This window comes from Buchnera aphidicola (Pterocomma populeum) (assembly GCF_049314985.1).
GTDB classification, from domain to species: Bacteria; Pseudomonadota; Gammaproteobacteria; order Enterobacterales; family Enterobacteriaceae; genus Buchnera; species Buchnera aphidicola_BQ.
In genome coordinates this window covers 288356-403698 of sequence record NZ_CP186013.1, presented here as the reverse complement: position 1 = coordinate 403698, position 115343 = coordinate 288356, and the positions used below count along the sequence as shown (strand labels likewise).

Genomic DNA, 115343 nt, shown 5'->3' with positions numbered 1-115343 from the left:
AAAAAAATCAGGTGTATGTATGATTGATATAGGCGGAGGAACTATAGATTTTATAATTTATATAAATAATTGTATAGAAGATAGTCAAGTAATTCCATATGCCGGAAATATTGTTACTAGTGATATTGCATATGCTTTTAATACTTCTTATGATCATGCAGAAATATTAAAAATTCAATATGGTGCTGCTCAGCAATCATCTTCTCCTCAATCACAAAATATTGATTTTATTAATATTGATGGAAGTATTAATAAAATAATTAAACAAGATGAATTAATTGAAGTGATTGAATCAAGATATATTGAATTATTATCTTTAGTCAATAATCGAATCTTACATATACAAAAAAAACTTCACCGTAAAGGATTAAAATATCAAATAGCAGCAGGTATTGTACTTACAGGAGGTGCATCTAAAATTAAACGATTACAAAAATGTGCAGAAAAAATATTTGAAAAAAAAATACGAATCTCTAATCCTTTAAATCTTCCGAAATTAATAGAACCAATTAATGATCCAAATTATTCCACAGTGGCTGGTCTATTACAATTTGGAAAAGAATTAAATACAAATATTAAAAAACACAATAAAGAAAATTCTTTTATAAAAAAATGGTTTGAACAAATTAATAATTGGTTTAAAAAAGAATTTTAAAAATACATAATAGTTACTTTTCTTTATAACAAAGATAAAATGGAAATAAATTATGTTTGAACCTGTAGAATTAAGTCAAAATGCAATAATTAAAGTTGTTGGTGTTGGAGGAGGTGGAGGCAATGCAGTAGAACATATGGTACGAGAATGCATTGAAGGTGTTGAATTTTTTTCCATTAATACTGATGCACAAGCTTTGAGAAAACTAGAAGTTGAACAAACAATACAAATTGGAAATAATATTACAAAAGGATTAGGTGCTGGAGCAAACCCAGAAATAGGTCGAACTTCTGCAGAAGAGGATAAAGAGATTTTAAAATCTGCACTTAATGGATCAGATATGGTATTTATAGCAGCTGGTATGGGTGGTGGTACTGGTACTGGAGCTGCTCCTGTTGTAGCTGAAATTGCAAAAGAATTAGGAATTTTAACAGTTGCAGTAGTGACAAAACCTTTTCATTTTGAAGGTAAAAAAAGAATGATTATTGCAGATCAAGGCGTGATTGAACTCTCTAAATACGTTGATTCTTTAATTACTATCCCTAATGATAAATTAATTAAAGTATTAAATAGAGGAATTTCTTTACTCGACGCTTTTACTGCTGCTAATAATGTTTTAAAAGGTGCTGTTCAAGGTATTGCTGAATTAATTACTCGTCCTGGTTTAATGAATGTTGATTTTGCAGATGTTCGAACTGTAATGGCAGAAATGGGATATGCAATGATGGGAACAGGTATTTCTTCTGGAGAAAATCGTGCAGAAGAAGCTGCTGAGATAGCAATATCTAGTCCTTTATTAGAAGATATTGATTTATCTGGTGCTAGAGGTGTTTTAGTTAATATTACTGCTGGTTTTGATTTAAAATTAGATGAATTTGAAACTGTTGGAAATACTATTCGATCATTTTCATCAGATAATGCTACAGTTGTTATTGGAACTTCATTAGATCCTGATATGAACGACACATTACGTGTTACAGTAGTAGCTACTGGAATTGGGATGGAAAAATATATCGAAACTAATCATCCAATAAAAAATAAATTTTCCAGAGACACATTAACAGATTATCGACATCAAAATTTTAAAATAACTTCAAAATTCTTAGATAAAAGAAATACTAAACCAGAATTAAAAACATCAGAAAACAGAAAAATCAAAAAACAAGAATATTTAGATATTCCAACTTTCTTACGGAAAAAATAATCTTAAAAACAATAATCTTATATTCTTAAATAATATAACTAATACTGTAAATAGAACACTATTTATCTCTTATCAATATTCAATTTATTATAAAATTTTTTACAGCTTGCGCCAATAAAAAAATCTCTATCGGCGCACGCATGATGACATTTATAATAATATATTAAAATAAAAAATAAATATTTATTTTGAGTATGTAAATAATTTATTTATATTAAAATATAATAATAATATTTATATAAAATATTACTATATGTTTAGTAAAAAAAAATAAACAAATAATTTTTACTAAAAAATATTTTGAGAAAAAAATGAAAAATATACCTATAAATTGTCTTAATTTTACTGATACGGCTATTAAAAAAATACAAGAACTAATTAAAAATAAAAAAAATAAAGATTATAAATTAAGAGTTTATATCAGTGGAGGTGGATGCAGTGGTTTTAAATATCAATTTATTTTTGATAAAAATATTAATCAAGACGATTTAATTATTAATCAATTAGATATATCTATAATTATAGATCCTATTAGTCTGCAGTATTTATATGGCGGAAAAGTAGACTACTTAGAAAATTTAGAAGGATCAAAATTTATAGTATCTAATCCAAACGCTAAAAATACATGTGGATGTGGTTCATCATTTAGTATTTAAATATGAAAATAAAAATTGGCATTATAGGCGCAATACAAGAAGAAATAAAAAAATTTAAAAATCTAATCCAATACTATAAAAAAGACATAGTAGGTTATACAAAAATATATATTGGAGAATTTAAAAATTTTGAAATCATACTAATACAATCAGGAATCGGAAAAGTTTCTGCCAGTGTAGCAACTACAATTTTAATAAACTTATATAAACCAAAATATATTATTAATATTGGATCCGCAGGAAGTTTAGATTCAATGCTAAAAATTGGAGATATAATTATTCCAACTCAAATATGTTATCATGATGTTGATTTAGTTAATTTTGGATATTCTTTTGGTCAAATTCCAGGATTTCCTGCTCAATTTCATAATAATACAATATTATGTAATTTACTAAAAGACACTGCTATAAAATATAAATTTAATTTTTTTTGTGGACTTTTAATTAGTGGTGATTCTTTTATTAGAAAAGATAATTTTATTAAAACATTACATTCAAAATTTTCTACCGCAATAGCAGTTGAAATGGAATCTGCTTCTATAGCTCAGGTATGTCATCAATTTAATATGCCTTTTATAATTGTAAAATATATTTCTGATACATCTGATAATACAGCCACTGTACAATTTAAAAAAAATGTTTACACTACATCATTTTCATTATTTCACTTAATTAAAAAAATGTTAGAAAATATGATAGATATAACTATATTAAGTAATTTAAATATATAAATAATATTTAAAAAGATTTTAAAAAATAATTTTTATCTTAATTATTCAAAAAATTTAAAAATCAAATATTTGTATTTAAAAATATATTCAAATTGAATGATATTATTTACATAATTATTGCCTAATGACTATTACAAAATAACATGTTCTCAGAATAAGAAAAGATTATAGAAAATTTTTCTCTATAATCTTTTCTTATTCTGAGAATATGTTATTTTATAATAATAAAAATATCATTTTTTAATTCTTATAATATAGATTTATGATTTATAAGATCTGTTATCGTACCCTGAAATACTTCTGCACATAAACCAATTGATTCGTATAAAGTAGGATGAGCATGAATAGTTAATGCAATATCTTCTGCATCACAACCCATTTCAATAGCTAATCCAATTTCACCAATTAATTCTCCAGCATTTGAACCAACTATAGAACCTCCAATAATTTGATTAGATTGTTTATCAAAAATTAATTTCGTCATACCTGTACTACAATTAGATGCTAATGCTCTTCCAGAAGCATTCCAGGGAAAAATAGAAATTTCATAATCAATATTTCTCTTTTTAGCTTCAATTTCATTTAAACCTACCCAAGCAATTTCTGGTTCAGTATATGCTATTGAAGGTATTACTTTAGGTTCAAAATAATGTTTTTTTCCAGAAATGATTTCTGCAGCAATATGACCTTGATGAATTCCTTTATGTGCTAACATAGGAAATCCTATAACATCACCAATTGCATAAATATTAGAAATATTTGTTTTAAGTTGATTATTTACCTCAATAAAACCGAAATTATTTAATCTTATTCCTATTTTTTCAATTCCTAAAAAATCAATATTTGGTATACGTCCAATAGCTATTAATAATCCATCATAAGAACGTTCATCTATTTCAACATTCTCTTTAAATATTTTAATTAAAATATCTTTTTTTGTAATATTAGCTATTTCTATATGAGTATTTAACATTAAATTAAATTTTTTGTTAATTGCTTTAATATATGTATCTGCAATATCTTTATCAATCCATGGAAAAAACTGTCCAAATCGATCAACAATATCTACTTTTGAACCAAGAGCGCTATATATTGTTGCCATTTCTAAACCAATAACACCTCCACCAATAATTAAAAAACGACTAGGTATACTTTTTAATAATAAAGCATCAGTAGAATCCCAAATTCTATCATCAGTATCAGATACAGAAGATATTTTTCTAGCACGTGAACCAGTGGCAATAATTGCATATTGAAAAGAAATAATAAAATTATTTTCTAAACTATTAATTATAATAGTATTATTAGTAACAAATTCAGCTTTACCTTGAATTATTCTAATTTTTCTTTTTTCACGCATAATAGATAAACCATAAGTCAACTTATTTATTATACTATTTTTCCAATTTCTAATTTTTTCAATATTAATCAGAGGATTATTAAAATCTACTCCAATATCAGATAAATCTTTTGCTTCTTTTATTACTTTTGCTATATGTAATAATGACTTTGAAGGAATACAACCAACATTTAAACATACACCTCCTAATTTATCATAACGTTCTATTAGAACAGTATCAAGACCTAAATCTGCACAGCGAAAAGCAGCAGAATAACCAGCAGGACCAGCTCCAATAATAACCACTTGAGCATGAATGTCTTTATTCATTAATACCTCGTATATAATAAATATTAGTAAATATTTTGTACTTACTTGTAGTATTTTAAATTACATAAATAAAAAATGAATATCAGAAAGTACTTTGTTTATATGCAATAAAAAACGCGCTGCTTGAGCTCCATTAATAACACGGTGATCATATGACAAAGATAAAGGCAGAAGCATAGACGGAATAAATTCTTTATTATTCCATACTGGTTTAATTACAGATTTTGACACACCTAAAATAGCTACTTCAGGTGCATTAATAATAGGAGAAAAATAAGTACCACCAATTCCTCCTAAATTAGAAATAGTCATACTACCATGAGTTATATCTGATTTTTCTAATTTTTTTTGACGTGCTTTTTGTAATATTAATGCTAATTCAGAAGATATTTGAATAATATTTTTATGATTAATATCTTTTAAAACAGGAACAACTAAGTCATTTTCTACATCTACAGCAATTCCAATATTAATATTTTTATTTAAAATTATTTTTTTTTTATCAAGAGATAAAGAACTATTAAAAATTGGAAATTTTTCTAAAGCATGAGCTAATACTTTAATTATAAAAATTAATATAGTAATATTATTTTTCTCGTCTTGTTTTTCTCTATTATATTTTTGACGAAATTTTTCTAATGTAGTAATATTAACTTCATCAAAGTGTGTTACATGAGGTATATTAACCCAATTCTGATGTAAATTATAACCAATAGATATTTGATTCTGGCTAAGTACAATGTTATCTATAGATAATTGATCAATATTTTTAGAAAAATCTTCTTTGTGCTCTTTAAATATATTTTTTTCAACAGATTTCACATTATTTTTAATATATAATTCAATATCTTTTTTTAAAATACGATTTTTTCGACCTGTAGGAATGATATTGCTTAATTCGATATTTAATTTTCGCGCCAATCGTCTTATAATCGGAGTAGCATGAACTAAATCCGTATTTTGATTATATTTTTCTTTTGAATAATAATCCTTAGAAAAATCTTTATTTTTTTTTTCTGATATATTAGTATCAGGTTTTTTTAATAAAAAATCATCTTTTTTTAAAGTCATAATTGTAGAATTAGTTTGAACTTTATCACCAATTTTAATGTAAATATTTTTAACAATACCACATACAGATGATGGAATCTCTATAGAAGATTTATCACCTTCTACAGTAATTATACCTTGTTCTATCTCAACTTTATCACCTATTTGCACTAATATTTCTGTTATTTCAACTTCATCTAAACCAATATCAGGTATATTTATATCAATATCCACTTATAATTACCTCTTATACTAAACGTGGATTAATTTTATCTGTATTAATATTAAATTTTATAATTGCTTTTTTTACTTCTATAAAATCAATATTATTCAATTTAGCTAATAGATTTAAAGCAGCAACAACAATATAATGAGAATTAATTTCAAAATGGTTACGTAAATTATCACGACTATCTGATCGACCAAATCCATCTGTACCTAAAACATAATATAAAGAAGATGGAATATAATTTCTTACCTGTTCAGCAAATAATGTCATATAATCAGTTGCTGCAACAGCAGGAGCAGAATTCATAATCTTTTTTATATATGCTATCTTTTTTTCTTGATCAGGATGCAACATATTCCAGCGCTCACAATCTGAACCATTACGAGCTAATTCTGTAAATGAAGTTACACTATATATATCTGTTGTAATATAATAATCTCTTAATAAAATTTCTGCAGCTTCACAAACACTGTTTAAAATAGCACCAGAACCCATTAATTGTACTTTTATTTCACTACCATATAACGTTTTTAATTTATATATACCTTGACAAATACCAATTTCTACTCCTTGAGGCATTTTCGGCATATGATAATTTTCATTTGTTGTAGTAATATAATAATATATGTTTTCCTGTAAAGAACCATACATTCGACGTAATCCATCTTGTATAATAACTGCTACTTCATATGCAAAAGCAGGATCATAAGATATACAATTAGGAACAGTTAATGACTGAATATGACTATGCCCATCTTCATGCTGTAATCCTTCACCATTTAAAGTAGTTCTACCTGAAGTACCCCCAATTAAAAAACCCCTTGCTTGCTGATCACCTGCAGCCCAAAATAAATCACCTACTCGTTGAAAACCAAACATTGAATAATAGATATAAAATGGAATCATTGGAAAATTGTTAGTACTATAAGAAGTAGCGGCAGATAACCAAGATGCAGTAGCTCCAAGTTCATTAATCCCTTCTTGTAATATTTGACCTTTTTTTTCTTCTTTATAATATGTTAATTGATCTCTGTCTTGCGGAATATATTTTTGACCAACAGAATTATAAATTCCTATTTTTCGAAATAATCCTTCCATACCAAAAGTACGAGCTTCATCTGCAATAATAGGCACTATTCTTTTTTTAATGGAATCATTTTTTAAAATAATATTTAAAACACGAATAAAAGCCATAGTTGTAGAAATATTTTTATTTTGTTTTTCTAATAATGATTGAAAATCAATTAAACTAGGTAAACTTAATGTAGTAGTAAATTTAGACAAACGATAGGGAATATATCCACCCAATTTTTTTCTTTTTTGATGTAAATAATTATATTCTTGAGAATTTTTATCAAAAGTAATATACGGTAAATCAGAAATATTATCATCACTTATAGGAATACGAAAACGATTACGAATATACATTATTCCATTAATATTAATTTTCTTAATTTGATGTGCAATATTTTTACCTTCAGCAATTTCTCCCATACCATATCCTTTTATAGTATGAGCTAAAATAACAGTTGGCTGCCCTTTTGTTTCTTTTGCTTTTTTTAAAGCATTAAAAATTTTTTGAAAATCATGCCCTCCTCTATTTAATTTCCATATTTCATCATCCGTCATATCTTCTACTAAATTAAGTGTTTCTACATATTTTCCAAAAAAATATTTACGTACGTATGCACCATTTTTTGATTTAAACGTTTGATAATCACCATCAACCGTTTCATTCATCAATTGAATTAACTTACCGCTTTTATCTTTTTTTAATAAAATATCCCATCGATTGCCCCATATAACTTTTATAACTCTCCATCCAGCACCATGAAAAAAACCTTCTAATTCATTAATAATTTTTCCATTTCCCATGACAGGACCATCTAATCTCTGTAAATTACAGTTAACTACAAAAATTAAATTATCTAATTTTTCACGAACAGCAATAGAGATAGCGCCTTTAGATTCTGGTTCATCCATTTCGCCATCACCTAAAAATGCATAAACAGTTTGATCTGAAGTATCTTTTAATTCTCGATTTTGCAAATATTTTAAAAATTTTGCCTGATAAATAGCACAAAGAGGACCTAAACCCATAGAAACAGTAGGAAATTGCCAAAAATTAGGCATTAATTTAGGATGAGGATAAGATGATAAACCTTTTCCATTCACTTCTTGACGAAAATTATTCATTTGCTCTTCAGATAATCGTTCTTCTAAAAAAGCTCTTGCATAAATACCTGGAGAAATATGACCTTGAAAATAAACTAAATCACCTCCATTTTTATTATTATAGGCACGAAAAAAATGATTAAAACACACTTCATATATAGTAGCCGATGACTGAAAAGAAGATAAATGGCCCCCTAATTCTAAATTTTTTTTTGATGCACGAAGAACCATCATAATAGCGTTCCATTGAATATAAGAACGAATTTTTTTTTCTATTTCTAAATCACCGGGATATTTAACTTCATCTTCACTGCAAATGCTGTTAATATAATCACTAATAAAAAAAGATTTAAAAAAATGTGTTTTTTTTATTCGAGATTTTTTTAATATCTGTTCAATTAAAAACTGTGCTCTTTCTATACCCTCTTCATAGATAACAGATTCAATTGCTTGTATCCAATCACTAGTTTCAATTGGATCCACGTCATTATATAATCGTTCTGACATGGTATAAATTCCTTATGTATTATTTTATATATTTTTAATAAAAAAATGATTTATTTTTATAAAAAATCAATAAAATTAAATATTTATAATATAATGAATTTTATTGATTTTTATTAAAATATATACAAATAACAAAAAATATTTTTAATAATTTGCATGATTAAATATACAATTTTCTTGTTCTGATACTCGTATAAAAGTTGTTCTTTTAGTTAATTCTTTTAGTCGAGAAGCTCCTACATAAGTACAAGCAGAGCGAAGTCCTCCTAAAATATCACGTATTGTATTTTCGATACTACCACGAAAAGGTATTTTGACTGTTTTTCCTTCTGACGCACGATATCCTGCTATACCCCCAACATATCTTTGCATAGCTGATTCAGAACTCATACCATAAAATAACATATATTTTTTTGATTTTATTTGAATAATCTGACCTAAACATTCATTATGACCAGCTAACATGCCACCTAACATAATAAAATCAGCTCCACCTCCAAATGCTTTTGCTAAATCACCCGATACTGAACATCCACCATCACTAATAATTTGCCCTCCAAGACCATGTGCTGCATCTGCACATTCAATAATTGCTGATAATTGAGGATAACCAACTCCTGTTTTAACACGTGTAGTACATACTGAACCAGGGCCAATACCTACTTTTACTATATCAGCACCTGATAATATAAGTTCTTCTACCATTTCTCCAGTTACAACATTACCAGCACAAATAATTTTATCTAAAAAATTTTCTCTAACTAATTTTAAAAAAGAAACAAAATACTCAGAATAACCATTAGCAACATCAATACAAATATATTTTAATTTAGTGGATAATGATAAAATTTTTTTTAATTTTATAAAATCTATATCAGATGTGCCAATCGATACTATTACATGATCTAATATTTTATCAGAAGAAATATTAATAAAATTTATCCAATCTTCAAGCGAATAATATTTATGTACTGCAGTTAATATATTAAAATTAGATAAAGATTTAACCATTTCAAATGTTCCTATAGTATCCATATTAGCCGCAATAATTGGAATACCAGACCATGTATTAAGAGAATATTTAAAAGAAAAATTACGTATAAGATCTACTTGAGAACGGCTTTTCAATGTAGAACGTTTTGGTCTAATTAAAACATCTTTAAAACCTAATTTAATATCTTCTTCAATCCGCATAAAAATATTACTCCCATCATATTAAAAATTTATCATCATATTAAATTCATATGTTACCATGTATAATATTTATAAAAATTTTTAATAATATATTCAAATAAAAAATTTATGACATTAGAATAATATATTTATAGTAATACCAATTATTTTAAATAGTAATTAAAATAAATATTAATATTTATAATTATCAAAAAAATAATACTTAAATCTATATAATATATCTAATATTAATATATTTTATATTAAAAATTTAAATTTAATATATATATTTTATGTTTGATTTTTAAAGGGAAGTGATAATATTAAAAATAATTTAACATGATAGAAATAAATTAATTCTTTCTTATGTAATAAATATTTTTAATAAATTACAATTTATTATATTATCATAAACGACCATGACAATATTTATATTTTTTTCCTGAACCACAAATGCATGTAGAATTTCTACTAATATGAATATTATTAGAAAAATCAATAGATTTTTTATCTGAATTATTTTTAACATTATATAAAGATGTTAAAAAATTTTTTTTTAAAAATAAATCTTTTTTTATCGCAGATAAATTAATTTTACTTAAAAAAGATATCACTTCATAATTTAATAATTCTAACATGTTTGAAAATAGATTAAAAGATTCTCTTTTATATTCTTGTTTTGGATCTTTTTGTGCATATCCACGTAAATGTATACCTTGTCTTAGATAATCTATAGCTGATAAATGTTCTTTCCATAAAGAATCTAATATTTGTAATAAAATAGATTTTTCTAATATTCTCATATTACCTTTACTGATCATACGTTCTTTTTGTTCATAATTATTTTTAGCAATAGAAATAATTTCTGCAATTATCATTTTTTTTTCAATAATAAGATTTTCTTTAAACCATTCTTTAAAAGATATTTTTAAATTAAAAAATCTATTTAATTCTTCTTCTAAAGATAATAAATTAAATGTTTTTTTTATAGAAAAAGATAGAATATGTTTATTAACAGTTTTTGTTAATACATCTTTAAACATAAAATTAATCATATTTTCAATATTAAATGTATCAATAATCTTATTTCGATATTTATAAATAGCATGTCGTTGTTCATTGGCAACATCATCATATTCTAATAACTGTTTACGAATTTCAAAATTTCTATTTTCCACTTTTTTTTGTGCATTTTCTATTGCTTTAGTAACCCATGGATGTTCAATAGCATGATTATAGGTTACACCTAGTTTTCGCATCATATTAATTACTTTATCAGATGCAAACATTCTCATTAAAGAATCTTCCATTGATAAATAAAATCGAGAAGAACCACTATCTCCCTGACGACCAGATCGACCTCTCAATTGGTTATCAATACGACGTGATTCATGACGTTCTGTTCCAATAATATGCAAACCGCCAACTGAAACAACGAAATCATGTTGTTTTTTCCATTTTTTTTTACTTTCTTCTATGCTTTTTGTATTATTATTTAAAACCGTATTATATTCATCCTCTAAACTACCACCAAGAACAATATCTGTTCCACGCCCTGCCATGTTAGTGGCAATAGTAACTGATCCAGGCTTACCTGCTTGAGAAATAATTTCAGCTTCTCTAGCATGAAATTTTGCATTCAAAACATTGTGTTTAATATTTAAATTCATCAGTTGTTTAGAAATAATTTCTGATTTTTCAATAGAAACTGTTCCTACTAAAACAGGTTGATTTTTAGAAATACAACACTGAATATCCTGTATAATAGAATTAATTTTCTCTGCTTCAGTAATATAAACTAAATCAGACATATCTTTTCGTATCATAGGTTTATTTGTTGGTATAATAATAGTATCGAGATTATAAATGTTGCTAAATTCAAAAGATTCTGTTGCTGCTGTACCAGTCATACCAGCTATTTTTTTATATAAACGAAAATAATTTTGCAATGTGATTGAAGCTAATGTTTGATTTTCACCTTGAATAGTAACTCTCTCTTTTGCCTCTATTGATTGATGAAGACCATCTGACCATCTACGACCAGGCATAGTACGTCCTGTATGTTCATCTACAATAATTACACTATGGTCTTTTATAATATAATCGACATCTCTCGTAAATAATTTATGAGCACGTAAAGCAGATATAATATGATGCATTAATGTTATATTATTTAATGAATATAAAGATTCTCCTTTTTGAATTAATTTTTTATCTGATAATATTTTTTCAATGGAAATTAAACCTCTTTCAGTTAAATGTACTTGTTTTGATTTTTCATCAATAAAAAAATGACCATTTCCCTGAAAACAATCAGAATCTTCTTTATCTTGAGCAATTAAAAAAGGAACAATTTCATTAATTTTTTCATATAATTCAGAATGATCTTCAGAAGGCCCTGAAATTATTAAAGGTGTACGAGCTTCATCTATTAAAATTGAATCCACTTCATCTACTAATGCATAATTAAGGGTACGTTGTACTCTGTCTTCAGGAGAAAAAACCATGTTATCTCTTAAATAATCAAAACCGTATTCATTATTTGTACCATAAGTAATATCAGATAAATAAGCTTTTCTTTTATCAGATGTAGACATATCAGTTACATTTAAACCTACTGTTAAACCTAAAAATTCGAATAAAGGAGTATTTTTTTTTGCATCACGCTGTGCTAGATAATCATTCATAGTAACTATGTGTACGCCTTGTTGACTTAATGCGTTTAAATATGCAGGTAAAGTAGATGTTAAAGTTTTTCCTTCTCCTGTACGCATTTCAGCTATACATGATTTATTTAATACAATACCTCCTAATATTTGTACATCAAAATGTCGCATGTTAAAAACACGTTTACTTGCTTCTCTTACTGTAGCAAAAGATTCTGGTAATAAACTATCTAATGTTTCACCTTTATCTAATCGCATACGCAATAAATCTGTATTTTGACGTAATTTTATATCAGAAAATTTTTCAAAAATTTTTTCTAATTTATTAATGACATCTACTATATTTTTCATTTTTTTTAAAATACGATCATTACGATTACCAAATATTTTAGTTAAAAATTTAATTAACATACTATTTTTCCATATTTACATTTATTACTATCATATAAAAAATAATACTACTTTTTTATTATATAACTAATTTATATAATCAATTGATTATCTAAAATATTATTTAATAACATTATCTTGGAAACAATAATTAAAATATTTTTAAAAATATATTTTTTATTGTTAATATTAAAATATAAAAATTATTAAAATACTATGACATTAATAAAAATTAATAACATAATTTTTATTATAATTTATTTAAGTAATAAAAATATATTATAATTATAAAGTACTAAATAATAAAAACTAATTTTTTATACTAAAATATAAAAAAACATTCTTTATATTTAAAGTAGTTAACTAATCTGTAAATTAATACATTTATAATCAATATTTTTTTATTGTCAATAAAATTAGTTCATTCATATCTTATATCTATAATTACTATACATAACGTAATTTTAATATAAATCTATCTGATATAAATAATAATATTTAAAAAATTTTATTTTTTATAACAAAGATATTTTTAAGAAATTTTCATACTAATGTTACCATATGAATATATTCTATAAAGTATGATGATCAATATAGATAAATACCCATACTAAAAAAAATTAATATAATTTGTTAAAATATATTTATATTTTATACAAATTTTAATATTTTTAAAATTATGGTAAACCAAAAAAAATAGGATATTTTACAGATACTAAATATAAACCTTTAGCCACTGCAGTTGGCCCGGCTAAATTTCTATTTTTTGCATATAATAATTTTTTTATCCAATTTTCTTTTTTATTTAATAATCCAATCTCAATTAAAGATCCAGCAATATTGCGAACCATATGATGTAAAAATGAATTAGCTGTAATATCAATCATGACCCAACTATGCAAACACGATACTCTTAACTGAATAATTGTTCTATAAGAAGAATTAGATTGACAATTTATGGATTTAAATGATGAAAAATCGTGCTCTCCCAATAAATATTGAGATGCAGAATGCATTTTATATACATCTAATTTTTGATGCACATGATAACAACCATGGTGAAAAATAGAAGTTCGAAAATTATAATTATATATTATATAACGATAAGAGCGTTCAATAGCACTATAACGAGCATGAAAATCTAATGGAACTTCTTTAACCCATTTTATAGATATATTTTTAGATAAATAACGATTTACTCCTATAGTCCAAGCAGATTCTTTACGAATAGACTGAGTATCAAAATGTATTACCTGTCCTATACTATGAACACCAGTATCAGTACGTCCTGCACAAATAACATTGACTTTATGATCTGCAATAATTGATAAAGCATTTTCAATTTCTTCTTGAATACTATAAACTTCTTTTTGTAATTGCCACCCATGATATCCACTACCATTATATTCTATACCTAACGCAAATCTCTTCATAATTATTATTTTAAACCATATCAAAATATTTTTATTTATTAATAATAAAAATAATTAAAAATTAATTTATTAAAAAATCATTTGTTTCAAATCATTTTTTATGTGAAAATTTAAAAATTAAAATTAATATTAAAATATTTATAAAAATTTATATTATATTTATTTAATAAATAATATGTCATGTTAATATATTATTTATCAGAATATATTAATCTGTTAAAAATCTTAATAAATTAAAAAAATCAAAAATAAATATATAATATTTAAAAATATTTTATATTAAATAAACATATTTTATGGAAAAAAACTATGGAAAAAGAAAAAAAGAAAAAAAAATCTTCCTTAAACTTTCTATCTATTTCAGGTATTAAAGCATATCAAAAAAAAATAGATGAACAATATATGAATCAAAATCAAATATTACATTTTAAAAAAATCTTAACACAATGGAAAAATCAACTAAAAAATGAAATGAATCATACTCTACTTCATATACAAGAAAAATCAACTAATTTTCCAGACCCTATTGATAGAGCTACACAAGAAGAAGAATTTAATTTAGAATTACGAAATCGTGACCGAGGAAGAAAAACGATAAAAAAAATTGACATGACTTTAAAAAAAATTGAAGAAAAAGATTTCGGATACTGTGATTCTTGTGGAATTGAAATTGGAATTCGTCGATTAGAAGCAAGACCAACTGCCAATCTTTGTATCGACTGTAAAACACTAGCAGAAATTCGTGAAAAACAAATGAATGGTTAAAATAAACCAAGGATATTCTATTATTCTGATTAAATTATTCTAAGTATCCAGAAAAAAATATTTTTTAATATTTAAATAATTATTTTTATATTTATAAAAAATAATTTTATCATACTATAAACATATAAAAAATAATAATATTAGGTAAAAATGGAAGAAACTACAATTTCTACATTAAAACAGTGGAAAAAAAATAAAAATAAATTTGCAGTCATCACTGCTTACGATTTTAGTTTTGCAAAATTGTTTTATAATCAAGGCATTTCAATAATGCTTATCGGTGATTCTTTAGGAATGACCATTCAAGGAAATAATTCAACAATACCAGTACAAGTAAAAGATATTGTATATCATACAAAAGCTGTTCGAAAAGGCGCTCCAAAAGCATTTTTATTATCTGATTTACCTTTTTTATCATATTATAACATTTCAAAAGCAATTGAAAATACAAAAAAAATTATACAAGCCGGAGCTAATATGATAAAAATAGAAGGAGGTAAAAAAATACTTAATATTGTTCAGGAACTATCTAATCAATCAATTTTAGTATGTGGACATATTGGTTTAACGCCACAATCTGTTGATTTTTTAGGTGGATATAAAATTCAAGGAAAAAATAAAGATGATGCCATGCAATTAATAGAAGAGGCTTTACTATTAGAAAAGGCTGGTATAAAAATGATTGTTTTAGAATGCATTCCTTCAAAATTAGCTAAAAAAATTACTGAAAAATTATCTATTCCTGTTATTGGAATCGGATCTGGTAAAAATACTGATGGACAAATATTGGTTATGCAAGATGTACTAGGTATAACAGAAGAAAATATTCCAAGATTTTCAAAAAATTTTTTTAATAAAGATAATAGTATTCAAAAAGCAATTCAACAATACATTATAGAAGTTAAATATGGTCTATATCCTACTCAAAAACATAGTTTTTAAAAAAATGTATATTTTAAAAAAAAAAATTATTTCAAATCATTAAATATTTAAAAAAAGAAAACAAAAGCATAGGATTAATACCTACTATGGGAAATTTACATGACGGACATATATCTCTGGTTATGTTAGCTAAAAAATATGTAGATGTTATTATAGTCAGCATTTTTATTAATCCTATTCAATTTGAAAATAAATTAGACTTTCAAAAATATCCTATTACTCTTAAGAAAGACTACCAAAAATTAAAAGATTGTAAAGTCGATATTATTTTTTCTCCCCATATAGAAGAAATGTATCCTAATATAGAAAAAAATAAAATATTCATTGAAATTCCAAAATTATCAAATATTTTAGAAGGTCATTTTAGACCAGGTCATTTTCAAGGAGTTTCTATAATCATATGCAAGTTATTTAATATAATTCAACCAAATTTTGCTTTTTTTGGAGAAAAAGATTATCAGCAATTATTAATTATAAAATCAATTGTTCAAGAATTAAATTATATGATTAAAATTGTTAGTGCTCCTACAGTTCGTTTAAAAAATGGACTTGCTTTGAGTTCTAGAAATAATTATTTAAATTCTGAAGAAATAAAAATAGCGCCTTATTTATACAAAATTATTCAAAAAACATCCGAAAAAATTATACAGGAAAAAAATCAAAATACTCAGAATATTATAAATAAATCAAAAATCGAATTAATTAATAAAGGTTTTCGCATTGATATTTTTAACATATATAATGCTAATACACTACAGAATATATCGAAAAAAAATAAAAAAGTCATTATTTTAGCATCTGTATGGTTAGGAACAACACGTTTAATAGATAACAAAAAATTTTTTTTATAAAATATTATTTTTATTCAAATATCATTTTACCAATATATGGTAAATAACGATAACATTGTGCATAATCTACACCATATCCTACAATAAATTCATCAGGAATAGAAAAACCAATAAAATCTACAGAAATATTTACTTCTCGACATTTTGGTTTATCTAATAATGTACAAATTGATAAAGATTTAGGTTGTCTTAGTTTTAAAATTTCTAATACTTTACTTAATGTTTTTCCAGAATCAATAATATCTTCAATAATTAAAACATTTTTATTATAAATATCTTCATCTAAATCTTTAATAATTTTCACATCACCACTAGATAATATTCCCTGACCATAGCTTGAAATTGTCATAAAATCAACTTCATGCGCTATCTTAATACAACGACACAAATCAGCTACAAATACAAAAGAACCTCTTAATAAAGCAATTAAAATAATTTTATTTTTACTATTTTTATATCTTTTGGTTATTTCTTTTCCTAGATCATTAACACGAATATCAATATCTTTTTGAGAAATCATAATTTTAATAGTATGTTTCATAATGTTCACTAGAATTTTAATATAAATTTTTATGTTATTACAATATAATTACAATGCATAGACTAATTAAAAAATAATATTCATTTTTAATAAATTAAAGACAAAATATTTACTTATTTTATATTCTATGAAAAAATAATATTTTTTTAATGTATAGAAGTGTAAATTAATAAAAATCATTTAAATATTTTATAATTAAAAATTATATAAATACTCATTATAAAAATTTTTTCTTTAATCAAAATTAACATACTAAATTTATGTTAATATTAATACCATAAAATACTAAAATTATATTGAATAAAAAAAATATATTATAAAAAATACTGTTTTTATTTTAATATTATGTATTTTCAATATCTTTGTAAAAAATTCATTAATATTTATTGATAACCTCTACATTATAATAATTATTCTTATTATTAAAACAAATTATGATATAGAAAATATCTCTAATAAAAATAACTCGCTCGTACCAAATGCGAGTTTTTTTATGAAAAAAATTAAGGAAGTAAAATATGAAATTATTAAAATTTGGCGGAACTTCATTAGCTAATGCAGAAAAATTTTTATGTGTTGCTGATATTATAGAAAAAAATATTAAAAATGCAAAAATTGCAGTAGTACTATCAGCACCAGCTAAAATTACAAATTATTTAGTAGAAACTATTGAAACAATTATTCAACACCATCAAAAATTAGAAGATATTAATCTTTCTGAAAATATTTTTTTTGAACTGGTGCAAAATATAAAAAAAATGCAGCCTAATTTTTGTAATAAATCTATAAATGAATTAATAAAAAAAGAATTTGATAAATTAAGAAAAATGATGCATGGAATAATATTATTAAAACAATGTCCAGATAATATTCGCGCAATTTTGATATCTCGAGGAGAAATACTTTCAGTTTTTATTATGAAAAATATATTAGAAGCAAGAAAACATCAAGTTACTGTTATTAATCCTGTTAAAAATCTTATATCTATAGGTCATTATTTAGACTCTACAGTAAATATACCTAAATCAAAAAAACTTATTAGTCAAATTAATTTAAATAATACTGATGTTATTCTAATGGCTGGTTTTATTGCTGGAAATGAAAAAAAAGAATTAGTTGTATTAGGACGAAATGGTTCCGATTATTCAGCAGCAATATTAGCTGCTTGTTTAAATGCAAGTTGTTGTGAGATTTGGACTGATGTTGATGGAGTATTTACATGTGATCCAAGAGAGGTTTCAAATTCTTATTTATTAGAATCTCTCTCATATGAAGAAGCAATGGAATTATCTTATTTTGGAGCAAAAGTATTACATCCACGCACTATTGAACCAATTTCTCAATTTAAAATTCCATGTATTATAAAAAATACTAATAATCTTAATTCATTAGGTACTTTAATTTGTGAAAAAAATAATCTTACAAAAAATTTCTTAAAAGGTGTTACACATCTTGATAATATTGCTATGTTTGTAATATCTGGATTAGCAATGAAAAATATGCTTAATATAAATGCACGCATATTTACTGCAATATCACAAAAAAATATTAATATTATAATAATAACTCAATCTTCTTCTGAAAATACTATTAATTTTTGTATTTTAGAAAATTGTATTGATCAAGTTAAATCTGCATTAACAGAAGAATTTCGACTTGAACTAAAAGAAAATATTTTAAACCCTATTCATATAATATCAAAATTATCTATTTTATCTATTGTTGGATCTAATATTTTTTTAAAACCTAATATTGCTTCTAAAATTTTTTATACTTTAGGTTCTGCAAATATTAATGTGATAGCAATTGCACAAGGATCATCAAAACATTCTATTTCATTAGTATTAAATAAAAAAAATATTCTTAATGCAGTTAAAATCATTCATGACACAATGTTTTCTAATAAAAAAATTATAACTGTATTTTTAATAGGAATTGGAGGAGTGGGTAAAACATTAATAAAACAAATATTTGAACAAAAACATTTTTTATATAAAAAAAATATAGATATTAAAATCTGTCTAATTGCCAATTCTAAAAAAATGATCATGTCAAAAAATGGTATTAATCTTTCTATATGGGAAAATGATTTTAAAAAATCAAAAGAAGAATTTAATTTAGATAAACTAATATCCTTAACAAAAAAACATCATTTTTTAAATCCTGCTATTGTGGATTGTACTTCTGATCAATTACTATCTGAACAATATATAACATTTTTTAAAAATGGTTTTCACATAATTACATCAAATAAAAAAGCTAATACTAATACATTTCAATACTACCAAAAAATACAAAAAACAGTATCAAAAACAAATAAAAAATTTTTTTATGAAACTAATGTAGGAGCAGGTTTACCAATTATATCCACACTAAAAAATCTCTTGAATACAGGTGATTCTATAACATGTTGTAAAGGCATATTATCTGGTTCATTATCTTTTATTTTTGGAAAATTAGAAAAAGGAGTTACATTTTCACAATCTATTAAAGAAGCCCAAGAATTAGGTTTTACAGAGCCAAATCCTCTAGATGATTTATCTGGTATAGATGTAGCTAGAAAAATATTAATTATAGCACGTGAAATGGGATATCATAAAGAATTAAAAGATATTGAAATTACACCATTATTACCAGAACATTTTTATAAATATAAAGATAAAAATAAATTTTTATCTAAAATACAAGAATTAGATTTATATTTTTTAGAACAAACAAAAAAAGCAAAAAAACTAGGAAAAGTATTACGTTTTGTAGGAAAAATAGATAATAAAGGAAAATGTCAAGTTAAAATAGAAAAGATTAGTATTCATGACCCTCTATACAAAGTGAAAAATGGAGAAAATGTATTAGCATTTTATACTAAATATTATCATCCTCTTCCTCTAGTATTAAAAGGATATGGAGCAGGAAATAATGTTACTGCTTCTGGAATATTCTCTAATTTACTACATACGTTATCATAAACTTCAGGAAATAGTAATGATAAAAATTTATGCACCAGCTTCTATTGGTAATGTGGGAGTTGGATTTGATATTTTAGGTGCTGCTATTATACCTATAAATGGTAGTTTATTAGGTGACTGTGTTACAGTAACATTATCAAAAGAATTTAAATTGTTTAATGAAGGAATATTTTCTGAAAAATTACCTAAAAATACACAACAGAATATTGTATGGAAATGTTGGTTAAAATTTTGTCAAATCATGAATAAAACAATTCCAGTTTCTATTGTACTCAAAAAAAATATGCCTATTGGTTCTGGATTGGGATCTAGTGCATGTTCAGTAGTTGCAACTTTAGTAGCATTAAATGAATTATATAATAAACCATTAAATTCAAAAGAACTACTTCTTTTAATGGGAGAAGTAGAAGGTGAAATATCAGGAAGTATACATTATGATAATGTTGCTCCATCTTATTTAGGTGGATTGCAATTAATATTAGAAGATCATGAAAATATTAGCCAAAAAATACCAAGTTTTAAAAATTGGTTTTGGATTATAGCATGGCCAGGAATTAAAATATCTACTGCAGAAGCAAGAAAAATATTACCCAAAAAATATCCACAACAAACCTGTATTAAAAATAGTCGTTATCTATCTGGATTTATTCATGCATCATATACTCAACAACCTTATTTAGCAGCACGATTAATGAAGGATGTTATGGCAGAACCATATCGTTCTAAATTATTACCAAATTTTTTTAAAACAAAATTAGAATTAAAAAAAATAGGCGCTCTTAGTTCTGGTATATCTGGCTCAGGACCCACTATTTTTGCAATATCTGATAATTTAAAAATTGCACAAAAAATATCTTTATGGTTAAACGATAATTATTTACAAAATAATACAGGATTTGTACATATCTGTTCTTTAGATTTAAAAGGTGCACGCCAAATAGGATAAAATATGAAACTTTATAATTTAAAAGATCATAACGAAACAGTAAATTTTACAAACGCTGTTAAATTAGGATTAGGACGGCAACAAGGATTATTTTTTCCAGTACATTTACCAGTAATTGATAATGATGAATTATCAAAAATACTAAATATGGATTTTATTACACGCAGCACTGAAATACTATCTTATTTTATTGATAATGAAATATCTAAAGAAAAATTATATAACAGTATTAAAAAAGCATTTTCATTTTCATATCCAATACAAGTACCAATTACAGATAATATTGGATGTTTAGAACTATTTCATGGACCAACACTAGCATTTAAAGATTTTGGAGCTCGATTTATGGCTCAAATGATATTATCGTTGAATAAAGATAATGAATTTTTTACTATATTAACTGCAACATCTGGAGATACTGGCGCTGCAGTAGCCCATGCATTTTATGGAATGAAAAATGTAAGAGTTATCATTTTATATCCAAAGGGAAAAATTAGTGAATTACAAGAAAAATTATTTTGTACTTTAGGAAAAAATATAAAAACAATATCTATCAATGGTAGTTTTGATGACTGTCAGAAGTTAGTAAAAGAAGCTTTTGATGATAAAAAATTGAAAAAATTAATTGGATTAAATTCTGCAAACTCTATAAATATTAGTCGTTTATTAGCTCAAATATGCTATTATTTTGAAGCATTTTCTTTAATACCACCAGAATATCAAAGAAAAAAATTAGTTATCTCTGTACCATGTGGTAATTTTGGAAATTTAACTGCTGGTTTGCTAGCTAAATCATTAGGATTACCAATAAAATATTTTATAGCATGTACGAATGCAAATGATACAGTACCTCGATTTCTTCAAAATGGAATATGGAATCCAAAAAATACTATATCAACTATTTCTAATGCTATGGATATTAGTCAACCAAATAATTGGACTCGAGTTGAAGAACTATTTAAAAGAAAAAAATGGAATATCAAAGAACTAAGATTTGGAAGTGTATCAGATGATGATACTATTACAACATTAAAAGAATTATTAACATTAGGTTATGTATCCGAACCTCATGCTGCTATTGCTTATAAATTGTTAAAAAATAAATTACAATCAGATGAATTTGGCTTATTTTTAGGTACTGCACATCCTGCAAAATTTAAGAATACCATAGAAAAAATATTAAAAAACAAAATTACTTTACCAGATTCACTAAAAAATAGAATTAATTTACCATTATTATCTTATAATATAAATCCTGATTTTAAAAAATTAAAACAAATTTTATTAGAAATATAAAAAAGATAGAGAGGACAAAATACTCTCCTCTCTAAAAATATTTATATATTTTAAAGTATATTATATTCTAATCAAATAATTAGACATTAAATAAAAAATGAATAATATCACCATCTTGAACAAAATAATTTTTTCCTTCTGTTCTACATTTTCCTAATTCTCTAATTTTTAATTCATTTTTATATTTTATAAAATCTATATATGAAATAATTTGTGCACGAATAAATCCTTTTTTAAAATCACTATGTATTTTTTCAGCTGCTTGTACACTAGTGCTTCCTTTTGGAATAGACCAAGCATGAATTTCTTTAGGACCTACAGTAAAAAAAGTTATTAAATTTAATAATTGATAACCTGCCATAATGATATCATTTAATCCTACATGTGATATGTTTAATTCTTTCATAAAATATTTTTTTTCATCATTATTCATCGTAGATAAATCTAGTTCTAAATTAGCAAAAATAGGAATAACCATAGTATTATCTTCTTTTGCTATTTTTTTTAATTCGTTTAATAAAACAAAAGAATTTTTTTCTTCATTAATATTAGCAACATATATTGTAGGCTTTATAGTTAATAAACGTAAAAAAATAATTTTTTCTTTTTCTTCTTTATTTAAAGATAAATTTCTAATCATTAAACCGTTATTTAAATGATTTATACATTTTTTTAAAACTAATAACGTATTTTGTATATCTTTATTATTAACTTTATATTTTTTCTTTAATTGTGATATATATTTTTCACAAGTATCTAAATCAGATAAAATAAGTTCAGTATTAATAACATCTATATCATTTAATGGTGTCACTTTATTATGTATATGAACAATATCATTATCTTGAAAACAACGTACAACATGTATTATAGCATTAGTATCTCTTATATTACTTAGAAATTGATTGCCTAAACCTTCTCCTTTTGATGCACCTGAAACTAAACCAGCAATATCTACAAATTCTATATATGCATGTACTACTTTTTTAGGATTCACAATTTTTACAAGATTATCTACACGTTTATCTAAAACCGGTACTATACCGATATTAGGTTTAATTGTACAAAATGGAAAATTTGCAATTACAGCATTACCTTTAGTTAAAGCATTAAATAAAGTTGACTTTCCAACATTAGGTAAACCTATAATACCGCATTTAAAACTCATATTATTTATACCCTTAAAAGAAAATTATATATTATTTAAAAATATTTTTTCTATTGCTTTTATTATGAGTTTATTAAAATAAAAGTTTGACGTATTGCATAAATAATTCCCTGTTTAAGCAATATGTTTTCATGATCGTGAGGTTTAGATAATACAAAAGAAGCAATTTCACTCTTTTTATCCGGACGACCAATTCCTATTCTTAATCGGTAAAAATTAATATTTTTTTTAAAAATATTAATTATATTTCTAATGCCATTATGTCCACTATGTCCATAACTATATTTTATTTTAACTATTCCAGGTAAAAGATCTAAATCATCGTGTACTATTAAAATTTGACTTAAATCAATATCATAAAAAGAAGCCATTTTATATACTGAATATCCATTAATATTCATAAATACATTAGGTAATAGTAATCGAATTAATTGTCCATTAACCATAATAGAAGAAGTAAAACCTAAAAATTTTTTGTTTTCTATTAAAGATAAAAAATTATTTTTTATAAATGATTTAATATACCAATCACCCATATTATGACGTGTATTGTTATATTGTGCTGATGGATTAGCTAATCCTACGATCATCTTAATTTTATTCAAATAGTATCCTTGTACTAATTTTTTAATATATTTAATGATATAGAAATTATTTAATAATACAAAACATATAATATTTCTACTATATGTTTTGTATTAGATGATAAATATTTTATATATAAGAATTATATTGATATAAAATATATTACAATTTAATATAAAAAAAATTATTTTTGTAAACGATCAGAAGCTTCTTCCCAATTTACTACATTCCAAAATGATCTAACATAATCTAATCGTCTATTTTCATATTTTAAATAATATGCATGTTCCCATACATCTAAACATAAAATAGGAGTTCCATAAGTACCAGATATTTCTATACCCATTAAAGGATTATCTTGATTTTTTGTAGATACTATCGATAAATTATTATTTTGTTTTACTAACCAAATCCAACCAGAACCAACGTGATTTAAAGATGCTTCTTCAAATTTTTGTTTAAAAATTTCAATACTTCCAAATTGTTTTTCAATTTCTTTTTTTAAATCACCTGTTAGTAATGTATTAGTTTTCAATCCTTTCCAAAATAAAATATGATTAATATGACCTCCTGCATTATTTTGTAAAGCAATTTTATTATCTAATATAATTTCGCTAAAAATTGATATTAATTCTTCAATAGATAATGAAGAAAAAGTAGTATTTTCTAAAATAGTATTAGTATTATTCACATAATTTTGATGATGTTTTGTATGATGAATACGCATTGTTCTTTCATCATAAAAAGGTTCTAAAGCATTATATGAATATGGTAAAGGAGGTAAAAAATAACTCATTATATTATCCTAATTAAAAGTGTATGAATAATCGTTATATAAAATCAATAAAAATATTTAATAATTAATTAAATTATTAATTTACGCTTAAAAATTTATATAAATTATAGTATAATTACAAAATATACAAAATATAATATATCAATTTTTTATTTAACGATTATATATAAATTTGAAATATTTTTGTAATATATTAATCAATAAAAAAATTAATAATATTCAATACTAAATATAATCAAAATATTAATGATTAACATTAATATTAAGTATTTGTAAAAAAAATGAGATTTTGATGTCTATAACTCAAGAATTCAATTTATTAAGAAAACGATTTCGCACATTTTATCCTGTTGTAATTGATATTGAAACAGCAGGATTTAATCCACTAACTGACGCAGTGTTAGAAATTGCTGTTATTACATTACAAATGGACAAATTAGGATGGTTACATAAAGAAAAAACATTACATTTTCATATTCAACCATTTGAAGGATCTAATATTAATTCTGAATCTATTGCTTTTAATAAAATCGATCCATTTAATCCATTACGTGGCGCGATAAGTGAAAAAAAAGCTATCGAATCTATATTTAAAATTGTTAATCAAGGTATACAATTACAAGGATGTAGCCGGGGCATTGTAGTAGCACATAATGCTCATTTTGATCATAATTTTTTAATGGCTGCTATTCACAGAGTAAATATTCAAAAAAACCCTTTCCATCCATTTGCTACATTTGATACAGCAGCATTAAGCGGATTAGTAGTTGGACAAACGGTATTAGCTAAAGCGTGTAAAGCAATCGGTTTATCATTTGATAATAATCAAGCACATTCTGCATTATATGACACTTTACAGACTGCTAATTTATTTTGTGAATTAGTAAATCGATGGAAACGTTTAGGTGGATGGCCGATTAGCGAACATAAAAAAAATAAATTACAATGTCCAATCAAAACATAATTTATCTTTAATATCTTTAAATGTTTAATAAAAAAAATATGACATTAAAAATAAAGATCTATTAATATAAATCCTGCATTTAATGTCATATCAATATTATAAATATAAAAATAATATTTTTATTCTATTTTTTTATCTTTTATAGTATTTAAAATCATTTTTTTCAGTTGTCCACTTTCTAACATATCCAATATAATACTACAACCTCCAACTAATTCACCATTTATCCATAATTGCGGAAATGTTGGCCAGTTAGAATATTTAGGTAATTCATGTCGTATATCAGGATGTTTTAAAATATCAATATAAGCAAACTTTTCTCCACATTTTGATAATGCTTGGACTGCCTGCGCTGAAAATCCACAACTTGGAGAATTGGGTTCGCCTTTCATATAGAGAAGGATAGGATTTTCTTTAATTTGAAATTCTATTTTTTGAATAATATTCATATCAAAAACCCATATATTATATTAATGTAAAATGAAAATATTAATGATTATATCAATTAATTTATATAAAATAATCTATAATAGTAAAAAAAATAATTTATAGACAATTTTATTTTTTTTTGTAATAATATTTATATAGGGGCTGTTTTTGGATTTGACAAAATTATCAAAAAATACAGTGCATGCCGAGGAACGGTTTGCCTCGATAAAAAGCCGTAAAACAATATCTGCAAATAATAAACAACAATACGCTTTAGCAGCTTAAAAAACTGAATAAAGCCCTTCCTTCTCAGCCTCCTCTCTTAGGACGAGAAAAAAGGAAGGTCAAAAAAAGAGAAAACGTATTTACTAAGCTTGACGGTAAAACGAAAAATTTTTCAAGCTATGAGTTTAAAATGAGTTTTTCCAAATTAAACCCAGAAATATATTTTGAAAAACTAAGCATGTAGTACTTTGTTCCTAGAAATTTTGGACGCGGGTTCAAATCCCGCCAGCTCCAATTATTTATCAATCAAAATTGATTAATTTCTAAAAAAAATACTTTGTTTTTTTTAAAAAAAATACTCAATATTTTATTTTTTTTATTATTTTTTGAATAAAAAATATAATGATATGCATCATTAAAAGAATCAGAAATAATTGGTTTTCCAAATATATAATCTATTTGATTTCTTTTCATTCCTATATGAATCTTATTAAGATTTTCTTTTTCTAAAAAAGTACTATATTCTATTCTAGAATTATAATCATTTAAATGTGATACAGAACATCCAGATAGAAAAAAAATTATAAATGATACTCCAATTATTACAATCTTATAATACATTATCACATCCCAATTTATAATATAAATATCATTATTATTGTACTTATTTTAATGATATATGTATTATGTTAAAAAAGTTTTTTTGACCAATGTAATTTCGAAGTTAGCGTATTAAAATAATTATAACTTTTAGGATGAATAAGATGTAGACAATAACTACTTCGACTTATTAATATATACTCTTCTTTTGAAATAGAAAAAACTATTTGATTATCACAAGTAATTTTTAACTGCGTATCTATATTAGAAAATTTCAAACAAATAATACTATCACTTCTAATCACTAATGGGCGATTTGATAAAGTATGCGGAAACATAGGAACTAACAAAATAGCATCCAAAGAAACAGATAAAATTGGACCACCAGCTGAAAGAGAATATCCAGTAGATCCTGTTGGAGTTGAAATAATTAAACCATCTGAACATTGTGAAAAAGCAAAATCTTGATTGATATATACTTCAAATTCAATCATATTAGCAATGTATTCAGAATTTAATACCACTTCATTAATCGCAATAGTAGATTGAGAAATACAGTTTTGATTCATAACTTGTATATCTAATAAAAAACGATTTTCTATTGTATAGCTACCAGATAAAACTTCTGATAATTGCTCTAATCCAGTATCAGAATTTAAATCAGTAAGAAAACCTAAATTACCTCGATTAATACCAATAATTTTAATTTTATAATATGATAATATACGAGCTGCACACAATAAATTTCCATCGCCTCCAATCACTATGGCTAAATCACAATACTCACCAATTTGTATTAAAGTAGCAGTATTCGGACGATCTAATGTAAGTTCTTTAGCAATAGTATGCTCAATAAAAACTTTATATCCTTTTTTTATTAACCATTGATAAAGTATTTTATGCATTATTAATGAACTAGAATAACGTGGATGTCCAATAATACCAATACAATTAAAATGTTGCGCCATTACATCAAAATTCCTAATCTAAAAATCTATGTAGTATTATAGAAAAAAGTTATATTGAAATCTCTATTATAATATTTATAATAAATCTATTTATAATATTTTATACGGAAAATATATGGAAAATACAAAAAATAATCTAAAAAATGAAAAAAATATCAGTAATGAATTAAAAAAACATCATAAAAATATCGATGATATTGATAAAAAAATAGAAGAATTAAAATCAAAACTAGAATATTCTAAAAAAAATATCCATGATATTAAATTACGTCAATTAGCGGAAATAGAAAATATTGAAAAAAATGTCAAAAATAAAATCCAAAAAATAAAACAAACAGAACAAGAAATATTTTTAAAAAAAATATTATCTATTATAGATCAACTTGAAGAAACATTAAGTATTTCAGAAAAAATAGAATTAAAAAATGAACCAGTTATAGAAGGAATTAATCTAACATTACAATCTTTATGGAGCAATATATCTAAATTAGGCGTTTTTTTAGTAGGTCAAAAAAATGAAGCATTTGATTCAAATATTCATGATTCTCTTTCTGAAAAATTTTCTACAACTATTCCAGTTAATCATATTATGCATGTGCATAAAAAAGGATATGTTTGGAATAAAATTGTTTTAAGAAAAGCAGTAGTTACAATATCCAAAAAAGAAAAATAATATTTTAAGATAATATAATTTAAAAATAGAAAAAATATGCATATTTTTTCTATTTTTATAAAGAAAACCAATTAATTTTTTCTTTTTTAAGACGTGTTAATATCTCATTAGTTTTAGAAAAATGCTTACACCCTAAAAACCCTCGAAAAGATGATAAAGGTGATGGATGAGAAGATTCTAAAATATAATGACAATTATGATTAATTAATTTACTTTTTTTTTGTGCTTCCTTTCCCCAAAGTAAAAAAATAATATTTTTTTGATAATAATTAATAAAATGGATTACTGTATCTGTAAAAATTTCCCATCCTATATTATAATGTGATCTTGGTTTTCCAGATTCTACTGTTAAAATACTATTTAATAGAAATACACCTTGTTTAGCCCATTCTATTAAACATCCATGATGAAAGACAAATTTTTTATTAAAATCAGTATTTAATTCTTTATATATGTTTTGTAAAGAAGGTGTGATAGTATATCCTTTAGGAATTGAAAATGCCAATCCATGGGCTTGATTGTTAGAAAAATATGGATCTTGACCTAAGATAACAACTTTAATATCGCTGAATTTAGTAAAGTAAAACGCATTAAATATATCTTTTTGATTTGGATAAATAGTTTTTTTTAATCTTTCTTGTTGAATAAATTTCATTATATTAATAAAATATTTTTTTTTTCTTGAGATAAAATATCTTTCCAAGTTAAGATACAACTCATAATTTAATTCCTAATATTGTATAAAAAAAAATTATTATAATTTTATAATTTTTTTATAATCATTAACATAATTTCACTTTCTTATAAGAAAGTAAGGAATAAAATGGTCCTGGTAACACAAAAAGCACCTAATTTTATAGCTTCAGCAATTTTAAAAAATGGTGATATTACTAATGAATTCAATCTAAAAAAATTTTCTAATCATCAGGCAGTAATATTATTTTTTTGGCCAATGGATTTTACTTTTGTATGTCCATCTGAAATTATAGAATTTAATAAACTGCATTTAGAATTTAAAAAAAGAAATGTGAAAATAGTTGGTGTCTCTACTGATAGTGTATATGTTCATCAAGCATGGCAAAAAACTCCTATTAAAAATGGTGGTATTGGAAATATTTCTTTTCCTATGGTTTCTGATATCAAGCATGATATTCAAAAATCTTATGGTATTGAACATCCCGATCTTGGTGTAGCATTAAGAGCATCTTTTTTAATTGATAAGAATTGGATTATTCGTCATCAAGTTGTTAATGATCTTCCTTTTGGCCGTAATATACAAGAAATGATACGTATGGTCGATGCTATAGATTTTTATAATCAAAATGGCGAAGTATGTCCTGCAAACTGGAAATCAGGACAAGAAGGAATGAAAGCATCTTTAGAAGGAGTATCATCTTACCTTAGTAAATATTACTAAAAATTATATTTAATTAAAAAGTCAGCAAAAATAATTTATGCTGGCTTTATAATATATATATGTGAAATATTTTAAAATAATTTTTTATAAAAAATTATTTTAAAAATATAAAAGATAGAATTTTATATTAAATTATCATCATTCATATCTATATCATCTACATATTGATTATTAGAATCTGAATGAAATACATCATTATCAGAAGTATCAAAATCAGAATGATCATATTCATTATTAATTAAATCACTATCGTGGATATCATCATCGATTTCATTATTTTTAACATTTGAATTAGAATGATCTAAAGAAGAATCATCATGAATAGTATTAAAAATATCTTCTTCTGGTTTAGTATGTTGAAATAAATTCATTAACATATTACCTAAAATCATACCACCTGCTACACCAGTAGCAGTTTGTAAAGCATTCGAAAGAAAACTACTACTACTACTATTATTATTATATGGTATAGATGAATTTATATTTTGCGGAACAGGAGCAGCGTCATTCTTCCATGTATTATTATTTGAAGGATAAACAGGTGAAGAAGAATTTTTTTTTGAAAAAAATCCAGATAAAAAACTAGGTTTTTTAATATTATTTTTAGATTCTATTTTTAATATTTGATCTTTTAATTCTTCAATCTTTGCATTCATCTTTTGTATAGCTGTTTCTTGAATTAATATTGTTTGAATCATATAATACGATGAAGAAGGTTGATTTTTTACTAAATTTTTAATTAATATATCAGCCTCTTCATCTCTTGGAGAAGAATTTAACTCAGTAGTTTTTAAGCGATTAAATAGATTTTCTATTAACTTTTTTTCTTTATCTTGCATATAATGCCTCGATTTTTAAAAAAATTATATTATAGTAAAAATTAAATTTTAATACTTTAATATAAAATACACAATAAAAAAATATATTTTTTATATTATTTTTAAAAATGATGTAAAATAATGATTTTCATTCCATGCACGAAAGAAATTAATTATGTTATAATATAACACTTTCACCTAAAACTATTATATTAATTGATAAAGAGATAATATCTTGATGAAAGACCTTACAAGGGAAATTATGCAGGTAAATATTGAAGAAGAGTTAAAAAGCTCTTATTTAGACTATGCAATGTCTGTAATAATTGGTCGAGCTTTACCTGATGTTCGAGATGGATTAAAACCAGTACATCGAAGAATACTTTTTGCAATGTATATATTAGGTAACGATTGGAACAAATCATATAAAAAATCAGCACGCGTAGTGGGTGATGTTATTGGTAAATATCATCCTCATGGAGATTCAGCTGTATATGATGCAATAGTACGGATGGCACAAAAATTTTCATTACGTTATATGTTGATTGATGGACAAGGAAATTTTGGATCTATTGATGGAGATGCAGCAGCAGCAATGAGATATACAGAAGTAAGAATGTCCAAAATAGCACATGAATTACTTAGTGATTTAGAAAAAAATACTGTTGAATTTTTACCAAATTATGATAATTCTGAAAAAATTCCATCTGTATTACCAGCAAAAATACCAAATCTGCTTATTAATGGATCATCTGGAATAGCAGTAGGAATGGCAACAAATATCCCTCCTCATAATCTAAATGAAGTAATTAATGGCTGTTTAGCATATATTAACAACAATCAAATTACCTTAGAAGAACTTATGCAATATATTCCAGGACCAGATTTTCCAACATATGGGATTATTAATGGAAAATCTGGTATCAAAGAAGCATACAGAATAGGAAAAGGTAAAATATATATTCGCGCACGTCATAAAATAGAAATTAATCAAAAAAATAAAAAAGAATCGATCATATTTTATGAAATACCTTATCAAGTCAATAAATCTCGTTTAATTGAAAAAATAGCAGATTTAGTGAAAGATAAAAGAATTGATGGTATTAGCACTCTGCGTGATGAATCTGATAAAGATGGAATGAGAATTGTAATTGAAATTAAAAAAGAAGCTATTTCTGAAATAGTATTAAATCAACTTTATTCTTTAACACAATTACAAATATCTTTTGGTATAAATATGGTTGCTTTGTGTCAAGGACAACCAAAAACACTTTCACTAAAAAAAATACTACAATCATTTTTATCTCATAGAAAAGAAATTATCAAACGACGTAGTATTTTTGAACTGAACAAAACAAAAGATAGAACACATATTTTAGAAGGTCTTAGCGTTGGATTAAATAATATAGATTTACTGATAAAAATTATTAAAACCGCAAAAAATAATATAGATGCAAAAATTTTAATTAAAAAACAAAAATGGATTTCACATATTACTTTAAAATCTTGTAATTTAGATCAGAAAAAAGATATTTTAAAGAAAAATAATGATTGTAATAATGAAAATAATTATTATTACTTTAGTAAAAAACAAGTACAATCTATTCTAGATCTGCGATTACATCAATTAACAAATTTAGAACAAAAAAAAATTATTATAGAATATGAAAATTTAATGGAAAAAATTAAACAATTAACATATATTTTAAATAATCCTAATCGTATGTTAGAAGTGATTCGTGAAGAGTTATTATTAGTCCAAAAAGTATTTAAAGATAAAAGAAGAACAGAAATTACTGAAAATAAAGCCGATATTAATATTGAAGATTTAATTAATCAAGAAAATGTTGTAGTAACATTATCACATTCAGGATATGTTAAATATCAACCTCTTTCAGATTATAATGCTCAAAGAAGAGGAGGAAAAGGAAAATCTGCTGCTAAAATAAAAGAAGAAGATTTTATAGAAAGTTTAGTAATTGCTAATACACATGATACTATATTATGTTTTTCTAGTCGAGGTATTGTATACTGGATGAAAGTATATCAATTACCAGAATCTAGTAGACATGCACGAGGACGGCCAATAGTTAATTTATTACCATTAAGTATTAAAGAAAGAATCACCACTATACTACCAGTGAATGCATATAAAGATAATCTTAATATTTTTATGGCTACAGCAAATGGAATGGTTAAAAAAACTTCCTTAAATGAATTTAAAAGACCACGTAATGCAGGTATTATTGCTATTAATTTACGAAAAGATGATGAATTAATAGGTATTGCTTTAACTAATGGACATGATAATATTATGTTATTTACACAAATTGGTAAAGTTGTTCAATTTCATGAAAATAGTGTTCGTACTATGGGTCGTACAGCTTCAGGGGTAAAAGGAATTAAAATTAAAAAAAATGATAAAGTAGTTTCTTTAATTATTCCTCGTAAGAAAGAAAGTATTTTAATCGCAACAAATAATGGTTTTGGAAAAAGAACAAGTATTGCTAATTTTCCAATTAAATCACGAGCAACACAAGGTGTAATTGCTATAAAAACTACTAAAAAAAATGGAAAAATGATAGGCGCTATACAAGTTGTAGAAACAGATCAAATTATGATGATTACCAATGCTGGTACTTTAGTAAGAATTAGAGTCTCAGAAGTTGGAATTGTAGGGAGAAATACACAAGGTGTAATTTTAATTAGAACATCAAAAAATGAAAAAGTTGTGGCTTTACAAAGAATTGAAAAACCTATATAACAGTATTTTAAAAACAAATAATTATTTTTATATTTCCGATATATATATTTGTTAGACAAATTACATATATATTTATTGAATGTATATAAAATAAAATCTACAATATCAACATATACATTCGTATACATTCCAAAAATTTCAAAAAAAGGTTTAAAGAAATTATGACACCTTGCATGTTTGTCATTAAACGCAGTGGAGAAAAAAAACAAATAAACTTAAATAAAATCACTCAAATCTTAAATTGGTCAAAAACTGGTCTTAATAATATATCTGTTTCTCAAGTAGTATCACAGGCTCATGTTCAATTTTATAATAATATAACTACTTCACAAATTAATGATATTTTAGTTCAAATAACGGCAAATTTAATATCTACGGATGCAACTGATTATCAATATATGTCAGCTAGATTAGCGATTTTTCAATTAAGAAAAAAAACTTATAACCAATTTACACCGCCTCATTTTTATTCACATGTTAAAAAATTAGTAGCTTTAAAGAAATATGATCCTATGTTATTAAAAGAATATACACCTCAAGAATTTTCTATAATGAATTCTTTTCTTTGTCATTGGCGAGATATGAGTTTTTCTTATGCAGCAGTAAAACAATTAGAAGGCAAATATTTAATACAAGATCGAGTTACAGGAAAAATATATGAAAGCCCACAGTTTTTATATATTCTTATAGCTGCATGTTTGTTCTCTCAATATCCAAAAAAAACTCGTCTTAATTATATTCATCGTTTTTATCATGCCATTTCTACATTTCAAATATCTTTACCAACACCCATTATGGCTGGAGTGAGAACATTAAATCGTCAATTTAGTTCTTGCGTTTTAATTGACTGTGCTGATAATTTAGATTCCATTAACGCAACTACAAGCTCTATTGTAAAATATATTTCCAAAAGAGCTGGAATTGGAATAAATGCTGGACAAATTCGCTCAGTAGGAAGCTCTATTAGACATGGTGATGCTTTTCATACTGGAAGCATTCCATTTTATAAACATTTTCAAACAGCAGTAAAATGTTGTTCCCAAGGCGGAATTAGAGGAGGAGCTGCAACTATTTTTTACCCAATATGGCATTTTGAAGTAGAAAATTTGGTAGTATTAAAAAATAATCGAGGTATTGAAGATAATCGTGTTCGTCATATGGATTATGGAATACAAATTAATAAAACCATGTACGACAGAATAATATCAGGGAAATACATTACTTTATTTAATCCGTCTGATGTACCTAAATTATATAATGCATTTTTTTCTAATCAAGAAGAATTTGATAAGTTATATATTGAACATGAAAAAAACAGAAGAATCAAAAAAAAAAGAATCAAAGCATTAGATTTATTTGCATTAATTATACAAGAAAGAACTTCTACAGGACGAATTTATATACAAAATATAGATCATTGTAATTCACATGGAGCATTTAATTCAGAATTAGCACCTGTTAAACAATCTAATCTATGTTTAGAAATTACATTACCGACTAAACCACTAAATCATATTTATGATGAACAAGGTGAAATAGCACTTTGTACTTTATCCGCATTTAATTTAGGTAGTATAAAAAAATTAAGTGATTTTGAAGAACTTGCAGATTTATCTGTACGTGCTTTAGATGAAATATTAGAATATCAAGAATATCCCATCGCTGCTGCTAAAAAATCTGCTCTTTCTAGACGTTCATTAGGAATAGGTGTAATAAATTTTGCATATTATCTAGCGAAAAATGAAGTTCGTTATTCAGATGGTAGTGCTAATAATTTAACACATAGAACTTTTGAAGCAATACAATATTATTTAATTAAAGCATCTTGTGCACTTGCTAAAGAAAAAGGAACATGTGCTTTATTTCATCAAACAAACTATTTTTTAGGAAAATTACCAATAGATACATATAAAAAATATATTGATGAAATATGCGATGAGCCTTTACATCTAGACTGGACATCATTGAGAAAAAAAGTAAAAAAATATGGATTAAGAAATTCAACGTTGTCTGCAATTATGCCATCAGAAACATCTTCTCAAATTTCTAATTCAACAAGTGGCATTGAACCACCTAGGGGATTTGTAAGTATTAAAGCATCTAAAGATGGAATGTTACGACAAGTAGTTCCAGAATATAATCAATTAAAATCCCAATATGAATTATTATGGGATATTCCTGATAACTTAGGATATTTACAAATAGCTGGTATTATACAAAAATTTACTGATCAATCTATTTCTGTAAATACAAATTATAATCCAGAAAGATTTGAAAATGAAAAAATTCCAATGAGACAATTAATGTATGATGTACTGATAGCTTATAAATTAGGTTTAAAAACTTTATATTATCAAAATATTCATGATGGATCTAAAGATAATCATACATTTATGTTTGAAATGCCACTAGAAGACAACTGTGCAAGTGGTTCTTGTGTTATATAATAAATAAAAATTAAATAACTTATATATTATATATATTAAATTGACTTTCTGGGTGCAATAACATGGTTTATACAACATTTTCAAAAACAAGTAATGACCAATTAAAAGAACCTATGTTTTTTGGGCAACCTGTTAATATCTCTCGATATGATCAACAAAAATATTATTTTTTTGAAAAACTTACTGAAAAACAACTATCTTTTTTTTGGAGACCAGAAGAAATAGATCTTTCTAGAGATAGAATTGATTTTAATAATCTTTCTCAATCTGAAAAACACATTTTTATTAGTAATTTAAAATATCAAACATTACTTGATTCAATTCAAGGAAGAAGTCCTAATATTGCTTTTTTGCCAATTATTTCTCTTCCGGAATTAGAGACATGGATCGAAACATGGTCATTTTCAGAAACCATTCATTCACGATCTTATACACATATTATTAGAAATCTTGTTAATACGCCATCTATTATATTTGATGACATCATTTCAAACAAAAATATTATTAACCGAACAAAAGATATTTCTATTTATTATGATCAATTAATTGAAATGACAAATTATTGGCATTTATTAGGAGAAGGTACGCATTTTATTAATAAAAAAAATATTAGTATTAATTTAAAATCATTAAAAAAGAGATTGTACCTTTGTCTTGTAAGTGTCAACGTATTAGAAGCCATTAGATTCTATGTTAGTTTTGCATGTTCATTTGCTTTTGCTGAAAAAAAATTAATGGAAGGAAATGCAAAAATTATAAGATTAATAGCGCGTGATGAAGCATTACATTTGACAGGTACTCAACATATTTTAAATATTTTTAATAATATTAATAATCATGAAGATATGCAAGATACTATCTTAGAATGTCAAGAAGAAGCCTGTAATATATTTATTACTGCTGCACAACAAGAAAAAAAATGGGCTGAATATTTATTTCAAGACCATTCTACTATTGGATTGAATAAAGAAATTCTATGTCAATATATCGAATATCTTACAACTCTTCGAATGAATGCATTAAATCTTCCATCACCATTTAAAAAACAATCTAATCCTATACCTTGGATTAATGATTGGCTAACTTCTGATGTTATACAAACAGCTCCTCAAGAAACAGAAATTACTTCTTATCTAGTAGGACAAATTGATTCAGAAGTATCAGATGATGAATTTAAATATTTTCAATTATAAAATGAATTCTTTTATTATTTATATAGAAAATTTAAAAAAAAAAATATTCTATTACCCAAACAATGATTCACTGTTATTGATTTTAGAATCAAATAGCATCAATATTGAATATCAATGCCGATCTGGTTATTGTGGAACATGTAGAATTCAATTAATAGAAGGAAAAATTTATTATCCAAAAGAAAAACCCATAGCTTCTATGTGCAATATAAAAGACATTTTTCCCTGTTATTGTCAACCTAAAGGTCATATAAAAATTAATATTTAAATAAAAATAAATAATATTTTATTTTGATTGGATTGCAGTTAAAGCAATAGTATAAATAATATCTTCTATTGAAGAACCTCTAGATAAATCATTAACTGGTTTCCTAAGTCCTTGTAACATGGGCCCAATGGAAACCAGTTGTGCAGAACGCTGAACAGCTTTATAAGTAATATTACCGGAATTTAAATCTGGAAAAATAAAAATAGAAGCAGATCCTAAAAGAGAAGAAAACGGCATTTTTAACTGTGATATCTTTTTTGATACAGCCGCATCATATTGAATAGGACCATCAATTATTAAATCTGGTCTTTTTAATTTAACAATAGAAGTTGCTTTTTTTACTTTTTCTACTTGCTGACCAGTACCAGAAGAACCTGTAGAATAAGATAACATAGCTATACGTGGTTCAATTCCAAATATTTCTGCTGAATGAGACGATTGAATAGCAATTTCAGCTAATTCTTCTGCAGTAGGATTAATATTAATTGCACAATCACCATAAATTAACACTTTTTTTGGTAATAACATAAAAAAAATAGATGATATAAGAGAACTAGAAATATTTGTTTTAATTAATTGTAATGCAGGACGTATTGTACTTGCTGTAGTATTAATTGAACCTGAAACCATTCCATCTACTTCATCGGATTCAACCATTAATGTAGCTAATATAATATTATCTTGTAATTGTTTTTTTGCGTAATATTCATCTATTCCTTTATGTTTTCGTAATCTCATAAACTGTGAAAAATATTTTTCTCTTACTAAATCCGGATTAATAATTTCAATTCTTTTACTTAAATAAATACCTTTCTCTTTAGCAATATTATAAATTTTTTGTGGATCTCCTAATAATACACATTTAGCAATATTTAAATTATCACATATAGATACTGCATGTAGTATTCGAATTTCATAAGATTCTGGTAAAATAATACGTTTTTTGCTTCTTCTAGATAAAACTTTTAAATGATGACAAAATTCTCTTGGAGAGAAAATAATCGAAGTATATTTTTTCTCTTTAAATAAACAAATTTTATTAATATTAAAAAAACTAGAAATATATTTTTGTAATTGATTAATACGATCTTTTTCTCTAATATTTAAATTAAAATGAAAATTTTGCAAAATACAAATAATATCTATTATGTTTTTATTTATAAAAAATATTGAAATATTCATATTAATTAATGTTTTACATAATTCTTGAAGATATTGTATTGATGTTAATTTTCCAGATAAAAGTACTGTGATAGACTTATGATTATAATATTCTATAAAATATTGAATAAAATTAGATACTTCATTTATAGGTACAATAATTAAAATACAAGAATTATTTTTATGTAATATATTTTTCTCATGTCTATTAAAAATAATTATTTTTTCTATATTTTGCATATACATATTAGAAATATGAATAGGCATTGCATTTAAGAATCGATAAATATCTATACTAAATATTTCCATTAAATCTTTATTCCATGGAATAAAAGCAATAATAGGAAATACAGTATTATTTATTAATTGTTCTAAAATTATATTTTTTTTATTTTCAATAATATTATTTTTCAAAAATTTTAATTTATCTATAAAACCATTTTTTTTTCCTAAAAAAATAGAATTAATCTCATTAAAAATTACACCTAAAAATTTTTTATATTCATATTTTTTTAAAAATAATTTAATTTCATTTTCCTTCATATTATAATATTTTATAGTACATTCTATTATATTCGATAATAATATTACTTCTGCATTCAAATTTTGAGCAATGTCATAATTAATCTGATCAGAATAAATATTTTTTTCTTTATTTAATCCTTCAATTAAAATAAATTCATATAAATATTTATTTTCAAAACATTTTTCAATAAGATGATCTAACAAAGAAAAGTAAATACTTGAACCTAGAGTAACATTAGAAAAATTTATTTCTTGTAATATGTCTATAAAATAAGAAAAATATTTATTAATAATAATAGCTGTATTATTTAATATATTATTTTGACAAGAAATATACAAAATAGATTTATTACTTTCTTTTTTATGTTTATTTTTATTTAAAAAATCTAATAAACTTAAACTTATTGCTGTAGATCCAACATTATTATTGATAGGAACTAACATGATAATATGAGACATAATTACCTTATTCATTATTAATGCAATCAAAATTATATATTATTAATTATATTTATCGCTTCTTGAGATATTGCTAGTTCTTCATTAGTAGGAATTATAAAAATTGGTCGTGAAGAATTTAAAGTCACAATACCATGTTGTCCATGTTTTATAGAAAAATTAAGTTTAATATCAATTTTAAATCCTAATAAAGATAATTTAGATATAATTATTTCTCTAATAAAAGGAACATTTTCACCAATTCCACCAGTAAATATTATTGCATCTAAACGACCATCCATTAATGCTGTATAAGCACAAATGTATTTAGAAATTCTATGACAAAAAATATCTACAGATATTTTAATCTGATTATTAAGATTATAATTACTCTCTAAATAACGAAAATCACTACTAACTCCACTTAATCCTAATAAACCTGATTTTTTAGTTAATAATTCTTCAATATCATCAATACTCATATTAGCATTTTTATACATAAAAAAAATAATTGCCGGATCTATATCACCACTTCGAGTGCCCATAACTAATCCTTCTAATGGAGTTAATCCCATAGATGTATCTACACAGATACCATTACATATAGCAGAAACAGAAGCTCCATTACCTAAATGACAAGTAATAATATTTAATGAATTAAATTTTTTATTTAATAAAAAAGAAGCCTCATAAGCTACATATTGATGACTAATTCCATGCGCACCATAACGTCTAATACCATATTTTTCATAAAAATAATATGGAATTGCATATAAAAACGATACATTAGACATATTTTGATAAAAAGAAGTATCAAAAACAGCTACATTTTTTTTTGATAATAAAGGATATTTTTTAATAATTTTTTTAATACCGATTAAATTGGCGGGATTGTGTAAAGGAGCAAAAATAGATGCTTCTTCAATTAAATTCATAATTTTATCATCAATTAAAACTGATTTTTTAATTTTTCTACCTCCATGTACAACTCTATGTCCTATACCAATGATTCTTTTAAAAATATCTTCTTTTTTTAAAAAAATATAATCTATAATAAAATCTAATGCATCTTCATGCGAAATATTAGAACCTATAATTTTATTATATTTTTTTTTATAACATTCCCATTTAATATAAGTATCTGATAAAAATAAACGTTCTACGATACCAAATAAATATTTTTTTTTATTTTTTGGATTTATAACAGAGAACTTTAAAGATGAACTTCCGCAATTTAAAACTAAAATTAAATTATTCAATATTGAATTACCTATTTTATATTATATGTGTCTTTTATTAAAAAAATTTATTATAATCTTTTAATAAAGTATTACTTATATCAATCTTAAAAATTTTATATAAATAATTATATTATAAATTCCGGAGATACAATGACTTTACAAAAAAAAATAATTAAATTATTAGGGGTAAAATCAAAAATTATACCAAAAATAGAAATTAAACAATCTATCCATTTTTTAAAAAAATACTTAACTTTATTTCCTCATTTAACATCTCTCATTGTAGGTATTAGTGGAGGACAAGATTCAACCTTAACTGGAAAATTATGTCAGATGGCAATACAAGAACTAAGACAAGAAAAAAAAAATATAAACTATCAATTTATTGCGTTAAGATTGCCATATGGAATTCAAAAAGATGAAAAAGATTGTCAAGATGCAATTAAATTTATATGTCCAGATCAATATTTTAATATTAATATAAAAAAATCAGTTTTAAGCAGTGAATTATCATTAAAAAAATCAGGAATACATATTTCCGATTATATAAAAGGTAATGATAAAGCACGAGAAAGAATGAAAATTCAATATAGCGTCGCTGCAGTGAAAAAAGGATTAGTCGTTGGAACTTCTAATGCTGCAGAAATAATTACTGGATTTTTTACTAAATACGGAGATAGTGGAACAGATATTAATCCTATTTCTCAGTTAAACAAAAAACAAGGACGATCTTTGTTAAAAGAATTAAATTGCCCTAAGCATCTCTATCTTAAAAAACCAATGGCTGATCTAGAAGATCAAAAACCACAACAAGATGATGAATCTGTTTTAGGAATTTCATATAATATAATTGATTCTTATTTAGAAGGACACAAAATAGATACTATAAGTCAAAAAATTATTGAAACCCTATATTTAAAAACAGAACATAAACGAACACTTCCATTTACAATATTCAACAAATAAAAAAATAAATACTTTAATGTAAAATTAATTTTCTTTGTTCAATAGAATGAATTTGTAACTTAATAATTTCACTAATAGGATCTTCAGGACAATGTTCAATAAAATAAATTAAATCTGCTAAAGCAATATGATGACATTCTAATTGTGCATATATTAATCCTCGATCACGAATTTCATATGGATTATTTGGATCTATATGTAATAAAATATTACTTACATTTAATGCTAGTTCCATTTTTTTTTCTTCTATTAACGCTGATTTTAATGTATCTAGTATTTTTCGAATCACATTCATAGATGTAGCTTTATATAAATCATTATCATATAATTCTGCTGTAGGACTAATATTACCCTTTAACCATACTTTTAATATGTGTTTATTTAAAATTTCTCCATTAAAAGGATTTATTAACCATTTCTTTTTATCAATCCAATCTGCTCTTAAAAGTAATTGTGTAGGAAAAATAACAGGATTTAATGGTAAATGTAATGATTGAGCAATATATAAAAAAAGAATGCCTAAAGAAACTGCAGTTCCTTGATGTGTTTTTAATACATAATCTATCCATAATACATCTGATAATTTATATATTCCACTTGCACCACCAAACTGCCAATGCTCATAAAATAATTCTAACAATTTTTCTAATTGTCGATGAGGTTTTTGTTCAGAAGTAATATATGACTTTGCTTCTTGTACTTTATTATTTAATTCTAATAAAACAAATTCTGTAGGAAAATCTTCTCGAATAATCTTAGAAGTTGTAAGAATAGAATCAAAAAGTGATAATTTAGAAAAATCAATATTAGAAATAGATTTCATATTATTAGCAATATTAATATTTTTAGATGATTAAAAATGAAAATGTTATTAATAATTATATTTTAGAATATATCTCAAATGAGAATATAGCTATATTTTATTATAAATACATTATGTTATCTATATATTACGTATACTATCAAAATCAATATATAATTTATTTTACTTTTTTTCCAATTGTAACACGATCATTTCCTCCATAATCTTTGTATGATTGTATATCAGAAAATTTATATTTTTGAAATAAATATTGTATTATAGACTTTTGTTTCCATCCATGTTCAATTAACAACCAACCATTATATAATAAATATTGAAAAGAAGTTTTGATAATTAATTCAATATCTGCAAAACCATTTTTATCAGAAAAAAGGGCATTAATTGGTTCAAATAAAATATCTCTTTTTAGATTCTTTATTTCATTAATGCTAATATAAGGTGGATTACTAACAATAATATCAAATTTTTTATAAATATGTGAAAACCAATTACTATAAAAAAAATAAATATTATGTAATTTTAATTTTAATGCATTAAATTTAGCTATTTTTAATGCTTGTTTTGAATTATCAATACCAGTAATGCTCCATGTTGGACATGTATTAGCTAAAGCCAAAGCAATTGCACCACAACCAGTTCCTAAGTCGAGAATTGAAGAATATGGATTCGAAATTTTTTCTATAGTTTTTTCTACTAATATTTCTGTATCAGGTCTTGGAATAAGAGTATCATAGGAAACACGTAAAGACAAAGACCAAAATTCTTTTTCTCCTGTTAAATATGCCATCGGTTCTCCAAGAGATCGACGATGCACTAAATTAGTTAAACATTTTAATTTTATATCACTTATTTTAATATTATTTAAAATAAAAATATCAATTGGAGAACACTGAGTAACATGCATTAATAATAATTCTGCTTCATATTTTGGATTATCACAATAAGATAATTTTTTAACAGTTTTTTCTATCCATAATTTAATATTCATAATTTTATAATTGAGATAAAGAAGCAAGCATATCAGCTTGATATTCTTGCATAATTGGATTAATTAATAAATCTAATTTTCCTTGTAATACTTCATCTAACTTATAAATAGTAAAATTAATTCTATGATCAGTAATTCGATTCTGAGGAAAATTATATGTTCGATTGCGATCTGAACGATCTCCACTGCCCAATAATAATCGTCTCATAGAAGAATTTTCTTCATGATTTTTCGCTAATTTTGCAGCAAAAATACGTGCTGAAAGAATAGATAAAGCTTTAGCTTTATTTTTATGTTGTGAACGTTCATCTTGACATTCTACTACTTGACCAGTAGGAATATGTGTGATTCTAATTGCAGAATCAGTGGTATTAACATGTTGACCACCTGCGCCAGATGAACGAAAAGTATCAATCTTCAAATCAGAAGGATTAATATCCTCTTGTTTATCTTTAGGTTTTACGGGCATAATAGCTACTGTACAAGTTGATGTATGTATTCTACCTTGTGATTCTGTTTCTGGTACTCGTTGAACACGATGCCCGCCAGATTCAAATTTTAAACGACCGCATACCCCATCTCCGGTAATTTTTGCAATTATTTCTTTAAAACCACCTTTTTCACTCTCACTCATACTAATAACTTCAATATTCCACATACATCTTTCAGTATATCTAGTATACATCCGAAATAATTCACCAGCAAAAATAGAAGACTCATCTCCTCCTGTAGCAGATCTTATTTCAATAAAACAACTATGTTTATCATTAGGATCTTTAGGTAATAATAATATTTTAATTTTTTTTTCCAGTAATCGCATCTTATTCTTAAGAGAATAAAATTCTTCTTGTGCTATATCATGAAATTCTTTATCTTGAAATAAAGATTGGATATTTTTTTTCTCTAATGCTAATTTCTCCCATTTCATAAACAATTTTATTATTTCAGAAAGTTGTAAATATTCTTTTGATAATTTTTTAAATTTTTTTTGATTTAATATAATATTTTTTTCAGTCATCATAATTTCAATTTCTTCATAACGATTTTTCAGACACTGTAATTTATTTAAAATAGAATTATGCATATTAAATTATCTCATTTATTAATAATTTTTTAAAATATTTAGAATAAAATATTTATATATATTTAAAAAAAAAATAAAATATTAATAGTAGTATAGTATAGAAATATCATTAAAAAACATGAAATCATTATGTTTTAATACATAATTACAAATTTTATAATATAAAAAATGTATTTTATTAAGCTCTTCAATTGATATCAGAATTAAAGACTATTAATATTTATATACCTCAAAATATATTTTTCTATATTTAAGTAATATTATTGATATTGTATAAAAAATTTAAAATTTTTCCATAATACATTATAAATACATCATAATAATATCAATATTTTTATTAACAACGTTTTATATTTTATAAAAATATATTTATATCTCTTTTCAATATAACATTATAATAATAATATAAAAGAATGCTATTCACTTATTATAAAAATATAGGATAAAGTTTTTTTATGTCTGATATGAAGCTATTTTCTGGAAATTCTATTCCACGACTCGCTCAATTTATTGCAAATCAATTATATATAAAATTAGGTAATGCAATTGTAAGCCGATTCAGTGATGGTGAAATTAGTGTTCAAATCAATGAAAATGTTCGTGGTGGAGACGTATTTATCATACAATCTACTTGTGCTCCTACTAACGATAATATAATGGAATTAGTAGTTATGGTAGATGCTTTGAGAAGAGCTTCTGCAGGTCGAATTACAGCAGTAATACCATATTTTGGATATGCTCGTCAAGATAGACGAGTCAGATCAGCACGTGTACCTATTACAGCTAAAGTAGTAGCTGATTTTTTATCTAGTATTGGAGTTGATCGTGTTTTAACAGTTGATTTACATGCTGAACAAATTCAAGGATTTTTTGATGTTCCTGTTGATAATGTTTTTGGTAGCTTAATTCTATTAGAAGATATGTTACAAAGAGAACTAAAAAATCCTATTGTTGTATCACCAGATATTGGTGGAGTTATAAGAGCTAGAGCAATTGCAAAACTTTTATATGATACTGATATGGCTATTATTGATAAAAGAAGACCACGAGCTAATATTTCTCAAATTATGAATATTATTGGTGATGTTGAAAATCGTGATTGCATTTTAGTAGATGATATGATAGATACAGGTGGAACATTGTGCAAAGCAGCAGAAGCGCTAAAAGAAAGAGGCGCTAAAAGAGTATTTGCTTATGCCACTCATCCCATTTTTTCTGGAGAAGCTCCAGACAATTTAAAAAACTCTGTTATTGATGAAGTAGTAGTATGTGATACCATTCCATTATCAAAAAACATTCAATTATTACCTAATGTTAGAACGCTAACTCTTTCTGGAATGCTAGCAGAAGCAATAAGACGCATTAGCAACGAAGAATCTATTTCTGCTATGTTTGAACATTAATATATTATTTTATTTAACTTTTATACTAAGCACACTATAATATTAATATCATAATAATGTGCTTAGTCTATCTAATAAAAAATTATTTTTATAAAAATATATATAATTTTAATATAATATTAACCATCTATTTTTTTTGCTATTATAAACTCAGAAACAGTTATAAAAGAACCAAATACAATTACTAAATCTTCTGGATGTAATCGTTTTTTTACTTCTATCCAAGCTTTGTGAATATTTTTTAAAAAAAAAGTATTATCTGTAAATAAATATTTTTTTAATTGATATATTGTTGCAGTACGATTTGTTTTTAGAGGTGCTGCATACCAATAATTAATAGTGTGTTTTAATGGCAAAATAATATTACGAATATCCTTATCATTTAATATTCCTATTATCGCATATATTTTACCATGTATATTCATTTTTCTAATTTTTTTGGATAAATACAAAGCAGCATCTGCATTATGTGCAACATCTAAAATAATTTGAGGAAAATAAGAAATTGTATGAAATCTACCAATTAAATATATAGTAGAAATAGATTTTCTTATAGTATTAATATTAACTTGTAATCCAGAATAATATACTGCTGATAAAGCAACAGAAACACTAGAGATGGGTATTTTCGGAATGTCTAAATTATATATATTTATATATTCATGAAAAAAATTCCAGCTATTATTATGATTATGTGTCCAGTACCAATCTATATTATTTTTTTTTAATATAACTTTATTTGATTTTGCTATTTTATTAATACAATTAGGAATATTACTATCTCCAATAATCGCAATTCTACCAGATCTAAAAATACCTGATTTTTCTCTTGCAATACTTTCTCGATCAGCTCCTAATAAAGAAATATGATCTATTCCTATATTGGTAATAATCGATATATTAGAATCTATAATATTAGTCGCATCTAGTCGCCCACCTAATCCTACTTCTAATATAATAATATCTAATAAATAATGTTTAAATAAAAATAAAGCAGATAATGTAATAAATTCAAAAAAACTTAATATAATTGAACCTCTTGCTTTCTCTATTTGTAAAAATGAAAAAACATGGTATTGCTCTTCTAAAATGTTACCATTAATTTTTACTCTTTCTAAATAGCTTACTATATGAGGAGATGTATATAGACCAACACGATAACCAGAATTCAAAAAAATTTTTTCTAGCATAGCACATGTTGTACCCTTTCCATTTGTTCCTGCCACAGTAAATATAAAAGCATTCATACTTAATAAATTTAATCTTTTAGCAATTAAATATACATTGGTAAGATTTAATGTTATATTTTTATTAAATTTTTTTAGATATTCTAACCATGTTAATAAGGCATTATGTTTAATGTCCATATTTTTATTAAATGTTCACAATATAAATATAATAATAATTGCATTTTAAATAAAAATAGTAGAAATAAAAATATATTTATTAAATAATATTGTAAACCAATTAAAATAAAATAACTGATAAACTATCTTTAAAAAGTAAAAATAATCAAAAGATTACTAGTAATAAAATATTTTTTACTATAAATATTCTTGGTAATTAGAAAAAATAATTTTTAATCTAATTAATGTATAAATAATCTAAAAAATACATTAACTCATTCAATTTATAAAAAAATACAATTTTCAGAGAAAATTATAGTAGAGCATAATATTACTACTCTCCATATGCTATATAATAAAATTTTTTTTGATAAATCAAAGATATAGAAAATGACTTAAAAATCAAAAACTAAATAAATACGTTATCTATTGAGAATAGTATTTCTAATAAATATTTAGTAATAAAATCTATTATTTAATAATTTGTAAAAATTATGCATTTATCATAATATATAATATACCAAAATAATAAAATAAAAAAAAAATAAAAAAACCAATAAAAATCATAAAAATAAATTTTTTCAACATATAATTTCGATTTATTTTTTTATATCTAACATAATCTATTATAAAATTTATTACAGTTATAAAAAAACATCTAAAACTGATAACCTTAAAAACTTTATTAAAAACTCTTGTTCATAGAGAAATATTAAATATATAATATATATATTATTAAAATTTTAAAAATAAATAAATAATTTTACTAAATTTATTAAAATATTAGGGAAAATACCCAGTATTAATAACATTATTCCAGAAAATAATATAATTATTCCAGAAAAAGTATATATCCAACGAGTAGATATACTAATATTATTACCTGATAATTGTAATGGATTCAAATACAAATTAATAATTATTCTTAAATAACAATAAAAACCTAATACACCACCAATAAAAAATGCCATTCCCAAAAACCATAAATGATTTTGAATAATAATAGATAATATATAAAACTTACCAATAAAACCAAGAGTAATAGGAACACCTGCTAAAGAAAGACATACTATTGTCATAATTACTGCTAAAATTGGTTGTCTCCAAAAAAGACCTTGATATGCAGGCATAATATCTACATCATTTGAATTATTAGGGTTTGATATAATATTAATAATTCCAAAAAAACATATATTACTAAAAAAATAACTTATTAAATAAATACTTATAGTTTCTAAAGAGAATAAATAATTATATCGTAAAGTTAACAATGTAATTAACATATAACCTAATTGAGAAATAGATGTATATCCAAACAACCTTTTTATATTATTTTGCATAATTGCCATTAAATTACCAAAAATAATAGATAAAAATATCATTAAACATATTATTTCATATAATATTGTATTGTTTTCGAATAAAATATACGGGAAAAAATTGAATAAAAGAGCAATAATAGAAATTTTTGCAGCATTAGAAAAAAAAGATAAAACCAATGCAGGAGTTCCTTGATATATATCAGCAATCCATAGATGAAAAGGAAAAATAGATAGTTTAAAAAATAAAGATAAAAAAATCATACATAAACCAAATAATACTACTAATTTTTCACTATTATATGAGACTATATTTAATATCTGACTAATAGAAGAAAAATTTAAACTTCCAGAAACAGAATATATCCATGCGATACCTAATAATAAAAAACTAGATGATATACTTGATAAAATAATATATTTTAATGAAGATTCTAAAGAATATTTATATTTATGAGAATAAAAAATTAGGCCAAAAATAGGAAAAGATATAATTTCAATGTTAACAAATAACGATGACATATGATGAGATATTGTTAATCCTATAGAACCTAAAGTAGAAATAAGAATTAATAAATAAAATTCTTCTTTATTAAATTGATATTTTGATAACCAAGAATAAGCAAAAATACAAGTAGTAATACTCGATAATAAAATCATAGAAATATATAATACCGAATATCGAGTGATATAAAATAAAGCTGTTATATATTGAGGAATAACTTTATTTACTAAGAATAAAGAAAAAAAAGATATAATTAGACCGGATATACTTAATGCAGAAACAAAAAAATGATTTCTCTGAAAAGCAATAGATAACATTACGATAGTTGCTGTTAATATTAAAATTAACAATGGTAGTAAAACTGTAAATTCTTCTAAATTCATAATCATTGCTAATTAAAACCTTATTATTAAAAAGAATCATCAAATGTTTTTTTAATATTCATTAAAGAATATTTTGTAGTATCTAAAAATATTTGCGGTTTTAAGCCAATAAAAATTACAATTAAAATTAATGATAATGATATCCATAACTCTTTTATACTAATAGAAAATAAAAAAAATTCTTTTTTAGATGTGCCATAATAAATTTTTTGCATAATATTTAAAGAATATATAGCAGAAAAAAACATACCTATAGTTGAAAGAATAGAGATAATAGGTGAAATTTTAAAAATGCTTGATAAAATTAAAAATTCACCAATAAAATTTCCTGTTCCAGGTAATCCTAAATTTGCTAAAGAAAAAAATAAACTAAACCCAGGAATCCAGTAAATATATCTCCATAAACCTCCCATTTGACGAATATCTTGTGTTTTAAAACGCTTATATAATTGACCAGATAAAATACACAAAGCAGAACTAGAAATAGTATTTGATAATATCTGTATTATTAAACCTTGTAATGCTATAAAATGATTACTATATATTGCAATAATTATTAATCCCATATGGGAAATAGAAGAATACGCAATAAAACGTTTGATATCTGTTTGCCAAAAAGCTACGAAAGCCCCATAAAAAATACTAATCAACCCTAAACACATTGCTATTGCAGAAAAATATTTAGTTGCATGGGGAAAAAGAATAATATTATAACGTAAAAGAGCATACGGTGCCGTTTTTAAAAGAATACCTATTATATCAATAGAACCACATGTAGGTAAATAAGAATGAGTATCAGGTAACCATCCATGAAAAGGGAAAATTGACATCTTTACTGCAAAAGCTATAAAAAAACATAGCATAAAAATATATTCTTTATACAAAGGCATTGAAGTATTAATTAATAAATGATAATTAAATGTTAATATTTGATGGTTTTCGTAATAAGTAAAAACTAATCCTAATATTCCTGCTAACATTAATAAACCAGAAGATTGTGTATACATAAAAAATTTATTAGCTGCTATTACTCTTTTGTTTCCTGTACTACTTTTACGACCCCATAATATAATTAAAAAATACATTGGAACTAAAATTAATTCCCAAAAAAAGAAAAATAAAAATAAATCACCCGCAATAAAAACACCTATTACACCAGTTAATATCAACATCAAATTAAAATAAAAAAAACCTTCATTTTCATGAATTTCATTCCAAGAACATAATATAGCTATAATACCTAAAAAACTAGTTAAAATAACCATTAAAAGAGATAAACCATCAACAACAATATTAAATTCAATGCTAAATCTTGATATCCAATCAGTTATAAACTCATGATTATAAGGCATAAAATTATCAATTTGAAAAAAATTATAATCTTCTATGCACCACATCATTAAAGTAATAAATAATGTTAATCCCATTCCTATTAAAGCAACCCAACGTGAAAAATTTTTTTTAAAATATGAAAAAAAAAGAGAAAAAATACTACTTAAAAATGGAATAATAATTAAAGAGCATATTAACATTACAAATATATTCCCATTGTTTACTAAAAACATTTAATTAATAAAAAATAAAATAAACATAAATATTACAATAATACTAAATACAAAAAACAATATGTAATCTCTGATATAACCATTTACCGTTTTTAATAAAAATCGATTAATAATAGTTATTATATAAATAAAAGAATTTATACTTATAGTAATAAAATCAAAACTTAAAATTTTAGAAACATATAAATATAATTTTTTAAAAAAAATATTATAAAACCAATTAAAACCCCAACCATTATATAAAAAATAAAATATTTTTTTTATAATCTTTATTTTATTAATTTTATAAATTATAATTGGATTTTCAACCCACAAATAATAAGATACAAATACTCCTAATATAGAGATCATACTAGACATAATTTCAAATTCTAATTTACCATAATTGTTTGTTATAACTGATGGAAACACAAAACACAATGGTGGAAAAATAAAAGAACCAATAAAAGTAGATCCAATTAATAAAAAAAATAAAGGAAAATTATGTGATAATCCTTTAGATAAAGTAATATTTTGAATATTATTTCTGTGAAATATAACAAAAATCATTCTAAATGTATAAATTGAAGTTAAAAAAGAACAAAATAAAGCAATAAAAAAGAAATTTAAATGACCACTTTGCAATACACTAAATAAAATATTTCCTTTGCTATAAAATCCAGAAGTTAATAAAGGAAAAGAAATTAAAGATGCACCACCAACTAAAAAATTAAAATATAAAAAAAGTGATTTTTTACGTGAAATACTCATTTTAAAAATATTTTTTTCATTTTGACTTTCTAAAATTAAAGATCCTGCAGATAAAAACAATAATGCTTTAAAAATAGCATGCATAATTAAATGAATAATAGCAGCACTCCAAGCTTGAATACCTAATGCTAAAAACATATAACCAATCTGACTCATAGTAGAATATGCTAAAATACGTTTAATATCCGTTTGCACTATCGCAGATAAACTAGATAATAAAATAGTTAATATTCCAATGAAACTGATACAATATAAAACTTCTGGAGTAAATAAAAATAAAAAATGAATTCTTGATATTAAATATATACCTACTGTAACCATAGTAGCTGCATGTATTAAAGCAGATACAGGAGTAGGACCAACCATGGCATCAGTTAGCCAAGTCTGTAATGGTAATTGTGCTGATTTTCCAATAACACCAATTAATAATAAAATATTAATTATATTTAGATGAAAAATATTATCTATATTTAAAATATTAGATAAAAAATAAATATCTTGAAAATTTAATGTACCGTATTTTTGATATATTAAGAAAAATGCAATCATTAAAAAAATATCAGATATTCGTGTTATAATAAAAGCTTTAAAAGCACATTGAACATTATATTCTTTTGAATAATAAAAACTAATTAATAAATAAGAACATACGCTTACACCTTCCCATCCTAAATACATAAATAAGAAATTATCTGCTAATACTAGTGTTAACATACTTGCTATAAATAAATTAGTATAAGCAAAAAAACGTGAATAACCTTCTCTTGATTTCATATACCAAATAGAAAAAATATGTATTAATAAACCTATACATGTCACTACATCTAACATACTTAAAGATAATCCATCCAGCATAAAACCAATATCAATATTTAATTCATTAATAGACATCCAAGTCCATAATTTTTGTACAACAAGATAAGAAGGATTATGTATAAATTGTATAGTATAAAAAATAGAAATTAAAAAAGATATTAAAATAGAACAAATTCCTATATTTTTTACATTTTTTTTAGATATTTTTCCTTGTGAAAAAGAAAGTGATAAAAAGCTCATTAATGGAAATAAAATTATAAAAAATATAATATTCATCCACTCATCTCACTTAATGTATTAATATTTAATGTTTTATTACGTCTATATAAGCGTAATAGCAAAGCTAATGCTATACTTGCTTCTGCAGCAGCTAAAGTAATAGCAAAAATATATATTATTTGACCATCTACTTGCTGCCAATACGAACTAACTACAATCAAAGCTACTCCTACAGCATTCATCATAATTTCTAAACTAATTAAAATAAATAGTATATTACGACGAACTAAAAGTGATGTTAAACCAAGTAAAAATAATATTAACGATAAAAATAATCCATCAAATAAAGAAATCATAAATTATTATCCTCATAATTACTAATGTAATATAATTTTTTCTTGTTATTATAATTTTTTGTATTTTTTTCTTTTCCAATATGAAACACCACTACTAATGCTGACAATAATAACATTGATAGTAATTCAACTAATAATACATAAGGACCAAATAAACTGATACCGACCATTTTTGAATCTATTATTGTGGAATATATAGATCGATTCTTTAAAAATAAAATAACATAAGACATAAAACAAAATAAAATGAATGATAATATACTTGGTAAAATCCAAAATTTAGGATGTAAATCTTCGTATTCTTGATCACTAGATTTAGAATCTACATTTAACATCATGATTACAAAAACAAATAAAACCATAATAGCGCCAGCATAAATAATAGCTTCTAAAGATCCTATAAAAAAAGCACCTAATAAAAAAAATATAGCAGATATAGATAACATTGAAATAATGAGATATAACAAAGAATATATTGCATTTTTTTGAATAATAACTAATAAAGTAGATATAATAGCAATTAATGAAAATGTATAAAAAATAAATAACATAATAATACTCTTTATGGTAATAAATCCTTTACGCTAATTGGTTTATGTTCAATATCTAATGTTCCTTTTTCTTTATCCTTTAAAGCTACACCAGAAAAATTATAAAAATTATAATCTGAATATTTTCCTGGACCTGAAATTAATAAATCCTTTTTTTCATAGATTAAATTAGATCTCTTAAACTCAGATAATTCAAAATCAGACATTAATTGAATAGCAGCAGTAGGACAAGCTTCTTCACATAAACCACAAAAAATACAACGTGAAAAATTAATTCTAAAAAACTCTGGATACCAACGACCATTGATTAATTCGGATTTTTGTAAAGAAATACACCCTACAGGACAAACAACAGCACATAAATTACAAGCAACACAACGTTCTTCACCATCTACATTACGCGTTAATATTATACGACCACGATAACGCGGTGATAAATATACTGGTTCTTCTGGATACATTCTTGTTTCAGATTTAAATAATATATTTATGCCAACCATCCAAATACTTCGTATTTGCGTGAAAAAACCCATAATAATATTTTTTAAATTCATAAATAAAATTTCTCTTAAACTGTTTTAAACAATATAAAAAAAGAAGTTAAAATCAAATTTAATAATGTTACAGGAAAGCAAAATTTCCATCCAAATGATAACATATGATCGTATCTTGGTCTTGGTAAAGATGCTCGAATTAAAATGAAAATAAAAATAAAAAATATTGTTTTAATAATAAACCATAACATACCAGGTAACCAAGGACCTAACCATCCTCCAAAAAACATTATAGCTATAATAGAAGAAATAATTATAATAGAAATATATTCTCCAATAAAAAATAAACCAAATTTCATACCAGAATATTCAATATGATAACCATCAGCTAATTCTTGCTCAGATTCCGGTTGATCAAAAGGATGTCTATGACAAATAGATAACCCTGCTATAAAAAAAGTTAAAAAACCAAAAAATTGTGGAAATATATTCCAAAGATTTTTTTGACTATAAACAATATCTATCATATTAAAAGAACCAGATTGAGCTACTACACCCATTAAAGATAAACCTAAAAAAACTTCATAACTTAAAGTTTGAGCAGCAGCTCGAACAGATCCTAATAATGCATATTTATTATTACTAGACCATCCAGCTAACAAAATTGAATAAACAGATAAACTAGACATTATTAAAAAAAATAATATCCCAATATTCAAATTAATAATAAAAAATTTTTCTGTAAAAGGTATAGTAGCTATTACCAATAACAAAGAGATAAAAGCAATTACTGGAGCTATAATAAATACTACTTTTTGACTAAATGGAGGAACCCAATCTTCTTTAAATAAAATTTTAATCATATCAGCACAAATTTGCAAACTTCCTCTCCATCCTACACGATTCGGACCACATCTATTTTGAAAACAGGCTAATAACTTACGTTCAACTACACTTAATATAGCGCTAGAAAAAATCATAAAAAAAAATATAAATATAACTTTAAAAAATGATAGAACAATAGTAAAAATATTAGTTTCTAAAAACATCATTGAATAAATTCCCGTAAATATTGAATTTTTTGACCAATCATGGATATGGGAAAATTTTTTCTTCCTATGGGTAAACCTATTTGCTTTCTTTTTAAATATTTTGATAATTTTACTTTTAAACAATATTTTTTATTTAAACAATAAAATTCTATTATAGAATTTTTATTCAATCCTAATGTTAATGCATCTGATATGCTTATTAATGCATATAATGAAATAATATTTTTTCTTATTATAGAGGAATATTGTGTCATTTCTTCATTTCCAAAAAGATGATAATAAGGAATTATATACCATTCTTTCTGTTTTAAATATGGCTCTATAATCAATTTAAAATAAGAACTTATTTTTTTAGTAGTATCTTTAAATACATGCACACCTGAAATACCAGAAATTAAACTTTTTCCTACTTCTTTTTGAAATTTATTCAATGCTTGAGGTGAATTCCATCCAGGAAACCATACAAATGGAATATGAGACATTAAATGATGTGGCTGATGAGATCCTTCCATAGAAAATGAAAAAATAGTATTTATATCTTTAGGCTGACAAGGTTCATGTATACTAATATGAGAACGTAAAGATGTTCTTCCACTATATCGATTAGGAGATCGAGCAATTTTTTGACCATGAATACGAAAAGAAGAATGTAATGAATTCTGTTGTATATATTTGAAAAAAGAATATTTAAAACTATAGGATTTAATTACATCATCTAAAGTTACCCAAGATTTTTTAATATTTTTTACTTTTGAATTAATAATATGTAACCACTTCCAGCTATCAATAATACAACTATTGGGATAATAAAAAAGAGGATCATATACTTGAAAAAAATGCTGTGCTCGACCTTCAAAATTTACTATAGTACCCGAGCTTTCTACAAAATTAGTAGATGATAAACTTAATTTAGAATTTTGATAAGTTTTTGTATATTGATGATCGATTGTTATAAATCTATCTTTATTTTGAAAAAGTTTATTACAATCTTCTTCTGATACATAACGATATAAATCGTATTCCATAAAAATAATTGCATCAATTTCATTATCATGAAATTTTTTTAATGCACATTCTATTGACATTCCTCCTAGAATTTTCACTCCTAATGAATTAGAAGCAGGAGTTAATAAAGATATCCCAACATCATTCATTTTTTTCTTTTTTATTGCTCTAGCGATATTAAAAGATGCTTTGATTATAGATGTACTCAAAGAATGTGAACCTGAAATAATTAATACTTTTTTAGCATTTATTAATTCTTTTGCAATTAATATTGCTTTTTTCTGCAATGTACATTTTAAATTTAATGATTTTGGTAAGCTATTATCTATCTCATGAGCAATTGCACTAGCCAACTGTATTTGATCATCAATAGAAGCAAAATAACACCATGTTGCACAATCATCTAATTTTGTTTCATGTGTATGCGTAATATATAAAGAATTCTTAATATTATCTGCTATGTTTACAATAGAAGAAGTATTCCATTGTGGAATATTATATGAATCTGATAAATCTCTTGCTTTTTTTTTCATAGATTGACGTACTGCTAAAGCAATACGGGGGGAGGTTTGTGTAATATCTTCTCCTAAAATCAAGACTACATCATAATTTTCTATTTCTTTTAATGATGGAATATGTATTGTACCATTGCATAAAATATCTATAATTAAATCAATGCATAATTGTTCTTGATGAGTCATACCATTAGAAAAATAATCTTTTCCTACTAATTCTAGTAAAGAAAAATTATTTTCTATACTAGAACGAATAGAACCAACTCCAATAATTCGTTTAAAACGTTGAAAAAATTTTATTACCATACTAATAGATTGATCAAAATTTAATGTAATTTTTTCTTTATTTACAGTATAAATAGGATTTTTAGGTCTATTTTGAAAATTTGTATGAGAATATCCAAAACGTCCTAAATCACAAATTAAGTAATGATTGATCTCTTCATGATATCTATTCTCTATACGACGAACTTCACCGTATCTCTCTCCAATACTAATATTGCATCCAATACTACAATTATGACATATACTTGGTCCATATTGCATATCCCACTTACGATTATATTTTTTTGAATGTGTTTTATCAGTAAAAACACCAGTAGGACATATTTCTATTAAATTTCCTGAATGTTCATTTTCTAAAGCACCATCTTCTATTCTTCCAAAATAAATATTATTATTAGCTCCATACACACCAAAATCTGTACCATCAGCATAATCTTGATAATACCTTACACATCGATAACATCCAATACAACGATTCATATCATGTTTAATAAAATTACCTAAATATTGGTTGTAATGTGTTCTTTTTTTAAAATTATATTTACGTATATTATGTTGTGTCATAACTGTCATATCCTGTAAATGACAGTGTCCTCCTTCTTCGCATACTGGACAATCATGTGGATGATTAGTTAACAATAGTTCTATTATATTTTTACGAAATTCTCTAGATTCACTGTTATTAATAGAAATAATACTATTTTCTATAACAGGAGTCATACAAGCCATAATTAAACGACCTTGATCATTCGGAGTATTATCATGTTGAGTAACAGCACACTGCCTGCATACACCAATACTACCTAATAAAGGATGCCAACAAAAATAAGGAATATTTAAACCTATTGATAAACAGGCTTGTAATAAATTGTATGATGGATTTAAATCATATTTTTTACTATCTATATAAACATGAGCCATAAGAGAATAATTCCAAAAATCTTATATTAAAATATATTTTTATAATAGTTTAATGATTGTATATAATAAATTTAAATTAAATTCTAATATTTTATTTTTATACAATTAATGTATTTTAATTCCTGCTTCAAATTCTGAACGAAAATATTTTATTGCACTTTGCAAAGGTGCAATAGCTCCAGGTGCATGCGCGCAAAATGTTCTTCCTGGTCCTAAATCAATACATAATCTTTCTAAAAGTTCTATATCATTTTTTTGACCTTGATTATTTTTTAATGTCTTAAGAATTTTTACAATCCATGGTAAACCTTCTCTACATGGAGTACATAAACCGCATGATTCACGTGCAAAAAAAATCTCCAAATTATATACTAAAGAAACCATATTAATTGTATTATCTACAGCCATTGCAAGACCTGTACCTAAGCGACTGCCAATTTTCTGAATACTATTGAAATTCATAGGAACATCCAAATGAATAGAAGTAAGAAATCCTGTTCCTGCGCCACCTGGTTGCCATGCTTTTAAAATTAATTTTTTTTTCATTCCAAGAGCATAATCTTCTAATATTTCACGAGCAGTAATACCAAATGGTAATTCCCAAACACCTGGATTATTGACATTTCCTGAAAAACCCATTAATTTTGTACCACAATCCTCACTTTTTGATAAATTTTTATACCATTTTATACCATTTAATAAAATAGATGGTACATTACACAAAGTTTCAACATTATTTACACAAGTAGGTCGACCCCATAATCCAAAAAAAGCTGGAAATGGAGGTTTTGATCGAGGATTAGCTCTTCGTCCTTCTAAAGAATTAATTAATGCTGTTTCTTCACCACAAATATAACGACCAGCACCAGTATGAATAATAATATCACAATCAAATCCCGTGCCTAAAATATCTAATCCAATATAACCACATTGTTTTGACTCTTTTATAGCTTTTTGAAGTATTTCTTCTGCTTTAATATATTCACCTCTTAAAAAAATATATGCACAAGATACTTTTAATGCAAATGCACTTAATAAAATACCTTCAATAAGTTGATGTGGAATTTTTTCCATCAATAATTTATCTTTATATGTTCCTGGTTCCATTTCATCAGCATTACATAGTAAATAACGAATTTTAGAATTATTATTCTTAGACATCAAACTCCATTTTAAACCAGTTAAAAATCCAGCACCACCTCTACCTTTTAAACCAGAATTTTGTATTATTTTTACAACATTTTCTGGTGATTCATTGTGTAATGTTTTTTTATAGGCAAGATATCCATTTTTACTACAATATTCTTTAATCCATACAGTATTTTCATCATCTCTTAAGCGCCATGTTAAAGGATGAGTTTCTGCAGTACGTAAAATTATCTTCATTTATATGATTTCAGTATATTTGGTATTAATTCTGGAGTTACATTAAAATACATATTATCGTTAATCATAATAACTGGACTTTTATCACAAGCTCCTAGACAACAAGTTGGTAATAAAGTAAATACATGATTTAACGTTGTTTCTCCTAATTTTATTTTTAAATAATCTTTTAAAAATATCTCGTTTTTTTTATAACCTGTTATATAACATACAACACTATCACAATAACGAATAATATTTTTTCCTACAGGTTGACGAAAAATTTGACTATAAAACGTTGCTACACCTTCTACTTCACTAGGATTAATTTTTAATATTTTAGCAATAGCATAAATAGCTTGATCACATATCCAACCACGTTTTTTTTGTACAATTTTTAACGCTTCTATAGAAACGGATCGAGAATTTTCATAATATTTTTTTTGATCTTCTATTTCATTTTTTTCTTCAATAGTCAATCTAAATGTAGTACAAATTTCTCTTATTTTATTATGTTTTTTTTTATACATTATTATCTATCCACGTCTGACATTACAAAATCTATGCTGCCTAAATATACAATTAAATCAGAAATAAGACTGCCACGAATTACTGAAGGTATTTGTTGTAAATGTGGAAAACTTGGTGTTCTTATACGAGTTCTATAACTCATGGTACCACCATCACTAATTAAGTAATAACTATTAATTCCTTTTGTAGCTTCAATCATTTGAAAGCTTTCATTAATTGGCATAACAGGCCCCCAAGAAACTTGTAAAAAATGTGTAATCATAGAATCAATATTTTTTAAAACATCGTCTTTAGATGGAGGCGTAGTTAAAGGATGATCAGATTTAAAGGGACCTAGTGGCATATTTTTTAAACATTGCTCTAAAATAATTAAACTTTGATAAATTTCTTCTACTTTAATCATTACTCTTGTATAAGAATCACTAATACCATTACCTATAGGAACATCAAAAACAAAATTTTGATATCCTGAATATGGCCTCCATTTTCTTACATCAAAATCTAAACCAGTAGCCCGCAATCCAGCTCCAGTCACTCCCCATTTTATTGCGTCTTTTTGATTATATTCTGCTATACCCTTAGAACGGTGAATTAAAATACTGTTTTTTAAAGACATTTTTATATAATACTTTAATCTTTTTGGCATCCAGATCAGAAATTCTTTTAATAAAATATTCCATCCTTTAGGTAAATCTTGCGCTACTCCGCCAATACGAAACCAAGCAGGATGCATACGAGCACCTGTAATTGCTTCAATTAAATCATAAATTTTCTGGCGATCAGTAAAAGCAAAAAAAACTGGTGTCATACAACCAACATCTTGTATAAAAGTGGAAATATATAATAAATGACTGTTAATCCGAAATAACTCTGATAACATGATTCGAATTACTTCTGCTTTTTCAGGAACACAAATACCCGACAATTTTTCTATGGCTAAAACATATGGCATTTCATTAACACATCCACCAAGATATTCAATACGATCAGTATATGGAATATAACTATGCCATGTTTGACGTTCTGCCATTTTTTCTGCTCCACGATGGTGATATCCAATATCAGGAACACAATCTACAATTTTTTCACCATCTAATTGTAATACAATTCTAAATGCACCATGAGCAGAAGGATGATTAGGTCCTAAATTTAAAAACATAAAATCCACATTTTTATTTTTGCGTTTCATACCCCATAATTCTGGTCTAAATTTCAAATTGTCCATTTCTAAATCTTCTTTTTTCTCATTTAAAAAAAAAGATTCTAAATCAGTTGCTCTAGCAGGATAATTTTTTCTTAATGGATGTCCTTTCCAACTATGTGGCATAATAAGCCGTGTTAAATTAGGATGTTTTTCAAAAACAATACCAAACATTTCCCATGTTTCACGTTCATACCAATTAGAATTAGGAAATAAACTGATTAACGTAGAAACATTTAAATCATGTTCTAATAATGGTATTTTTAACATAATATCAGAATTTCTTTCGATAGATATTAAATGATAAAAAACAGAAAAATCTGCTTTAGGTAAGTCATTTCTAAATTGACGCAGACGTTCATCAACACCATGTAAATCAAAAAGAAAATTATAAGGACGAGGTACATTATATAAAAAAAACCCTATTTTTAATAATAAAGACCGATCTATCCAAATAATCGGAAAACCCGTATGTGCTATTTGAAAATGCAATAATTTATTCCCAAAAACATCAAATAATTGATTAATTAATAAATCTTCTGATTTTTTTTTAATATCTAAAGAATCATTTTTCTTAATTACATCCATCGTGCATTTCTCTTTCTTTTTTATTAAAAGTACTACTGTAAATTATTTTTATTTAATTAATATAATTATGTAATTAATTATATGATTTTATTCTATATTATATATTTTCTGGATTAGGTAAATTCACAATAGAAATTCTTTTATCTCTTTTTATTTTTTTTTCTGATAACATATTTTTATGATATATCCCTTGATCACCAATAACCCAAGACAACGGCCTTCTTTCTTCTTGAATTAATTTTTGTAAAAGCATTAAAGCTTGTATATATGCTTCTGGACGAGGTGGACAACCAGGTATATATATATCTACAGGTAAAAACTTATCTACACCCTGAATAACAGAATATATGTCATACATACCTCCAGAATTAGCGCAAGCACCCATCGAAATAACCCATTTTGGCTCTAACATCTGATCATATAACCTTTGAATAACAGGAGCCATTTTTATAAATGGTGTCCCTGCAATCACCATAACATCTGCTTGTCTAGGTGAAGCTCTTAAAACTTCAGCACCAAATCGCGAAACATCATGAATAGAAGTAAAAGAAGTTACCATTTCTACATAACAACAAGATAATCCAAAATTATAAGGCCAAAGAGAATTTTTTCGACCCCAATTAACTAATTTATGTAATAAATTAGTTAATTTTCCCATAAAAACATTTTTTTTTATATATTCTTTGATTGGATCATCTACAATTGTAGCTGTTTCTTGCGGATAATTTTTATTTTTATTTTTTTTATCTGCTCTAGTTAAAGTATAATTTTTCATATAAAACTCCATTGATAACATGCATAGTACAAAAAAACCAAAAAATTTATTATTAATTATATAAAAATTTAATCTATAGCTTTAATTCGAATTAAATAAAATAAACCTACAAAAAGAGAAGTAACAAAAATACATACTTCACTAAAACCTATCCATCCTAATTCACGTACACTTACAGACCAAGCATATAAATATAATGCTTCAACATCAAAAATAACAAATAAAATAGCAACTAAATAAAATTTTACTGGAAAATGAATGTGTGTATTTCCTACTGATACAATACCTGATTCAAATGGAGTATTTTTATATCTAGATTTTGATTGTCCCCCTAATAACCATCCAGATAACAACATTAAACAACAGAAAAAAAAAGAAAAAATAAAAAAAACAAAAAAAGATAAGTATTCAATCAGTAAATCTGTATTTCCTAACATATATTAGATTCCTTAAAATAAGAATATTTAATTTAATAATTTATAATAAAAATATTTTAATATTCTTTTTCTTTCTTTTAAAATAACATCATATAAATTTCTATTAAAAAATATAATAACCTGCAATTACATATATATATTTTTTAGTTAAGAAATATTTTATATAAAATACATGAATAATTTTCTTTTTTTTATACTTAACCCTTGATGAGCGAAAAAGTGACCCCATCTAATAATCATTCAACATTATAGATTAATACAATATTTCAGAATATTATATCTAGCTATTTCGTTAAAAAAGTCTATAAGTTAAATACTTAATTTATCAATATATTGAATGGGAGAAATTTCAATGGGTAAAATTATCGGAATTGACTTAGGAACAACTAATTCATGTATTGCAATTATGGATGGAAAAAAACCACGTGTTTTAGAAAATGCAGAAGGTGATCGTACTACTCCATCAATTATTGCATATACTCAAGATGGAGAAGTATTAGTTGGACAACCTGCGAAACGTCAAGCTATCACAAATCCAAAAAATACATTATTTGCCATAAAAAGATTAATTGGTAGAAAATTTCAAGATGATGAAGTACAAAGAGATATAAAAATTATGCCATATAGAATTATTAATTCTAAAAATGGTGATGCATGGATAGATGTTAAAACTAAAAAAATGGCTCCACCACAAATTTCTGCAGAAGTGCTTAAAAAAATGAAAAAAACTGCAGAAGATTATTTAGGAGAATCTGTTACAGAAGCTGTAATTACTGTACCTGCCTATTTTAATGATGCTCAAAGACAAGCAACAAAAGATGCTGGAAAAATTGCTGGATTAGAAGTAAAGAGAATTATTAATGAACCTACCGCAGCCGCTCTTGCTTATGGTTTAGATAAGGAAGAAGGAAATAAAACTATTGCAGTATATGATTTAGGTGGTGGAACATTTGATATTTCTATTATTGAAATTGATAATGTAGATAAAGAAAAAACATTTGAAGTACTCGCTACTAATGGAGATACCCATCTTGGTGGTGAAGATTTTGATAGCCGATTAATTAATTATTTAGTACAAGAATTTAAAAAAGAACAACTAATAGATCTAAGAAATGATCCATTAGCTATGCAACGATTAAAAGAATCTGCTGAAAAAGCAAAAATAGAATTATCATCTGCCCAACAAACAGATGTAAATTTACCATATATCACTGCTGATTCTACTGGACCTAAACATCTAAATATAAAAGTAACTCGTGCAAAATTAGAATCATTAGTAGAAGATTTAATAATACGCTCTATTGAACCATTAAAAATTGCCCTAAAAGATGCTGGATTATCTATTACTGATATTAATGATGTCATCTTAGTAGGAGGGCAGACACGTATGCCTATGGTACAAAATAAAGTAGCTGATTTTTTTGGTAAAGAACCAAGAAAAGATGTTAATCCTGATGAAGCTGTTGCAGTAGGTGCTGCAGTACAAGGTGGTGTCTTATCTGGAGAAGTAAAAGATGTTTTATTATTAGATGTTACTCCATTATCATTAGGAATTGAGACTATGGGGGGTATTATGACTCCACTTATAAATAAAAATACTACAATTCCAACTAAGCATAGCCAAGTTTTTTCAACAGCAGAAGATAATCAATCAGCAGTAACGATACATGTTTTACAAGGTGAAAGAAAAAAATCTATAGACAATAAATCTTTAGGTCAATTTAATTTAGATGGTATTGAACCTGCACCTAGAGGAACCGCTCAAATCGAAGTCACTTTTGATATTGATTCTGATGGAATATTACATGTATCTGCAAAAGATAAAAAAACTGGAAAAGAACAAAAAATTACTATTAAAGCTTCATCAGGGCTAAATGAAGAAGAAATAAAAAAAATGGTTCATGATGCAGAAATAAATGCAGAAACAGATCGAAAATTTGAAGAACTAATTAAAATAAGAAATCAAGGTGATCAATTAGTACACAGTACAAAAAAACAAATTGATGAATATAAAAATACCATTGATATAAAAGATAAAGAAAATATTGAAATAGAAATAAAAAAATTAGAAGAATTATTAAAAGGAGATAATCAATCTGATATTGAAAAACAAATACAAATAGTTTTAAAACAATCATCTAAATTTACAGAATTATATCAAAAACAATCAGAAGAAAAAAATAATAAAACACAATCAGCTTCTACAAAAAAAGAAGATAATGTAGTAGATGCAGAATTTGAAGAAATTAAAGATTCAAAAAAATAATATCATTAAAAAACAGCGGAAAAATAAAAAATACCACGCTGAAATCAACACGGGCGTAGAAAAAAAACTACGCCCGTGTAATTATTTTAAAAGCAGGAATAGTCAGAATGTCAAAAAAAGATTACTATCATATTCTCGGAGTCTCAAAAAATTCTGAAGACCGTGAAATTAAAAAAGCATATAAAAAATTAGCAATGAAATATCATCCTGATAGAAATCAAGGCGATAAAAATGCTGAAAATAAATTTAAAGAAATTAAAGAAGCATATGAAATTCTAATTAATCAAGAAAAAAGAAATGCATACGATCAATATGGACATGAAGCATTTGAAAATAATTATAATGGAAACAATACCCATACTACCTTTACTAGTTCTTCAGATTTTGGTGATATTTTTGGAGATGTTTTTGGTGATATTTTTGGTGGTAATAGAACACAAAGAGCTAAAAAAGGATCAGATTTATGCTATAACATGGAATTATCTCTAGAAGAAGCAGTTAAAGGAACCACAAAAGAGATAAAAATTCCAACATTACAAAAATGTAAAACATGTCATGGTAGCGGGGCAAGTGCAGGTACAAAACCCACCCCCTGTACTGCATGTTATGGAAAAGGACAAATACAAACTCGAAAAGGATTTTTTACTGTACAACAATCATGTCCTAATTGCTATGGAAAAGGTACTATAATTCATCATCCATGTTCAATATGTCGAGGTCAAGGACGAGTGGAAACACATAAAATATTATCTGTTACTATTCCACCTGGAATTGATACTAGTGATCGTATTCGTTTAAACAATGAAGGTGAAGCTGGAGCTAATAGTGCACCACCAGGTGATTTATATGTACAAATAAAAGTTAAAAAACATCCTATTTTTCAAAGAGAAGATAATAATTTATATTGTGAAGTTCCGATTAATTTTACTATGGCTGCGTTAGGTGGAGAAATAGAAGTACCTACTTTAGATGGTCGAGTAAAATTAAAAATACCATCAGAAACACAGTCTGGAAAACTATTTCGAATTAGGTTAAAAGGAGTAAAATCTGTTCAAAATAGAAAAAAAGGTGACTTATTATGTCGAGTTGTAGTAGAAACACCGGTCAATCTTAATGAAAAACAAAAAAATCTTTTATATGAATTAGGAATCAGTTTTAATGGTTTTAGAGGTGAAACAAATAGTCCTCGTTCAAAAAGATTTTTTGATGGAGTCAAGAGATTTTTTGATGACTTAACTAGATAAATATTATAGAGTATTGCTTCTTAATAAGAATAGAGGCAATACTACTTTTCAAGAAATATTATACAATCATCTTATCAAGAAATATTTTTAATTTGATCTGATAGATGAGATTTATGTCGTGAAGCCTTATTTTTGTGTATTAAACCCTTGCTTACATGTTGATCAATTACCACTTGCATTTTATGAAATTCATCTTTTGCTAATTTTTTATTGTTAGATGCAATCGCAATTCGTACTTTTTTTATGAAAGTACGAATCATTGAACGACGACTAGTATTTTTTTGACGACGTTTTTCAGATGTTATTGAATCTTTTTTAGATGCTTTAATATTGGCCAATTTTTGCTCCTATAATATAAATATAAAAAAAATAAAAAATTAATTTTAAAATATTAGATAAATATTATTATGTAATATAACATGATTTTTATAATAAAAAATATATAAAATATTTACATAATTTATTTAGTTTATTAGGATAAAAATAGTGGAACTAATACGAGGAATTCATAATCTTAAAAAAAAATTTTTTCATTCTATTGTAACAATTGGTAATTTTGATGGAATACATTTAGGTCATCAAAAAATATTTTCTAGTGCTTGTGAAATTAGAAAAAAAAATAATATACCAATAATACTTATTTTATTTGAACCACAACCATTAGAATTTTTAAAAATTAAACCTCTTCCAAAGCGACTAACAATACTTCGTGAAAAAATAAAATATCTTTCTTTGTGGAAAATTAATTACATTTTATGTATTAAGTTTAATAGTTTTTTCGCATCTTTAAGTCCAGAAGATTTTATCATAAATATACTAATAAATAAACTCTGTATGAGATTTATAATAATAGGAGATGATTTTAGATTTGGTTCAAAAAGACATGGTAATATTTCTCTTTTAGAAAACATAGGAAAAAAAAACAACTTTCAAGTAATTAAAATAGCATCTATGAACTATCTTAATATTAAAATTAGTAGTACTAATATTAGAAATGCTTTGTCTAATGATAATATTGTTTTAGCTAATAAATTATTAGGACGTTCATTTAGCTTATCTGGAACTGTTATTCATGGTAATGCTATTGGACGTTTATTAGGATATCCTACTGCAAATATATCATTAAATAATAATTGCGCATTAAATAATGGTGTATATGCAATTACAGCACATGTTCCTAAAAATAAAAATTTAATAGGAATTGCTAATATTGGCGTAAAACTATATCAAGAAAAAAAAAAGAGAATATTAGAAGTACATTTATTTAATATTAATCTAAATCTATATGAAAAAAAAATAGAAATTATTTTTCATAAAAAAATACGAAATGAAAAAATTTTTTCTTCCTTAGAAAAACTTAAAAATCAAATTTCTCGAGATATTATAAAAGTTAAAATTTATTTTAAGAAATATTCAAATTTTATTAAAAAATAAGAAAAACAATGAACGATTATAAAAAATTTTTAAATTTACCTCACACTACTTTTTCTATGAGAGGTAATCTTTCTAAAAAAGAACCTGAAATTTTAAAAGATTGGTATAAAAATAATTTATATCAACTTATCCGGAAAAAAAAAGAAAATAAAAAAATATTTTTTCTTCATGATGGTCCTCCATATGCAAATGGAAATATTCATATTGGACACGCAGTTAATAAAATTTTAAAAGATATTATTATAAAATCAAAAAATCTTTCAGGATTTGATGCGCCTTATATACCTTCTTGGGATTGTCATGGATTGCCTATTGAACAAAAAGTAGAATTACTCTTAAATAAGAAAAAAGAAAAAATATCATTATTAGAATTTCAAAAAGAATGCAGAGAATATGCACAGAAACAAGTGTCTAAACAAAAAGAAGATTTTATTAGACTCGGTGTAATTGGAGATTGGAATAACCCTCATTTAACAATGGATTTTAAAAATGAAGCTCAAATTATTAGAACATTAGCTGCAATTATAAATAAAAAACAATTATATAGAGGATTTAAACCTATTCACTGGTGTCTAGTATGCCGATCTTCTTTATCTGAAGCTGAAGTTGAATATAATACTAAAAAATCAGATTCTATTATAGTCGCTCTAAAAAGTAATGAAAATACCATTTTAAAAAAAATATTTAATATAAATATATTAAATAAAAAAATATATCTTCCTATTTGGACTACTACGCCTTGGACTTTACCAGCTAGTCAAGCAATATCCATTCATCCAGAATTTATATATCAATTAATAGAAACTGATAAATATTGCTTAATTCTAGTAAAAGAATTAGTTAAAAAAATATTAAATACTTTAGAAATTAATGAATGGAAAATATTAAACGAAATAAAAGGAGAAAAGTTAGAAAATATAAAATTTTTACATCCTTTTTTAAAAAATATTTATTTACCTATAATCTTAGGAAACCATGTAGATCTTGAAACAGGTACAGGCGCTGTACATACAGCACCAGATCATGGTGTAGATGACTATATTATTTGTCAAAAATACAACATTACACCAATTAATATTATTAATGGAAAAGGAGATTATACAAAAAATATACATGAAAAATTAAATAATATAAATATCTTGCAAGCCAATACTATAATAATACAATTATTAAAAAATCATAATGCATTATTACATCATGAATATATTACACATAATTACCCTCATTGTTGGAGACATAAAAATCCTATTATATTTCGAGCTACTCCACAATGGTTTATAAGTATAGATAAAAAAAAATTAAGATTAAAATCTTTTCAAGAAGTGCAAAATGTATTATGGATTCCTCGGTGGGGAGGTGTAAGAATATCAGAAATGATTAAAAATAGACCTGATTGGTGTATCTCAAGACAAAGAAAATGGGGTGTTCCAATGTGTATATTTATACATAAAAAAACAGGAGAAATACATCCTAATACTATTTATTTAATGGAAAAAATAGCACAACAAGTTGAATTGTTAGGAATACAAGCCTGGTGGAAATTAGATCTAAAACAAATATTAGGAGAAGATCATAAAAAATATGATAAAAGTGAAGATATATTAGATGTATGGTTTGATTCTGGAAATACTCACACTTCAATTCAATATCAAAATAAAAAATATATAACAAACCATGCAAACATGTATTTAGAAGGTTCTGATCAACATCGAGGATGGTTTATGTCTTCTTTAATTATATCAACATTAATCCAAGGAAGAGCTCCATATAATGAAGTTTTAACCCATGGTTTTGTTGTTGATAAAAAAGGAGAAAAAATGTCTAAATCCATAGGAAATACAATTAGTCCAAATAATATTGTAAATACATTAGGTGCAGATGTTTTAAGGTTATGGGTAGCATCATCTAATTATTCAGGAGACATCTCTATATCCGATGATATATTAAAACGTTCATCCGATATTTATCGAAGAATTAGAAATACTGCTCGATTTATGTTATCTAATATTTATGATTTTCAACCAAAAAAACATATCGTTTTAGAAAAAGATATGATTTATTTAGATAAATGGGCTATAAGTCAAACTAAAATGATACAAGATAAAATTATTGAATTTTATCAAAATTATAATTTTCATAGCATAGTCAAACGTATTATGTATTTTTGTTCAATTGAAATGGGCTCTTTCTATCTTGATATTATTAAAGATAGACAATATACTTTAAAAAAAAATAGTATTGAAAGAAGAAGTTGTCAAACTGCAATGTACTATATTCTAAATGCACTGGTAAGATGGATATCGCCTATTTTATCTTTTACTGCAAATGAAATTTGGAGTCATCTTCCAAATAATAATTCTCCATATGTTTTTACAGAAGAATGGTTTGATCAACTATTTTGCTTAAATAATCATACTGATTTTAATCATACTGTTTGGAATACGTTAATAGAACTTAAAAATGAAGTTAATAAATATCTAGAAGAAGAGAAAAAAAATAAAAATATTAATAATACGTTAGAAGCTTCTATCACTATATATGTTCATAACAATTTAGAAAAAATATTAAATCTTTTTGAAAAAGAACTAAAATTTATATTTTTAACTTCTAACATAATAGTCAAAAAATATGAAGAAGCTCCTATAAATGCAAAAAAAAATATAACTACTTTACAATTTAAAATTGTTATAAAAAAAATTCAAGGCCAAAAATGCCCAAGATGCTGGCATTATAATGTTATTCCTGATAAACAACTAAAAAATTTTTATATTTGTTCTAGATGTCTTTTAAACACAGTAGGAAATGGTGAAAAACGAAAATTTTTATAATATAAAAAAAAATAAATATATATGTATAATTGTTATTATTGTTTTAATAGACTTATACAGTAAACATTGGATTACAAAAAATTTTTATTTATATGAACAAAAAAAAATATTTTCTATATTAAATATCTTTTATGTTCACAACTATGGTGTAGCATTTAGTTTATTATCAAATCAGAATGGATGGCAAAAATGGTTACTTTCTTCTATTAGTATCATTACAATATTAAGTATTATATATATTATAGTTACATCATCTCAAAAAAATAATATAATACCTTATTATTTTATTATAGGTGGAGCTATAGGTAATTTATTTGATCGAATATTGCATCAATATGTTATAGATTTTATTGATTTTCATATTCACAACTATCATTTTGCTACATTTAATATAGCAGACTTAAGTATTTTTTTTGGCATCCTTATAATAATAAAAAATACACTAATAAGAAAAATATAAATTATTACAATTACATATCATGTTTAACAAATAAATTAATTTTAAAATATAAAATATATATTATAAAAAATCATTTTTTATAAACAGATTGTTATAAAATAATTTTCTATTTTCCATACTTTTATAAAAAGATAAAATATGAATAAAATAAAACCTAAAAAAATTAGAATTGCTATTGCAGGTGCTCTAGGTCGTATGGGAAAATACTTAATTAAAGAAGTTCAAGAAAATAAATATACAACACTAAGCGCAGCTTTCGTTTCTAAAAATCATCCATTAATTAATAAAGATATTGGTGAAATTATAGGAATCGGAAAAATAGGTATTCTAATTAGCGATGAATTACATGAAAAAATAAATACTTTTGATGTATTAATTGATTTTACAAAACCAAGCAGTACATTCAAGTATTTAAAATACTGTAGTTTATTTAAAAAAAATATTATTATTGGAACAACTGGATTTTCTACAGAAGAGATGAAAAAAATATCACAATATTCATCTGATATTGCTATTATGATATCTGCTAACTTTAGTATAGGCATTAATTTACTTCTTCAGTTAATTAAAAAAACAACTGAAATAATTGGACACCAATCTGATATTGAAATAATTGAATCTCACCATCGTAATAAAATAGATGCACCATCAGGTACTGCATTGTCTATAGGAGAAACTATTTCAAAAGTTATGAATTGGGATTTAAAAAAACATTCTATTTATTCTCGTGAAAAAATAAAAAATGTACGAGAAAAAAATAAAATTGGTTTTTCTACAATACGTGCAGGCGATATTATTGGAAAACATACTGTTATGTACGCAAGTCCTGGAGAACAAATCAATATTACACATACTGCTTCTAATCGAAAAGCTTTTTCTACAGGAGCTATTCAAGCAGCTATATGGATATATAATAAGAAAATAGGATTATTTAATATGAATGATGTATTATCTTTTTAAAAAATAAAAATTATATAGTTTATAAAATTAATTTCAATTTTACTAATTAACATATATTAATTAGTAAAAACAATTTTTTTGATCTTGATAGACAAAAATTCTAATTTTAGTTAAAATATTATATAATAATATACCATTTCTTCTAAATAATAAAAAACTAATAAACATAAAAATAGTTATTTAATGGAGGATATTTTGAAGAAATCAGCAGTATTAGTATTACAAGATGGTACTAAATTTTATGGAAAATTTATTGGAAATATAGGAATTACAATAGGTGAAATTGTTTTTAATACATCGATCACAGGATATCAAGAAATAATTACTGATCCTTCATATTCACATCAAATAGTAACATTAACTCACCCTCATATCGGTAATGTTGGAACTAATCCAAATGATGCAGAATCTTCTAAAGTTTACATTAAAGGACTAATAGTCCGTGATATATCACTTATATCAAGTAATTTTAGAAATACCAAATGTTTATATGATTATTTAATAGAAAATAATATTATTGCAATATCAGATATTGATACACGAAAATTAACACGGCTTTTACGCATTAAAGGATCTCAAAATGGATGTATCATGGAAGATAAAAAAGAAAATCATTTAATAGCATATAATAATGCAAAAAATTTTTTAAATCTACAAGGTTTAGATTTAGCAAAAAAAATTACAACTAAGTCTATTTATTATTGGAATGAAGGTACTGTAAATCTTAATCCGTTAAATAAAAATTTAAAAATAAAAAAAAATTTTTTATTTCATGTTATCGTATATGATTTTGGTGTTAAAAGAAATATATTACGAATGCTTGTTGATCACGGTTGTTCTTTAACAGTCGTTCCAGCTACTACTGATCCTAAAATAATATTAAAATTATCCCCAGATGGAATTTTTTTATCTAATGGACCTGGAGATCCCAGACCTTGTAATTATGCTATTGATACCATTCAATATTTTTTAAAAATAAATATTCCCATTTTCGGAATATGTTTAGGACATCAACTACTTGCATTAGCCAATGGAGCAAAAATAGTAAAAATGAAATTTGGACATCATGGTGCAAATCATCCTGTAAAAGATGTTCAAACTAATAAAGTAATGATTACATCACAAAATCATAATTTTACAATAGATCAAAAAGATTTACCAAATAATATACATATTACACATAAATCTCTTTTTGATGATACATTACAGGGCATTTCTATAAAAAATAAAAATGCTTTTAGTTTTCAAGGACATCCTGAAGCTAGTCCTGGTCCACATGATACATCATTTTTGTTTAATAATTTTATCAAACTAATGAAAATTCAAAAATATTAAAATCCGTTATAAATTTGAGAAAAAAATGCCCAAATCTACCGATATAAAATCTATTTTAATCCTTGGAGCTGGTCCGATAATTATCGGACAAGCATGTGAATTTGATTATTCAGGAACACAAGCCTGCAAAGCATTAAAAGAAGAAGGTTATAAAATTATTCTTGTTAATTCCAATCCAGCTACTATCATGACAGACCCGGATATGGCAGATTCAACATATATTGAACCTATTCATTGGAAAATTATTCAAAAAATTATTGAAAAAGAAAGACCAGATGCTTTGTTACCTACCATGGGTGGACAAACTGCTCTTAACTGCGCATTAGAGTTAGATAATCATGGTATTCTTAGTAAATTTAATGTAAAAATTATTGGTGCTACAATTAATTCAATTAAAAAAGCTGAAAATAGAAAATTATTTGAACGCGCAATGAAAAAATTAGCATTAAATACTGCAAAATGTGGAATTGCCCATACTACTGATGAAGCATTTTCTGTTTTAAAAAAAGTAGGTTTTCCTTGTATTATTAGACCTTCTTTTACAATGGGTGGACATGGTGGAGGTATTGCTTATAACAATGAAGAATTTAAAGAAATTTGTGAAAGAGGACTTCAATTATCTCCTAATACAGAACTTTTAATTGATGAATCTTTAATTGGATGGAAAGAATATGAAATGGAAGTCGTAAGAGATAAAAATGATAATTGTATTATTGTATGTTCCATTGAAAATATAGATCCGATGGGAATACATACTGGAGATTCTATTACTGTCGCTCCCGCACAAACACTAACTGATAAAGAATATCAAATCATGCGTAATGCTTCTATGTCTATTTTAAGAGAAATTGGCGTAGAAACAGGAGGTTCTAATGTTCAATTTGCTATCAATCCTAAAAATGGACGAATGATTGTCATTGAAATGAATCCTCGTGTATCTCGATCTTCAGCATTAGCTTCAAAAGCAACAGGATTTCCAATTGCTAAAATAGCTGCAAAACTAGCAGTAGGATATACACTTGATGAATTAAATAACGATATTATAGGTAAAAATACTACCGCATCATTTGAACCATCTATAGATTATATCGTTACTAAAATTCCTAGATTTAACTTTGAAAAATTTATTGGATGTAATGATAGATTAACCACACAAATGAAATCTGTTGGCGAAGTAATGGCGATTGGCCGTACTTTTCAAGAATCAATACAAAAAGCAATAAGAGGATTAGAAGTCGGATCAACTGGATTTAACTCAAAAGTATCTTTTAATAATCCAGAACGATTAAAAATAATAAAATATGAACTAAAAAATACTGGTTCTGAAAGACTTTGGTACATCGGAGACGCTTTTCGTAATAATATGTGTATTAATGAAGTATTTGAATTAACATCTATTGATCCATGGTTTTTAGCACAAATTGAAGAAATAATTAATATAGAAAAAACAATTATTAATAAAAAATTTATAGGTCTTAATCGTGATTTTCTTTACTTTCTTAAAAGAAAAGGTTTTTCTGATTCAAGAATAGCACAACTTACAGAAAAAACAGAAAAAGAAATACGCCAACTTCGTCATAAACTCTCTTTACATCCAGTATATAAAAGAATTGATACTTGTGCGGCTGAATTTTCAACTGAAACAGCATATATGTATTCTACATGGGAAGATGAATGTGAATCTTACCCTAATAAAAATATTAAAAAAATTATTATATTAGGTGGAGGTCCTAATAGAATTGGTCAAGGAATAGAGTTTGACTACTGTTGTGTTCATGCTGCTCAAGCATTAAAAGAAGATGGTTTTGAAACTATAATGATTAATTGTAATCCAGAAACTGTATCTACAGATTATGATATTTCAGATAGATTATATTTTGAACCAATTACATTAGAAGATGTCTTAGAAATTGTTCGAATAGAAAAACCAACCGGTATTATTATTCAATATGGAGGTCAAACACCTTTAAAACTTGCACGTCAATTTGAAGAAGAAGGAATACCTGTTATTGGAACTACACCAGATTCTATTGATAAAGCAGAAAATAGAGATCGTTTTCAAAAAATAGTAACACAATTAAATTTAAGACAACCTGCAAATGCAACTGTATTAACAATTGAAGAAGCTTATAAACAAGCAGATACAATAGGTTATCCTATAATGGTTAGACCTTCTTATGTATTAGGTGGAAGAGCTATGGAAATTGTTTATAATGCAAAAAGTCTTTATAATTATTTCAATCGTATCTTACAAAAAAAGAACAATATACCAATATTATTAGATCAATATCTAGATCATGCTATTGAAGTAGATGTAGATGCTATCTGTGATGGTCATCATGTTTTAATTGGTGGTATTATGGAACATATTGAACAAGCAGGAGTACATTCTGGAGATTCTGCATGCTCTTTACCAGCTTATACTTTAACAAAAAAAATACAAAATAAAATCCGAATACAAGTAGAACAATTAGCATTTAAATTATCTGTAAAAGGATTAATGAATGTACAATTTGCAATTAAAAATAATCAAATATACATTATCGAAGTAAATCCGCGAGCAGCACGAACAGTACCTTTTGTATCTAAATCCACTGGATTGGCTTTAGCTAAAATAGCTGCTAGAGTAATGTGTGGAAAAACATTATTACAACAAAAATGTAATAAAGAAATTATTCCTCCTTATTTTTCTGTAAAAGAAGCAGTACTTCCTTTTGATAAATTTCAAGGTGTAAATCCTATATTAGGACCAGAAATGCGTTCTACAGGTGAAGTAATGGGTATTGGTAAAAACTTTTCAGAAGCATTTGCAAAATCTATGCTAAGCTCTCATACAAATATAAAAAAATACGGTCGTGTTCTTTTATCAGTTAGAAATAATGATAAAAATAACATTACTGACTTAGCAATTAAATTAAAAAAATTAGGATTTCAGATTGATGCTACTAAAGGTACATCAATAGCACTACAAAAATATGGTATTGAATCAAGATTAGTTAGTAAAGTACACGAAGGTCGACCTCATGTAGAAGATCGAATTAAAAACGGAGAATATACATATATTGTAAATACTACTTCATGCCAACAAGGAGTTCAAGATTCTCAATTAATTTGTCGTAGCGCTTTACAATATAAAGTCCATTATAATACAACTATGAATGGTGCATTTGCAACAGTCATGGCGCTAAATGAAGATCCTATAAAAAATATTCAATCTATACAAGAAATGCACAATAAAATTAATATAATATATGAAAAAAAAATATAAATATTTTACTAAAAAATAAACATATTTCTACATTCAACTAAAAAATACTTTATATAAAATGAAAATTAGTTTAATTGCAGCAATTGCTAATAATTTAATTATAGGTAATAAAAATAAAATTCCATGGCATCTTCCAGAAGACTTAAAATGGTTTCAAAAAAATACAATGCATAAAAGTATTATTATGGGCCGATCTACCTGGCAATCTATTGGAAAACCATTATTCATGAGGAGAAACATCGTAATCAGTCGCAATAAAATTTACGATAAAGAAGTTATCTGGGCTAATTCTATACCCAATGCTATTATAGCTGCCGAAAAAAATAAAGAAATAATGGTTATTGGAGGTCAACAAATTTATCAACAAATGATATTTTATGCAAATAAATTATATTTAACACATATTGATATAAATATTATAGGAGATTCATATTTTCCTATGTATCAATTATATTCATCATGGAAAATATTATTTCAAAAACACATTTTTAAAGATAAAAAAAATCCTTACAATTATTGTTTTGAAATTTTATCAAGATAATTTTATATTAACCATAGTAAAAAAAATAATACTTAATTAGAAAAAGTATTATTTTTTACTTAATTCAGAAAAATATTTTTTATCTTCTAATCTAATTAAAGTTAATTTACCACCCCAACAACAACCAGTATCTAATGGATAAAATGGTTCAATCATATTAGTCTTTTTCAATGAAGACCAATGCCCAAAAAAAATAGAATATTCTTTAGGTATATTTCGATCTATTAGAAACCACGGTTGTAAGGGATATTTAATATAACAAGGTGAATCTTTATAAAAAAGATTTAATTTTCCATTAGGGTAGCAATACCTCATACGTGTAAAAACATTAATACTATACTTTAATTTATCTAGCATTGATAAATTTATAGACCATTCAGTAATATTATTATCATATACTGAATCTAAAAAAGACAAGTAATTATCACTAGATAATAATAAAGAAATTTTTTTAGCATAAAATTTTACTTCATTAAGACTCCAATGAGGACTAATACCTGCATGTACCATAATAATTTTTTGATCTTCATCAATTTGCAGAACAGATTGATTACGCAACCAATGCATTAATGTTATACTATCGTCAGCATTAAAAAGATTATTAAAACAATTTTCTTTTTTATTTTTTTTATTACCAAAAAATACTGAAATTAAATTTAAATCATGATTGCCTAATACAATTTTTACTCGATCTTGTAATGAATATAAATAACGCAATACTTTTAAAGAATCTGGACCCCGTGCTACCATATCTCCAGTAACCCATAAATAATCTTTTTGAGAATTAAAAGAAACTTTTTTTAACAACAACATCATCTCTGTATAACAACCATGAATATCACCAATAATATATGTACTCATATTTTTTAATTCATTTTATGTTAAAAAAAATTAAACAATTACAGTTATTAATTATAACATTTATTATTAAATAAATAATTAGCTAGTTTACAATACTGTAATACTGATATATTTTCCGCTCTTAATGTAGGATCAATACCTAATGTTATCAATTTATCAACTGAAAATAAACTACTTAAACTATGACGTAATATTTTTCTTCTTTTTTGAAAAGCAATATTTGTAATATAACTTAAAATATTTATATCATAAACGTAAATAGGATATTTTTTACGAGGAATTAATTGAACAAAAACAGAATATACTTTTGGAATAGGAAAAAAAGACTCTGGTAAAACATTAAAAATTATTTTAATATGACAATAATACTGAGCCAATATACTTAAACGACCATAACTTTTATTTCCTGGCGTAGCAATTAATCGATCAGCTACTTCTTTTTGAATCATAAAATGCATATCTTTAATAATATATATTTTTTTAAATAAATAAATTATTAAAGAAACAGAAATATTATAAGGTAAATTACCAAAAATACGAATTAATTTTTGATTATGAAATAATTTTAAATAATCAAAAGTTAAAGCATTTTTATTAAAAATAATTAGTTTTGAAAAAAAATTTTTATTTTTTAATAATTCTAATAAATTTGAATCTATTTCAATAATTATTAAAGAATCTACCATATTACATATTGGCTCTGTTAGTGCAGCTAATCCAGGACCAATTTCTACTAGTACTTCACTGTTTTTTGGATTAATCCATTGAATAATATTATTAATAATAATTTTATCAATAAGAAAATTTTGACCAAATTTTTTTAATGGTATATGTTTTTGATATATATTTTTTTTCATAAATTTACACTAATTTGATAAAAAATCAATATATAATACGAGAGTACTTTAGCTGAATAAAAATAAATTATTTATTTAAAATATGTATATAAGATAATCGAACTAATTCTTTTATCCACTTATCTCTTTCTATTAACATTTTATAATTTAGCAAAATACGATACGCTTTATTTTTTTCTATTTTATAATATTGATCTATTTTTCTTCGATTTAATAATCTTAAAAGATGCCAACCTAAATCTGATTTAACTGGATAACTAATATCATTATTTTTTAAAGGTATTAATGCTTTTTTAAAATTATCATCAAATAAATGATATTCAATCCAACCTAAATCACCTTTTTTACTAGATAAATTAATATCATCAGATAAATTCTTTGTCACATAATCAAAATTATAGCGTCTTTGTTTTAAGTCATTATATATTTTAAAAATATTTTTTTTTACTTCATTATTATCTTTAATTGGAGAAAATTTTATTAAACAATGTTGTATATGAAATTCTGTTATAATATTTTCTTTTTTATTTTCAATATCATCCACTTTTAATATATAAAATCCTTTTTTTTCTAAAAAAGGACCTAAAACTTCACCTTTTTTTGTTATATTTAGATTATTTAAAAACATTTTTTGTAAATTTATAAATTTCATCCTAGGTAAATGATTTACGATAAAATAATTTTTACTTTTTTTATATTTATTATACAAATATTCAAAATGTATCTGATGATCAATCTGATTTATTATATTTTTAGCTAATATTTTTTTAATTTGAATATTTTTTTGTACATTTTTTCCAAATATAGGCAATAATATATAACTAACTTTAATTTTTTTATTTTTATTATTATGAATTAAGAAATAAGAAAAAAAATGATTTAACTCTTCATCAGAAATATAAATTCTCTTATTTAATATATAATCTTGTAGTATTTTAATAGTTATTTGTTTTTTAATATTATTATAATAATCATTATATGTAAAAATACTGTGTGCACTATTAAAAATAGTATTATTTTTTAATTCTAAAACAGTAATATTTTTCTGAATAGCAATATTACTAATAATTTTATCTACTTGTGCATCAGTCACTCGTATATTAATACGATGTGCTTCATCTAATAAAATATTTTCCAAAATTAATTGTCGAATAACTGTATCTCTTAAAAAATGACTATGAAAAGGTGCAATAGTTTCTTGTTCTTTTTCATTTAATAAAAAAAGATATTTTTGAACATCACTATTTAATACAACATGATTGTTTACAATAGCAACGATATTATCAATATTTTTAGCTTGTATAGAAATAGAATAAATATTTAAAAAAATATATATTATTAAATTAATCCATATTTTCATTATAAATCTTCTTCTTTTTATATGTATTTTCTATAACAATAAATCTTTATAATATATTGTTTTCTGTTTAATTAAATATAACCTATAAAAAAATAAATTTAAAAAATTTTTCTTGAGGTTATTTTAAAAATTATATAGAGTATAAGATATTTTTTATATAATATATTTTATATATCATGAATACCTAATATAAAACATTACACAAAAAATTAATCTTAAATATAATGAGACGTTATGGACGCTTGGCTAACTTCTGTAGTAACATACTCGTTTGCTTGTTCACTACTAATAGTAGGAATAGTATCATTTCTAGAATCTCTTGCTTTAGTAGGACTGCTATTACCTGGTGTTATTTTTATGACTACATTAGGAACATTAATAGGAGAATCTAAATTATCATTTTATCCAGCTTGGATGGCTGGAACAGTTGGATGCTTATTCGGAGACTGGATTTCATATTATCTTGGTTTATATTTCAATAACTGGTTACATAATCTTAATTTTTTAAAAAAAAATCAAATATTACTTGAAAAAACAAAATTTGTATTAAGCAAACATAGTTTAATTACAATTCTTATAGGACGATTTATAGGACCAACACGACCACTTGTACCGATGGTAGCTGGGATGTTAAAACTACCTTTAAAAAAATTTATAATACCAAATATTATTGGATGTTTTTTATGGCCTCCAATATATTTTTTTCCTGGTATTGTAACAGGAATAGCTATTAATATCCCGGATAATTCTGAAAATGATTATTTTAAATGGTTTCTATTAAGCATTTCACTTATTATATGGTTAGGAGTATGGCTAGTATCAAAATGGTGGAAAAAAAATCAAGATAATACTAGTTTTTTTACAAAAAGAAAGCTTGGATGGATATCCATAATAATATTAACATTTGGTTTAACTAGTTTAATAGCTATGCAATTTCATCCTGCAATGTTAATTTTTAAAAATATATTTGCGCGCATATTAAAACTTTAATACCAATTATATATATATAAAATCAATATGTAATAATCTTAATTTAAATGCATGACGTTGAATAGATTTAACTTTTACAATATTCTTATCATAATTATCAACAATTAAACATAAACTTTCTTGAAAAAATTCTATTTTTTTCTGTAAATTAAAAATAATATTATGATCTAATTCTAAAGCAATAGAAGGTTTATCAAGACCATATACAATGCCAGGAAATTTATTGTTTATTCGTAGTCTTCTACTAATACTTTTACCATGTTCTATTTTTTTTACTGCATGAATAATTAACATAATACACCTTTTAAATAAAAAAACATCTTTATATTTTTTTTTGTGATCTTAACCAAGAAATTTCTTGTTTCCATATTTGAGAATTTTTTGTTTCTAGTATCATTGGAATATCATAAAAAATTTTGTTTTTTATTATCCATTTAAAAACTACATTTCCAATTTTTCCTAATCCTAAATTTTCATGCCTATCAACACGACTATTAAAATCTTTTTTAGAATCATTTAAATGTAAACCTTTTAAATATTTTAAACCAATAATATCATTAAATTTTTCAAAAGTATTTTCACAATCTTTTTCTGTTCTTAAATCATATCCAGAAGCAAATAAATGACAAGTATCAATACATATACCTATTCTTGAATGATTTTTAACATGTTTAATAATATGTGCTAAATGTTCAAAACAATAACCAACATTTGTACCTTGCCCAGCAGTATTTTCTATAACAGCAATAACATTTCTAGTTTTTTCTAATACTATATTAATAGAATCAGAAATACGATTTAAACACACCTCTTCAGTAATTTTATTTAAATGACTACCTGGATGAAAATTTAAAAACATTAAACCTAACTGATTACAGCGATTCATTTCATCAATAAAAGATAAACGTGATTTATTTAACAAAGAATCAATAGGATGTCCTAAATTTATTAAATAACTACTATGCGGCAAAATTTGTTGAGGTTTAAAATTGTATGTTATACAATTTTTTTTAAAATTATTTATAGATACTGAATCTAATGGTGCTGAATTCCACATTCTTTGATTTCTTGTAAAAAATGCAAAAGCAGTTCCAGTGATTTCAACAGCACGAAATATAGCTTTATCTACACCACCAGATGAACTTACATGAGCACCAATATATTTCATTTTTAATTTTCTCTTATCAAACTTTTAATCAAGAAATAATTGTATATATGGTAATATTTTTATACAAAACAAATGTTATTAAAATATAAAAATAATTTAAAAATTACTATATAATTTTTAAATTATTCTTTAACCGTTATATACTATAAAGTAATATATTACTTATAAAAAATATTTTAATCAATAAAATAAAAACAATGATATAATTAAAATATAAAATTTAAAAGATATATTATATAAATATATTATAATAAAATTAAACATTTTTATATATACTAAAAATATAAATACAAAATACCATCGATAATAATTATCATATCAAGTATTATTTTTATGATGTCTTTAACTTAATTAATATTACTAAACAATGAATAAATCTAATAATACTTTTTGTAATTTAATTTTAATTTTACAAAAATACTGGTCTCAAAAAAAATGTACTATTTTTCAACCACTCGATTTGCCAATAGGAGCTGGTACATTTCATAATACAACATTTTTTGGTGCAATTGGTTTAGAACCAGTTAATGCAGTATACACGCAATCTTGTCGACGTCCTACTGATGGTAGATATGGCAAAAATCCTAATCGATTACAACATTATTATCAACTTCAAGTTATTATTAAACCACCATCACAAAATATCCAAAATATGTATCTAGAATCATTAAATTTATTAAATATTAATGAAAAAAATAATGATATACGATTTGTAGAAGATAATTGGGAAAATCCTACATTAGGTGCATGGGGAATCGGATGGGAAGTATGGTTAAACGGAATGGAAATCACTCAATTTACTTATTTTCAACAAATCGGTGGTTTAGAATGCTCTCCGGTAACAGTGGAAATTACTTATGGATTAGAAAGGATTGCTATGCATATACAAAATAAATCAAATGTATATGATGTTATTTGGGATGAAACTGAAGATCGTTCTTTAACTTATGGAGATATATTTTATCAAAACGAAATAGAACATTCTCAGTATAATTTTGACTTTTCTAGTGCTGATTTTTTATTTAACTCTTTTGAACAATATTTGTTAGAAGCAAAAAATATATTAAAATTAAACAAACCATTATTATTAGTAGCATATGAAAAAATAATCCAATCTAATCACATTTTTAATTTACTAGATGCAAGAAAATTAATATCTACTAGTGAACGTCAAAATTATATTTTAAAAATAAGATCATTAATAACTGAAATAGCAAAAAAATATTTTTATTTAAAAAAAGAATAAGGTTTATTTATATTAAAAGCAAGATGAGAAAAAAATGAAAAAAATATTTTTAACTGAAATTGGAACAGAAGAACTTCCTGCAAAATTATTATATAGTATAGCTAATTCTTTTTATCAAAATACAATTAATGAATTAAAATTACATAATATTATATATGAAAAAATAAAATTTTTTGCTACACCACGAAGATTATCAATACAAATTATAAATATTGATACATCAGAAAAAATAATAATAATTAATAAAAAAGGACCTGCACTAAAAGACTCTTTTGATAAAAATGGATTACCTACACAAGCCGCATATAGATGGGCAAAAAATTGTAATATCCATATTAATCAAGCTCAAAAATTTAATAATAAAAAAGGAGAATGGCTTTTATGCCAAATTAAACAAAAGCAAGAATCGGTACAATTAATTTTACCAAGAATTATTGAAATCGCACTAAAAAAAATACCTATTGTAAATACTATGAGATGGGAAAATAATAACTATAAATTTTTTAGACCAATCCGAAATATTATTTTATTATTAGATAACCTATTATTAAAACAAAAAATATATGGAATAAATGCAAGCAATTATATTCACAATCATATTAGTACAAAAGAAAAAAAAATAAAAATTCAAAATGCTAAAGAATATTCTTCTCTTTTAATGAAAGAGTATAACATTATTGCAGATTATCAAAAACGAAAAAATATTATTCAAATAGAAATCCAAAAAATAGCTAATACAATTCATGGTCAAGTAAAAATCAATCCATTATTAATTGATGAAGTGACTTCTCTTGTGGAATCTCCAATAATTTTATTAGGACAATTTCAAAAAAAATTTCTTAAAATACCAGAAAAAATCTTAATATATACTATAGAATATCATCAAAAATGTTTTCCAGTATACGATCAAAAACAAAAAATCATGCCTTTTTTTATATTAATTTCTAATATTCACTGTAAAAATCCATTTAATATTATTCAAGGAAATGAAAAAGTAATGCATTCACGTTTAGAAGATACTTCTTTTTTTCTTAATAATGATAGAAAAATAAAATTAGAAAGTTATCTTCCATTATTAAAAAAAGTAATATTTCACAAAAATATTGGAACATTATATGATAAAACTATACGATTAGAATTACTAATTCAATGGATTGCACAATATAATAAAGCTGATATACAGTCTTCTATTCAATCAGCTAAATTATCTAAATGTGATTTAATTACAAATATGGCATGTGAATTTAAGGAACTAAAAGGTACTATTGGAATGTATTATTCCCTACAAGATGGTGAAAAAAAAGATGTTTCTATTGCTATTGGAGAACATTATTTACCATCTTTTTCAGGTGACATATTACCATCCACACCTATAGGTTGTGCTTTATCCATTGCTGATAAAATAGATACTATATCTGGTATGTTTATAATTAATAATGCCCCTACTGCAGATAAAGATCCATTTGCATTAAGACGATTAGTAATAGGAATATTACGAATTATTATAAAAAATAAAATATCAATTAATTTAAAACATTTAATTAAAAAAAGTATTAATATATATAAACAAACACATGATAATATAAAAATATCTAATAAAATTATCAATTTTTTTATGATTCGGTTATTTTATTGGTATGAAGAAAAAGGATATAACATTCAAGTAATTAGATCAGTATTATCATGTAAATTAAATCAACCTATTGATATTCATGAAAGAATAAAAGCAACATCTTTTTTTCAAACATTAGATAATTCAAAAAAAATTATATTATCTATAAAAAGAATTTCTAATATTTTAGAAAAAAATAACGAAAAAATATTAGATTCTGTTAATTCTATATATCTTAAAGAAAAAATAGAAAAAATATTATTTAATAAAATTAATAATTTTTTTGTAATATTAAAAACACTAAAAAAAAATTATCAATATAAAAAAATATTTTTTGAAATATCTAAATTAGAACATCCTATACAAGAGTTTTTAAATACAGTAAAAATTTATCATTTAGACTACAACATACGCATTAATCGATTAACATTATTGTCTTTAATAAAAAAATCTTTTTTTAGTATTATATATTTTAATTACTTATATTAAAAAAATTATATTATTTAAAATCATCTATTACAAAAGATATTTATTTTTTTGATGATAAAAAACTTTTATAAATTCATCAAAAGAATTATTTTTTATCGCATTCCTAATATTTAACATTAATGTTTGGTAATAATATAAATTATGTATTGTATTTAAACGTAATCCTAACACTTCATTACAAGCATCAAGATGATGTAAATAAGAACGACTATAATTTTTACATGTATAACAATAACATTTTTCATCTAAAGGTAATAAATCATATTTATATTTAGCATTCCTAATCTTAATAATGCCATGAGTCACAAATAAATAACCGTTTCGAGCATTACGAGTTGGTATAACACAATCAAACATATCTATACCTCTCTGTACTGCTTCTATTAAATCTTCAGGTTTTCCAACACCCATTAAATATCTTGGTTTATTTTTAGGCATTTGTGGACATATATGATCTAATAAATTATACATTTCCTGTTTAGATTCTCCAACAGCTAAACCCCCTAACGCATAACCATCAAAACCAATTTTTATTAATTCTCTTATTGAAATATCGCGTAAAGATTTATAAATACCTCCATGAATAATTCCAAATAATAAATTTGAATTTTTTTGCATATCAAAAAAAATACGACTTTGTTTAGCCCAATTTAATGATCGTTCCATTGAATTTTTTGTACAATTAAAATCTTTTGTATATGCGATACATTCATCAAAAATCATAACAATATTAGATCCTAGATCAAATTGAATTTTCATAGATTTTTCAGGCGTTAAAAAAAATTTTTGACCATTAATATAACTTTTAAATAAAACTCCATGATCACTAATTTTACAAAATTTTGATAAACTAAAAACTTGAAAACCTCCAGAATCTGTTAGAATAGGTCCTGACCAATTCATAAAACGATGTAAATTACCATGTTTTTTGATTATATCTAATCCTGGACGAAAATATAAATGAAAAGCATTACTTAAAATCATTTTACTACCTGTATGTTTTAAATCTTTTGAATCAATACTTTTTACCGAACCATAAGTACCAACTGGCATAAAAATAGGAGTTTCTATCAACTGATTATTAAAAATAAATACACCATGTCTTGCATTTTTATTTTCTTTAATAATTTTAAAATCCATTCATACTCCGTTTATATAACATATGTATTTTAAAATAAAAATATTATTTTTTTTATATTACATTATTTTTATATAAAATATTAATCATTTTAAAATTTTTTATAATACCATAATTATTATTATATTTTAATTTTGCTAGAATAATATAAAATTTTATTTTTTAATTTTTGACTAGCTTTAAAAGTTACTACACGTCTTGCAGATATAGAGATGATTTTCCCTGTTTTAGGATTTCGACCAGGACGCTCTTTCTTATTTTTTAATTGAAAGTTACCAAATCCTGATAATTTTACATCTTCTCCTTTTTCTAAAGAGATTCTTAATACTTCAAAAAAAAATTCTACAAATTTTTTTGAATCGCTTTTAGTTATTTGTAACTTTTCAAATAAATTATCTGAAATTTTAGATTTTGTTAGTACCATTAAGTGAATTCCTTAAAATAATTTGAAATTTTTTCTTTAATGCGATAATACAACTCTCCACCATTAAATTAATTTCATATTCTTTTAATGTTCTTTCATAATGCTGAAAAATGAAACTAATACCTAAACTTTTTTGTTTTATCTTAAATTTTTTATCAGAATATACATCAAACAAATTAATTTCTACTATTATGTCTTTAAAAAAATTTTTGCATTCTTGAATAATATTTATACAATCAATATGAATAGAGACTAAAATCGCAATATCACGACGACTAGTAGGAAATTTAGAGATTTCTTTTATTTTATGTAATTTTGTATCTAAAATACTATTAAATAATATTTCAAAAACAAAAATAGAATCATAAAAATTTAATTTTTCTTCTAGTTTTGGATCAAGAGATCCAATACAACCAATAAATGTATCATGAAAGTAAATTGCTGTACTTTGTTCTGAATGTAACCCTAATATAGATTGACGTCTAAATTCTATATTATTTAATCCACATATTGACTCCAATATAGATTCTAAATCACCTTTTAAATCATAAAAATCTACTTTTCTAACTTTAGAATACCAATTTTCTTGTGAATAATTACCACTAATAACTGCTGCTAAAAATAAATCCTGTTTAACACCAAGACAACTATCTTTATCTAATGAAAAACATAATCCACTTTCAAATAATCTAATACTATTTTTTTTATGATTTTTATTATAAGAAACAGATTTTAATAATCCAGGCCATAAAGAAGTTCTCATACAAGACATATCTTTAGAAATAGGATTCGATATTAATAATGGAGATCGATGCGGAAAAAATATATTATGTATTTGAGGATCTATAAATGAATATGTTATTATTTCATAATAACCTTTATTAACTAGTACCATTTTAGCCATATCTAATTTAAATTCTTTTAATTCATCTTTTTTTTTCGTGATAAATATTTTTTTTAAAGGTACTGGTTTAACATTATTATATCCATATATTCGCATTATATCACCTATAACATCTTCTTCAATAATTATATCAAACCTCCAACTAGGTGGAATAACATGCCAATAAGTATTTTTAAAAGTAAACTTATAATCTAAACGATATAAAATATTTGAAATATTTTTTTGATTAATCTTAAATCCAATGATATTATTTATTTTACTGTGATACAAAGAAATACTATTATTAATATTATTTTTGTAAGGTGATATTTGTTTTATAATAGGTCCAGATATTCCTCCACAAATATCTAAAATTAAATTAGTTGCATATTCAATCGCATCATTTTGTAATGAAGAATCAATTCCATAGTAGTAATACTCTAATATTTTATTTGAAGAAAATTTTTTAATAATATTACATATTGATTTTTTATTAAATATAGCACTTCCTAAAAATATATTTTTACTATTTTTTTGTACTTCTGTATGATAAGAATTAATATTACCAGGAATAGATAAAATTTTTTGATTATCAGCAATAACTAATATACTTTTGTCAAGTAATATACTTTCTTTTTCTTTTAAAATAATTTCTTCTTTATCTTTTGCGCGACGAATAATAATATTACCTATAATATTATCTTCATTAAACATATAAATAGGTTGACCAATTTCAATTAATACATAATTTATAATATTATTTACAACATTATTAGATAACATATCAGAAAAAAATAATCTTTTTTTCATCCATATAGGAGTATCAATGTTTAATTGTACATTTCTTATAATACGACCTGAAAAACATATACAATCTTTTTCTGATTGGATATCAATATAATATTTATCTTGAATAGGTATAATATTTTTTTTATATTTTATAGTAGGTATCTCTATATCATTCATAGAAGCTATATTACGCGATAATCCTAAAATACTTAAACTATCTGGACGATTAGGAGTAGAAGATACTTTAATTATTTTATCTTGTAATGAAAATATTTCATTAACATTAACTCCTATATTTACACTTTCATCTATTTCAATAATTGAATTACTAGAAAATAATCCTAATTCTGAAAAAGAACATAACATACCTTCAGAAATAATATTTCTTATTACTCTTTTATCAATAATATTTTTATTAGGTAAAATAGAACCAACAGTAGCTACTGCTACTTTTATACCCTCACGACAATTTGATGCTTTACAAACAATAGTTAATAATTTTTTAATACCAATATCTACTTTTAACACTTTTAATGTATTATATTTTTTGTCAGAAATACACTCTACTATTTCTCCAACCTTTATTCCGGAAAATATTGGTTTAAATTCCTTTATTGATTCAATTTCTATTCCAGAATTAATAATTTGTTCATATAATATAGATTTATTTATATTAGGATCAATCCATTCATGTAACCATTTTTCATTAAATTTCATTATATCTCACTATATATATTTAAATTGCGCAAGAAATCGCATATCATTTTCAAAAAAAGATCGAATATCTGAAATTCCATAACGTATCATAGTCATTCTTTCAATGCCTAATCCAAAAGCACAAGCAGAATAAACATTACTATCAATATTAACGTTTTGTAATACTTTCGGATGAACTATACCGCATCCTAATATTTCTAATATTACACCATTCTGATCAATAACATCTACTTCTGCTGAAAGAACAGTAAATGGAAAATAAGAAGGACGAAATCTAATAGAAATATTTTTATCAAAAAAATAATATAAAAAATGATATATGATCCATTTTAAATGAGAAAAATTAATATTTTTATCAACTATTAACCCTTCAATCTGATGAAACATCGGTGTATGTGTAATATCATAATCATTACGATAGACTTTTCCAGGAACTAATAATCGCATAGGAGGATGATCTTGATTCATTGCTCTAATTTGCATACTAGATGTTTGTGTACGTAATAATCTATTCGAATCAAACCAAAAAGTATCATGACTATCACGTGCAGGATGATTTTTATCAATGTTTAAAGCATCAAAATTATGATATTCATCTTCAATTTCAGGACCATAAATAGTCGTAAAACCTAATTGATAAAAAAAATGTTTTATATCATTTATCGTATGAGTAATAGGATGTAAAAAACCATTTTCAATACGACGTCCAGGTAAAGATATATCAATCTTTTCATTAAGAATACGTTGATTTAATAGTTTTTCTTTTAAAAAAATCTTTTTTTGATTAATTATAATTATTATCTTATTTTTAATATGATTAAGAATAATACTGCATTCTTTTTTTTTATCTACATCAAGAAATTTTAATTTTTTCATATGATTAGATAAAATACCTTTCTTGCCTAAATACTGAATTCTTATTTTTTCTATTTCTTCTATATTTTCTGATTTTTTTATACTTATTTTAATATCTTCTAATAATTTATTAAACATTATAATACTCTTTTTAAAATTATTATTTTCACATATGCTAATTTTTAATAATAAAAAAACTCCCATATGGAAGCTCATTATATTTTTTAATTAAATGGTGTATAATGGAGGGGAGAGTGTTTTTCCCCTCTTAATTTAAATATTTAAGATAACGCTTCTTTAGCTTTGTTAACTAATATATTAAATGAAAATCTATCAAATATCGCAATATCAGACAATATTTTACGATCAATGGTAATTGATGCTTTTTTTAAACCAAACATAAAATTACTATAAGACATTTGGCTTTGACGAACTGCAGCATTTATACGAGTAATCCATAATTGACGAAACTGTCTTTTTCGCTGGCGTCTATCACGATATGCATATTGACCAGCTTTAATAACTGCTTGACAGGCTACTCTATAAATACGAGAACGAGCTCCATAATAACCTTTGGCTTGTTTTAAGATTTTCTTGTGACGAGCGTGAGCAATTACACCACGTTTTACACGAGCCATCTATCCCTTCCTATTCGTAAAATCTCAATAAAAGTTTATTTATGCATATGGAAAAAAAGATTTAACTCTATCCGCATCTCCTTTAGATACTATGATTTTAGAACGAAGATGACGTTTTTTAGATGTAGTTTTTTTAGTTAAAATATGACGTAAATTCGCTTGTTTACGTTTAAATTTACCAGATGCAGTTTGCTTAAAACGTTTTGCTGCACTTTTTAAGGTTTTCATTTTTGGCATAAAATATTTCATTTAAATGATGAAAAAATTATTAAAAATAAAATATATATTTTTAAAAATATATAGAAAAATTTTTATTTTTTCTTGGGTGATAAAACCATTACCATCTGACGACCTTCAATTTTAGAAGGAAACGATTCAACAATTGCTAATTCAATTAAATCATTTTTAACACGATTTAATACATTAACACCAATTTTTTGATGCGCCATCTCACGACCTCTAAATCTTAAAGTAATCTTAACTTTGTCACCGTCTTCTAAAAAACGAGTTAAATTTCGTAATTTTACTTGGTAATCACCTTCATCTGTGCTTGGACGAAATTTAATTTCTTTTACTTGAATAATTTTTTGTTTCTTTTTTTGTTCTTTAGAAGATTTACTTTTTTCATAAAGAAATTTTCCATAATCCATGATACGACATACTGGAGGTTCTGCATTCGGACTAATTTCTACTAAATCTAACCCTAATTCTTCAGATTTTTCTAAAGCCTCACGCAAGCTATATATACCCATTTGATCGCCTTCAATCCCTGTTAGACGTACTCTCATGGCACGAATTTCATTATTAATTCGATTAGGACGCATTAATTGTATTCTTTTTCCACCTTTAATACTTTATTCCTCCATTTGAGAAAAACTATGAGTTATAATTTCTTCTTGTAGTTTTTTAATAAAAATATCAATATCTATCATATTTATGGTATTACCACTTCTAGTACGAATAGAAATTTTATTATTTAAAATTTCTTTATCTCCACAAATAATAATATATGGAATACGACGTAATGTATGTTCACGTATTTTAAAACCAATTTTTTCATTTCTTATATCATATTCAGTACGAAAATTAAAAATAGAAAATTTTTTTATTAAACTATGAACATAATTAATATGACTATCAGAAATACTAACAATAATTATTTGTATAGGAGATAACCAAGTTGGTAAAATACCTATATTTTCTTCAATTAAAATTCCAATAAAACGCTCTATAGAACCTAATATAGCACGATGAATCAAAACAGGAACTATACGATTATTATCTTCATCAATATAAAAAGAATTTAGTCGCAGAGGTAAATAAAAATCAAGCTGAATAGTACCGCATTGCCAATTGCGATTTAAAGAATCTTGTAAAATAAATTCAATTTTAGGACCATAAAAAGCACCTTCTCCTTCCTGATATTCAAAAGATAAATTATTTTCTAATAATACATCAGATAAATCTTTTTCCGCTTGATCCCAGATTGTATCACTACCAATTCGTTTTTGAGGTCTAGTTGATAATTTTACTAAAATATTTTTAAAATTAAATATACTATAAAAATCATATATCATTTTAATACAATTATGAATCTCTGAACGTATTTGTTTCATTGTGCAAAATATATGAGCATCATCTTGAGTAAAATGTCTAACACGCATAAGACCATGCAAAGAACCAGAAGATTCATTTCTATGACAACTACCAAATTCTGCCATACGAATAGGTAAATCTCGATAAGATTTTATTCCTATATTAAAAATTTGCACATGTCCAGGACAATTCATCGGTTTAATGCAATATTCACGATTTTCAGATAATGTAGTAAACATTGAATCCTTATAATGATCCCAATGTCCACTTTTTTCCCATATATTTTTATCCATTAATAATGGCGTTTTTACTTCTTGATATTGATATTTTTTTAATTTATTACGTACAAAAGATTCTAATTCATTAAAAATAATCCATCCATTATTATGCCAAAAAATCATACCTGGTGATTCTTCTTGCATATGATATAATTTTAAAAATTTTCCAATTCTACGATGATCTCTTTTATCTAATTCTTGTATATAATTTAAATGACTTTTTAATTCATGTTTACTATGCCAAGCAGTACCATAAATTCGTTGTAACATTTTATTATTATTATTACCTTTCCAATATGCACCTGAAATACTTTGTAATTTAAAATGTTTACAAAATTTTACATTACATACCTGAATACCTATATCAAGATCTACATATTCTTCATGATAATATAAAAAAATATCTTTTTTATTTAATATCATATCATTCATTAAGGATACTTTATATTTTTCAGAACGTGCTAAAAATATATTTATAGCCTCTTGATAAGATACTTTTTTAATTAAAACATCATATTCTCTTTTTATAATATTCTGCATACAATGGTCTAATAAAATTAAATCTTTTTCTAATATTTTTTTTTCCACATCTACATCACAATAAAAACCATTGTTTGTAATATTATGTTGTCCAATTTTAGATGTAGGCCATATTGTCTTAATAGCATAAGCTAAAATATGTGCACAAGAATATCGAATTATATTTAATGATATATTATTTTCTTTTTTACAAAAAAATAATATATTTGAATCTTTTTCTATTAAAGTATTTAAATTAGAAAAATGACCATTGACTGAAATAGCAACTAATTCATGTATAATACTTGGTCTAATATTCTTTATAATCTCTGTCAATAAGACAGAATATTTATATACCTGTTGACTACCATCATCAAAACTTATTACAGGCATTCTAACATCCTTAATTAAAATATTATTACATCAAAATAAAAAAATATTTATTTTATAAAGAATAAATTTTTATATCAATAAAACATCGATTTAACATATAACTAAATTAAATTAAAATAATAATAACATATTCATATAAAATTTTATTATTAGAATATCTTTTATTTATTTTTAAAATATTATATTTTTAAAAAAAATAATACAAAAATGCTAGTCAAATGTTTGACTAGCACAAAATATTAAAAACGAGTATCTACAGCATCTGCTAATTGATTAATAATAGTGATACTATCTTTCCAGTTTAAACACGCATCAGTAATAGACTTACCATATATTAATGGTTGATTAGGTATTACTGTTTGAGAGCCTTCTTCTAAAAAGCTTTCAATCATTACACCAAATATAGATTTTTCACCTTCAATAATTTGATTCGAAACAGATTCTGAAACATTTTTTTGACGTATGTGTTCTTTTAAACAATTTCCATGGCTAAAATCAATCATTAAATATTCTAATAAATTAAATTCACGTAAATATTGCACTGCTGAAGTAATATCTTCTGTATGATAATTAGGTGTACGACCACCACGCATAATAATATGACCATATGGATTGCCACTAGTATGATTAATAGTCATTTGTCCATTTTTATTTGGTGCTAAAAATAAATGACATGCTTTTGCAGCACGAATAGCATCAATAGCAATCAATATATTTCCATCAGTACCATTCTTAAAACCAACAGGACAAGAAAGGGCCGAAGCCATTTCTCTATGAATTTGACTTTCAGTAGTTCTAGCACCAATTGCACCCCAACTAATAAGATCTGCAATAAATTGACCAATGACCATATCTAAAAATTCTGTTGCAGCAGGCATTCCTAATGCGTTAATATCTAATAATAATTTACGAGCTATCGCTAATCCATGATTAACGCGAAAACTACCATTTAAATCTGGATCTGAAATTAACCCTTTCCAACCAACCACTGTTCTTGGTTTTTCAAAATAAGTACGCATTATAATTTCAAGACGATCTTGATATTTTATACGTAATTCATTTAATTTATATGCATATTCTACTGCAGCAATAGGATCATGAACGGAACATGGTCCTATGACAACAAGTAATCGTGAATCTTGTCCAGTCATAATACGCGCAATATTTTGCCTGGTTTTGATAACATTATCCATAATATCTGAAGTAATAGCATATTCTTTAGCCAATTCAGATGGAGTAATTAAAGGATCCATTCTTATTGTACGGAGTTCATCTGTTTTTTTCATTTTTTTCTCCAAATGAATTTTTATTCTAAAAAATAGCAAAATATAATTAAAATTGCGACAAAATAAATCATCAAAAAAATTAATTCATAAGAAATAAAAATGATTAATATTTTATAAAATACTAATTAATTATCTTTTATATTGTTGTCATATAGATATGATTTAATATATCACAACATATCATGCAATTTTTTTAATAAATTTATATAATATTAATATTATTATTTTTTCAATTGATTCTAAAATTACTTTTTTTCTGAAAAAGATGGTATGGGTATACCATACATCCAAGATATTAATAAACGATAAGATACAACCAATACGACTGGTCCAATAAATAAACCAATTGTTCCAAAAGCAATTAAACCGCCAACAACACCAAATAAAATTAACAAGATAGGTAAATCCGCTCCCATTCGTATTAATAATGGTCTCATTATATTATCTAATATGCATAATAAACTACTCCAAACTAATAAAGCAGTACCCCAAGCAGAATAATTATTCCAATATAACCATACAATAGATGGAATTAAAATTGGTAATGGTCCTAATTGTAAAACACAAGAAAATATGATTAATATCATTACTAACGTCCAATATGGCACACCTGCAATTAATAATCCTATTCCAGATAATACAGCTTGAATTATAGCTGTTACTAACACGCCAGATGCAACAGCTCTTACAGATTGAACAGATAAATCAACAATAGCATGACCATGCTTTATACTCACTCGGTGAGCTAAATCACGAATAGAATTAGTAACTTTTTCTCCATTCCAATATAATACAACACTAAAAAATAACATTAATAATAAATAAAAAATAAAAAATCCAAAATTTTTTGCTTGAATAATGAGAAATTCAGTAGTGCGTGCCATATAAGGTTTTATTTCATGTAATAATTCACCTCCATCACCATCTAATAATTCTTGATAACTGATAAAAAATTTTTTTCCAATAATAGGAATATCTTGTAACCAAATTAATTCCGGAAATTCTACGATATTAGAACTAAACCAATGTACGAAGGGTATGCTAGTTTCCACAAGGCTATTAATTAAGAAAACGATAGGAATGATAAAAAGTAGTAATAGTATTGTCATTGTAATTATGATAGCAATACATCTTTTACCACCAAATAATTTTTGTATTTTTAACATTATTGGCCAAGTAATAATAACAATCATACCTGACCAGGAAAAAATTAAAATAAATGGACGCATGACTAAAAAACTTGCAAAACCTATAGCAACAATAAATATCAGTGATAAAATAGACTGCGATAAATCCATATTTTCTTTGGGATTTTGCATATAATTATTTCACCTCAGTATTTCATATTATAAATAGTTTATATAAAATTTATCTTTTTTGAGAAAAAATTAACTGCAAAAATTTTATAAAAAATGTTTATTTTTAGTCACAGAGACTATTATTAATATTCAATTTATTATAGTCTTAGATGTAAAAATAATTATAACATCAAATTTTATAAAAATAATGAATAAAAAATAATATTATAAAAAATATTAAATATATCCTAATAATAATTAATCAGAGATATCTATATGAAAGTAGAAAATATTAATATCCAATTATTTAATCCAAAAAAAATAAAAAATATTACTATAACCGAGACAGCAATTAAACAAATAACATTTTTATTAAATTTGGATGTTAATAATAAAGGGATTAGAATTGGTATAAAAAAATCAGGATGCGCGGGATTTCGATATACTATGGAAATAGTAAAAAAAGAAAAAAAAGAAGATATAATTACTTCTATTAATAATATCTTGATATATATTAATACCGATCATATACATATAATAGATGGAATAAAAATAGATTTTATAAAAAATAATATTAATAAAATATTCAAATTTTATAATAAAAAATTCAATCATTTATGTGGATGTGGTGAAAGTTTTTCTATGAATATGTTAAACTAAGTATATTTCCAACAAATTAAACAATGATTTTTTTTACCTTTAGATAATAAAGTAAACTTATTAAAAAGCTTATCAGAAGATATAAAAACATAATTGATATTAATATTTTTACAAGTATTAATAGAAATAGAATTAGATTGAATTAAATTTTTAGATTGAGTTCTAGATTTTGAAAAAGAACATAATATTAATGCATCTTGCAAATCTTTAATCATAGATACTTGAATAGAAGGAATACCATCTTGTTCTAGCTGTTGAAAATCTAATTCTGTAATTGAATGAATATTTTTAAAAAAAAGACATTCAGTAATTCTCTCAACAGCTAATAAATTTTTTTTACCATGTACTAAACTAGTTATATTTTTAGCAAGAAAAGATTTATCATCTATAATTCGGTTATTTATATTATTTTCTTTTTCTAACAATTCAATTTTTGAAACTTTCTCAAAAGTAAACAATTTTAAGAAGTAATATACGCTACTATCATCAATATTCATCCAAAATTGATAAAACTTATAAGGACTAGTTTTTTTTGCATCTAACCAAATAGTATCAGATTCTGTTTTTCCAAATTTAATGCCATTCGATTGAATAAGAAGCGGAACTGTTAAACCATATACTGTTTTATTTAATACTTTATGGATTAAATGCATGCCTGAAGAAATATTACCCCATTGATCAGATCCACCAATCTGAAGACATACTTTATGTCTTTGATATAATATAAGAAAATCATATGCTTGTAATAAACTATAAGAAAATTCAGTAAAAGAGATACCCTGATCAACTCTAGTAATTCGTTGTTTTACTGAATCACGATTAATCATGGTATTAATTGAAAAATATTTACCTGTATCACGTAAAAATGATAATAAATTAATATTTTTAAACCAACTATCATTATTTAAAATACGTGCACTATTTGTACCACAGTTAAAATCTAAAAAAGAAGAAATTTGTTTAATTATTTTTTGTATCCATATATCAATATTATGATTAATATTACATATTCGTTCTTTATTTTTAAAACTTGGATCTCCAATTAGACTAGTTGCACCACCAATTACAATTATCGGTCTATGACCATTTTTTTGAAATCTTTTTAAAGTAATTAGCAATATAAGATGACCTATGTGCAAACTATCAGCTGTAGGATCAAAACCGCAATATAGAGAAATACATTTTTTATTAATAATATTATTAAGTTTCTCTTCATTTGTAATATACGATATTAATTGTCTATTATGCAATTCATTTAAAAATTTAGATTGCATGGCGAAAACTCCACTTTTAATATATTTTATTTAAATATTTTGATTTTTAAAATATATTATATCTAAAATAATCATAAGTTCAATTAATAAAAATAATAAAATATAATCATAAATTATGATTATTAATTATTTTTATTAATTTATTTATTATCTATATCTACAAACCATTGAACTTTTCTAAATATAGAAAAATAACTTATAAAACGCAAAGATTTTTGTAATAATTGGTGTAAATATGTTCGTGATGAATGCTGTATTAATAAATTATACGTAAAACCTTTTCTATATTTTGATAAAAAATAAGGATGAGGCCCTACTAACCATATTAAAGAATGATCTTTTTGAGAATACATTTTTAAAATAACACGCAAAAAAAATAAAAAATTAATACTATTTTCATTAGAAAAACTATAAGAACAAATAATGACCTGATAGCTCCAAGGCGGTAATAAAAACTTTTTTCGATATTGAAATATTTTATTAATTAAAGGAAAATAACCATAATTACACAAATTTAATAATTCTTTCTTATGAGGAAATGACGTTTGTATTAATATTTTTACTGTTTTCTCTATATTACTAACAATTTTATTTAAACCTATATAAAATTGAGAAAAATATTCAATAGATCTAAAATTAAAAGATAAAAAATAATGATCAATACATATTAAACTAATTAACTTGACATTAGGAAAAAAATAATATTGCGCTATATCTTCTGTCGTAATAATAATACATGGTATAGTAGAAGATAATCTAAAAAAATTTTCATTTAATTGTTTTTTAAAACATTTCTTATCATTTAAGAATATTAATAATATATTAGGAAAAATAAAACTAATTACTTTTTTTATATATTTTATATTAAAATTAAAAACAGTTAAAGAAAATAATTTACAAGAACAACAATAAATAGGTATAGAAATCTTAATTAAACAATATCTACATAACATTATTTGATTATATTGATCAATTTCATAATAATCATGACAAATATCACATTTCGCTCTCCATCCACAAAAACTACACATTAACCCAAAAAAAACAAAATTTAAATTATTAAAAATTAATAAAATTTGTTTTTTATTATTAATTATAGAATGCATTTCATTTATTAATGATAATGATAAAAAATATTTAATTTTTTCTTTTTTTAAATCAATTATTTTATATTGTACTTTATTATAAAAATGTTTAGAATTTATTTGAATAAAAAATAATTTTTTAAAAAACAAATTATATAATATTTTTAAAGATGGAGTATCAGAATCTAAAATTACTGGTATTTTTTCTTTAAATGCACGCAATATACCTATATCTCGCGCATTATATTTAAATATATGATTATTATTATAATATTTAATATTATTTTCTTCAAAAACAATTATTAAACCTAATTTAAAAAAAGGTAAAAAAACGCTTGTTCTAGTACCAATAATAATTTGATTTTTACCATCTTTAATAGACATCCATTTTTTTAAGTATTGAATATCTGTTAATTGTGAATGAATTATAACAATCGAAGTATCAAAATATAAATTTAAAAAATATATAATACGATTTATATATTTTATACATGGAATAAGAATTAAAATTTGACACTTTTGATTTAAAATCTTTTCCATTAATCCAATATAAAATTTTAATCGTGTATGTAAAGTACATTGTGTTAATAACCAACATGAAAAATCTTTTTTGTGAATAATTTTATTAATATAAAAAATTAATTTCTTATTTAAAAAAATATTTTTTTTACAAAAAAAAATATTTTTTATACTATATTGATCTTCTAGTAATATTTTTTCTATACATAATTCTTTAAGCTTTAATTGATTTAAAATAATACGAGATAGATTATATTGCTTTAATTCATAGCTTAAAATACTTCTTTTTTTTAAAAATAAAAGAGTTTCTAATTGTTTTTTTGCTTTTTTTAATGTATCGATATTTATAGATAATCCTTTTTTACTTATACTCCATTTAATTATATATTTTTTTGAAAAACATTTACCTTTACGTAAAAAAGTAGGCAAAATAGAAAAAAAAATATTACCTATCGGACAATAATAATAATTACTTAACCAAACTAATATATCTAGTAAAACATGAGTATAAAGTGATTTATGATCAATAACTGATATAATATGTTTATATTCTTCCATTTCTTCATTAACATGAGAATATATTGATAAAACAATACCTATTAAATTTTTTGAACGAAATGGAACTATAACACGACCACCAATTACTGGTATCATTGAATGAGGTATATAGTATTTAAAACACTGTCTAATAGGTAATGGTAAAACAACTATTGCAATACTCACTTATATATCCATAGAATTTATAATATTCATCTAAAATAAATATAATTAATAAATAATTCATATTACTTTTTGTTTAAATTCACATAAATCATATATTAAACATATATGACACTGTAAATTACGAGCTTTACAAATATACCTTCCATGTAAAACAAACCAAAAATGAATATTTAGCTTAAATCTTGATGGTACAACTTTTAATAACTTTTGTTCTACTATTTTAACATTTTTACCTTTAACAAAATTCATTCTATTACATACTCTAAATACATGCGTGTCCACAGCAATCGTTTTTTTTTTAAATAAAACATTTAATAAAATATTAGCAGTTTTTCTACCAATTCCAGGCAACTTTTCTAATTCATTACGGTTTTTGGGAATAATTCCATGATATTTATTAATTAATAAAAAAGAAGTTTTTATAATATTTAAAGATTTAATGTTATATAAACCAATTCTTCTAATATAATATTTAAGATTTTCTAAACCTAATTTTAATATTTTTTCTGGTGTATTAGCTATTTTAAATAATATCTTAGTTGTTTTATTCACCATTATATCAGTAGATTGAGCAGAAAGTATAATAGATAACAATAACTCAAAACTAGAAGAAAAAATTAATTCTGTTTTTGGATTAGGATTATTTTCATAAAATAATAATAAAATTTTATAGCGTTTTTTAGCATTCATAAACTCTCGTTTTTTATTGTATTTTTATGAATACATTGTTTGCAATTAAATATAATACGATCATTTTTATTAATATGAATATTAATCATATTTTTTAGAGCAATAATAAAACCTAATATCATAAAACCACCTGATGGTAAAATAGCTAAAATAATAGTATAATCTTGATGCAAAAAAGTCCAAAAATTATTTTTATCATATCCAATAAAAATTTTATTTATTCCAAAAAATAATGTTCCATGACCTAATAATTCTCGAATAGATCCTATAATAAACATAGCACAAGTAGATCCTAAACCTATAAACATACCATCAAATAAAGATACTAATATAGAACTTCTATAAGCAATAAAATCTGCACGTGCTACAATAATACAATTAGTTACTATTAATGGAATAAATATACCTAATGATTTATATAAATCAAATTGATAGGCGTGCAATAATATCTCCATACAAGTTACAATTGATGCAATAATAATCATATAAATCGGAATTCTAATTTCATGAGGAATATAATGCTTTAATATAGAAACAATTGAATTAGTCATCATTAATACTATTGTTGTAGTGATTCCTAATCCGATAGAATTTGTCACATTAGTTGTTATAGCTAAAACAGGACATAATCCTAATAATTGTACTAAAGAAGAATTATTTTTCCATATACGATCATATAAAAATTGTTTAAATTTCATGTTATTTTTTTTATCATTAATTTTAATGGTATCATTTTAATAAAAATCACTGTTCTATTGATAGCATTAGTAACCGCTTGAGGAGTAATTGTTGCTCCTGTAAATTGATCAATTTGACCACCATATTTCTTTAAAAAAAATTTTTTCTCTGATAAATGCAATACACGCATATTATTAAATTTACTAATCCAATTAGAAATAGAAATTTCAATTTTATCTCCAATACCTGGAGTTTCTTTATGAGATAATACCCTTACCCCAATAATTGTTCCATCAAAATATGCAGCTACTAAAAGATGAATAGAACCAGCATAACCATCAGGAGCAACACTTTCAACAGCTGCAGCTTGTTCTATTTTATTATTAAAAAATATCCATAAATTATGTATATTATTATCTCCTAATAATTTATTTTTTACTGTAAATTTTTTTTTTCTACAAGAAAAATATATTTTTTTAGGTATAATTTCTTTTAATAAAATCTTTTTTTCTTCTTGCGTATGTATTATAATATTTTTATTAGTTATATCATGTAAAAATACTGTTATAGAAATAAAAATAGTTGTAAAAATACTTAATAGTATAGAATGTTTTAAAATAATATTTTTTTTTTCATATATTTTTATTACCATACCCTGATAATCGAATAAAATAATCTATTAATGGAACTAGCATATTAGAAAATAATATAGAAAATGCAATTGAATCTGGATAAACACTATAATTACGCAAAATCCATACTAAAAAACCAATTATTATTCCTAATATAATACGACCGATATTACTACAAGCAGTTGTTACTGGATCTGTAGCAATAAAAAATGCACATATCATAGTTCCTCCAGATAATAAATGTACTGTAGGAGAAGTAAATAATTGTTGATTAAAAAACCATGTGATTGTAGATAAAAATCCTAAAGATATCAAAAAACTACATGGAATTCTCCAACAAATAACATTTTTATATAATAAAAAAAGACCACCAAATAAAAAACTAATATTAATCCATGTCCAACTTTTTTGTGCACTAATATTTTTATTAAATAACATAGACGTACTTAATACAGTATCATAATGAAAATGAGAGTTTATTCTTATATCATTTAAGGGAGTAGCCTGCGAAAAAAATTCAGGTACTATTGGTACAATACTGTTTTCTTTTACAGTATATATACTATTTTTGGAAAAAATAATATTAAAAGATTGTTGTACATTTTCAATTAATGAAAAAGAATTATTACTCTCCTTCCAATTAGTCATATATAAAGGAAAAGATACTAATAAAACTGCATACCCAAGCATTGCAGGATTAAAAATATTTTGTCCTATTCCACCATATAAGTGTTTAGCAATAATTATAGAAAAAAATAAACCAATAACAATAATCCACCAAGGTATAAAAGAAGGAAGACTTACACCAAATAAAACACCAGTTACAATTACAGAATAATCACATAAATATAATTTAAAATTTTTTCTACGTATTATTAAAATAATTATTTCAAATAATAAAGAAATTATTATAGAAAATAATATTTGTAATAATACATTTACTCCAAAAAAATAACATTTTGTACATATTCCTGGAATACAGGCAAATAAAACTAGAAACATTATCTTTTTAATACTATAAGATATATAAATATTAGGAAAATTCATTTTTTCTTCTTTATTTCTTTTGTTTAAATCGTTCTATTGCTTCTTTTATTTGTTCTTTTCTTATATTTTTTTTTATAATAATTTTTTCTTGTAATAATCTTTTTTTACGTATATTAAATCGAGATAAAGAAACATTTTTATAAATATTTTCTAAATCTATCATGTGGTGTATTTTTTTTTCATTTTTAAAATATTTTACTAAAGGAATGCGACTTGGACAAACTTTTTCACATACTTTACACTCAATACAATCAAAAACATGATATTCTTTTGTTTTAATATGATTTTTCGATTTACTATACCAATAAATTTGTTGAGGAAGTAAATTAACTGGACAAGATTGAGAACAATAACCACAACGAATACATGAATATTCAATATCTTCTTTATAAATCTTATTTTTATGAGTAATTAAAATACAATTTTTATCTTTTAATATAAAATCATTTAAATTAACAGTTCTTTTTCCTGTTAATGGACCACCTAAATATACTTGTATATCTAAAAAATTTTTATATTGCTGAGAATTTAAAATATGTTTTACTGATGTTCCTATTCTTATCCAAAAATTTCCAGGAAAAATACTTTTATCTCCATTTATTGTAATAATACGTTCAGTTAATGGTTCACCATTAATAATAGCTCTTTTAATTGCATAAATTGTAGCGATATTAAAAATCAAATAACCTATATCAACAGCATGCTGTCCTATTGGTATATCTCTTCCTGTTAACGCTTTAATAATAATTTTACTACTTCCTGCAGGATATTTATTCACTATAATAAATAATTTAAATAATGGTTCTTTTTTAATTAATAGACTAATTTTAGAAATTAATTCTATTTTATCTTCTTGAATAGCTATTAAAACTAATTTAACTTTTGAAATCCAGGCAATAATTTTACAACCGATTAATATTTCTTCAATATAATGAGACATTAAACAATAATCAGCAGTTACATAAGGTTCACTTTCTACTGCATTAACAATTAAAGTATGAACTTTTCCTAAACTAAGTAATAATTTTTCAGAAGAGATAAATGCGCCACCACCTAATCCAACAATACCAGATTGATAAATAATTTTTATTAACTTTTCAGGTGTATATTTTTCATAACATGAAAAACATTTTCGCTTAATCCAACGGTCTTTTTTATCAGATTTAATAACAATAGTAAGGTTATCTTGTTCAGGATAATTAATAGATGAATAAAAAATTATATCTTCTATCCATCCTGATGTCGGAGAATGAATAGGAGCAATATTATGATCACCAAAAATTAAAGGTTGTCCTCTTAAAATTTTTTGATGCAACTTAATTCGTAAACGTTTTTGTAAATTTATTCCATTTTTAATAGAAATAAAAAATTTTTCAGGTAAAAGTAGTTTTTTTAATGATAATTTTTTTAATTTATCAGAAGAATATAAAAATTTTAAACCACCTGAAAAATTATATTTTTTTTTATATTCATAAAATTATGTAATATAAACTTCCATTTTTTCTTTAATATAAAACTTTTAAAAAATTTTTTTATTATTAATATTATTATATTTTTCATGATTATTTTTTTTTATTGTAATACAATCAGTAGGACAATGTAATAAACAAATATTACAACCAGTACAAAAATCTTTCAAAATTGTATGCATATAATTAGGTGCTCCTACTATTGCATCTACTGGACAAAATGAAGCACATTTAGAACACCCTACACAATTATTTTCATCAATAACAACAATAGTATCAAATATTTTTTTTTTATTTTTTTTTACATTTTTTGATGATAATGTAATATTTAATAATTGTGAAATATTTAATATTACTTCCTCACCACCTGGAATACACTTATTAATTTTTTCTTTTTTTTGAATAATAGCATTTGCATAAGAATAACACCCAGAATAACCACATTGACCGCATTGACTTTGAGGAAAAAAATTATTTATTTTATCTATAATAGGATCTCTATCAACTTTAAATATATCCGCACTATAACTTAATATTATTCCTAAAAAAAAAGACAGTATACTAAATATTATAATCACTTTTATAATAAGCATAATTAATATTTTATCACACCTTGAAAACCCATAAATGAAATAGACATTAAACTAATAGTAATTAATGCAATAGGAGCTCCTTGAAAAATAAAAGGAACATCAGAAACAGTTACACGTTCACGTATACTAGAAAAAATAATCATAATAAAAGTATAACCAAAAGATGCACTTAATCCATAGAATATTGATTCTAAAAATGTATAATTTAAATAAAGACTAAATAATGGAATTGCTAAAACTGCACAATTCGTTGTAATTAAAGGTAAAAAAATACCAAGTATACGATATAATAAAGGACTCATTTTTCTTAAAAATAACTCTAAAAATTGAACAATAACAGCAATAATTAAAATATAAGATATAATTCTTAAATAAATAAGATTATATGGAACTAAAATATAATAATTAATTAACCATAAAATAGATGATGATAAAATAACAACAAAAGATGTTGCTAAACTCATACCAGTAGCATTTTTAATATTATTTGAAACTCCTATAAAAGGACATAATCCTAAAAACCGTACTAAAATAAAATTATCAATTAATACATTTGAAAAAAATAAGAAAAAATATTGTTTCACTAATTATTCCTATATTTAATTAATCTTTATTATCCACTCTATTTTTATTTATCCAATTTTCAGTTGTATCAACAATAATTTGAGTTTGTAAATCAATTTCAATGTTTATTACACTACCACATTTTTTACTTTTTATTGTAGTTCGTGATAAAGTTTCTGGAATTAAATTAACACAAAATTCATTATCAATAATCTTTCCAATAGTTAAGCTGATACCATCAAGACAAATAAAACCTCGATAAAAAAAATACTTCATCATCTTTTTATCATTTATTTTTAACCATAATGAATAATTTTTACCAGACTGTGATATTCTAGAAATTTCTGCTGTATTAAAGATATGACCAGATACTATATGACCTCCAATTTCATCTCCATACTTAGCAGATCTTTCAATGTTAATATAATCACCAAGACTTAAAAATTTCAAATTAGTATATTCTAAAGTTTCTTTCATAATATCAAAAAAATAATCTGAATTATGAATTGATTTTACTGTTAAACAACAGCCATTATTTGAAACTGAATCACCTATTTTTAATCCGCGAGTTAAAAAAGATGGAATACAAATACCATAGATATAAAAATTTTTTTCTTTTTGTATTGAAATTACTTTAGCTATTCCCTGAATAATACCTGTAAACATAAAACCTCTTGAATATTATATTATTATAAAAAATATTAAATATATAAATTATTTATCATTACTTTTAATAAATTTTTTAAAAAATATTAATTATATCTAACACTAATACTATACAAATATCATATTTTCAAATAAAATATTTGTATTTTTAAACAAAATTAATATATAATTCAATAGTTAATATATTTCTATCTAAAAAAATATTTTTTAATTTATACGTTCGTAACTCAACTGGTTAGAGTGCTACCATGACATGGTAGAAGTTGGTGGTTCAAATCCACTCGAACGTAAAAAATTTATCTTAAAATAATAATGTTATACTAATGGGACATTTAAAAATGTGATTAAAAATATTATTAAAAAATATAAAAATAAACTATTTTTAATAGCATATAGTGGAGGATTAGATTCTACAGTACTATTACATCAATTATTTTTAATTCAAAAAAATAATATACCTGATATGAAAATACGCGCCATTCATATTAATCATAATCTTTCTCCCTTTTCCAATCATTGGTTAAAACATTGTCAAAATAAATGTAAAAAATATAAAATACCATTAATTATTGAAAATATTCAAATTAATACAACAAAAAATAATCTTGAAGAACGGTTAAGAATAAAAAGATATCAAATATTTTATAAAAATTTATTAAATGATGAAATATTATTAACTGGGCATCATTTAAATGATCAATGTGAAACATTATTCTTATCTTTAAAAAGAGCTAGTGGACCCACTGGACTAGCAAGTATGTCAATAGAAAGTATGTTTGGAAAAAAAAAAATCATTCGACCATTATTAGAAAAAAATCGTAATGAATTAAAAAACTGGGCGTTATATCATAAATTAAAATGGATAGAAGATGAAAGTAATATAGACATTTTTTATGATCGTAATTTTATACGACATAAAATTATTCCTATTTTAGAAAAAAGATGGCCATATTTTTTAAAAAATTGTGCACATACAGCAAATATTTGTCGACAAGAAACAACTGTGTTAAATCAATTTCTTAAAGAAGATATTCAACAATATTTAACCTTAGATCAATCTTTAAAAATTAAATCTTTTAAACATATTAATCCTATTAAATGTCATTTAATAATCAGATATTGGATTTCCTTATATATAATTAAGATACCATCTTATAAAATTATTAGTAGTATTTATCAACAAATGATTCACGGTCGAATTGATTCTAATCCTAAAATTATTATTAATAACAATGAAATACGACGTTATAAAAATATTATATATTTAATTAAAACATCAATTAGCGTCAAAAAAATTATTTTATTTTGGCATAATACTAAAAAATATTTAATATTACCAAATAAATTAGGATATTTAAAACAAAATTATCAAGGATTATCTGTACCTGCTCCTAAAAAAAATGAATTAATTAATATTCGATTTCAATACGAAGGAAAAATATTAATTATAGGAAGAAATAAACGAAGAAAATTAAAAAAAATTTGGCAAGAAAAAAATATTCCTCCTTGGATACGCAATCAAATTCCACTTCTATTTTATAATAATCGTTTTATTAGCGCATTAGGAGTATTTGTTATTCAAACAAATAAACAAGAAGAAAAGATCTGGAAAATATCTTGGCAAAATGATATTTTATTAAATAAAAACAGTAATAAATACTTATTTATATAAAAAATCATTTATTTTTTCACTATTAATTCTTTCATATAAAAATTGAAATTTATTAATTTTATGAGATAGTAATGGTTTATCAATACTATTCCAAGTTAGTTCTATATTCAAAAAAATTTCTGTTTTTTTAGCTAAATTTGGTATTATAGGTTTTAAAAAAACCATAACTATTCTAAATAAATTAATTCCTAATGTAGAGATCATTTGTAATTTAACATTTGTTCGATTTTTTTTTGCCAAAATCCATGGTTTTTGTTCATTAATATACTGATTTGCTATATCTAACAGCATTATTACTTTTCGAATTACTGCACTAAAATTGCGATTTTCTAAAAAATTTTCAATATCTATTTTGGAATTGACAAAATATTGAAATAACTTTCTATTGTTCAATTCATATGATAAGTAATGATTAAAATTTTGATTAATAAAGCTAGCATTTCGCGCAGCTAAATTTACTAATTTATTCACAAGATCACTATTAATTTTATAAACAAAATCTTTTAAATTAATTTCAATATCATTAATATTATTAGACAATTTACTAGACAGATAATAACGTAAACTGTCAGAATCAAAATATTTAATCCAATCACTTGCTTTTAATAAACTACCACGTGACTTAGATAATTTTAATCCGTTCATTGTAAGATAACCATGTACAAAAATACCATTAGGTTTTCTAAAATTTGTTGCTTCTAATATTGAAGGCCAAAATAAAGTATGAAAATAAATAATATCTTTTCCAATAAAATGATATAATTCGTAATTTGATTTTTCACACCAAAAAGAATTAAAATTTAATTTTTTATTTTTATCACAAAGATTTTTAAAAGAACTAATATAACCAATAGGGGCATCTAACCATACATAAAAATATTTATTCAAAAAATGAGGAATTTTAAATCCAAAATAAGGAGCATCACGAGAAATACACCACTTTTTCAATCCTATTTTGAACCATTCTTCTGTTTTATTAATGATTGATTTTTCTAAAACACCTGAATAAATCCATTTTTCTAAAATAGATTTAAAATATGGTAAATTAAAATATAAATGTTGAGTTTTTTTTAAAATCGGATTTTTTCCAGATAATATAGAAACAGGATTAATTAAATCTATAGGTTCATAAGTAGCACTACATACTTCACAATTATCACCATATTGATCATTTGCCATACAATTAGGACAAGTACCTTTAATAAATCTGTCGGGTAAAAAAATATTTTTTTTATTATCATAAAATTGTGAAATTATTTTTTTTTCAATTAATCCTTTCTTATTTAGTTTAAAAAATATTTTATTTAAAAAATATTCATTTTCTTTACTATGAGTGGAATAATAATTATCATGAGAAATATTAAAGTTTAAAAAATCTTGTTTATGTTCTTTAAAAATAGTATTTATTAAATGCTCAGGAGAAATATTTAATTTTTCAGACTGAAGCATAATTGCCGTTCCATGTGCATCATCAGCAGAAATAAACCAAACTTCATGACCTCTCATTCTTTGATAACGAACCCAAATATCTGCTTGAATGTGTTCTAACATATGGCCTAGATGAAGTGAACCATTAGCATAAGGTAATGCACAAGTAACTAAAATTTTTCTATTAGGCATAATATTATATTTGTTTAAATAAAGAATATAATATACAAAATAATATCAATCGTAAACATTACTTTTATAAAAAATTTTTACTTAAAAATATTATTCTTCATTAATACGACTATATACCACTCCATTTTGTTGCTTATATTTTGCTTCACTACGAGCAGAATAAGGACGCGAAACTGATTTAGAAAGCATTTCAAAACTTAATGCTGCAATTTTCATATTAGGTTTTAATACTAATGTTAATTTTCCAGAATTAAAAATTTCAAGTACAATATTACCTTCCCATCCAGGATCAATCCGATGTGATGTTGCATGTACCATTAAACCTAAACGAGCTAGAGAAGAACGACCATCTAACCAACCAACTAAATTATTTGGAAGAATAATATTTTCCAGAGTAGAAGATAATACTAAAGTACCAGGTTGTAAAAAAAATGGTTTTTCTTTAGAAAAAACTATTTCTTCACTCATTACCTCAGATAATGATAATTCTACATTTTTTTTTGAAGCACTTAAATCAATGCATGCACTTTTATAATCATAAAAAATTCGAAACTTATTTCCAAGATGTATATCAACTGTAATACCATTAATTAATTTTTTTTTTGGATATGGTATAATTATTAATTCTTTTTTATTTAATAATTCTTCAATATCTATATCACATAAACGCATTATTACCCCTATTAAATTATTTTTTTAAAAATAATTTTTAAAATATTTACCGTAGTAATAAATATAGTTAAATATTATACAATTATGAAACAAAACATGTATTTACAAGAAATTAAATTTATTTTCTCATTTTTTTTATTTAATATCTTTCCAATGTGTGTGAAAAATACCATTTTTATCAATACGTTTATAAGTATGAGCTCCAAAATAATCTCTTTGAGCCTGAATTAAATTAGCAGGTAAAAATTCTTTTCGATAACCATCATAATATGAAATAGCTGAAGAAAAAGTAGGAATAGAAATACCACATTGTATAGAATATACTATAATATTACGTAAAGAACTTTCATACTCATTCGCAATTTTTGAAAAATAAGGAGTTAATAATAAATTAACAATATTTTTATCATCTTTATATGCATCCGTTATTTTTTGTAAAAAACTTGCTCTAATAATACATCCTGAACGAAATATTTTTGCAATATTACCTAAATTTAAATCCCAAGAATATTTCTTAGAAGCTCTGTTTAATAATGAAAATCCTTGTGCATAAGAAATTATCTTGCCAAGATATAAAGCTTTTCTTACTTCTTCAATAAATTTTTTAGTATTCTGAACATTAATATTTAATTTAGGTCCTTTTAAAATTTTTGAAGCAATTAAACGTTGTTCTTTCAAAGAAGACAAATAACGAGAAAAAACAGATTCAGTAATTAATGCTAAAGGCTCACGAAACTCTAAAGCACTAGTACTGATCCACTTCCCAGTATTTTTATCTTCGGCTTTATCTAAAATTATATCAATTAAATAATTTCCATCTTTATCTTTTTCTAAAAAAATATTTTTAGTAATATTTATTAAATAACTATTTAATTCACCTTTATTCCAATCATTGAAAATATCTGATAGTTCTTGATTATTTAAATGTAATATACTTTTTAATATAAAATATGATTCTGCAATTAATTGCATATCACCATATTCTATACCATTATGAACCATTTTAACATAATGACCTGCACCATCAGATCCAATATAACTAACACATGGTTCATTATTAAATTTAGCAGATATTTTTTTTAGCATAGGTGATATTAAAGAATATGCTTTTTTTGTTCCACCAGGCATAATAGAAGGACCATTTAATGCACCTGATTCTCCTCCAGAAACTCCCATACCAATAAAATGAATACCATTTTGAGATAGAGTATTATATCTTCGTATAGTATCTTTATAAAAAGTATTTCCCCCATCGATAATAATATCATCTTTTTTTAGATATAATAAAAGCTCTTTAATAGTTCTATCTGTAGCTTCACCTGCTTTTACCATAAGTAATATACATCTGGGTTGAATCAATGAATCTACAAAATCTTTAATAGAAAAATAAGGAAATAGTTTCTTTCCAATATTATTTTTAATAACTTCTTCTGTAACAATACCAGTCCGATTAAAAATAGATACAGTATAATTATGACTTTCAATATTTAAAGCTAAATTTCGTCCCATTACTGCCATTCCGACAACACCAATTTGTTGTTTGAACATATTATATTCCTTATTCAATATACTAAAATATTTATGTAATCTTTCTATTAGAATATATATTATGTATACATGAAATATATTCTATAATATAGACAAATAATTTTTTATAAAGTAAAATTTATTTATATAGTATTTTTTTTCAATATGTTTATCCTTTTAAATATTATTAAATTTTTTAAAATATAAATATATAATGAATATTTTTATTAATTAAAAAAATTTTTTTTCAAACATTCTCTTTTTATAAATATCATGCATGTCTTTTTTTTAAATTATTTATAATCATATTTAAATTTATATTTTGATTTTGTAATAATACCATAAGATGATAAATTAAATCTGACACTTCATTAATTAATTCTTTTTTATCATCTTGCATAGCAGCTAATATTGTTTCCACTGCTTCTTCACCTACTTTTTGTGCAATATATTTTGTACCTAATTGATATAATTTTTGTGTATAAGAATTTTTTTTATATATATTTTTTCTTTCATGTAATATTTTTTCTAATTCAAATAAAAACATTGAGTAATATTTTTTTGAAAAAAAACAACTTTTTTTATTTAAATGACATGTATGTCCATTAATAGAAACTAATATTAATAATGTATCATAGTCACAATCCGTACTAATTTCTATTACTTTTAAAAAATTTCCAGATTCTTCTCCTTTCGTCCATAAACGATTTTTAGTACGTGAATAAAAAGTAACTATACCTTCTTTTTGAGTTTTTAAAAATGCTTCTTGATTCATATAACCATGCATTAAAACCATATTAGATTGATAATCTTGAATGATTGTTGGCATCATCTTATTGGTTTTTAACCAATTAAGTTTTGATAAATCATTTTTATTTAACATTCTCTTACTTCGATTCCTTTTTTTATTAAAAATGCTTTTAAATATTTAATATCAATAATATTTTTATGAAAGACAGAGGCTGCTAATACTCCATCTGTATTCGCATAATATAATGCATCATAAAAATGCTCTACTGTTCCCGCTCCTCCTGATGCAATTAAAGGAACTTTACATACTTTTCTCATTTCTTGTAATTGTATTACATCATATCCATTCTGCAAACCATCTTGATTCATCATATTTAATACTATTTCACCTGCTCCATTGTTCTGAATTTTTTTTATCCAATCTATTGTCTTCCAGTTAGTTTGATAACTTTTTTTAATATCACCAGTATATTGATGAACCATATAACACTTTTTAATCTTATCAAACCATGAATCAATGCCAACAACTACACACTGAGTACCAAATCGATCTGCTATTTGAGTAATTAAATCAGGATTTATTAAAGCAGAAGAATTAATTGATATTTTATCTGCACCACAAGATAAAACATCTTGAGCATCTTTTACACTTTTAATACCACCTGCTACACAAAAAGGTATATTAATAACTTCAGAGATCTTTTTAATCCAATTTCTATTAACCAATTTGTTATTAGTAGATGCTGTGATATCATAAAATACTAATTCATCTATGCCTTCTTCCGTATATTTTGTAGCTAAAGAAAGAATATCACCCACTACCATATGATTTTTAAATTGTATACCTTTTACCACCATGTCGTTTTTCACGTCAAGACATGCTATTATTCGCTTTGCCAACATTTTAACGCCTCTTCTATGGTAAATTTATTTTCTAATAAACCACGGCCAATAATGATATTTTTTACTCCAGTATCTTTTAAATTAAAAATATCATTTAA

At 24.1% G+C, this 115343-nt stretch carries 97 protein-coding genes, 1 tRNA gene, 1 other RNA gene and 2 pseudogenes (2 of these 101 running past the window's edge); 35 read left to right on the top strand and 66 right to left on the bottom strand.

The window, feature by feature from the left end:
• The 4 genes from ftsA to ACOI1G_RS02025 form a co-directional block, all read left to right on the top strand.
• Positions 1-655 carry the 3' portion of a cell division protein FtsA gene (ftsA, locus tag ACOI1G_RS02040; RefSeq protein WP_422667153.1) on the top strand. It extends 602 nt beyond the left edge of the window, so 655 of the gene's 1257 nt are visible here — the last part of the coding sequence; its start codon lies beyond the left edge, outside the window; it ends in the stop codon at positions 653-655.
• Positions 656-707: 52 nt separating this feature from the next.
• Complete coding sequence (gene ftsZ, locus ACOI1G_RS02035; RefSeq protein WP_422667152.1) at positions 708-1859, top strand: cell division protein FtsZ; 1152 nt, start codon at positions 708-710, stop codon at positions 1857-1859.
• Between the two features lie 311 nt (positions 1860-2170).
• Complete coding sequence (erpA, locus tag ACOI1G_RS02030; protein WP_422667151.1) at positions 2171-2515, top strand: iron-sulfur cluster insertion protein ErpA; 345 nt, start codon at positions 2171-2173, stop codon at positions 2513-2515.
• Between the two features lie 8 nt (positions 2516-2523).
• Positions 2524-3246 carry a 5'-methylthioadenosine/adenosylhomocysteine nucleosidase gene (locus ACOI1G_RS02025; protein ID WP_422667592.1) on the top strand — a complete coding sequence of 241 codons (723 nt, stop codon included), beginning with the start codon at positions 2524-2526 and terminating at the stop codon, positions 3244-3246.
• Positions 3247-3493: 247 nt separating this feature from the next.
• Here the strand turns inward: ACOI1G_RS02025 and lpdA are convergent, their stop codons facing one another.
• The 6 genes from lpdA to truA all read right to left on the bottom strand — a co-directional run bounded on the left by lpdA (position 3494) and on the right by truA (position 14538).
• Complete coding sequence (lpdA, locus tag ACOI1G_RS02020) at positions 3494-4915, bottom strand: dihydrolipoyl dehydrogenase (protein ID WP_422667150.1); 1422 nt, start codon at positions 4913-4915, stop codon at positions 3494-3496.
• 60 nt (positions 4916-4975) lie between these two features.
• Positions 4976-6199, bottom strand: a complete 1224-nt coding sequence (locus ACOI1G_RS02015; RefSeq protein ID WP_422667149.1) for a 2-oxo acid dehydrogenase subunit E2 — start codon at positions 6197-6199, stop codon at positions 4976-4978.
• Between the two features lie 13 nt (positions 6200-6212).
• A complete protein-coding gene (gene aceE, locus ACOI1G_RS02010; RefSeq protein WP_422667148.1) occupies positions 6213-8876 on the bottom strand; it encodes a pyruvate dehydrogenase (acetyl-transferring), homodimeric type in 2664 nt (887 codons plus the stop codon).
• Positions 8877-9020: 144 nt separating this feature from the next.
• Positions 9021-10070: a GMP reductase gene (locus ACOI1G_RS02005; RefSeq protein ID WP_422667147.1), complete on the bottom strand. Its 1050-nt coding sequence runs from the start codon at positions 10068-10070 to the stop codon at positions 9021-9023.
• Between the two features lie 386 nt (positions 10071-10456).
• Positions 10457-13126 carry a preprotein translocase subunit SecA gene (secA, locus tag ACOI1G_RS02000; protein ID WP_422667146.1) on the bottom strand — a complete coding sequence of 890 codons (2670 nt, stop codon included), beginning with the start codon at positions 13124-13126 and terminating at the stop codon, positions 10457-10459.
• Positions 13127-13782: 656 nt separating this feature from the next.
• A complete protein-coding gene (gene truA / locus ACOI1G_RS01995; protein WP_422667145.1) occupies positions 13783-14538 on the bottom strand; it encodes a tRNA pseudouridine(38-40) synthase TruA in 756 nt (251 codons plus the stop codon).
• 309 nt (positions 14539-14847) lie between these two features.
• On the opposite strand from truA, the gene dksA reads away from it, so the two are divergent.
• From dksA to panC, 3 genes are all read left to right on the top strand, one after another.
• The gene (dksA, locus tag ACOI1G_RS01990) at positions 14848-15303 is read left to right on the top strand and encodes an RNA polymerase-binding protein DksA (RefSeq protein ID WP_422667144.1); all 456 of its coding nucleotides are present in this window, start codon (positions 14848-14850) and stop codon (positions 15301-15303) included.
• A gap of 150 nt (positions 15304-15453) precedes the next feature.
• The gene (gene panB / locus ACOI1G_RS01985; RefSeq protein ID WP_422667143.1) at positions 15454-16245 is read left to right on the top strand and encodes a 3-methyl-2-oxobutanoate hydroxymethyltransferase; all 792 of its coding nucleotides are present in this window, start codon (positions 15454-15456) and stop codon (positions 16243-16245) included.
• 35 nt (positions 16246-16280) lie between these two features.
• A complete protein-coding gene (gene panC / locus ACOI1G_RS01980; RefSeq protein ID WP_422667591.1) occupies positions 16281-17096 on the top strand; it encodes a pantoate--beta-alanine ligase in 816 nt (271 codons plus the stop codon).
• A gap of 10 nt (positions 17097-17106) precedes the next feature.
• Here panC and hpt read toward each other — a convergent pair whose 3' ends face one another.
• Positions 17107-17637 carry a hypoxanthine phosphoribosyltransferase gene (gene hpt, locus ACOI1G_RS01975; protein WP_422667142.1) on the bottom strand — a complete coding sequence of 177 codons (531 nt, stop codon included), beginning with the start codon at positions 17635-17637 and terminating at the stop codon, positions 17107-17109.
• Between the two features lie 518 nt (positions 17638-18155).
• Here hpt and thrA point away from each other — a divergent pair.
• From thrA to thrC, 3 genes are read left to right on the top strand one after another with little or no spacing between them, the layout of a single operon-like run.
• Positions 18156-20603 (top strand): bifunctional aspartate kinase/homoserine dehydrogenase I, encoded by a 2448-nt coding sequence (gene thrA, locus ACOI1G_RS01970; protein WP_422667141.1) that lies wholly within the window; start codon positions 18156-18158, stop codon positions 20601-20603.
• Positions 20604-20619: 16 nt separating this feature from the next.
• Positions 20620-21549, top strand: coding sequence for a homoserine kinase (thrB, locus tag ACOI1G_RS01965; RefSeq protein WP_422667140.1), 930 nt, complete (start codon positions 20620-20622; stop codon positions 21547-21549).
• A gap of 3 nt (positions 21550-21552) precedes the next feature.
• Positions 21553-22845, top strand: a complete 1293-nt coding sequence (gene thrC / locus ACOI1G_RS01960) for a threonine synthase (protein ID WP_422667139.1) — start codon at positions 21553-21555, stop codon at positions 22843-22845.
• A 79-nt stretch (positions 22846-22924) separates the two neighbouring features.
• Here the strand turns inward: thrC and ychF are convergent, their stop codons facing one another.
• From ychF to ACOI1G_RS01945, 3 genes are all read right to left on the bottom strand, one after another.
• Positions 22925-24013, bottom strand: coding sequence for a redox-regulated ATPase YchF (gene ychF / locus ACOI1G_RS01955; protein WP_422667138.1), 1089 nt, complete (start codon positions 24011-24013; stop codon positions 22925-22927).
• A 62-nt stretch (positions 24014-24075) separates the two neighbouring features.
• On the bottom strand, positions 24076-24603 hold the full coding sequence (pth, locus tag ACOI1G_RS01950) for an aminoacyl-tRNA hydrolase (protein WP_422667590.1): 528 nt from the start codon (positions 24601-24603) through the stop codon (positions 24076-24078).
• Positions 24604-24782: 179 nt separating this feature from the next.
• Positions 24783-25394: a Fe-Mn family superoxide dismutase gene (locus tag ACOI1G_RS01945; protein ID WP_422667137.1), complete on the bottom strand. Its 612-nt coding sequence runs from the start codon at positions 25392-25394 to the stop codon at positions 24783-24785.
• Positions 25395-25686: 292 nt separating this feature from the next.
• On the opposite strand from ACOI1G_RS01945, the gene rnt reads away from it, so the two are divergent.
• The gene (rnt, locus tag ACOI1G_RS01940) at positions 25687-26358 is read left to right on the top strand and encodes a ribonuclease T (RefSeq protein WP_422667136.1); all 672 of its coding nucleotides are present in this window, start codon (positions 25687-25689) and stop codon (positions 26356-26358) included.
• Between the two features lie 119 nt (positions 26359-26477).
• Here the strand turns inward: rnt and grxD are convergent, their stop codons facing one another.
• The gene (gene grxD, locus ACOI1G_RS01935; RefSeq protein WP_422667135.1) at positions 26478-26807 is read right to left on the bottom strand and encodes a Grx4 family monothiol glutaredoxin; all 330 of its coding nucleotides are present in this window, start codon (positions 26805-26807) and stop codon (positions 26478-26480) included.
• Positions 26808-26945: 138 nt separating this feature from the next.
• Between grxD and ssrA the strand changes: the two genes are divergently transcribed.
• Positions 26946-27309, top strand: a transfer-messenger RNA (tmRNA) gene (gene ssrA / locus ACOI1G_RS01930).
• Positions 27310-27318: 9 nt separating this feature from the next.
• Here the strand turns inward: ssrA and ACOI1G_RS01925 are convergent.
• Together ACOI1G_RS01925 and nadK are read right to left on the bottom strand one after the other, a co-directional pair.
• Positions 27319-27633, bottom strand: a complete 315-nt coding sequence (locus tag ACOI1G_RS01925) for an outer membrane protein assembly factor BamE (RefSeq protein WP_422667134.1) — start codon at positions 27631-27633, stop codon at positions 27319-27321.
• Between the two features lie 68 nt (positions 27634-27701).
• Positions 27702-28580: an NAD(+) kinase gene (gene nadK, locus ACOI1G_RS01920; protein ID WP_422667133.1), complete on the bottom strand. Its 879-nt coding sequence runs from the start codon at positions 28578-28580 to the stop codon at positions 27702-27704.
• 115 nt (positions 28581-28695) lie between these two features.
• On the opposite strand from nadK, the gene grpE reads away from it, so the two are divergent.
• A complete protein-coding gene (gene grpE, locus ACOI1G_RS01915) occupies positions 28696-29253 on the top strand; it encodes a nucleotide exchange factor GrpE (RefSeq protein WP_422667132.1) in 558 nt (185 codons plus the stop codon).
• A gap of 55 nt (positions 29254-29308) precedes the next feature.
• On the opposite strand, the pseudogene ung reads toward grpE, so the two are convergent.
• A pseudogene (ung, locus tag ACOI1G_RS01910) lies at positions 29309-29973 on the bottom strand (uracil-DNA glycosylase).
• A 103-nt stretch (positions 29974-30076) separates the two neighbouring features.
• On the opposite strand from ung, the gene ACOI1G_RS01905 reads away from it, so the two are divergent.
• A complete protein-coding gene (locus ACOI1G_RS01905) occupies positions 30077-30670 on the top strand; it encodes a peroxiredoxin (RefSeq protein ID WP_422667131.1) in 594 nt (197 codons plus the stop codon).
• Positions 30671-30792: 122 nt separating this feature from the next.
• Here the strand turns inward: ACOI1G_RS01905 and ACOI1G_RS01900 are convergent, their stop codons facing one another.
• A complete protein-coding gene (locus ACOI1G_RS01900; protein WP_422667130.1) occupies positions 30793-31509 on the bottom strand; it encodes a DUF2076 domain-containing protein in 717 nt (238 codons plus the stop codon).
• A 217-nt stretch (positions 31510-31726) separates the two neighbouring features.
• Between ACOI1G_RS01900 and gyrA the strand changes: the two genes are divergently transcribed.
• The 4 genes from gyrA to yfaE all read left to right on the top strand — a co-directional run bounded on the left by gyrA (position 31727) and on the right by yfaE (position 38160).
• Positions 31727-34252 carry a DNA topoisomerase (ATP-hydrolyzing) subunit A gene (gene gyrA / locus ACOI1G_RS01895; protein WP_422667129.1) on the top strand — a complete coding sequence of 842 codons (2526 nt, stop codon included), beginning with the start codon at positions 31727-31729 and terminating at the stop codon, positions 34250-34252.
• Positions 34253-34413: 161 nt separating this feature from the next.
• Positions 34414-36699, top strand: a complete 2286-nt coding sequence (gene nrdA / locus ACOI1G_RS01890; protein ID WP_422667128.1) for a class 1a ribonucleoside-diphosphate reductase subunit alpha — start codon at positions 34414-34416, stop codon at positions 36697-36699.
• 62 nt (positions 36700-36761) lie between these two features.
• A complete protein-coding gene (nrdB, locus tag ACOI1G_RS01885) occupies positions 36762-37892 on the top strand; it encodes a class Ia ribonucleoside-diphosphate reductase subunit beta (RefSeq protein WP_422667127.1) in 1131 nt (376 codons plus the stop codon).
• Position 37893: 1 nt separating this feature from the next.
• Complete coding sequence (gene yfaE, locus ACOI1G_RS01880) at positions 37894-38160, top strand: class I ribonucleotide reductase maintenance protein YfaE (protein ID WP_422667126.1); 267 nt, start codon at positions 37894-37896, stop codon at positions 38158-38160.
• 18 nt (positions 38161-38178) lie between these two features.
• Here yfaE and pta read toward each other — a convergent pair whose 3' ends face one another.
• Both pta and ACOI1G_RS01870 read right to left on the bottom strand, forming a co-directional pair.
• Entirely contained in the window at positions 38179-40320 is a 2142-nt protein-coding gene (pta, locus tag ACOI1G_RS01875; protein ID WP_422667125.1) for a phosphate acetyltransferase, read from the bottom strand.
• 17 nt (positions 40321-40337) lie between these two features.
• Positions 40338-41546: an acetate kinase gene (locus ACOI1G_RS01870; RefSeq protein WP_422667589.1), complete on the bottom strand. Its 1209-nt coding sequence runs from the start codon at positions 41544-41546 to the stop codon at positions 40338-40340.
• 129 nt (positions 41547-41675) lie between these two features.
• On the opposite strand from ACOI1G_RS01870, the gene nadE reads away from it, so the two are divergent.
• Positions 41676-42491, top strand: coding sequence for an ammonia-dependent NAD(+) synthetase (gene nadE, locus ACOI1G_RS01865; protein ID WP_422667124.1), 816 nt, complete (start codon positions 41676-41678; stop codon positions 42489-42491).
• Positions 42492-42504: 13 nt separating this feature from the next.
• Here the strand turns inward: nadE and sirB1 are convergent, their stop codons facing one another.
• The 3 genes from sirB1 to prfA form a co-directional block, all read right to left on the bottom strand.
• On the bottom strand, positions 42505-43314 hold the full coding sequence (sirB1, locus tag ACOI1G_RS01860; RefSeq protein ID WP_422667123.1) for an invasion regulator SirB1: 810 nt from the start codon (positions 43312-43314) through the stop codon (positions 42505-42507).
• 157 nt (positions 43315-43471) lie between these two features.
• The gene (prmC, locus tag ACOI1G_RS01855) at positions 43472-44302 is read right to left on the bottom strand and encodes a peptide chain release factor N(5)-glutamine methyltransferase (protein WP_422667122.1); all 831 of its coding nucleotides are present in this window, start codon (positions 44300-44302) and stop codon (positions 43472-43474) included.
• A 4-nt stretch (positions 44303-44306) separates the two neighbouring features.
• Entirely contained in the window at positions 44307-45386 is a 1080-nt protein-coding gene (prfA, locus tag ACOI1G_RS01850) for a peptide chain release factor 1 (RefSeq protein ID WP_422667121.1), read from the bottom strand.
• 455 nt (positions 45387-45841) lie between these two features.
• Between prfA and ACOI1G_RS01845 the strand changes: the two genes are divergently transcribed.
• Positions 45842-46789 (top strand): ribose-phosphate pyrophosphokinase, encoded by a 948-nt coding sequence (locus ACOI1G_RS01845; RefSeq protein ID WP_422667120.1) that lies wholly within the window; start codon positions 45842-45844, stop codon positions 46787-46789.
• A 119-nt stretch (positions 46790-46908) separates the two neighbouring features.
• Here the strand turns inward: ACOI1G_RS01845 and folC are convergent, their stop codons facing one another.
• The 14 genes from folC to ndhC all read right to left on the bottom strand — a co-directional run bounded on the left by folC (position 46909) and on the right by ndhC (position 63768).
• Entirely contained in the window at positions 46909-48156 is a 1248-nt protein-coding gene (folC, locus tag ACOI1G_RS01840) for a bifunctional tetrahydrofolate synthase/dihydrofolate synthase (RefSeq protein WP_422667119.1), read from the bottom strand.
• A 722-nt stretch (positions 48157-48878) separates the two neighbouring features.
• Positions 48879-50348: an NADH-quinone oxidoreductase subunit N gene (locus ACOI1G_RS01835; RefSeq protein ID WP_422667118.1), complete on the bottom strand. Its 1470-nt coding sequence runs from the start codon at positions 50346-50348 to the stop codon at positions 48879-48881.
• A gap of 20 nt (positions 50349-50368) precedes the next feature.
• On the bottom strand, positions 50369-51874 hold the full coding sequence (gene nuoM / locus ACOI1G_RS01830) for an NADH-quinone oxidoreductase subunit M (protein WP_422667117.1): 1506 nt from the start codon (positions 51872-51874) through the stop codon (positions 50369-50371).
• 33 nt (positions 51875-51907) lie between these two features.
• Entirely contained in the window at positions 51908-53749 is a 1842-nt protein-coding gene (gene nuoL / locus ACOI1G_RS01825; RefSeq protein ID WP_422667116.1) for an NADH-quinone oxidoreductase subunit L, read from the bottom strand.
• Positions 53746-54048 (bottom strand): NADH-quinone oxidoreductase subunit NuoK, encoded by a 303-nt coding sequence (gene nuoK / locus ACOI1G_RS01820; protein ID WP_422667115.1) that lies wholly within the window; start codon positions 54046-54048, stop codon positions 53746-53748. Before nuoK ends, nuoL begins: the two co-directional genes overlap by 4 nt.
• Positions 54045-54599 (bottom strand): NADH-quinone oxidoreductase subunit J, encoded by a 555-nt coding sequence (gene nuoJ, locus ACOI1G_RS01815; RefSeq protein ID WP_422667114.1) that lies wholly within the window; start codon positions 54597-54599, stop codon positions 54045-54047. Before nuoJ ends, nuoK begins: the two co-directional genes overlap by 4 nt.
• A gap of 11 nt (positions 54600-54610) precedes the next feature.
• The gene (nuoI, locus tag ACOI1G_RS01810) at positions 54611-55153 is read right to left on the bottom strand and encodes an NADH-quinone oxidoreductase subunit NuoI (protein WP_422667113.1); all 543 of its coding nucleotides are present in this window, start codon (positions 55151-55153) and stop codon (positions 54611-54613) included.
• Positions 55154-55167: 14 nt separating this feature from the next.
• Positions 55168-56145 carry an NADH-quinone oxidoreductase subunit NuoH gene (gene nuoH, locus ACOI1G_RS01805; RefSeq protein ID WP_422667112.1) on the bottom strand — a complete coding sequence of 326 codons (978 nt, stop codon included), beginning with the start codon at positions 56143-56145 and terminating at the stop codon, positions 55168-55170.
• The gene (gene nuoG, locus ACOI1G_RS01800) at positions 56142-58871 is read right to left on the bottom strand and encodes an NADH-quinone oxidoreductase subunit NuoG (RefSeq protein ID WP_422667111.1); all 2730 of its coding nucleotides are present in this window, start codon (positions 58869-58871) and stop codon (positions 56142-56144) included. The genes nuoH and nuoG overlap by 4 nt, the downstream gene beginning before the upstream one ends.
• A gap of 105 nt (positions 58872-58976) precedes the next feature.
• Positions 58977-60257 (bottom strand): NADH-quinone oxidoreductase subunit NuoF, encoded by a 1281-nt coding sequence (nuoF, locus tag ACOI1G_RS01795; protein ID WP_422667110.1) that lies wholly within the window; start codon positions 60255-60257, stop codon positions 58977-58979.
• Entirely contained in the window at positions 60254-60766 is a 513-nt protein-coding gene (nuoE, locus tag ACOI1G_RS01790; protein WP_422667109.1) for an NADH-quinone oxidoreductase subunit NuoE, read from the bottom strand. Before nuoE ends, nuoF begins: the two co-directional genes overlap by 4 nt.
• 2 nt (positions 60767-60768) lie before the next feature.
• On the bottom strand, positions 60769-62556 hold the full coding sequence (nuoC, locus tag ACOI1G_RS01785) for an NADH-quinone oxidoreductase subunit C/D (RefSeq protein ID WP_422667108.1): 1788 nt from the start codon (positions 62554-62556) through the stop codon (positions 60769-60771).
• 97 nt (positions 62557-62653) lie between these two features.
• Entirely contained in the window at positions 62654-63331 is a 678-nt protein-coding gene (locus ACOI1G_RS01780) for a NuoB/complex I 20 kDa subunit family protein (protein WP_422667107.1), read from the bottom strand.
• 68 nt (positions 63332-63399) lie between these two features.
• The gene (gene ndhC, locus ACOI1G_RS01775; RefSeq protein WP_422667106.1) at positions 63400-63768 is read right to left on the bottom strand and encodes an NADH-quinone oxidoreductase subunit A; all 369 of its coding nucleotides are present in this window, start codon (positions 63766-63768) and stop codon (positions 63400-63402) included.
• 352 nt (positions 63769-64120) lie between these two features.
• Here ndhC and dnaK point away from each other — a divergent pair, with 352 nt between their 5' ends.
• Both dnaK and dnaJ read left to right on the top strand, forming a co-directional pair.
• A complete protein-coding gene (gene dnaK / locus ACOI1G_RS01770; protein ID WP_422667105.1) occupies positions 64121-66034 on the top strand; it encodes a molecular chaperone DnaK in 1914 nt (637 codons plus the stop codon).
• 107 nt (positions 66035-66141) lie between these two features.
• Positions 66142-67278 carry a molecular chaperone DnaJ gene (gene dnaJ, locus ACOI1G_RS01765; protein WP_422667104.1) on the top strand — a complete coding sequence of 379 codons (1137 nt, stop codon included), beginning with the start codon at positions 66142-66144 and terminating at the stop codon, positions 67276-67278.
• A gap of 74 nt (positions 67279-67352) precedes the next feature.
• Here dnaJ and rpsT read toward each other — a convergent pair whose 3' ends face one another.
• Positions 67353-67616 (bottom strand): 30S ribosomal protein S20, encoded by a 264-nt coding sequence (gene rpsT / locus ACOI1G_RS01760; RefSeq protein ID WP_422667103.1) that lies wholly within the window; start codon positions 67614-67616, stop codon positions 67353-67355.
• Positions 67617-67764: 148 nt separating this feature from the next.
• Between rpsT and ribF the strand changes: the two genes are divergently transcribed.
• From ribF to folA, 7 genes are all read left to right on the top strand, one after another.
• Complete coding sequence (ribF, locus tag ACOI1G_RS01755) at positions 67765-68712, top strand: bifunctional riboflavin kinase/FAD synthetase (RefSeq protein ID WP_422667102.1); 948 nt, start codon at positions 67765-67767, stop codon at positions 68710-68712.
• 8 nt (positions 68713-68720) lie between these two features.
• Positions 68721-71540, top strand: coding sequence for an isoleucine--tRNA ligase (ileS, locus tag ACOI1G_RS01750; protein WP_422667101.1), 2820 nt, complete (start codon positions 68721-68723; stop codon positions 71538-71540).
• The gene (gene lspA / locus ACOI1G_RS01745) at positions 71518-72000 is read left to right on the top strand and encodes a signal peptidase II (protein WP_422667588.1); all 483 of its coding nucleotides are present in this window, start codon (positions 71518-71520) and stop codon (positions 71998-72000) included. The genes ileS and lspA overlap by 23 nt, the downstream gene beginning before the upstream one ends.
• 138 nt (positions 72001-72138) lie before the next feature.
• Positions 72139-72960: a 4-hydroxy-tetrahydrodipicolinate reductase gene (gene dapB / locus ACOI1G_RS01740; protein WP_422667100.1), complete on the top strand. Its 822-nt coding sequence runs from the start codon at positions 72139-72141 to the stop codon at positions 72958-72960.
• A 195-nt stretch (positions 72961-73155) separates the two neighbouring features.
• Positions 73156-74295: a glutamine-hydrolyzing carbamoyl-phosphate synthase small subunit gene (carA, locus tag ACOI1G_RS01735; protein WP_422667099.1), complete on the top strand. Its 1140-nt coding sequence runs from the start codon at positions 73156-73158 to the stop codon at positions 74293-74295.
• Positions 74296-74320: 25 nt separating this feature from the next.
• On the top strand, positions 74321-77563 hold the full coding sequence (gene carB / locus ACOI1G_RS01730; protein ID WP_422667098.1) for a carbamoyl-phosphate synthase large subunit: 3243 nt from the start codon (positions 74321-74323) through the stop codon (positions 77561-77563).
• Positions 77564-77621: 58 nt separating this feature from the next.
• Complete coding sequence (gene folA / locus ACOI1G_RS01725) at positions 77622-78104, top strand: type 3 dihydrofolate reductase (protein ID WP_422667097.1); 483 nt, start codon at positions 77622-77624, stop codon at positions 78102-78104.
• Between the two features lie 48 nt (positions 78105-78152).
• Here folA and ACOI1G_RS01720 read toward each other — a convergent pair whose 3' ends face one another.
• The 3 genes from ACOI1G_RS01720 to ACOI1G_RS01710 form a co-directional block, all read right to left on the bottom strand.
• Positions 78153-78965, bottom strand: coding sequence for a symmetrical bis(5'-nucleosyl)-tetraphosphatase (locus tag ACOI1G_RS01720; RefSeq protein WP_422667096.1), 813 nt, complete (start codon positions 78963-78965; stop codon positions 78153-78155).
• Positions 78966-79012: 47 nt separating this feature from the next.
• Complete coding sequence (rsmA, locus tag ACOI1G_RS01715) at positions 79013-79822, bottom strand: 16S rRNA (adenine(1518)-N(6)/adenine(1519)-N(6))-dimethyltransferase RsmA (RefSeq protein ID WP_422667095.1); 810 nt, start codon at positions 79820-79822, stop codon at positions 79013-79015.
• Positions 79823-79889: 67 nt separating this feature from the next.
• Positions 79890-81203, bottom strand: coding sequence for a peptidylprolyl isomerase (locus ACOI1G_RS01710; protein ID WP_422667587.1), 1314 nt, complete (start codon positions 81201-81203; stop codon positions 79890-79892).
• A 213-nt stretch (positions 81204-81416) separates the two neighbouring features.
• On the opposite strand from ACOI1G_RS01710, the gene ACOI1G_RS01705 reads away from it, so the two are divergent.
• Positions 81417-82172: a DedA family protein gene (locus ACOI1G_RS01705; RefSeq protein WP_422667094.1), complete on the top strand. Its 756-nt coding sequence runs from the start codon at positions 81417-81419 to the stop codon at positions 82170-82172.
• Positions 82173-82178: 6 nt separating this feature from the next.
• Here the strand turns inward: ACOI1G_RS01705 and rplY are convergent, their stop codons facing one another.
• Together rplY and nfo are read right to left on the bottom strand one after the other, a co-directional pair.
• Positions 82179-82466 (bottom strand): 50S ribosomal protein L25, encoded by a 288-nt coding sequence (rplY, locus tag ACOI1G_RS01700; RefSeq protein ID WP_422667093.1) that lies wholly within the window; start codon positions 82464-82466, stop codon positions 82179-82181.
• 28 nt (positions 82467-82494) lie between these two features.
• Positions 82495-83340 (bottom strand): deoxyribonuclease IV, encoded by an 846-nt coding sequence (gene nfo, locus ACOI1G_RS01695; RefSeq protein ID WP_422667092.1) that lies wholly within the window; start codon positions 83338-83340, stop codon positions 82495-82497.
• 367 nt (positions 83341-83707) lie between these two features.
• Here nfo and glyQ point away from each other — a divergent pair, with 367 nt between their 5' ends.
• Positions 83708-84586: a glycine--tRNA ligase subunit alpha gene (gene glyQ, locus ACOI1G_RS01690; RefSeq protein WP_422667091.1), complete on the top strand. Its 879-nt coding sequence runs from the start codon at positions 83708-83710 to the stop codon at positions 84584-84586.
• Between the two features lie 34 nt (positions 84587-84620).
• Positions 84621-86687 carry a glycine--tRNA ligase subunit beta gene (gene glyS / locus ACOI1G_RS01685; RefSeq protein WP_422667090.1) on the top strand — a complete coding sequence of 689 codons (2067 nt, stop codon included), beginning with the start codon at positions 84621-84623 and terminating at the stop codon, positions 86685-86687.
• 27 nt (positions 86688-86714) lie between these two features.
• Here the strand turns inward: glyS and tgt are convergent, their stop codons facing one another.
• The 10 genes from tgt to ydiK form a co-directional block, all read right to left on the bottom strand.
• Positions 86715-87827 carry a tRNA guanosine(34) transglycosylase Tgt gene (gene tgt / locus ACOI1G_RS01680; RefSeq protein WP_422667089.1) on the bottom strand — a complete coding sequence of 371 codons (1113 nt, stop codon included), beginning with the start codon at positions 87825-87827 and terminating at the stop codon, positions 86715-86717.
• Positions 87828-87946: 119 nt separating this feature from the next.
• On the bottom strand, positions 87947-88249 hold the full coding sequence (locus ACOI1G_RS01675) for an integration host factor subunit alpha (protein WP_422667088.1): 303 nt from the start codon (positions 88247-88249) through the stop codon (positions 87947-87949).
• Positions 88230-90638: a phenylalanine--tRNA ligase subunit beta gene (pheT, locus tag ACOI1G_RS01670; RefSeq protein WP_422667087.1), complete on the bottom strand. Its 2409-nt coding sequence runs from the start codon at positions 90636-90638 to the stop codon at positions 88230-88232. The genes ACOI1G_RS01675 and pheT overlap by 20 nt, the downstream gene beginning before the upstream one ends.
• 9 nt (positions 90639-90647) lie before the next feature.
• Positions 90648-91631 (bottom strand): phenylalanine--tRNA ligase subunit alpha, encoded by a 984-nt coding sequence (pheS, locus tag ACOI1G_RS01665; protein ID WP_422667086.1) that lies wholly within the window; start codon positions 91629-91631, stop codon positions 90648-90650.
• Between the two features lie 143 nt (positions 91632-91774).
• A complete protein-coding gene (gene rplT, locus ACOI1G_RS01660) occupies positions 91775-92131 on the bottom strand; it encodes a 50S ribosomal protein L20 (protein WP_422667085.1) in 357 nt (118 codons plus the stop codon).
• Positions 92132-92170: 39 nt separating this feature from the next.
• On the bottom strand, positions 92171-92368 hold the full coding sequence (gene rpmI / locus ACOI1G_RS01655; RefSeq protein ID WP_422667084.1) for a 50S ribosomal protein L35: 198 nt from the start codon (positions 92366-92368) through the stop codon (positions 92171-92173).
• 74 nt (positions 92369-92442) lie between these two features.
• Positions 92443-92982, bottom strand: a complete 540-nt coding sequence (gene infC / locus ACOI1G_RS01650; RefSeq protein WP_422667586.1) for a translation initiation factor IF-3 — start codon at positions 92980-92982, stop codon at positions 92443-92445.
• Between the two features lie 3 nt (positions 92983-92985).
• Positions 92986-94917: a threonine--tRNA ligase gene (gene thrS / locus ACOI1G_RS01645; RefSeq protein WP_422667083.1), complete on the bottom strand. Its 1932-nt coding sequence runs from the start codon at positions 94915-94917 to the stop codon at positions 92986-92988.
• Positions 94918-95156: 239 nt separating this feature from the next.
• Positions 95157-96203, bottom strand: a complete 1047-nt coding sequence (locus ACOI1G_RS01640) for a 3-deoxy-7-phosphoheptulonate synthase (RefSeq protein ID WP_422667082.1) — start codon at positions 96201-96203, stop codon at positions 95157-95159.
• Positions 96204-96448: 245 nt separating this feature from the next.
• Positions 96449-97522 (bottom strand): AI-2E family transporter YdiK, encoded by a 1074-nt coding sequence (ydiK, locus tag ACOI1G_RS01635; RefSeq protein ID WP_422667081.1) that lies wholly within the window; start codon positions 97520-97522, stop codon positions 96449-96451.
• A 255-nt stretch (positions 97523-97777) separates the two neighbouring features.
• Here ydiK and ACOI1G_RS01630 point away from each other — a divergent pair, with 255 nt between their 5' ends.
• Entirely contained in the window at positions 97778-98161 is a 384-nt protein-coding gene (locus ACOI1G_RS01630; RefSeq protein WP_422667080.1) for a HesB/IscA family protein, read from the top strand.
• On the opposite strand, the gene tyrS is transcribed toward ACOI1G_RS01630, so the two are convergent.
• From tyrS to ACOI1G_RS01580, 10 genes and pseudogenes are all read right to left on the bottom strand, one after another.
• Positions 98158-99435 (bottom strand): tyrosine--tRNA ligase, encoded by a 1278-nt coding sequence (gene tyrS / locus ACOI1G_RS01625; RefSeq protein WP_422667079.1) that lies wholly within the window; start codon positions 99433-99435, stop codon positions 98158-98160. The genes ACOI1G_RS01630 and tyrS overlap by 4 nt on opposite strands.
• A gap of 140 nt (positions 99436-99575) precedes the next feature.
• Positions 99576-101762, bottom strand: coding sequence for a replication restart helicase PriA (gene priA, locus ACOI1G_RS01620; protein WP_422667078.1), 2187 nt, complete (start codon positions 101760-101762; stop codon positions 99576-99578).
• A 57-nt stretch (positions 101763-101819) separates the two neighbouring features.
• Positions 101820-102452 carry an endonuclease III gene (gene nth, locus ACOI1G_RS01615; RefSeq protein ID WP_422667077.1) on the bottom strand — a complete coding sequence of 211 codons (633 nt, stop codon included), beginning with the start codon at positions 102450-102452 and terminating at the stop codon, positions 101820-101822.
• Positions 102449-103150, bottom strand: coding sequence for an electron transport complex subunit E (locus tag ACOI1G_RS01610; RefSeq protein WP_422667076.1), 702 nt, complete (start codon positions 103148-103150; stop codon positions 102449-102451). Before ACOI1G_RS01610 ends, nth begins: the two co-directional genes overlap by 4 nt.
• On the bottom strand, positions 103147-103782 hold the full coding sequence (rsxG, locus tag ACOI1G_RS01605; protein WP_422667075.1) for an electron transport complex subunit RsxG: 636 nt from the start codon (positions 103780-103782) through the stop codon (positions 103147-103149). The genes ACOI1G_RS01610 and rsxG overlap by 4 nt, the downstream gene beginning before the upstream one ends.
• Positions 103763-104809 (bottom strand): RnfABCDGE type electron transport complex subunit D, encoded by a 1047-nt coding sequence (locus tag ACOI1G_RS01600; RefSeq protein WP_422667074.1) that lies wholly within the window; start codon positions 104807-104809, stop codon positions 103763-103765. The genes rsxG and ACOI1G_RS01600 overlap by 20 nt, the downstream gene beginning before the upstream one ends.
• 10 nt (positions 104810-104819) lie before the next feature.
• Positions 104820-106256, bottom strand: a pseudogene (gene rsxC, locus ACOI1G_RS01595) (electron transport complex subunit RsxC); the annotation flags it as partial.
• A 72-nt stretch (positions 106257-106328) separates the two neighbouring features.
• Positions 106329-106862 (bottom strand): electron transport complex subunit RsxB, encoded by a 534-nt coding sequence (gene rsxB / locus ACOI1G_RS01590; protein WP_422667585.1) that lies wholly within the window; start codon positions 106860-106862, stop codon positions 106329-106331.
• 11 nt (positions 106863-106873) lie between these two features.
• Complete coding sequence (rsxA, locus tag ACOI1G_RS01585) at positions 106874-107455, bottom strand: electron transport complex subunit RsxA (RefSeq protein WP_422667073.1); 582 nt, start codon at positions 107453-107455, stop codon at positions 106874-106876.
• A 19-nt stretch (positions 107456-107474) separates the two neighbouring features.
• Positions 107475-108101 carry a riboflavin synthase subunit alpha gene (locus ACOI1G_RS01580; RefSeq protein WP_422667072.1) on the bottom strand — a complete coding sequence of 209 codons (627 nt, stop codon included), beginning with the start codon at positions 108099-108101 and terminating at the stop codon, positions 107475-107477.
• 216 nt (positions 108102-108317) lie between these two features.
• Here ACOI1G_RS01580 and ACOI1G_RS01575 point away from each other — a divergent pair.
• Positions 108318-108391: transfer RNA gene (locus ACOI1G_RS01575), tRNA-Val, on the top strand.
• 50 nt (positions 108392-108441) lie between these two features.
• Positions 108442-109773 (top strand): tRNA lysidine(34) synthetase TilS, encoded by a 1332-nt coding sequence (tilS, locus tag ACOI1G_RS01570; protein WP_422667568.1) that lies wholly within the window; start codon positions 108442-108444, stop codon positions 109771-109773.
• Here tilS and metG read toward each other — a convergent pair.
• The 6 genes from metG to hisA all read right to left on the bottom strand — a co-directional run.
• Entirely contained in the window at positions 109762-111393 is a 1632-nt protein-coding gene (gene metG, locus ACOI1G_RS01565) for a methionine--tRNA ligase (RefSeq protein WP_422667567.1), read from the bottom strand. The two genes, tilS and metG, sit on opposite strands and share 12 nt — an antisense overlap.
• Positions 111394-111483: 90 nt before the next feature.
• Positions 111484-112065 carry a dCTP deaminase gene (dcd, locus tag ACOI1G_RS01560; protein ID WP_422667566.1) on the bottom strand — a complete coding sequence of 194 codons (582 nt, stop codon included), beginning with the start codon at positions 112063-112065 and terminating at the stop codon, positions 111484-111486.
• Between the two features lie 135 nt (positions 112066-112200).
• The gene (gene gndA / locus ACOI1G_RS01555) at positions 112201-113613 is read right to left on the bottom strand and encodes an NADP-dependent phosphogluconate dehydrogenase (RefSeq protein WP_422667565.1); all 1413 of its coding nucleotides are present in this window, start codon (positions 113611-113613) and stop codon (positions 112201-112203) included.
• A gap of 250 nt (positions 113614-113863) precedes the next feature.
• A complete protein-coding gene (gene hisIE, locus ACOI1G_RS01550; RefSeq protein ID WP_422667564.1) occupies positions 113864-114475 on the bottom strand; it encodes a bifunctional phosphoribosyl-AMP cyclohydrolase/phosphoribosyl-ATP diphosphatase HisIE in 612 nt (203 codons plus the stop codon).
• A complete protein-coding gene (gene hisF / locus ACOI1G_RS01545) occupies positions 114469-115245 on the bottom strand; it encodes an imidazole glycerol phosphate synthase subunit HisF (RefSeq protein ID WP_422667563.1) in 777 nt (258 codons plus the stop codon). The genes hisIE and hisF overlap by 7 nt, the downstream gene beginning before the upstream one ends.
• Positions 115227-115343 carry the final stretch of a 1-(5-phosphoribosyl)-5-[(5-phosphoribosylamino)methylideneamino]imidazole-4-carboxamide isomerase gene (gene hisA / locus ACOI1G_RS01540; protein WP_422667562.1) on the bottom strand. 621 nt of this gene lie beyond the right edge of the window, so the window shows 117 of its 738 coding nt (coding positions 622-738); its start codon lies beyond the right edge, outside the window; the stop codon is at positions 115227-115229. The genes hisF and hisA overlap by 19 nt, the downstream gene beginning before the upstream one ends.

What these genes read in the sequence shown, in the direction of transcription:
- ftsZ (WP_422667152.1), top strand. Translation starts at nt 708, where the DNA reads ATGTTTGAACCTGTAGAATTAAGTCAAAATGCAATAATTAAAGTTGTT.
- erpA (WP_422667151.1), top strand. Translation starts at nt 2,171, where the DNA reads ATGAAAAATATACCTATAAATTGTCTTAATTTTACTGATACGGCTATT.
- lpdA (WP_422667150.1), bottom strand. Translation starts at nt 4,915, where the DNA reads ATGAATAAAGACATTCATGCTCAAGTGGTTATTATTGGAGCTGGTCCT.
- aceE (WP_422667148.1), bottom strand. Translation starts at nt 8,876, where the DNA reads ATGTCAGAACGATTATATAATGACGTGGATCCAATTGAAACTAGTGAT.
- ACOI1G_RS02005 (WP_422667147.1), bottom strand. Translation starts at nt 10,070, where the DNA reads ATGCGGATTGAAGAAGATATTAAATTAGGTTTTAAAGATGTTTTAATT.
- secA (WP_422667146.1), bottom strand. Translation starts at nt 13,126, where the DNA reads ATGTTAATTAAATTTTTAACTAAAATATTTGGTAATCGTAATGATCGT.
- truA (WP_422667145.1), bottom strand. Translation starts at nt 14,538, where the DNA reads ATGAAGAGATTTGCGTTAGGTATAGAATATAATGGTAGTGGATATCAT.
- dksA (WP_422667144.1), top strand. Translation starts at nt 14,848, where the DNA reads ATGGAAAAAGAAAAAAAGAAAAAAAAATCTTCCTTAAACTTTCTATCT.
- panB (WP_422667143.1), top strand. Translation starts at nt 15,454, where the DNA reads ATGGAAGAAACTACAATTTCTACATTAAAACAGTGGAAAAAAAATAAA.
- hpt (WP_422667142.1), bottom strand. Translation starts at nt 17,637, where the DNA reads ATGAAACATACTATTAAAATTATGATTTCTCAAAAAGATATTGATATT.
- thrA (WP_422667141.1), top strand. Translation starts at nt 18,156, where the DNA reads ATGAAATTATTAAAATTTGGCGGAACTTCATTAGCTAATGCAGAAAAA.
- thrB (WP_422667140.1), top strand. Translation starts at nt 20,620, where the DNA reads ATGATAAAAATTTATGCACCAGCTTCTATTGGTAATGTGGGAGTTGGA.
- thrC (WP_422667139.1), top strand. Translation starts at nt 21,553, where the DNA reads ATGAAACTTTATAATTTAAAAGATCATAACGAAACAGTAAATTTTACA.
- ychF (WP_422667138.1), bottom strand. Translation starts at nt 24,013, where the DNA reads ATGAGTTTTAAATGCGGTATTATAGGTTTACCTAATGTTGGAAAGTCA.
- pth (WP_422667590.1), bottom strand. Translation starts at nt 24,603, where the DNA reads ATGATCGTAGGATTAGCTAATCCATCAGCACAATATAACAATACACGT.
- ACOI1G_RS01945 (WP_422667137.1), bottom strand. Translation starts at nt 25,394, where the DNA reads ATGAGTTATTTTTTACCTCCTTTACCATATTCATATAATGCTTTAGAA.
- rnt (WP_422667136.1), top strand. Translation starts at nt 25,687, where the DNA reads ATGTCTATAACTCAAGAATTCAATTTATTAAGAAAACGATTTCGCACA.
- grxD (WP_422667135.1), bottom strand. Translation starts at nt 26,807, where the DNA reads ATGAATATTATTCAAAAAATAGAATTTCAAATTAAAGAAAATCCTATC.
- ACOI1G_RS01925 (WP_422667134.1), bottom strand. Translation starts at nt 27,633, where the DNA reads ATGTATTATAAGATTGTAATAATTGGAGTATCATTTATAATTTTTTTT.
- nadK (WP_422667133.1), bottom strand. Translation starts at nt 28,580, where the DNA reads ATGGCGCAACATTTTAATTGTATTGGTATTATTGGACATCCACGTTAT.
- grpE (WP_422667132.1), top strand. Translation starts at nt 28,696, where the DNA reads ATGGAAAATACAAAAAATAATCTAAAAAATGAAAAAAATATCAGTAAT.
- ACOI1G_RS01905 (WP_422667131.1), top strand. Translation starts at nt 30,077, where the DNA reads ATGGTCCTGGTAACACAAAAAGCACCTAATTTTATAGCTTCAGCAATT.
- ACOI1G_RS01900 (WP_422667130.1), bottom strand. Translation starts at nt 31,509, where the DNA reads ATGCAAGATAAAGAAAAAAAGTTAATAGAAAATCTATTTAATCGCTTA.
- gyrA (WP_422667129.1), top strand. Translation starts at nt 31,727, where the DNA reads ATGAAAGACCTTACAAGGGAAATTATGCAGGTAAATATTGAAGAAGAG.
- nrdA (WP_422667128.1), top strand. Translation starts at nt 34,414, where the DNA reads ATGACACCTTGCATGTTTGTCATTAAACGCAGTGGAGAAAAAAAACAA.
- nrdB (WP_422667127.1), top strand. Translation starts at nt 36,762, where the DNA reads ATGGTTTATACAACATTTTCAAAAACAAGTAATGACCAATTAAAAGAA.
- yfaE (WP_422667126.1), top strand. Translation starts at nt 37,894, where the DNA reads ATGAATTCTTTTATTATTTATATAGAAAATTTAAAAAAAAAAATATTC.
- pta (WP_422667125.1), bottom strand. Translation starts at nt 40,320, where the DNA reads ATGAATAAGGTAATTATGTCTCATATTATCATGTTAGTTCCTATCAAT.
- nadE (WP_422667124.1), top strand. Translation starts at nt 41,676, where the DNA reads ATGACTTTACAAAAAAAAATAATTAAATTATTAGGGGTAAAATCAAAA.
- sirB1 (WP_422667123.1), bottom strand. Translation starts at nt 43,314, where the DNA reads ATGAAATCTATTTCTAATATTGATTTTTCTAAATTATCACTTTTTGAT.
- prmC (WP_422667122.1), bottom strand. Translation starts at nt 44,302, where the DNA reads ATGAATATTAAATTATGGATAGAAAAAACTGTTAAAAAATTATCTTAT.
- prfA (WP_422667121.1), bottom strand. Translation starts at nt 45,386, where the DNA reads ATGCATAATTCTATTTTAAATAAATTACAGTGTCTGAAAAATCGTTAT.
- ACOI1G_RS01845 (WP_422667120.1), top strand. Translation starts at nt 45,842, where the DNA reads ATGTCTGATATGAAGCTATTTTCTGGAAATTCTATTCCACGACTCGCT.
- folC (WP_422667119.1), bottom strand. Translation starts at nt 48,156, where the DNA reads ATGGACATTAAACATAATGCCTTATTAACATGGTTAGAATATCTAAAA.
- ACOI1G_RS01835 (WP_422667118.1), bottom strand. Translation starts at nt 50,348, where the DNA reads ATGATTATGAATTTAGAAGAATTTACAGTTTTACTACCATTGTTAATT.
- nuoM (WP_422667117.1), bottom strand. Translation starts at nt 51,874, where the DNA reads ATGTTAATATGCTCTTTAATTATTATTCCATTTTTAAGTAGTATTTTT.
- nuoL (WP_422667116.1), bottom strand. Translation starts at nt 53,749, where the DNA reads ATGAATATTATATTTTTTATAATTTTATTTCCATTAATGAGCTTTTTA.
- nuoK (WP_422667115.1), bottom strand. Translation starts at nt 54,048, where the DNA reads ATGATTTCTTTATTTGATGGATTATTTTTATCGTTAATATTATTTTTA.
- nuoJ (WP_422667114.1), bottom strand. Translation starts at nt 54,599, where the DNA reads ATGTTATTTATTTTTTATACATTTTCATTAATTGCTATTATATCTACT.
- nuoI (WP_422667113.1), bottom strand. Translation starts at nt 55,153, where the DNA reads ATGAATTTAAAAAATATTATTATGGGTTTTTTCACGCAAATACGAAGT.
- nuoH (WP_422667112.1), bottom strand. Translation starts at nt 56,145, where the DNA reads ATGATGTTTTTAGAAACTAATATTTTTACTATTGTTCTATCATTTTTT.
- nuoG (WP_422667111.1), bottom strand. Translation starts at nt 58,871, where the DNA reads ATGGCTCATGTTTATATAGATAGTAAAAAATATGATTTAAATCCATCA.
- nuoF (WP_422667110.1), bottom strand. Translation starts at nt 60,257, where the DNA reads ATGAAGATAATTTTACGTACTGCAGAAACTCATCCTTTAACATGGCGC.
- nuoE (WP_422667109.1), bottom strand. Translation starts at nt 60,766, where the DNA reads ATGTATAAAAAAAAACATAATAAAATAAGAGAAATTTGTACTACATTT.
- nuoC (WP_422667108.1), bottom strand. Translation starts at nt 62,556, where the DNA reads ATGGATGTAATTAAGAAAAATGATTCTTTAGATATTAAAAAAAAATCA.
- ACOI1G_RS01780 (WP_422667107.1), bottom strand. Translation starts at nt 63,331, where the DNA reads ATGAAAAATTATACTTTAACTAGAGCAGATAAAAAAAATAAAAATAAA.
- ndhC (WP_422667106.1), bottom strand. Translation starts at nt 63,768, where the DNA reads ATGTTAGGAAATACAGATTTACTGATTGAATACTTATCTTTTTTTGTT.
- dnaK (WP_422667105.1), top strand. Translation starts at nt 64,121, where the DNA reads ATGGGTAAAATTATCGGAATTGACTTAGGAACAACTAATTCATGTATT.
- dnaJ (WP_422667104.1), top strand. Translation starts at nt 66,142, where the DNA reads ATGTCAAAAAAAGATTACTATCATATTCTCGGAGTCTCAAAAAATTCT.
- ileS (WP_422667101.1), top strand. Translation starts at nt 68,721, where the DNA reads ATGAACGATTATAAAAAATTTTTAAATTTACCTCACACTACTTTTTCT.
- dapB (WP_422667100.1), top strand. Translation starts at nt 72,139, where the DNA reads ATGAATAAAATAAAACCTAAAAAAATTAGAATTGCTATTGCAGGTGCT.
- carB (WP_422667098.1), top strand. Translation starts at nt 74,321, where the DNA reads ATGCCCAAATCTACCGATATAAAATCTATTTTAATCCTTGGAGCTGGT.
- folA (WP_422667097.1), top strand. Translation starts at nt 77,622, where the DNA reads ATGAAAATTAGTTTAATTGCAGCAATTGCTAATAATTTAATTATAGGT.
- ACOI1G_RS01720 (WP_422667096.1), bottom strand. Translation starts at nt 78,965, where the DNA reads ATGAGTACATATATTATTGGTGATATTCATGGTTGTTATACAGAGATG.
- rsmA (WP_422667095.1), bottom strand. Translation starts at nt 79,822, where the DNA reads ATGAAAAAAAATATATATCAAAAACATATACCATTAAAAAAATTTGGT.
- ACOI1G_RS01705 (WP_422667094.1), top strand. Translation starts at nt 81,417, where the DNA reads ATGGACGCTTGGCTAACTTCTGTAGTAACATACTCGTTTGCTTGTTCA.
- rplY (WP_422667093.1), bottom strand. Translation starts at nt 82,466, where the DNA reads ATGTTAATTATTCATGCAGTAAAAAAAATAGAACATGGTAAAAGTATT.
- nfo (WP_422667092.1), bottom strand. Translation starts at nt 83,340, where the DNA reads ATGAAATATATTGGTGCTCATGTAAGTTCATCTGGTGGTGTAGATAAA.
- glyQ (WP_422667091.1), top strand. Translation starts at nt 83,708, where the DNA reads ATGAATAAATCTAATAATACTTTTTGTAATTTAATTTTAATTTTACAA.
- glyS (WP_422667090.1), top strand. Translation starts at nt 84,621, where the DNA reads ATGAAAAAAATATTTTTAACTGAAATTGGAACAGAAGAACTTCCTGCA.
- tgt (WP_422667089.1), bottom strand. Translation starts at nt 87,827, where the DNA reads ATGGATTTTAAAATTATTAAAGAAAATAAAAATGCAAGACATGGTGTA.
- ACOI1G_RS01675 (WP_422667088.1), bottom strand. Translation starts at nt 88,249, where the DNA reads ATGGTACTAACAAAATCTAAAATTTCAGATAATTTATTTGAAAAGTTA.
- pheT (WP_422667087.1), bottom strand. Translation starts at nt 90,638, where the DNA reads ATGAAATTTAATGAAAAATGGTTACATGAATGGATTGATCCTAATATA.
- pheS (WP_422667086.1), bottom strand. Translation starts at nt 91,631, where the DNA reads ATGTTTAATAAATTATTAGAAGATATTAAAATAAGTATAAAAAAATCA.
- rplT (WP_422667085.1), bottom strand. Translation starts at nt 92,131, where the DNA reads ATGGCTCGTGTAAAACGTGGTGTAATTGCTCACGCTCGTCACAAGAAA.
- rpmI (WP_422667084.1), bottom strand. Translation starts at nt 92,368, where the DNA reads ATGCCAAAAATGAAAACCTTAAAAAGTGCAGCAAAACGTTTTAAGCAA.
- thrS (WP_422667083.1), bottom strand. Translation starts at nt 94,917, where the DNA reads ATGCCTGTAATAAGTTTTGATGATGGTAGTCAACAGGTATATAAATAT.
- ACOI1G_RS01640 (WP_422667082.1), bottom strand. Translation starts at nt 96,203, where the DNA reads ATGAAAAAAACAGATGAACTCCGTACAATAAGAATGGATCCTTTAATT.
- ydiK (WP_422667081.1), bottom strand. Translation starts at nt 97,522, where the DNA reads ATGCAAAATCCCAAAGAAAATATGGATTTATCGCAGTCTATTTTATCA.
- ACOI1G_RS01630 (WP_422667080.1), top strand. Translation starts at nt 97,778, where the DNA reads ATGAAAGTAGAAAATATTAATATCCAATTATTTAATCCAAAAAAAATA.
- tyrS (WP_422667079.1), bottom strand. Translation starts at nt 99,435, where the DNA reads ATGCAATCTAAATTTTTAAATGAATTGCATAATAGACAATTAATATCG.
- nth (WP_422667077.1), bottom strand. Translation starts at nt 102,452, where the DNA reads ATGAATGCTAAAAAACGCTATAAAATTTTATTATTATTTTATGAAAAT.
- ACOI1G_RS01610 (WP_422667076.1), bottom strand. Translation starts at nt 103,150, where the DNA reads ATGAAATTTAAACAATTTTTATATGATCGTATATGGAAAAATAATTCT.
- rsxG (WP_422667075.1), bottom strand. Translation starts at nt 103,782, where the DNA reads ATGGTAATAAAAATATATGAAAAAAAAAATATTATTTTAAAACATTCT.
- ACOI1G_RS01600 (WP_422667074.1), bottom strand. Translation starts at nt 104,809, where the DNA reads ATGAATTTTCCTAATATTTATATATCTTATAGTATTAAAAAGATAATG.
- ACOI1G_RS01580 (WP_422667072.1), bottom strand. Translation starts at nt 108,101, where the DNA reads ATGTTTACAGGTATTATTCAGGGAATAGCTAAAGTAATTTCAATACAA.
- metG (WP_422667567.1), bottom strand. Translation starts at nt 111,393, where the DNA reads ATGCCTAATAGAAAAATTTTAGTTACTTGTGCATTACCTTATGCTAAT.
- dcd (WP_422667566.1), bottom strand. Translation starts at nt 112,065, where the DNA reads ATGCGTTTATGTGATATAGATATTGAAGAATTATTAAATAAAAAAGAA.
- gndA (WP_422667565.1), bottom strand. Translation starts at nt 113,613, where the DNA reads ATGTTCAAACAACAAATTGGTGTTGTCGGAATGGCAGTAATGGGACGA.
- hisIE (WP_422667564.1), bottom strand. Translation starts at nt 114,475, where the DNA reads ATGTTAAATAAAAATGATTTATCAAAACTTAATTGGTTAAAAACCAAT.
- hisF (WP_422667563.1), bottom strand. Translation starts at nt 115,245, where the DNA reads ATGTTGGCAAAGCGAATAATAGCATGTCTTGACGTGAAAAACGACATG.